Below are 115,343 nucleotides of genomic sequence, written 5' to 3' on the forward strand. Positions count from 1 at the left end.
CGTCATACTCGGCAGTTACTGGGTCTAAATGCCTCACTGCTTCATAACGCGGCACATCTGGTAGTGGCTTTTTATTGTCCATAAACCGCACTAATTCCTCCCAAAACAGCAGGCAATAAATCGGGTCTTGGGCGTTTTCTGTCACGACGATGGTCATTTCGGTGTTTTTATACTGAAAGAAACTGTGCTCATGAGAAATAAACGGCGCATACGCCTGCGCACCATGCTGACTGGTGGTTATTTTCGCTACATTACATTCAATTTCTCGCCATGGGAAACAGCAATTACCAAACTCATCCCGTTCAGTGCAGCCCGGAATGTCAAAGGTATACCCCACTTTACGGGTCTTTCTGTCAAAATAAGCGAGGTTTGCTGGTGCAAAGCGGCTAAACACAGGTAATAAATTTAAAAAGGTCACATTCCAAATCAATACTAACCATAATGTCCACCAAGGATAAAGTTCACCCTCTCCATAAAAAGGGAGTGTGACTGTATTAATAGCTACCCAGAATGTCCCCATAGCGCCCAAAAACATTGGGCCTAAGACCAGTATTCGCCATGGATCATCGCCACAGCTTTTTGTTATAAACCTTTGTCGGTTGTTCGTGATACCAAATTTGTCAATTTTATACCAGTGATAAAATAAACATAAACCTTTAAATTGATCACGAAATTCCATATCTGTTTTCGGTGAAAAAAAATGATTAAATTTGGTTTTTTTAGGTAACTTACCCCCTAAATATGGCAGACTCATGGTTGCTCCTTAACCTTTGTTTATCGCTTTATTACGACGCTTTTTTATTTGTATTCGTTCTGGCGCTTTGTGGCTTTTTATTGTCCATAAATCGCACTAATCCCTCCCAAAACAGCAAACAATAAATCGGGTCTTGGGCGTTTTCTGTCACGACGATGGTCATTTCGGTGTTTTTATACTGAAAGAAACTGTGCTCATGAGAAATAAACGGCGCATACGCCTGCGCACCATGCTGACTGGTGGTTATTTTCGCTACATTACATTCAATTTCTCGCCATGGAAAACAACAATTACCAAACTCATCCCGTTCAGTGCAGCCCGGAACATCAAAGGTATAGCCCACTTTGCGGGTCTTTCTGTCAAAGTAAGCGAGGTTTGCTGGGGCAAATCTATGGATCACTGGCATCAGGTTAAGGATTGATACATTCCAGATAAGTACAGTCCAAATAATCCACCATGGGAACACTTCGTCAGGTTCATGAAAGGGTAAAGATAAAAAACATATCCCAACCCATAGGCTTCCTACCCAACCTAAAATAATAGGCCCTAAGAATAATATACGCCATGGATCGTCACCACAGGAGTGGCATTCAAAGCGCTGTGGATTTCCAGTAAACGAATGCTTGCCTTGCTTAAAGTATTTGTACGTTATACACAGCCCATTAAACTGACCCCTTAAGATAGAATCTGTTTTAGAATCAAAAAAATGATTAAATTTGGTTTTTTTAGGTAGTTTGCCCCCTAAATATGGCAGACTCATGGTTACTCCTTAACCTTTGTTTAACGCTTTATTGCGACGCTTGTTTTACTTGTATTCATCATGGCGCTTGATGTTGTGGTTCATTATGATCCGCTATGGTAAACCCATACCTAACTGTAACCCTAATCGCTTGGCTTTATACTTCCAATTGAGTGTGTCTTTGAGCTCGGGTTTAGGTGTCCAGCGCTGCCAAGGAGCTGTAATTTCATCTCTGGGTTCTAGATTAAACCAATCAAGCTCAAAGCATTCTTCTAGCAACTCTTTGTATATTTCTTGTTGCTGATCAAAGCTCATATCGCGCCAATACACCTCAGGGCGCGGGTTGCCTGCTTTTGCTTGGCCGGCGTCATACTCGGCAGTTACTGGGTCTAAATGCCTCACCGCTTCATAACGCGGCACATCTGGTAATGGCTTTTTATTGTCCATAAACCGCACTAACTCCTCCCAAAACAGCAAACAATAAATCGGGTCTTGGGCGTTTTCTGTCACGACGATGGTCATTTCGGTGTTTTTATACTGAAAGAAACTGTGCTCATGAGAAATAAACGGCGCATACGCCTGCGCACCATGCTGACTGGTAGTTATTTTTGCCACATTACATTCAATTTCTCGCCATGGAAAACAGCAATTACCAAACTCATCCCGTTCAGTGCAGCCCGGAATATCAAAGGTATATCCTACTTTACGGGTCTTTCTGTCAAAGTAAGCCAAGTTTGCTGGTGCAATTCGCTTAAAAACAGGCAACATATTTAAAAAGGTCACATTCCAAATAATGGTGGTGTACCAGATCCACCAGGGGAAGGTCTCACCTTCTATATCTGAAGGTAATAGTTGTGAAAATATACTGATCACAATAAGTAAACTTCCCATGGCTCCTAAAAACATAGGGCCTAAGACCAGTATTCGCCATGGATCATCGCCACAGGATTCTGTTATGAACCTTTGTGGGTTTTGAGTAAAGCCGAATTTGTCAATTTTATACCAATGATAAAATAAACATAAACCTTTAAATTGATCATGAAATTCCATATCTAATTTCGTTTCAAAAAAATGATTAAATTTGGTTTTTTTAGGTAACTTACCCCCTAAATATGGCAGACTCATGGTTACTCCTTAACCTTTGTTTATCGCTTTATTACGACGCTTTTTTATTTGTATTCGTTCTGGCGCTTTGTGGTTCATTATGATCCGCTATGGTAAACCCATACCTAACTGTAACCCTAAGCGTTTGGCTTTATACTTCCAATTGAGTGTGTCTTTGAGCTCGGGCTTAGGTGTCCAGCGCTGCCAAGGAGCTGTAATTTCATCTCTGGGTTCTAGATTAAACCAATCAAGCTCAAAGCATTCTTCTAGCAACTCTTTGTATATTTCTTGTTGCTGATCAAAGCTCATATCGCGCCAATACACCTCAGGGCGCGGGTTGCCTGCTTTTGCTTGGGCGACGTCATACTCGGCAGTTACTGGGTCTAAATGCCTCAGAGCTTCATAACGCGGCACATCTGGTAGTGGCTTTTTATTGTCCATAAACCGCACTAATTCCTCCCAAAACAGCAAACAATAAATCGGGTCTTGGGCGTTTTCTGTTACGACGATTTTCATTTTTGATTTTGGAAACTCAAAGCCACGCTCATGCGACACAATGGGAATAAACGCTTGGGCACCGTGCTGACTGGTGGTTACTTTAGCAGCTGCGCACTTTATGTCTCGCCATGGAATACAGCAATTACCAAACTCATCCCGTTCAGTGCAGCCCGGAATATCAAAGGTATACCCAACTTTGCGGGTCTTTCTGTCAAAGTAAGCCAAGTTTGGTGGTACAATGCGTCTAAAGACAGGGAGTAAATTTAGAAAAGTAACATTCCAAAGTATAACGGTATACCAAACCCACCAAGGAAATGCTTCCCCCTCTTCGTACAGTGGCAATGACAAGATACTAATTATCAGTACCAATGTACCCACGGCTCCCAAAAACATTGGGCCTAAGAACAGTATCCGCCAAGGATCATCGCCACAGGATTCTGTTATGAACCTTTGTGGGTTTTGAGTAAAGCCGTGCTTGTCGTTTCGCAACCAAGGATATGAAAAACATAAACCATGAAATTTATCTCGAAGTGATGAATCAATTTTAGCATCAAAAAAATGATTAAATTTGGTTTTTTTGGGTAACTTCCCCCCTACGCCCAAAAACATTGGGCCTAAGAACAGTATCCGCCAAGGATCATCGCCACAGGATTCTGTTATGAACCTTTGTGGGTTTTGAGTAAAGCCGTGCTTGCCCCTTCGCAACCAAGGATATGAAAAACATAAACCATGAAATTTATCTCGAAGTGATGAATCAATTTTAGCATCAAAAAAATGATTAAATTTGGTTTTTTTGGGTAACTTCCCCCCTAAATATGGCTGACTCATGGTTACTCCTTAACCTTTGTTTAACGCTTTATTGCGACGCTTGTTTTACTTGTATTCATATGGCGCTTGATGTTGTGGTTCATTATGATCCGCTATGGTAAACCCATACCTAACTGTAACCCTAAGCGTTTGGCTTTATACTTCCAATTGAGTGTGTCTTTGAGCTCGGGCTTAGGTGTCCAGCGCTGCCAAGGAGCTGTAATTTCATCTCTGGGTGCTAGGTTAAACCAATCAAGCTCAAAGCATTCTTCTAGTAACTCTTTGTATATTTCTTCTTGCTGATCAAAGCTCATATCACGCCAATACACCTCAGGGCGCGGGTTGCCTGCTTTTGCTTGGGCCGCATCATATTCGGCTGTTACTGGGTCTAAATGCCTCACTGCTTCATAACTCGGCACATCTGGTAATGGCTTTTTATTGTCCATAAACCGCACTAACTCCTCCCAAAACAGCAGGCAATAAATCGGGTCTTGGGCGTTTTCTGTCACGACGATGGTCATTTCGGTGTTTTTATACTGAAAGAAACTGTGCTCATGAGAAATAAACGGCGCATACGCCTGCGCACCATGCTGACTGGTGGTTATTTTCGCTACATTACATTCAATTTCTCGCCATGGAAAACAACAACAATTACCAAACTCATCCCGTTCAGTGCAGCCAGGAATATCAAAGGTATACCCCACTTTACGGGTCTTTCTGTCAAAGTAAGCCAAGTTTGGTGGTACAATGCGTCTAAAGACAGGGAGTAAATTTAGAAAAGTAACATTCCAAAGTATAACGGTATACCAAACCCACCAAGGAAATGCTTCCCCCTCTTCGTACAGTGGCAATGACAAGATACTAATTATCAGTACCAATGTACCCACTGCTCCTAAAAACATAGGGCCTAAGAACAATATCCGCCATGGGTTATCACCACAGCTTTTTGTTATAAACCTTTGCCGGTTGTTCGTAAAACCGAATTTGTCAATTTTATACCAATGATAAAATAAACATAAACCTTTAAATTGGTCATGGAATTCCATATCTAATTTCGTTTCAAAAAAATGATTAAATTTGGTTTTTTTAGGTAACTTACCCCCTAAATATGGCAGACTCATGCTTTCTCCTTTACTTCTTGATTGTATTTAATGGGTAATGTTAGCTCGGGGCTGTAGCGTAAAATTGGGGTTGCTCGCACCTGGGCAATTGTCAATAAGTGTCGTGGGTTTGCGAACTGTATATTGATGGTGTAAATGGCTTTTTGTAGCTGCCCTTGAGGGCTGTAATGCGCGTCGTATTCTTGTGTGCCGCTAATGCCTGCGCTGTGCCAAGTAGGGCTTGCTATGGGTTGCCCACTTACCGCCCGTAAGGGGTTGTTTAGTTGATACTGCACTTGCAGTTCAAGCTCAGATTGGCCTTTAACAAAATCAGGTAAACTCACCTCAACTAGGTATTGCTGCCCCCCCACATGAGACACGCGCACTTGGGGGGAAAATAACACCCCAACAATAAAGTGGTAATAGGGGGTTGGCTGTTTAAATCGTAGTTTGAGCGCCTGCTCTTCAGTGCTTGGGTCAAATACCCAGTTTATGCCTTTACTGATAAGGTTTGGGGCTTTGGCAAATGGGCCGAGTTTCACCCACTTTTCGGCCTCTGAGTCAACGAGTAAGACAGCCCCTACAGACAACGCCATACTGCCTAAAAAGAGCGCCCAGCCAATGGGGCCAAAGCTGACAAATACCGCTCCCCAAATGGCCGATGCCATACCCAGTGAGCCTGCCATTATATTCATTACCCCGGCATCGCGATCTGTGTGATTGATCATATGCAAGCCATCGGCAATTTGTATCCCCCCCATCAATGCCCCGACAGCGCCGCCAAAGGTTCTCAAATATGTAAACTTGGCTTCTTCTTTTGCAAACTCGGTAACCTTCTTCGCAACTGAGTGTGCCCTTGTTGCTGTTAACGGGTGATTTTTTGCCGATACGGCATAGTTCTCCCACACAGCTCCAATGCCTGCAATAACACTGCCGATAACTGCCGTATGTTTCAACCCTTTATACAAACCAGAACGCCCGCCAAACTCTTTGTCATACTCGCCATAACAATAAAACGCCGTGAGCGTGGTTAAGCCCAGTAGTGGGACCGAGCTGAATTTTTTTGTGGCAAAAAAGTACTTTTTAAAATTAGAGATCTTAAGTACCTTTGGCGAACCGGGGCTTAATAGGCGGTTATGATCTTCAATAATATCAGGGGGTACTTCTGTTTCTGGAATAATAAACACTTTACCGCCAGAGCGCCTTACGTCTTTAAATGTGCCTGCTAAATCACGCACTTCAGTGAGCATTTGTGTTAATTCAGCCCGTACTTGTTTGGCCATATAGGGGTGAGTACTGCCGCTGTTTGGTTGGCTATTTTGGGCACCAAGCGGGTTAATTTTCATGTGCATTTCACGGGCCAGAGTAATGAGCTGATTCGCATTGGGCGCTTTACCGCTATTTACCGCTTTAAGCGCCCTTTTAAACGCATCTCGGCCTTTTTTACTGGTGATGTTTTTTACCATGGGGTGCGAAACATAAGGCCCGCTAATGGCAATAAAACCTCGGGGTATTTTATCAAAATCACACAAGGTAATACTTGAAAGTGCACTGGGGTTCATACTTTTGGCCAATGCCCCTACCCGTGTATAAAATAACTCGCTGGCTTCTTCATGAAAGGTTCGCTCTTTAAACACCCGCTGCCAATAGGTGATGGTTTCAGAAAAGCCCTTTTCTATGGTTTGCAGCATACGTAGTTCAATAAATAATGCCGGCATTATCACCGAGTGTGCGGTATTACTGCGTGCCTCGAACGTCCACTTGCGTGGGTCAAACGCCCCCAGTTGTTGTGATATATGTTCTTCATTAAATGCTTGCTGTGTTAAATCATCACCAAATAAGGCTTCGTCGGCCATAAATAAAACATTTAACCAACTTGTTTTATCATTATTTAATGTTTGCGTGTAACTTTTACCTTGGTCGTACAGGGCGTTTAGCTTTTTTATGAGGTTTTTTTTATGCGATTTATTGGGTAATGCCGGCAAAAAAATGGGGATCACTTCATTGGGCATAAATAACGTTAAAAGTTGATCATAACAAAATTCAAAGGCATACGGATAGGCAACCGCAGGTAAGGTGGCAAAGTCGCGCATCAGGGCCAACCAGCTGCCCGGTGCCTGCACGCTATTATCGCGGCATAATTGTGCTAACCCTTGCTCCTTGGCACTGCACTGCAATTGGTGTAAATCTAAAAAGCATTGCTTAGCCCTTAGGTAATCTTCAATTAACGTGGTGAGCGTGCCAATGTCATCACCGAGTAAACAGTGCTGTAATTTTTGTGCACTTAGCTCTTCACCTACCTCTCGGGCGTCATTACTTGCGCTATCATTGCGCTTAAACTGTATGTTGTCTCTGCCCCGTGCCATGGGTACTAAGTCATATTCCCACAGCGCCTCGTTAAAATAGGTCTGATGCGCGAGTAAGGCCGACTTATAAAGCGGGTTGTCTTGCAATGTTCTTTGTTGCTCTGCCAAGCGGTTTAGACTATATACTGCGTCAATTTTTTGCAGCTGGGCAATGCCTAAAATATCGTGCACATAAACCCTAATCGTGTCATTTTTAATGGCCATGTTCTCGATATTTGACCAATTGGGTGCTTTGTCTAACGCCAGCTTTTGCATACGCTCAGCACGGTACTGCGCAGCTTTGCCTGCGTCGGGGCATCCACTAGTGAGGCCTGTTGCGCGTAAGCGAGGGTCTTGCTGGTGCATATTACCCAAGGAAAAAATATACTGCCATGACCATTGCACCCGAGAAAACGCAATTTCTATACATGCCGTGGATAATGAATCGTTTGCTTGGCCTAACAACCCACGCCCTTTTACCGGTAACTTAAGCTCTGTGACGTGCTGGCCTGAATGTGCTCTAAAGTCGTGATCGTGATACTTGGCTAAATCAACCTCACTGAGTACGCCATTGGCCAAGGCCGCCACTTCACGCCATAAAAAGCCATTTAAAAATACGTAATAATACCCAATGGCTTGGCCTTCGAGTAAGGTATCTTGCTCTTTAAACATGGCAATGTACTCTGGGGCACCTGCCTGCGCTTTATCAAGGGTTGGTTCTGTAAATACACACGGAGTGACCGACACAAAGTGTGGCAGTTGCTGCTCACTTTGTTGTGCAGAAGCTAATTCAGGTAACACAAAGCCAAATGGGATCGACAGCGAAAACCCATCAAGGCCATTCAATTTGTAGTCAATAGCACATTGTTGATCAATACTTGCCAAAGCAGTACGAAAAATGTATTGCTGTGCCATACGTTATACTCCCTTATCTACTTTTTGCTGTGTAACAAAAGCACCTTGGCGTAACTCAAACCCACCTTGGTCGAGTGACGTTGTTGATGATCCCCGCGTGACGGTGAACCCAGCTTGAATGTGATCTGTTTTTAAATCGGCTGCCTCGCGTAATTCAATCGTCAGCGGGCTAGGCTTTGCCCCTCCAGGTTGAGATAACGGGGATGGCGGAGTATTTTTATTATTAGAGATCATTAAATCGCCTTGCCTAACCGCCGGCTTGCCTTCGACTAACACATTAAACGAGGCACTGATAAATTCGGCTTTTTTCTCAACGGTGCTGCTGACAATGCCTTTTTTGTCGCCTGGTGAGTCGCCTTTGCTTTCACTAAAGGTGCACCTAATATGTGCGGTGCCATTACCTGCAATTTTAACTGACTCTGCAACATCGGTTAAATCTTCGGCTTTGGCCACATTGGCATACGGGATCGGCACCACTCCTACCATGGGTATGGTGGTATTACACACATCAACCGTGGTGACTTTGCCGCCGCTATTTACATGAACCGCCGTTTTACCATTGATCAATAAGTTATCACCACTTACGGTATTAACTTGCGCTTGTTCTTGTGTTGTGTCTTTTTTAAGTTCTTGTTCACTGCCTTGTTGCCACCCCAATTTGCTCGCTACAAAATCTAAAAAATCTCGGGGGCTGGATATGGGCATATTAACGTCCATACCGGTTTCTGGGTCTTGCCATGGTAATTGGGGCTCATTGTCTTGTTCATTCCAAACTGGGGGCGCAATAACATGATCCGGTAAAAATTCAAAAACTAACTCACCATAGCTCAACCCTTGGTATTTTGGCCGCTGTAGTTCTGCCATAAAAGCCGCTTCTCCAGCGCTTTTATCGTCAAAAATAGCAACCCCGCCCACCTGCCCCAAAGCACCGTTTTGACGAGCGCAGTGTGTTAAACCCAGTAATGTGGGGTTATTTGTGCGCCATGTTTGCGAGCCACCAGAGCGCACATCCGCGGTCATAGCATCTTTGTCATATTGCACGGTGTTTGGCTGCTCGCCAACACTTGCATTAATATAGGTCATCGTCTAGTCACTCCTTGAAACTTTGATGAGGCTGGGTGTGGGTACATTGTTAACCAGCCAGACCTGCGGGGCGCGGTAGAGCGGGCATTGTAATGTAGCATGCGCGTAGGTTAATCCCATTAGACTTTGGGCTTGTTCGACATAACCTAGGGTGTTACTCATATCGGTCAATTGGATCACTGGCTCATCGGCCTGATACAGTGCATGGCTTTGTCCATACCATTGCTTTAGCCAACGCTCTGACATTTGCCCGATAAAAATAAACTGATCGGTACTTTTAGCACCACTTTGCACGAGTTGCTGCGCTAACGTACCATTATATAACTCATATTTTATGGTATGGTTAGGCGTTGTTAGGGGTGAGTTTAAAAACGCACATGCCCCTTCTGATAAGGTTATTCCAACAGGGCCATCAACCACTTGTAATGCTTGTTCAAATACAGGCAATGTGGCAACGTCGGCACCCACACATGAGTCAGCGGCCATAATGAGCGCGTTTTCTGGTAACTGTGCCAGTGATAGGCTACTACTTTGGGTCACGCTAAGCTGTTGCTTGGGTAAATAGCTAAGCAGTAACTGCTCCAATGCGGATATGTCTACTACGGGTTGCCCAGTATCATCACACGGCAGCACAAAATGAATATGAGTTATGCACTCTAAACCAAAGCGGCTTTTACCTTCAATGAGTGGTGAGAATTCAATGCTATCACACAAAAACGACAGCATCTGGACAATTCGACTGGCACGCCCTAGCCCTTGTAAAGGCGCAAGCTCTGCCACAATATACGGCGCGTCTAAGCTATCATCATAACGAATATACGTGGCAGAAGGTTTAGCAAATAACATGGCGTTTTGTACAGCGCTGTATAATGCACTCAAGGCAGTCCCTGTTACATTAACATGGGCGATATAACTCAATGTCGTCATGATTTTTCCTCACCGTGTGGATCAGTTACCCACACTTGGCTATTTACACCCAATGAGTGTTTATCAATGGCTGCACGCCAAATCAGTGAAAAGCTTTGCTCGTCGGTGTCTAACACCAATGTGTCGCAGCACAAAGTAAGCGGATAGCGGTTAAGCCCCGTGTGTAAAACCACATTAGGGGTGGTATATGGTAAATGCAGCGTAACCTGCTCACCATAAGGCAATTGAGCACATAAGCCCGTTAACTTTAACTGCCAATTGGCTGCATACTTGGCCAGTACACGTTGATCTAAGGGGGCATAATTGTACAACTGTGCAGGTTGAGGCTCACTAAAGGGGTATTCGCTCGCCAGTAACGCGGCTTGATCAACCTGTGGCACATACTGAACACGGGGAGCCCAATGACTTGGGATGGGCCCAAAGCTGGCCACCGGTGCGCTTTGGCTTGGCTTACGTTGCACAGTATTGGCATACTCTACCTGCACCAATGCTTGGTTATACGACTGTTTGTTTTTAAGTTTGTACCCTCTACCTGCGGGGTTTTCTAATAAGCACTGGGTGGCTTTGTCTTTGCGGTAGCCGCCAAACGTTACGCCATAATCGAGCGTCAGTGTTGACAGTGGTTGCGGCTCGCTGGCCACTGGGCCAAACAATGTGCGCTGCCAATACCGCGCCCCCGTTACTCGCAGACGTTTATTGAACAGTGGCGCATGCTCGGTCGATAATGCCAATTCAACTTCTAATACCCGTGCTTGCTTGTGCGCGGGTAAATAGCTTTTTAGTACGCCATATACTTCAAACCCTTGTTTAAATGGCACCAACTCACAGGCTTGGCGTAAACTACTGGTGGCCGGCTCAGCAACATATTCATCTGCTGCAACAAGCGGCAAGCTCGGTATTTTTTCACTGTAGGCTCCAGTATTGTCAAACTCAAAGCTTTGCTTAAGCACAATAAACGTGGCCGCTTCATTGGTTTGCGTCCAGCCGTCAAAGGTTTCAACCTGCCAAGCGGTTTGATTGTGGATCATTGTGCCATTCCTGCCGTGTTGTCACTACTGATTTGACGCCATTGCCAAGCGCTCAGCGGGTCGTAATACAACATAGCCGCAGCAGGCAAACTAAATTGTTTCAACGCTGCTCGCTGTACATATATCCCTGCCAAATCGGCTAAGGCGGTTAATGCGTTGTCTGGTGAATAACTCACGCCGTTGAGCACGCAACCCCCCTTTATTAGCGCCAAACGTTGCCGTTCATGTTCAGCAGCATCTAAATTTGGCCGCATTTTTGCTTGCTGCAATTGGCTGGTTTGCAGTGCGTTTATATTGTGTGGCTCAACTGCGGCCAACAAAGGAACTTGTGGTAGCGGTTTATTGGTTAAGCATTGCCATGCCTGATACGCTTGCGTTGCGACATGGGCTTTGCCCATAAGTTTGATGATCATCAAAAGTGCCGTTTTATGTTGAAAGTGACTCAGTACTTCAACGCTATACTGTGGGTGTTGCGCACAAAATAGCTCACACGGTTCATGCCAACGCTCGTCACCGGTGAGCCCAGCTAGGCACAATAACCGGGCTTTAATTTGCTCATCATTACTGCGTGAAAACACGGCAAAAAGCTGCTCTGCAAACCAAGCTGCACTTTGGCAATATCCATTTAACAACGCGCTAAATTGCATGTCAAAACATCCACTTTGTAAGCAACTCATTGCCTGCGAGTCAGTTAACGGCTGGCTCAGCACTCGCTGTTTAAAGGCGCGATTATAGTGTTCGGGTAAGGTAAATAAGCGTGCTAACAGTGCATCATCAAAACGCGATTGCCAATGTACTGGCCGACAGTTTAACAGTGCCATATGTGCTTGGCTTTCAATTGCGCTATGGGCTTCAAAGACGTGGCTGTCTGCTATTTCTTCGGTTATCAAGTCGTAACAGGCTATCAAATGATAAATGGCTGCCTCGTCAGGGTGGCCAGTTAACAGCGTAAAGCAGGCCTTCCACCCAGCATCTGCCAATTGTGATAATGACATACCCGCCAACACATGCGGAGTATGTGTTGGCACATCACACACGGTATAAAGGTGATTAAGTAAAGCCACTTCTAGATGATGCATACGATAAACACCATAAACCCCTTGTGCTTGAAGGCGCTTATGTTGCTTCGTCAAAATGGTCAACCTTTGCTGATGTTGCGCAAGTTTATACACAGAATCGAACATGGTTTAATTCAGCCTTATCGGCCAGCCAGCCAGCGTAAAGTCTTGTTCGCTCAGGGCATTAATTTGGGTTCCTTCAAGCACTAAGGTCCCATCAGCGAATACCTCTACACTGCCTTTGTCAGTGCATAACGATATTGACTGCTGGGCCTGCAACATGACATGCCCATTGCGGTCTTGAATATACGCAGCGGGTGCATGTGCTGGGTTTAATAACTTACCCACCACCAGCCAACCAATATCCGTATGCTGTATAAGCACCCTTTCGCCACTTTCACAGCGACTGACACTGTCTAGCTGAGCACATATAGTCAGTGACGATGTGAACTGTTCACATATCACTGTGCGCACTTTGCCAAGTTCATCGTGCTGATCGACTCTCGCGACTATGTGTGCATGCTGAGCGGCTGTATTGCTTGACTCTAATGAGATTACATCTGCTGACATCATGGTTCCTTGATGATTAATTGTTACTAATTGCACTGCCTTTAATTGCAATATTGGTTGCACTGAGGGTCAGGTTTTTGGCATCGATGGTTAGGTTTCCTGCCGCGTCTATTTCAATACTGCCGCCCCCTTGACTTAGCTGAATAGAGCCAGTGCCATCGCCAAAAATAGAGAGGTTTTTTCCACTACTAATACTGATGTCTCCTTTACCCGCTTCAAATACGATATTGCCGTCAGCGCTATAAAACCTCATGTCTTGTTTTGCTGCTACATCCAGCGTTGTATCGGTATTAATTGAGACATTGCCCTCATTAGCTTGCAAGCGAATATTGGCGTCACTGCTGATCTGGCAGTCTTTTGCAGCTTGTATCGTTACGTTGCCTTCGCGACTTTGCATTTGTACAGACTCTTTTGCAGCCACATTAATGTTTTTACCCGATGTGGCCGTAATATCATCTTGTGCACTGAGTTGAATTTTCTCTTTTGCGCTCACTTTCACATCCCCTTCGCTTGAATGTAGTATCGCGTATTGGCTACCAGCACTTGCATCTAAGGTGAGTTTGTTTTTGCCATCTTGAGTCGCAAGTTCAATTTTTTCTTGTCCGGCTTTATCATCCATTAACAAGGTGTGCCCCGAACGGGTGGTTAACTTATTTTGCGTCGGATTTTGGCTTGTGACTGGGCTGGGGCTGTGTTCATTATATAGTGCCCCCAAAATAACGGGGCGATCTAAGTCTCCATTTTCACCACACACTAACACTTCTGTACCTTGACTGAGCGCAAAGTGCATACCATGGCCAGCTCCCCCATAAGGCTGTATTAATCGCGTTGGCTTACTTTGCTGCCCTTGACCATCTTGATTAAATGGCAGCTTAACAATATACCGCCCTTTATCGTCGACCTCTTGTTCTATAACGGCATTAAAGGTGGCAAATACCCGTCTTTGATCAAAAGGCATGGCTTTATAGTCACAACTGAGTGCCACCAGCGTAGCTTGGTTTTTGTAAGTCAGGCTTTTAACGTGAGTGCCGTATTCAACACCGCCGCCTTGATCGCCCACATGTTCAACGCGTACAACCAAATAGCGGCCATCATATTGGGGATGCTCGTGCACATTTAATATTACTCCAGGGCGCAAAGCGCGGCAGTCTGTATCAACAATCATGGTTTCACGCTGGCAGTCGAATGCACTTTGACGCACCTGTGCCAAGGCCTTACCTGATTCAGTTGACGCATAGTTTTCACCGTAGCGGCTGTCAGTGCCACAACTTGGTATTGAGCTTGTTTGTCGTGTGCTTACTTGCAAGTTACCCGGCGATTCATAATTGTAATCGTCCATCGACACATTTGCGGTAATAAACTGCGCCTTTTGACTAAATGCAAAAATAGTTTCTGTGCTGCGTACCTGACCCGAAGGGGCGACATAACTTAGGTTGACGCTTTGACAGCTATTTGCAAAACTTGCACTGTCTTTGGCGATAAGTAACTTACACTCCCCTATATTTGCTTCAATAAACCCATAAACATAGCCATAGCGGCGCATTAACCTCGATAAAAAATCAAAGTCACTTTCATCATATTGCACGACCATATCAAGCGTTGCGCCAGAAACATTAATTTGTGCTTTAGACATAGGGAAGCCGGCTTTTTGCAATACGGTTTGAATGATTGCAGCGGGCGTCATTTGGGTAAATACTCGGTTTGATCTGCGATGTTTTAGCAGCGTTAAATATGAACCGAGGCGCAGCGTATAATGGTAACCCTGATGACTTTTACCATGCGCGGTATAATGCGTCACAATACCTGACATACTGCGGTTAGTAGTAGACCACACCAGCTCTAGTGTTATGTCTTTCCCTATCACGGTACTGGCTTCAATGGCATCAATACTGAGTATTTTAATATTAAATGCGTAGTCTTCGCACAACGCATCATTATTTGAATCAAACCCGATAACCTTAAATACCCCATCAGGCACACCACTTATCTGAGCAAAGAAGTGGCTTTGATTCGCTTTAAGCCGATCAGCTGCTGAAATTCCCATTGCAAAGTCCTTTTAACTAGATTAATTACTCTGAATTATCCGCAAATATGGCAGATATTTGCTGATCATCATCTAAGGTGAGTGTCAAAACATCGGGCATATCATCTTGCGCGATATAACCTAATATAGACTTAGCAATACCGGGTAAAATCTGCTGTTCAATAACCGCATGAACCATACGAGCTCCACTATCTGACATTTGACATTGGGTCGCAAGTTGCGCGAGCACTTGCTGGTCAACCCGCATTTGAATTTGATGATGCAATGCAATGCGTTTAGCTACGGCTTGGAGTTTTAAGCCGACGATATGTGTGAGTGCTTTCTCATCAAGGGGAAAATACGGTATGACTTGCATGCGCGCCAATAACGCAGGTGCAAAGTGCTGAAGTAACTGTGTTTTGATGACGCTGTTTAACTGATTTAAGCTCGGTAACTGCCACTGCGAGTCCAAACTCGACAAGCCAGTCGTATGTCCGTTAAGTGCCTCATTTATTTCACTGCATTCACCTTCATTCGAGTCATCTTCATTGATTTCTGGAGGAGTACATGCATCGATGATCTGTTGTGAACCAATATTGGACGTCATTAAGATGACCGTATTTCTAAAGTCAATTTCTCGGCCTTCTCCGTCACGCATAAAACCACGCTCAAACACTTGGTAAAATAAATTCATCACATCTGGGTGCGCTTTTTCGACTTCATCTAGCAATACCACTGAATAAGGGCGCTGCCTAACGGCTTCGGTTAACACCCCCCCTTCGCCATAACCCACATAACCCGGAGGAGATCCTTTGAGTTGCGACACCGTATGAGCTTCTTGATATTCACTCATATTGATGGTGGTTAAAAATTTCTCTCCGCCAAACAAGTGGGCTGCCAAACAATGGGCTGTTTCAGTCTTACCTACTCCTGATGGTCCAGCAAGCAAGAATACACCCAATGGCCCATTGCTGGCGCTCACGCCAGATTTACTCACGCGCAGTGCTTGGGCAATTTTATGTAGGCCCGCTTGTTGCCCAATAACCTCTTCAGCAATGCTCTGTTCTAACCGCAATAAATTATCAATTTGATCTTTGATCATCGAACCAACCGGTACCCCAGTCCATTCAGAAATGATTTGCGCCACCGCATCACTGTCAACTTCGGCATATAAGCCATTGCCTTCAGTGTTGTGTTGTTTGAGCGTCTCTCTTAGTGCCAGTAAGCTATTTGCAGTACCTGGTTCACCCGCGTGATGAGCGTTAATTTGTGCTAACGTACTGACCTGTTTTTGCCGCTGAGACTCAAGCTCGGTGATCCTTTTTACAGCCTCGTCTAGCGCCACGTTTAATGTGTGTAAATGTGTTTCTTCGTTACTGAGCCCTTGTGCTTTTTCAGCTTTAATCGCGCTAATGCGGCTTTGTAAGTACCGAATATGCTCTCGCTCAGACTCAATGGCCGCAGGCTCTGTTGCAATCGACATGCGAACCCTCGCAGCAGCGGTATCTAAAACATCTATGGCTTTATCCGGTAATTGTCGGCCCGTGATATACCTTGCTGACAAACTTACCGCAGCTTCAATGGCTTGATCTGTAATTTGGATCTTGTGATGAGTTTGGTATTTGTCTTTTAAGCCACTGAGCATCAGTTTTGCTGCCTGTTCAGTGGGTTCATCCACTTTAATAACTTGAAAACGGCGCTCAAGCGCAGCATCTCGCTCAAAATATTTTTTGTATTCGCTCCACGTGGTCGCGGCCACAGTACGAAGCTCCCCGCGCGCCAAAGCTGGCTTTAAAAGATTTGCAGCATCACTCATGCCGGCATCTCCACCAGCCCCGATTAAAGTATGCGCTTCGTCAATAAACATAATGATGGGGGTTACTGCGCTTTTAACGTCGTCAATAACTTGCTTTAAACGACGCTCAAACTCGCCTTTAACGCCAGCCCCAGCTTGTAGCAGCCCCATATCTAAAATCATTAAGCGTACTTGCTGCAATTCTTCTGGCACTTGGCCGGCAATAATACGCGATGCTAGCCCCTCAACTACTGCGGTTTTACCCACCCCAGGATCCCCCACTAAAATGGGGTTGTTTTTACGACGTCGACACAACACATCAATTAGCATGCGGATCTCATCATTACGCCCTAACACGGGGTCGATATCACCTTGTTCTGCTTTTGTGGTTAAGTCTTCGCAAAACTCAGTCAATGCACTGCCATTTGCTTGCTGAGTCTGTTTATCTGCCCGTTTTGTTACACTATGGGGCCCTGTTGTTTGTGTAAACCGCTCACAAGACCCTTCACATATTTTATCGACGTGCTCAGCCAAAAATGCCTTGTCTAACTTATCTAGCAACGGCGCAAGTGCCACTGCAGGGCTATAAGGTTGCAACTCAACCAAAGCGTCAAGCAATGCAGCACCCGTGATCCACTCACTTTGGTGCTTAACATTACTGACCAGCCACGACTTTTCTAGCAACTCATATAAACGACGAGACAAAACCGGTTTACTTTGATTGCCCGCACTTTGACGCGCTAAAAATTCTAGGGCTTGATGCCAAAGTGCATCTTGATCAATGCCAAAGTAATGAAATATTCGCTCTAAGTCACCGTTACTGCCTTCTTCCATGAGTTTAATGAGTAAGTGCTCGGGCAGCACTTCAAAGTGGCTGCGACTACTAGCAAAACCTGCTGCCGACTCAAGCGCAGCAGCGGTATGGCCATTGAGTTTGTCGATGAGTTGCTTAATACCTTTAGCATCCATTATGATTCCTTATCTATTGAGTCTAAATATTGTTGCTGCGTAAATTCGTATTTCTGTATGCGTTCAACCACTTGACCTAAACAGGTACTTTTACCTAAGTACTGTGGCTGCCCGAGTATGCACCCTTGAATAGGCTGCTCTATGGTTGTGATCATGACTTGCCATGTTAAGTCATGTGGTAATTGTGATTGCAGTAAGCGAGCCAGTAACTGACCTTGATGTTCGTTAGGGTAAAATGGCTGCGCACTTTTCGCCGACATAGGCCCAAGCTCTATGAACAACACGGTGCCAGTTGCCAGCGCTTGTTTGCCTAACACCATATTGTCTCCAAGCACAGATCCCATCGGATCTCCAATTTTACTTGGCTGCAAAATGGTATGCCATGTTGCCCGTGTATCGTCTATTTCAATACAACTAATCGCTAGCTCCGCTTTTAATAATTGCGTTAGCCCCGCGGCACTGGTTTGTTTCAAACTTGCTATACCCGTTTGCACTCTACCTTGACTTTGCTTTGCCAGTACCGCATTCATTATGTCATCGAATTGATTTGAACCAATGCCTGACATTGTCAATTGTGATTTTTTCCATGCTTGGTAAATTTGGCAATACAATACATGATTAAACATGTCTAAAAACACACGGGTACATTGTCCGACTTCTTCATCATTCGCGGCTTGCTCTAACACATAATGGGGCATGGGTGCATCGACGCCATATAACCCCAAAAATGCTGACTCTAAGACTATCGTACCGCTGCCATCAGGGTCTAAGTAACAGGCTCTTACATCGGTTGCAGGAAAGCCTAGCTCTTTAAATGATTTAAATTTAACGCGCTGGCTAACACCTTGCTGGACTTCACCATTAATTGCCCAGTGCTGCTCAAGTAGCCCCATCGCTTTAAACAAACTGAACCGCCAAGGTTCATTGAGTAATTGCGCAATAGGCTCAGGTAATTTTGCCCAATGAGGAGAGAATGGCTTATCATGCAACATCATACTTGCGCACTCTTGCCTGGTTCTATCTCCCATACCCATTCATGATAACTAGGTAAACAAGTCACTCTGGTCTGTACACACTCATTAAGAGGCGCATATAAAATAAAAAAGTGATGTAATAAGGTGCAAAAATGATAGGCATCTGACGCGCACACAAATTTAGTTTCATCAACATGTAAGTGCACTTCAAGCCCTTTGACAAAAATACCGCGCTTTACAATGCTCATAGGCTGAATATGAATTGCTTGAAGGCTGTCAATACGATTGCGGTTTTCTAGTCTTGATGACCAATCAAACAAAGCCAATATTTTTCGCAGTTCAACCGACTGTGTTAACTGCGAAAACTTGATGTTTAACAAGCTAATTAGTTGCCAGTGCTTTTCTTGCTCAGGGCAAGGTAAAAATTGGCTCGGTCGCGTTATATTTTGTACATCGACCACATTGGGCATATCATGCCTGCCCTTATTGATATCGCCCTCTTGTAACAACTGCCTCGGCCAACCGCCATTGAATGCCGTCATATCTACCGACAAAGTTTCTAAGCAATCAGTAAAGGGTAATTGTAAATAAAAGCTTGGAAAAGGCGCGCCGACTTGCCTTTGTACAAGTGAAAATAGCCGCTTTTCTTCTTGATAAACACTGTTATACCGCGACGTATATTTATATTCTTGCCCGGTATGTGCATTGCGTGCTGTGACATCATTGACTGAAAAGCAGTATATATGACTGTCGTGGTTATCTTCGGGTGTGACCATATAGTCGGTTCGATTGGGCTCGGTTTGCATTGGGGTACTTTGGTGCTCAAATAAGTTCACTGCCAATGCACAATTTAATACAATGTTTTGCTCCGACAGTTTATGCCCTGGCGGCAGCTTAATATCATTATGAAACACCAACTCAAACTCATTGACGTCTTCAGGAAGCTCAATACCTTTTAAACCAGTAAAATTGACAAAATAGCTGCGGTCTTTGGCATTAAAGTAATCTAATAATAACGCGTATCCCGGGTGAGACTTTTCTGCAGTGGGTAACACCGCACCCGTTTGGTTCATAAATTCTGCGTTGCACTGTTTCGCTGCTAATTTACGGTTATATTGAGTTTGATTCGGCCCAAAATCTAACGTCACTGGCGTATGCGCCGTTGTCAAAAAGTGGAACAGACAGCTGCATAATGGTGTATCGCCTTGCAAGTAAAATCGCAAATTATTTAAGTGATAGTCTGCGGTTTCACCTTGGCATCGCCACGCTAATCTGATCCGAATTTGCGCCCCGTTATGGGCATCTTTATACGAGACGCCAGTCACTTGTAAGGGTACCAGTGAAGTCAATTCAGTGGTGGTAAAATGGCATTGCATGGCGTTGACTGAATTAGACTGCGAACTCACCGTCATTCCACGCGCAATATCAATGTTTGTCTGCATCATCAATTTAGGAGAAAACTGCAAAATACACGTAGAAGGGTAATAACTAAGCAGTATGGGGCACAGTTGCCTTAACACCTGCTCCGATACTTCTGGCAAACTCTCATCCAGACGCTTTTGCGTATAAGCTGTTAAATACGCGACACCTTCAAGCAACCTTTCAATGTGAGGATCTCTGTCTTTTAGTGCGTCAATATTTAACATGCTGGCATGCTCAGGGTAATGCTGAGCAAATTGTTTACCTGCTTGTGTTAATAGCCTCATTTGGGCATCAAAATATTGCTGCATTATTACTCCAAAATTACCGTTTTTTCATAGTGTTTATGTTGGCTTTTCCACCAGATGCAAAACGTGTATTCAAGTGAATCGTATTTCCATTTTTTAAATATGCCGTAATATCAAACCGTATCACGCAGTTTTCTTCTTTTATATCAACAGGAATAACCAGTGCGCTGGTCACTCTAGGCTCGTACTTTTCAATCAATTGCTTAACTTCGTTCGCCAATTCATGTTGTGAATAAGGCAAACCTTCGTAAATGTCTTCTACATCTGGTAATCCGTAATCACTCAAATGCTTTAACACGCCTCTGCGTGCATTCAATAGCTGTGTAAGGTGATGAACCACACTTTTTGCTTCATATTCAATAGGATCGAGGCGAACTTGGCGTCGCGCCGGTTGCGACAAAAAATCAAATAAAGCCATGAAAAACAACCCTTGTGAGTCAATAAATAGGGGCTATTTGCACAGCCCCTATTGCATTACTTAATGCTGAAAATTATCGACCTTCTGTCCAAGAGTCAGAGAATTCGATATTTCCATCAAGGTAAGTCCACGTAATACGCTTATAACGCATACATACTGTTTCAAGATGTGGGTAACGCTCTTTATCCAAATCTTTTACGTTATGCATTGAAGGCGAGATAGAGGTAATTTTTACGTCTTCTAATTTATGGCAGAAATACTCGCGTTCAGTACCTGTATCATCGATACGGTACCATTTGAGTTCCAGTTGCTTTAACGTTTGACCGTTTGAGCACGCCTTATATAAATAAGGGGTTGATGCATCAACAGCCTTAGTGATCACAAATGGTTCGTGTTTACGAGTACCTGTTAGTTCACCAGTGTCGTTGTCCGTAGGAATACGCAATTCATGATCAAAGTGAAGGATCTCAATCGAACCCTCACGTTCTGCAACAGTTACAGAACCTTTAACGTCATTGCCTTGGTCATCCTTTAACCACATATACGCTGGAATTGCCATTTCTTTATTCTCCTTTTAAAATAAGTTTGTTTCCTAAAATTGGCATATTGCAGACTGCATTAACGTCGCGGTCTGCTCCCCAAAAAGCCCTACGCTTTATGCCATGGGGAAACATGTCCCAAGTTGGCTGCAACCAACTTGGGGCAATTCTTTACAAAGACGGATTATCTAGCTCTAGTATTAGCGACATCGCGTCAAATGGAGTTTGCAAAACAGCTAACTTTTCGAAATATTGCTGTACACTTTTAGGTAATTGCTTAAATTTATACTCTGCGTCTAATTCAGATACCCAAGTACTTGAAACAAAGCTATCGATATCACTCATCCTTTTACTTGGCGTAACTGCTTTGTAAAAATAAGCTGCTTTTAAAAAACCTTCGTACTGAATTTTCATACAAGTACTCAGCGCAGAATAATGCATATAATCAATAGCGGTCTTTGTCATTTCTAAGCTGATCTCATCAATTTGTAATTCAGCGCTGCTTATTTTCTTCGCATTTGAAAAGCATTTGTCCATTTGTTTTTCAAATGCGACTGTTGCTACCTGTAGCTTTTGCTTTGCAAAAAACACTTTATTATCACTGGCTACTGCGTTGGTATAAGCCAAAAGCAAACTAAATAGACAGATCATTTTTAAACTCCTTTTAATCTCCCAAGTTGGCTGCAACCAACTTGGGGCAATTTTTTACTTACAGTTTCAAACTAACACCTAAAACTGTCGTTAAATCCGTTTTACAGGAGTGACATCAGGCAGTCATTTTTCCCCGGGCATCTGTCCTACGAGTGCTAAACGCACATCAATACCTTCCACTTGAAAGTGCGGAACCACGTAGGTGTTTACACGGTAATAACCTGGATTGCCTGGTATTTCTGATACCGTTACTTTGGCGTCTTTGAGTGGGTGTGTAGCAATCAGAGATTCATCTGGGTTGTTCATTTTTGTAACCAATGCGCCTAGCCAGTCATTCAATTGCTGCTCAAGTTCGTGACGTGGCTTACTTGAACCAATATTTTCACGCTGAATAACTTTCAGGTAATGTGCAATACGTGACACCAAGAAAATATACGGTAACCTTGAATTGATCCGCGCATTCGCTGACGCCTCTGGGGTTTCGAATATTTGCGGCTTTTGCGCACTATTCGCCGAGAAGAAACACGCAAAATCAGAGTTTTTATAATAACTTAATGGTATAAACCCCTGATTAGCAAACTCCAGTTCTTTGGTTTCTGAGATCAAAACTTCAGTTGGGATCTTGGTTTCTGAGCCTCTGCCGGCTTCAAAAGAATGCAGTGGTAAATTATCAACCCGCCCCCCTGATTGTGGCCCGCGAATATTAACGGCCCATCCATTGTCGTGAAAACTACCAATAATATTGGCTGCAAATGCAAACGTTGCATTGCCCCACAAATAACGCTCATGGTGCTCACAACTCACATCTTCTTGATAGTTGAAATTGCGGATCGGATTCATATCGCCATATGGCAAACGCATTAAAAAGCGTGGAAATGCCAAACCGATATAGCGGGCATCTTCAGACTCTCTAAAGTTCTTCCAGCGTAAGAACTCCGCCCGTTCCATATATGAGCCAAGATCTTGTATTTTTGACACTTCTTCTAGTGAATCTTTTAAGAAAAACTTAGGCCCTACACTGCCCATAAACGGGCAATGTGCCGCTGCTGAGACTCGAGATATCTCTTGCAAAAGAGAAATGTCTGGTGCGGAGCAGTCAAACTCAAAGTTAGATACCATGGTAGAAATGGGTTCGCCACCAGGGGTGTCATATTCAGCAGTGTATACATGTTTATACAGTGCTGACTGCGTCGTATCAGGTGCTTCTTCAAAATCATCGCGCAATGTTTCTTTATCAACATCAAGCATTTCTAATTTCACATTGGCATTGTTGGGCGAACGGTTTATCAAATAGCGTAATGAGCGCCAAGCAGATTCGACTTTTTGGAAATTGGCATGATGTAAAATCTCGTCCAACTGCGTCGAAATAATTCGATCAACTTTTGCGATATACTCATCAAGTAACAGCTTATCAATTCGAGATACTTCAACATCACTGCTGCCTGCCATATCTAAAAATACATTAATGGCTGCAGTCAGGCGCTCATTGGCGTTGGTTTCTGCTAAATTACCTGCATCACGAAACGTGTCTAAACTGATCTCTTCATCAACTGGCTTGATGTCCACTAGTCCACAAATTGTTTCATACGTTGAAGTTGCGATTGTTTGCTCGACTTTCCCTGCCACATTTAGTTCTTCATGCATCGACATGATAAATTCCTTTTTCTATTGTTCTGGTTGTTTGTCTAGGTCCGACGCTAACGGCGCTATCTCATCTAAGCGCGTTTTAAGTTGATTGAGCTCTGGTTGATTTTGCAATACTCGCTCAAGCTCTTTACGCAATGTTGAGTTATCTAAAAGGTTAGATTTAAGATCTCGCAACAAATTACGCATCGACATCATTTTATTCAGTTCAGGCACCTGAGAAGCCACACTTTCTGGGTCAAATGCTTTAAACGAATCAAACGTTAAATTTACGCCAATTTCCCCTTCCCCTTGGATTTTATTTTTAACCTGAAATTGTGCTTTTGGAGACATGTCTTTCAAAACTTGTTCGATATTATTTTTATTGATAGCAACCCGCTCACGCTCTGCAAGTTCTTGATCATTTTTACCATTTGAATAATCTCCAACCACCAACATTTTTAATGGCAATTCACTTTTTTGTGTCGCGCCGTCGGTGTCTAACTCCAATGCAATATTAATGCGTGCTCTTGGGATCTCTTTTTGAAATGTGTCTGACATGCTTATTCCTTTGCTTAGTTGTGTTAAGTAAGCCAACTGTCACAGCGTCAACCGTGCTGGCTAGTTTTATATCCAGCCAATGGCTGAGGTTGTATTCGTTATGAGCATTTTTTGCGTTAAAGACTCTGCTAGTTGCTTAAACTCGTCATCTTGTTCAGGCAACGCCACAAAACACTGCTGGGCATATCGCCAAACATGCATTGCAAAGTCACGATGCCATGCGGCCAGTTGCTGTGTTTCAACTTGATCAATGAGTTTCAAAAAAAGTGGCTTTGCAAGCACGGGGTTGTCTGCGCGCATTAACACCCTTGCTTTGAGCAGATCTGCACGGGCTTTTGAGTAAGCACAGTTTTGCGGTAGCTCATCGACCCGCTGTAGCGCTTGGTGTAGCTTGGCATCATCTGCCAATGAAAATGCACTTTTTTGAATGTCTTCATCAGGTGCTTTCACTGCACTGCTTGCTTGCGGTGTTATCGATTCTTTTATTTCATCTAACACGGTTTTGCTTTTAGCTGAGCAAAATGGTGTACCATCGTCATAGGTGAGCGAAAGCAAACCAGCGCACTCATTTATCAGCGCCAATACTTGTACTGATAACCAGCGTTCGAGGTTACCTAACCCTAACTTTCTTAGCAGCTCGATAGTCAATACTTGTAAATTTAAGTTAAAGTGCATCGCTCCTTCCATGAACAAAGCCTCTGCTTTAATCAACCCTTGCTCATGATCTGCATTCATTAATGCGTTTTCGATAGGTGCAAATGCAGCAGTTCTGGGCGCCGGTAGCCGCGTTTTACCTTGTTCATTCGGGGGCAGCTTTAAGCCTGACCAACGCGTGGCTCTTGCCATTTTGACCATTCGTTCATAACGTTTGGCTTCTTTGTCGTAGCTGATCAGTACACGAGTTTGCGCAATGAATACGCTATCTGAGTCTATGTTTTTAACCACACCAGCACCCTGTTGAGTCGGTTCAATCTGTGCAGGTGACGCTATATCTTGAGTACCTTGGCTGGACATAGCCTCTGCTGGTGATTCAATGACCAACGGGTTGCTTTTGCACCCTTGTTCAATCCATTGTGTCAGATCAGCCAAAGGGCCAGCTTCTTCATCTAATTGCCGCGCGCTACTTTGACCATACTCGTTAACTTGTATGTTTAACGCATGCCATTGCTGCGCTGTAGGCTGTTTATGTTGTTCAATAATGCCGCGTAACCGACCTTGCTGTTGTAAAAACCAAGTATGTACCGAGCCTCGGGCACGCGGTTTTAGCGGGTGAATATGCGCTGTAAATTCATTCACCAGCGAATTAAACACACTCAATGACGCAATTAACCCTTCAACCCCATACTCACTTGATGCAGCCAAGCATGTATATGACATCACTCTTAAATCTTTGGTTTTTGTTGCAAGCAAGTCAGTACCTAATATAAATAATGCTTTGAAATCAACTTCGCCAACACCCGACGATGACGATTTAAGCGCTTTAAAGCTGTCTTCATATTTAAGGTCTTCACCACACGCATTATTAATCAATGGTGTAATGAGCGCATCATGCCAAAGTGCCCAGCTTTCATGTGTATGCGGCACACTCATAACTTACTCCAGCGACGCAGTGCATCATAAATACTTAAGTTATCCATTTCCGCCAGGGCAAGGCAGCCACCGTCTGTGATCTGCTCTGTTTTTATCTCAGTCAGGTCAAGTACTGAATTGCTTTTTGTTTTGCTCATCCAAACCGCGTCAAAATATGAGGCGCTGACAGGACGTAAAAACAGTACTAGGCTCGCGGGCGTATCCTGTGTTTCTAATTGATAAAACCACCAAGGTTGCCAATTGCGATCTGCCACCATTGTGCTGATCAAATGTAACCATACTGCGCCGACGAGCTGACTCCTTTTTCCAAAAGCCGGCATGGGTAGTTTCAAGCCAAATTGACTGCGCAAACACCCTCTATTCGCAATGGAATGCAGTAAGCCAATAAGCTGCGAAATAAACTGCGCTCGCTGCTGTACTTGATCAAAGCCAATCGCTTGCCATAGCTCACTTATCTGAATCGTTCGTAATGAATCGATAGCCTCATTGTATTCAATGTCTTCACTTAACGTGCCCGTCAATGTTGAAAACTCATTGCAATACTGCTGCATTTGTTCAATAGAACTTGCCTCAATTACCCGTTCGTTAATATTTAAAATAGTGCTAAGTACATTAAATTTATTAAAAAATAAAAATGCAGGAGTGTGTTTATACTCTGCGTTTGGACAGTTCACATAGCTGGCAAACGGGTAACGCCGGGTGCTGCTGTCTTCGCTCGGCTGTAAGACACCTAAGAGGCTACTTTCATCCTGACTGCCCGACACATAAAACAACGAGGTGACTTCACTCGCCTGACTTTCATCATATTGATGCTGACGTGTTAAAGAGGCATACCCTTCTTGCAACCAATGTTCAAACGCGATGCTCTCTCTGGTGCATACATTTAGCTTAACAAAGTCAGGCCTTAATGGCGTTTTCCCCATATACCCAAAGTGCTGCTGCTTTTTCAGTTGAGGAGATGATTTGCGTGTAAATAGCCCAAACATATATTTTCCTCCTAATGCAACTGTGCATCGGCACTGTTGGCAATCACCAAGTGCTCAGAAAACAATTGTCGAGGTAACACAAATGCATTCAAAGTGTATTTGCTGAACACACCGCTATTGCGATTAGATTTAAGTGCCATCTGTACTTTGATAGGCGATTGCTCGCTCTCATCTTCAAATTGCCAAGTAGCTAAAAATTCACTGCCTTTAACCCACCGCACATTTGCGTCATTTAATACTTTAAGGAGTGCCCATGGGCCTGACTTTTCAGCCGATAGGCGTCTTCCTGTGCTGTCTAACCCATATACTGTCGCCTTTTCTGTGCCGCCTTGGCCTGGCCAGCTAAATTTGCGCCACTCTTCGGGTTCATTACGGTAGCGATAAGCTTGATCACTAAAGCCAAAATAAGTTTCTCTTATCCCACGCTGTGCCACTGGCATCATTTGAAATTTAATACCAAGTTCACTGCTATTTTTAGGAAATAATGATCGAGTCACCTTGTTTGCAGTGGTCAAGTTTTTCAAAACTTTACTGTCAAATTTCAGGCCAATACCATTCCATTTCTTCTCTACCCATTTCCCACGTTTGAGAGTAATAAATGGTGATAAATACTCGTTAACAAAACGCCATAATGTGCCAGATTGTGTATTTAAAAACTCTGAAACATCTTCGACGGCGGCATCAGGCCCTGTCATGTTAAATGGATATTTACCACGCAAATTATCTTTATAAACCAAGTAAACTTGGTTTTCCCATTGACTATTTATTTGACCCTTAGCTTCATTCATTATGGCTTCAACCGACGCGGTCAATGGCGCTTTAAATAAGGTTTCAAGCACTTGTTTAGTATCAGGGTCTAATGCTCTTACTTGGCTTTCAACAATGATCCAGCTCGATTGCAATGCATTGTCTTTTTGTGAGCCAGCCAGTAAATCTTGTACAAAATTCATAGCAACCTGATCATCTTCGTTGCTGGCGGCTATTTTCTTTAATTCAGAGTGGAATGCACTCAGTGACCCCAAATACTGCTGTAAATAATCTGATAACTTAGCATTCTCTACTGGTGTGCTATAACGACGCAGATCGGCGAACCTATGTTCAAGTTCGGGAACCCTAACAACACTGACCTGTGCTAAACCCGAGGCTTTAGGCATAGCTTTGTTGATCAACTCATCTGCGGCATCTAATTTTGAAGCTTGAGCTAATGGTTTATCAGGTAATTGTAGGTTGTCACTCACGCTATCCATTAAATTCACCAGCGGACCATCATTCGAAGAGAGCCGAGAAAGCACTAAACTGGCATTATTAATTGACTTTAAATCGGACAACGTTATCGAGCCCAAGAAAGTAAACCATTGATTTGCATACTCTTGAAAATACAAAGCGCGAATGGACTTTATCAAAGCACCGGCTTTGGCTTCATCAACTTCTCCCCCCACTAAATTGCTGTCGTCGTTAATTTGTGTGCCCATCACCCAGTCGCCTGAGTACGCGAGTTTGGCTGCTCTGTTGATCTCAGGATACATCAGCTCTTGCCAGCCGTTGGCACTAAAGATATACGGCACACTGGCTGCTGCGCTAATAAACGAACGGTTTTTCGGTGACAACATAGCATCTAGCTTAATTGGCTCATGTTTTACCATAAATTGCTGTTTCATTTGCGTATATAGCGCTAATGCTTCAGGTTGAGTTGCCAAAGCTGCACGGCCACGTGCGATAAATAGTGGGTTTTCTTGCCATAAAGGCAGTAACTGTTCAGGTGAGCCACTTGCATCAATACGATCGACATAAAAATCAATTAATTGTGAAAGTTTCGTCACCAGCTCGCTGTTTGTTTCATCATCGATATCAATATTAAGCTGCACACCAAGCTTACTTAAAAACTGCTGACGAACAAATTCAGAGTCTAAATGGGCGACAAATTCACTACTCATCATTAAATGTAGTTTTAAGGCCTCGTAGTATTGGGTGCGAATTTTCGCCGTTTTTTGCTGTTCTGTAATGCCTGTCCAGCGTTGGTGAAACCCCTCTAATGCTAATCGATTTTCACGTGAAAAGGGCTTTGCTATTAACGTTTCAACCTGTAACTTCAGGATTGACTCTATATGTTGTAATGTCTCATCACCTTCATAAATGCCAAAAATAAAATGCCAAGGTAGTGATTCTTCATAAGCCAGTAACTGTTGATAATGACTTAGTAAACCCAGTGTGACATCAAATTGCACCGCGCTTTCGTGGCGCTCTACACGTGCCGTTACGACTGCATCCACAAGTTCATCGCCTTGAGATAGTAATAGGTTGTTACTGGTATAAGATGTGAACAATAGTGCCACAACCCCAGCAATACCCGCTAATGAACCGGACACGGTCAGCGCTTTTATCCAACGCTGAAATATTCGACGTTTTCGGTTACCTCTCGTTAAATCTTGTAATCTAAATACCACGTCATTAAATACCCGATTTATAAAAAATGCTTGAGTAATCTTTTCTTGTTTTTGCTCAAATATGACGGATCTAAATTTGGCTAATGTCCCTGAGGTGATCCTTTCGATAGGCGTGCCTTCTTGCGTCCCTGATGTGAAATATACACCCGCAAACCATGGCACTTCTTGATATGGGTTTTGTTTAAACAGTAAATTAATAAATTCTGTTAGCTTTATTGTTGCTGCACAAAACTGATTAGGGAAGTCAACAATAAGCTGTTTTCGCTGCTCATTACGCTCACGAGCAACTTTAGTAATGCGTTGTTCACACAAGCGCTCATAAAGTGCCTCCATGCGTTGTTCAAAAAGCTGCGCTGCGTCTGCTTGCTGATCTTCACTTAAATCGAGTAAGTAGGTACCAAATACTTGTTCACGCTGTTGCGGGTCTAAGTCGCTAAAAAAGGGTTCAAAACCGCTGATCAAATCCGTTTTAGTAAACACAATATGAACCGGGAAAATAACGCCTAATTCATTGATCAATTCTTCTATTCGTTCTCTAACTAACTTAACATGCGCGCGTATTTGTTCACTGTCTGCCGTTAAAATATCGGCAATACTAATGGCAACCATAACCCCATTAATTGGTACCTTAGGGCGATACTTTTTTAATAACGCTAAAAATGATAACCACTGCGTATTTTCACTTTGTTCCGTGGTGTACCTTCCAGCAGTATCAATCAATACGGCCTGATCCGAAAACCACCAATCACAATTTCTGGTACCACCAAAACCTTGAATATGGACTTGATTAGACTTTGAATAAGGAAAATGTAGCCCAGAATTAGCGAACAACGTACTTTTACCTGCCGCTGAAGGACCAATGATCATATACCAAGGAAGTGCATATAATGCCGTCGCACCTCGATAACCAGCACCAAGGTGAGACGCTTTCAATGATGCCAAAGCCTCTTCCATTTTAGTCTTTATTTCATCAATTTCGGCCTCAGAGCCCGCGTTATGCCCAGCAAGTTCTGATGCCAGTTTTTCACCCGAGCGTCGGGTCCATATCCAACGAAAAAATATAAATATGGTAAAAGAAACAAATACTACCGCCATAGCAATTAAACGCTTGTTGACGGAATCTAAGCCAATATAAATACCGGCAAACCAAACAATGGTTAAAATAGCAATTAGACCTATCAATTGCCCCGTTGCACGCGAAGAAAGTAATCCTAATGTAAAGTGAACCAAACCACTTTTGCTCGTAGAACCAACCATGCTACTGCCCTGTATTATTTAGTTGCGAAAGAACTTCAATTTTCTTATCTATGTGAGTTTGACTCTGCCCAGCCTCAGCATTAATTACGTAATGAAAACCCGTAAATAACAGTGTGATCATACTGAGCGTTAGAGACAGGATCAGCCAATAAGGAACATTTCTACCCACCTTCATAGCAAATCCTTCTTCTGGCGCACCATTATCAGACAAAGCTAAATTTACCGGCCCTTTTAAGTCTTCTAGCTGCGCACGTACATCCACTAACAGTGCTTTTAATTGCTCTAGCCCTTTGATTTTATATACACCTTCAAAGCCTAACTGTAAGCAAACGAAGTAAACCTCAAGTAAGGTGCCTCGTTGATCTGGGCTTTTTCTGAGTTTATCTAATCGCTCAAAAAACTCTTCCCCAGCTCGGTTGTTACCAAAAAATTCTAATTGTAATGGCCGTGACATCCAGTCGACTCTAAAATCAACACCTGATGTCATAACTCGTTCATCGACAAATGCTGTTAATGCAAACTTCGCCTCTTGCATCACTGATGCTGTAATTTGCTCTGAGTAGCAGCGCTTTTCAAACTCATCAAAAGACGTCAATAAAGCAGATCTAAAAGCTTCGATGTCGTTTGTTAAACTCGACTGCTGCTTAAGTGGCGCTGCTAGCTGTAAAACAGGCGCAATACATGCGAGTAAATCGGGGCCATTACTAGGCTTTTCAGTATCCATACTTGCTCTTCTCGTACTCAAAAGTTATTTTGCAACAGTCACAATTTCCACTGTTGCAGCTTGTAAGCTAAATGGGATAAATAGGCTTAATGCATGGTCTTCACAGATCTGTTGCCATGCATCGCCAAAGGTTTCCAAACGAAAGTATTCATACCCGCTTTTTATTGCTAATTTATTGGGGGGACGCTGGCAATGAGTAAGAGCAACACCGTTCAATGCTGATGCAATCATCATTTCAAGTACCTGAGACGCTGCAATCTTAACTTGCTCAGCAAACAACTCAATCCATTGCGTAGAAGCCGACTCGCAAAAGACGGCAAGGTAAAAGTCATGACTTTGCAACATCTCAGAATCGATACTATTTATCTCATAAATCGCGTTAGAGCTGCGCTCAAGCTTAAGTGCCGCCATGCGTTTTGGTACTACTCCATCAAGTAATGTGCGTAAAATCTCATCTAACTTTGAGAACACTTCTGATAACGCATTATGGTTATATACCGGTAAACCGGTTGCTAACTCACTATGCTCAAACACAGAAACTCGGCTTATCAACATGACAAGCTCACTGTATAACCGCTCTGGGTGTAACACATTCAATGACTGTAAATGCTCAAGCATGCTTGCTGCTGGCGCCATGGAATTCAACAGCAAAAAACTATTCATTTCATTAGGACCAAAATCAGATACAGCTCCGTAGCCCTTGCGCCTATTAAGCAATACATTCACTTTTGCATTGACTAAATTGGTCGTGCGTTTCAATAAACCACTTAAATAATCCGAGGCGCCAACATTCAATAACGGGGGGATATACTGTTCATCAAGCGCAAAAGTACCATCATCTAATCGGCTTAGTTTCAAGCAAGGTAAAGCATCAAAATAAGTTAACGTATCGTTTTGTGTTAAGAGTAATATGTTAGGCCGCGCAACCAGTAACTCCCGAGACCTATTTGGGTCATGCGTATCAATTACATCAATATATTGGCTATGATAAGCACTCAACTGGCCTGATTGACTATACCCTTCAATATCAGCAACATGACGATTTGCAGCAATTGCAACATGTACCAATACCGACGATGCCTTCTGATCTAGAGTCAACTTCAACTGATTCTCAACGTCAGTTGTATATTCCAGCATGCGCCCATTCGGCAACATTACTTGTAAAGACGTGACATTTAAAACCCCCCTGAGTAACGCACTTTTCTCAATATGGATGTAGTAAACTCCAAAGCCATTAGGCACAAGCATGGTTTGTCTCAATGTTTGCTGCTGCTCAGAATATGCATCTAACAACTGAAAGTGTTGCTGTGCAAGCAGTACCCCTTCAGCCCATACGGGTTTATTTAGTGGCTCTTCCATACTCAGTGCTTCTCATCGATGCCAGGCAATGACAATGAGCTGCTAGAAAGCAGCACATCTAACGATGTCGAAAGCTTCACAGGCCCCGTGCTTAAATCATGAAACGTGCGCCACTTGTTGTCTTCTCTATTTCGAAATAGAGCTACAAATGCCACATATTTTGCATTTTCAGCTTGCTCAAATTCAAACTCAACCTTATCTGAAGGGTTAATTGTGCGCTCTTCTACCGTGATCAAGCTATTCGATAGTGTTGATTTATCTGCTTTCCAAAGCTCGTCAAATGTGGCGGAAGTAAAACTCTGAATATCTGTCAATTGATATACTTTAAGTACTACGGGCAACGCCTCGTCAAATTGATTTAGATTCAGATTGTCGGTCGCTGCAACATCAACTTTGACTTTGGTCGTCATACAACCAGAAATAAATAAAAAGGCGACTAATAATAATTTAGATTTAATTTTGTTCATTTTTGTATCTCTGAGTATGTGCTTTTATGATGTGAATCGAGCGAGTAACGCGCTTTCGTAGACTGGTCCAATTACCTTTTCAAATCGAACTGAAGGAGTATGAAACCATGGCGATTTTCGTTCTGAAATAAGTTTGAGTAAGTTAACTGAACCTCTTTCTTTACGCTCTATCGCAATAGAGCGTAATACCAGCTCGTCAGTCGCCCCTATCAGCTTGCGATATATCATTCTTAATTCTGAATTAAACTGTGAAAATGCAATACTCGATAAGGTGGAAATAATCTTTTTTGGATTACTTTTAGAACATACGAATAAAAGAAACACCGCATGTGAACTTGGTGAAAAAACATGCTCATAGGCCAGTCCAACCTCATCGAGAAAGCGACTAACATCTCGGCTAAGATCAGCCACAAATTGAACCGATTGAAGCAATAATTGAGGGGTATCATTGTACACCATGCCATCTCCCTAGCACTTTCAATACTTTTGACCTAGATCAAAAGAACTGCAAAAGATCAAAAATCCATCAAAGCATGAATTTTAAAATACGAATTTAATACTACTTATAAATCTTGGTGGCGAAATCTACAGACAGAAAAACAATATGTCAACAAAATATTTATCAAAATGATGGTTTGATTTACAAAAAGCAATCCTTTAGGATCAATTAAATCGCAAGGTGATTCATTGTGGAATATAAAATTTAAATCAACTACAGTTTAGTTATAAAAAAAACAAACCGTTGCAAAATAAGCAACATTTAACATTCAAATATAAAAGGTATATGACAGGGATATGTCTAAATTTATCGCGTGTTTTTCGAATGAGCCTCAGCAATTTAATGTTGTATCTGTCAATGCAGTTGAAAGGGTCTCTGCGCTTTCTTACTGGCACATTGATATTGAGTGCCAAAGTTCACAAGCTGATATGTTCAGATTAGGTCGCGATATGACATTGACCTTGTTTGAACCCGATGGCTCTACCATTACCCGGTGCCATATAATTGAGCAAATACATACGGTTAAACATCAGCTTTTTGAGTGCAGAGTATCCCTACGGTTATGCCCCAAGTTGTCACTTTTAACTAAAACCACCAATAGCTGTGTATTTATTGATAGTGATCTAAAGCAAATCAGCGAAGTAATTCTTCATCGTGCCGGATACGCACAAAGTCATATTGACTGGCGAGTTAGCACTGAACTACCCGCACAACAGCAGTTTATTCAAGCAATGGAAAATGACCTCTCTCTCCTGCATCGGTTATTTTCACAATACGGGTTAATATATTGGTTTGAAGAATCCTCTGGTGTTGAGAAAATAGTAATATCGGACAGTAACCTAAATAGCCCCTACTCTTCGAAAGGTGTACTCGAGGCCATAGAACCGGATGGGTATAATCATGCTTACTTAAAGCAATTTGTTGGTTTCACTCAGTGCCAATTAGATGCCGGTATGTATACTTCGCACTCTAGCAATACCTATAAAAATGCCGACCCTGATCAACATGGCTTAAGCCATATTAATTATTATGAGCCCATTGCACAGAATCAAAAAGCCTGTTCATTACAGAGCCAGAATCAAAGCCACGCATTGGCATGCCAAGCTCTCACACTTACATTAACCGGTAATGTCGCTCATATCTTTGCTGGATGTTCCTTCGCTTTAGAAGACAATACCGGCACCCACGCCAGTGGTGATTACTTATGTATTGAAGTCGAACATCATTTATCTCAGCAAAATAGTGATGGTATTGATGACAGAATAAGTCAATACAAATCGATAGTAACCTGTATCCCCAGAGGAACCCCTTACAAAGCACAGTTGCCCACACCTAAACCAAAGCCCATGGTATTTGCAGCCAAAGTCGAATCACTGAGTGCCACAGCAATGCTAACTAACGAGGGTGACTATCGCACTCGCCTCTCATTTGATTCCTCGGTAAGTTCTAAAGCTCAAGCAAGTAAAGCATTGAAAAAATTAGCCATGTATACGTGTGCCAACCAGAGCCAAGCGACAGGCTGGCACTTTCCTTTAGTAAATGGTTCAGATGTATTAATTGGCTGTATTAATAATGATCCTGCTGACACATATATCATGGGGTTTTCGTTAAGCACAGAACAACCTTCTATTGTAACAAGTGCGAATTCATACCTTAATCGTCTTGTCAGTGCATCAGGCCATGAACTGTGTTTTGATGATGATAAACAATCTCCAAAAGTCATTTTGAGCACGCTAGGTAAATCACATTATCTGGAATTAAATGCAACAAGATCAGGTAAGCAATTTATTCATTGGATAAGCCAGTTTGGATCGATTAATTTATACAGTGGAAAATCATTAAGCCTCACGGCTAATAAAAGTGATGCTAATCTATCGAGTGAGCAACGTATTTTAATTGATGCCAAAGAACACCTATCTATCAATTCAGATAAAAGTGCGACATTACTGCAAGGTGCAGGACAGACGAAAATTACAAGTAAGTCAATCTTGCTCGCTGCTGAAAAAGCCATGAGTATAACGACGAATAAATCGCTCGATAGTAACACTGAGAAAGGTATAAACAGTAAAACCCAGCGAGGTAAATTTACCATCAGCACGCCGAATGGTTCGAGTATATTTAATAGTAATAGCAATATAACACTTGAAGGCGCTGGCAAAGGGGATTTGATTATTCATAACAACGGTGGTGAAATAAAATTGGACAGTCAAGGTAATGTCACCCTCACTGCGACCGACATGTTGACTTTAAAAGGTGCGATGACCACGTTAGACGCAGCTGTAGATTACAAGTTCGAATCGCCAGATACCGCCGCTGAACCGCAAAACGAAAATCAACCATCAATTCCGACCAATAAAGTGCTATCGCTCAGCTAAGGCTTTCTACCTCAAGTCGATTACTGTAAATGAAGTACGCATATAACGGTGTTAAATATTAACCTGGCACACTTGATACAATAAACTTGGAGTACCCCTGCTAAGGAAGCTACACAACTGAACACTACAAAGCTAATATATCAATGATAGTTAAATTTTGATAAGGAAAATAAAAATGAATATGTATACCACAATTGATGCTATCCCTCAGCAACTCGGACAATACCTTTACCAGTATATTGATCAAGCATGGTTTGAGGCTGAGCTTATTTTAGAGCAAACCGAGACAACATATGACTGTTGGGCATATTACTTCCCTATGGAAGCACCATTAGAGCAAATCGATATCAGTGTTAGCGATGACATAGCCGCATTATTTAAATTACTTTATGACCATGGAATTAATAGCCAGCCAGAACAATGGCAACGAGTAATATTTAACATCAAGCCAAGCGGGCAGTTCAGTATTAACTTTGAAAAAGACAACGACGATGACGTTGATGCATAACTTGATGCATATAATCAACGTCAGGAATGGTCGATTGTAATTAAGTTAGGTAAAACAGGAACTCACCAAGTTACAACAAGGAAAAATAAATGTTAACATAAAGTCGGACTTGCATTCTGTAAGCCTATACATAACTTTTAAAGGAAATAAAATGTCAATTCAAATGTTAACAAAAGCGCTTGTAGCAACCTCTCTATTTTCGGCTCTGTCTTTTTCAGCAACGAGTTTAGCTGGCCACAAAGCCACCCATAATGTCATTGTAAATAACACTTCAATCTCAGGCTCATTTGGCAGCGCTAGAAACTCAGCGGACTCAGTACAATACATTGCATCACTTGACCGTGGTACCTATATGGTTGTTATGGCCAAGTCAGCGGCTGGTGTGAGCAAATCTTGTACCACAAAAAACCCAACACATTTTGAACAGCTACGTGCATTAGGATCTGACTCATTCTTATATGTCAGTGTGAGCGGCTCAACATGTACAAACGTTGATATTCAGAATAGCTCAAGCTTTGCACCAAAATAATGCGTCAACTTCCTCTTGTATACATTTCTCTATTAGCGTTGGTTATCTCTCAGGTAATAATGATGCTGTACTTACCTACCCAAATAGAGAATGCGATTGCTAATAAACTCAACTCTGAGCAACTGTCCACTAACGAAAAAAAAGAAAGATTTGAGGAAAATGTTAAAATAATAATTCATGATGCACTTAGCAACAGAACGTTAAGCAATGCAGAATGCGCTAATACAGGGCATGAAATGCTGCTTGCACAGTTAAGTAAACTCATTGAAAAAAGTAACAAAGTATACACTGAGTATGATGCAACACCCGAAAATGATATAGCACAAGACATTCAAACAAGGTCAACGAGCTTGGTATTTTCCCAAGCAAACGATGCATTAGAGCAAAGTATTGGCTCTGGCATTCTGAACGAAAGTGACGCAGCCGCTTTATATGCTTTTTTTGATCAGTTAACCGATGAGGAAGAGTTTTATATTTACAACAAATACGTACAAGCAATAAATGATGGTACGTTAGTCAGTGAAACGCCTTTGGGTTTACGGTTGCCAGACCTTTAGATTGAAAGTTCTATATCTCCACAGAGGCAGTAAACATCGCTATTATAGATATTTACTGCTTTTTTCGCTTCAGGGAGTAAAGCTTCTCTTTATAAACCATATACTAGCTGTTTTGTGATAACGCTTGCACACGCTTCGCTACAACTTTCCATATTTTCTCCACACCATAACGGAATAAAGTCATCACGCCCAAGCTTTTGACTATGAAGACGTAGTTGAGACATTTCAATAGAGGTATGGGGAAAGCCTGGCGCTAATTCACTCATCAAACCAACCTCTTTCATTGCTCGATTAATAATGCCTCGCGCTGGCTTTCCAGAAAATATATTTGTAACCGCCGTCTCACTTCTTTCTCTATTTTTTATCGCATCACGATGCAAGTCTGATGTGGTTGCTTCTGTGCACAATAAATACGCCGTACCTACCTGAACGGCACTGGCTCCTAACGCTAAGGCATTCTTTACCTCATCGTTATTGGTGATCCCCCCAGCAGCTATGACAGGCAAATTCACAGAGCTTAAAATTTGCGGAAGCAGTGCCGTCATTGTTGTTTGCTTTGATAGGCTCGTTGACAAAAACATCCCTCGATGACCACCCGCCTCTAACCCTTGTGCAATTATTCCATCAGCGCCATTGGCCTCTAACCAAGCCGCTTCTTCAGCGGTCGTCGCAGACGAAATGACTTTACCGCCCCACCCCTTTATACGCTGCATAAGGTCTTTGCCTGGTAAGCCAAAATGGAAACTAATAAGCTGGGGTTTAAAAGGCTCAATTGCATCAGCAATATCATGGCTAAAAGGCATCCGACTTGCCTGTTTGTCATTGGAGTTAATTTCAGCCCCCAGCTCGGTAAAGTAAGGCTGTAATCGTTTTTGCCATTTATTCTGGCGAATAGAATCATAAGGCTCTGGCTTATGGCAAAAAAAGTTCAAGTTGAATGGTTTGTTAGTTGCTGACTCCATCATTTTAATTTCATGCACGATTTGCTCAATGCTTAACATCCCACAGGGCACGGACCCTAATCCACCCGCTTCACTCACCGCAATGGCAAGTTTACTATCTTGTACACCGGCCATCGGCGCTTGTATTAAAGGGTATTGCGTACCAAGTAAGTTAATGGTGCTCTCAGTCATTATTGTATGTCCTTATTAAAACCCTACATAGAAATCCTAAATCCCACTTAATTCGTGTTAGTCGCAACGCCATCATGTGTTGTGACATTGCAGCTGGTCGCATGATTATACAGTGTCATTTAAACGGGTTACATAAAAAAGGCCAAGCAGATGCTTGGCCTTTTTCAGATACTTATTTATTGCAGCCAAAGTCTCGCGACCCTTATCTGACTTTATGGCAATAGCGCATCCTAACTTTTATAGCGAGAACGTACGCGCCAAAGAGAAAACAATACGTTCATCTGCACTGTCATAATCTAAGCTGGTGTTTTCTGCTGCGATTTCGACGTTAAAGCCCTCAATGGTCGTTTGATACGCTAAGCGATAATGGTAATAAGATTTATCACCCACATCCCACATAAACTTGTCACCATCTAGTGAGTTTGACACATCAAAGCTTGCACGCAAAGTGTGGCCTTCACTTATTTCAACACTGTGTGCAACCATACCAATAACTTGCTTTGCACCTGTGCCAAAGTAATCCCAACTATACCAAACGTTAAATTCAGTGTGACCCAGCTCGTTAGCAAAGCCCACCTTGGTATACGCTTCAAAGTAATTACCATCACTTGAATTGCTGTCACCATGATAGCTGTAATACGCTAGGCCATAATCAACACTCCAACGGTCATTCAATGTGACAAACTTACCTACATAGAAGTCCCATTCAAGGTTTGTGTCATCAGCAAAATCCACCGTTGATGCCCAAGAGCCTGCATACAAACCATCATCAAAGGCATAATCTAAGCTGCCTTGCAGTGCTGGATCATTTTGCGTTTGACTCACACCATTAAAGGTATAATCTGACACGCCAGTAACGGTTGTTGACCAATCGGCCATCGCGTTAGTCGAAGCCAATGCTAGCGCAGTAAAAATAATTTTTCTCGTTGTTGTCATAATGGTTCCTTAGCTAGCTGTTTCAATTTTACTGTAATCAATTGTGTTATCTTGAGGCGAACTCTCAATTCGTCTCACTGCATTAAACTTGCTGTATCCTATATACATAGCACAGGATAAGAACAAGCCAATGACCAATGCACCGACCCATTGGATTTGGATAAATTCAAGCTTAAATAATAGTGTTAATAATGATAATGCGACAATATTAAAAATCATATAATTACGCATACCTAATCGCTTTACGGTGAGGTTTAAGTTATCTGTATAAAGGCGGATCAATGAATCAAGCGAGTTGATCACAAACACGACCCCAACAAACACCATTGCAAAGTTTTTAATACCAGCGGTTGAAATACCAGCTTCGTGGTAGTGATAAAGCACACCAAACCATAAGGCAATTGGGATCGATGGGAATATCAACATTGCGCCAAGTACTTGATAGGTCTTCAGTCCCCCCACAAAACGAGATGTGAATTGACCAATCATAATACTCCAAGCGAACCACCAAAATAGGTAGAACTCATGATAGTCATTGAGCGGTAAAACAAACTGTTCAATATTAGTGAAATATTCACCAATCAAACCTAGTTGACCGATAAAGTCAGCAACAGAACTATCATCAAATATGAATACTGCGCTCCACATGAATACAATTAAAGCAATAAACAGCCACGTGGTCGCAACACTTAAAAAACGTACATACTTCAAGCTTGTGCTTGAATATACCGCAAAGCATATCGCCGCAAAAACCAATAAGTAAAATGCAGGAATAATGGTACTGCCATCTCCAAGCTCTGGTAAATACCAAGGCAGATTAGACAATAATAGGTAAGCAGTAAACGCACATGTGCCAATAATGATCACGTTGTTCAGTAGTTTAACCCAAGGTATTTCGAAAAATTTAACCTTAGGTTCTATTACGCAGAAATAAAAACAGGTAAGGAAGTAAAACCCCCAGATCAGAAATCCCCAATAGCCGAATTCAATGGCCAACGGATTTGCAAAAGCATACTCTGGGCTTGCTTTTATGTCTGCGTAACCCGCAAACTCAGTCAATGGAAACATAATTAACCCGACATCAAGGCCGGATGTAAATAAGATAGCGATAAAGGTAAATGTTTTTACAGGCGTTACACCTATACACTGTAAATTACCCCATTTATACAAAATTGTTACGATTGCTAAAAGGGTGAAAATGATACCTATACTAAGCCATAAGGTCATTGTCACCCTCCCAAAACAAGTAAAAGTAACTCATTGTTTCTCCGTTATTATTTTGCTTGCATCAATACTTTATTGTTGAACTACATCACTTCAACATAGGTAACCTATTTACCCGTACGCCACCACAAGCACTGCTTGACTTACCTCGCCAAGCAGCTGGCAAATTCATTTAACCTTTGTAATTACAGCTCTGGGCTGCGTTGCACCTTCTCCCATTTTTCCCCAATAGCGACATTCGCATTGAGGCTTGGTAATAGCGGGTTACCTAAAATATGGTCTGCTGCTTTTTCTGCCACCATAATTGTCGGAGCGTTTAAGTTGCCATTAGGAATAGTCGGAAAGATAGACGAATCAACAACGCGTAAGCCATCAATGCCATGTACTCTTGTATGTGAGTCAACCACCGCCATATCATCTTCACCCATTTTGCATGAGCATGAAGGGTGATAAGCACTTTCCACAGCTTGACGAACAAAAGTGTCGATTTGTTCATCAGTTTGAATATGTTTACCAGGCTGAATTTCGTCATCACGGTAATCATCAAAAGCACTTTGCTCGATGATCTCTCTCGTAAGGCGCACACACGCTCTAAATCCTTCAATATCAGCTTGGTCTTGTAAATAATTAAACTGAATTTTAGGTGCGACATCGGGATCGTTTGAAGCAATGGTTACCGCTCCGCGACTATTTGGCTTATTGTGGCCAACATGAACCTGAAAGCCATGACCAGCAAAAGCACTTTTTCCATCATAACGAATGGCAGCAGGCAAAAAGTGGTATTGGATATCAGGCCATTCAACGCCCGGTTTTGAGCGAATAAACGCGCATGATTCAAAGTGATTCGTTGCACCTAAGCCACTTTTGTTTAACAACCACCTAGCGCCGATCATGCCTTTTGAGATGAGCCCAAGCTTGCCATTTAAAGTAATAGGCTGCTTACATTTATATTGGAAGTAAAACTCTAAATGATCCTGCAAGTTTTGGCCTACTCCCGGTAAGTCATGCTGTAGTTCAATACCCGCTTTACTCAGCACATCTTTATCACCAATGCCTGACAGTTGAAGTAAGTGCGGCGAACCAATTGGCCCAGCACTTAAAATAACGTCTTTTCTTGCAGTGGCAACCTCAAGTTTATTGCCAACTTTATATTCAACCCCTGTGGCGCGTTTATTTTCAAGTATAACTCGCTGTGCCTTCGCACCAGTCACTATGGTGAGGTTCTTTCTTGATTTAATCGGGTCTAGATATGCGCGGCTTGCTGAGCAACGACGGCCATTTTTAACTGTCATGTGCATCGGGCCAAAGCCCTCTTGCTGTGCACCATTATAATCATTGGCTTTAGCATAACCGGCTTGTTGGCCTGCCTCTATAAACACACGATATAGTGGATTTTCCATTTCGTTACCGTTGTTTACGCCAAGCGGCCCTTGTGAACCGCGATGCTCAGTGTTACCTAAATACCACGACTCTGCCTTTTTGAAATACGGTAAACATGCCTGATAATCCCACCCTTGTGCGCCATGCTGTTGCCATTCATCAAAATCTTTTGCATGGCCACGTACATACACCATGCCGTTTATTGATGAAGAGCCACCGAGCACTTTTCCACGCGGACAGTGCATTTTACGATTATCTAGATACGGCTCTTCTTCGGTATGAAACTGCCATGCATACTTATCTGAATTCATTGGAATAGACAGTGCGGTAGGCATTTGAATAAAAATACTCTTATCGCTTCCACCCGTCTCAAGTAAGAGCACCTTATGCTGGCCACACTCACTCAAGCGGTTTGCAAGTACGCAACCCGCAGAGCCTGCGCCGACAATGATATAATCAAATTCTTCGGTCATATTATCTCTCTTAAAACGGGCTATCGATTTTTTCCATGCCTACATACACAGATTTTGTTTGAGTATAATTATCGAGTGTTTCAACCCCATTCTCTCGACCGATCCCAGAGTGCTTATATCCACCTACTGGCATTTCTGCTGGAGAATTGCCATAAGCGTTGATCCAACAAATACCTGCTTTTAATTGGTGAATAACACGGTGCGCGCGCTGAATATCTTTCGTAAATACACCTGCGGCTAAGCCTAAATGAGTATCATTGGCTCGTTCAATCACTTGTGATTCATCATCAAATACTAAAATGCTCATCACGGGGCCAAAGATCTCTTCTTTAACTATGGTCATGTCATCAGTGCAATCTACAAATATGGTTGGTGCAACAAAGTAACCATTCGGCGCCGATTCAGGGGACAATGCCTTGCCACCAGTTAATAACGTTGCGCCTTCGTTCAGTCCTGTTTGAATATAATCAAGTACGAGCTTTTGATGATTTTCAGAAATAAGCGCACCCAAATTAACATTTGGCTCTAGCGGATCGCCTGCGATAATATTTTGCTCTGTTCGAGATTTTAATTCTTGGGTAAACTGCTCATACACATCACGTTGTACAAAAACACGGGTACAATTGGTGCACACTTCGCCTTGAGTATAAAAGTTACCTAGCATTGCCGCACTGACAGCTTCAGTAATATCAGCATCGTTAAAAACAAGTAATGGAGATTTACCACCCAGTTCCATTGTGACGTCTTTGAGTGTGCTTGCCGCACTGGCCATCACTTTTTTGCCCGTACCCACTTCACCTGTGAACGACACTTTTTCAATTTCAGGATGTGCCGTTAGCCATTGACCGACTTCTGCTGCACCTTGTACTACATTGAAAACTCCAGCAGGCACTCCCGCTTCAATAAATATCTCAGCGAGTTTTAATGCACCTAATGGTGTTTCTTCTGATGGTTTAAACAATAAAACATTACCCGCAGCAAGGGCAGGCCCCGATTTCCAACAGGCGATTTGTAGGGGATAGTTCCACGCACCAATTCCTGCACAAATGCCCAGTGGCTCTTTTCGTGTGTAATAAAAGTCGTTGCCAACCATCTGCTGTTGCCCAACTTGCGCTGGGGCAAGCCCTGCGAAATACTCAATTACATCAGCACCTGTTTGTACATCAACACACTCAGCTTCTTGCCATGGTTTACCTGTATCTAATACCTCGATTTTCGCAAGCTCATCGTTACGTGCTCTAAGTAGCTCAACCGCTTTTAACAATATACGACTGCGCTCTATCGGAGTCATTGCAGACCACATTGCAAACCCTGATTTAGCACTATCAATGGCCGCTTCTTGTACTGAAGAGCCGGCGATTTCTACTTGGTAAATGACTTCGCCCGTCGCTGGATTTGTCACGTCAAAACATTCACCAGTTTGATTGGCAAGATAACGCCCATGGACAAAGTTTTGATAGATAGGGGTTGTTAAAGAAGTAGCCATTTTAAGCTCCATGTTGCTGAATGAGTGTAGTAACGTACTGTTTAGCAAGTTGCTCGCTGTGTTTGAATTGGTCTTTACTGGACTGACTAAGTACAGCCCTTAACCATAATCCATCAATCATTGCTGCGCTCAATTGCGCAGCTTCTACTGCCTGCTCGATTGGCATTAGCTGTTTAAATGAATAGGCTAAGTTGCTCGTTAAACGCTTGCTATTTACATTTTGCAAACGATGTAACTCTGCATCGTGCATTGACTGAGCCCAAAAACTCAGCCAAGTTCGTGTGGTATCCGCACGTTGTTGTACCAACGCAAAATTTGCTTCAATAATATACATCAGTCTTTGTTCTGGTAAGGTAGACTCATCAACTTGCGCTAACAAAGACTGCTTTAAGCTCGATAATAAATGCCGAACTGTTGCTTCAATTAACCCTTGTTTACCACCAAAATAATGACTAATTATTCCAGAAGATAAACCTGCTTTTTTACTAATACTATTTATAGTTGTTCCTTGTAGCCCCAACTCCCCCACTGATTCAATCGTTGCATCAATGAGTTGTTGACGGCGCACAGGTTCCATTCCAATTTTCGGCATGTTTTTATTAATTGAACGTTCAATATAAAATAAATATTAACCAACAATGCATACTTTTTCAAGGTTGAGTTACAACTCAGCCCCTAATTCAGTCCCAAGTTAAATTTGCAAGACTTTGAATTTCAACAAAAATATTGACAACCATCTGTCGATGTTAATTTTTTGTTGGTGAGTAATATACGGTGGAATGATTTAAGTTGTGTGAATATTAAACGCGTTATACACAAAATAGAGTAAGTGCCAGCGTGCCCTTAACGAGTGAAGTAATGGCTTTATTATCGACTGCGCAATAATTATAAGAGTAAGGCTTTGATTCATATCATTGCCCCGAGTTTAATCACTTACTTTTCACTCGCTCTCTTCTTGTGACGACACCGTTCAGAGCAGTATTTAACATCTAGCCATACCTTTTCCCACTTTTTCCTCCAGTTAAAAGATAGCCCACATACGACGCATATTTTACTCGGTAAATTTGCTTTTTTTACTCGCTTGCCATTATTACGCATTTAACCTCCTGCAGCCTTTCTTGCCTGCGTATCGTGCTCAGCTACCTTTTTCTCGATTGCACGTGTTTTGCCACGATCCGCGCACCTTCTTTTCTAGCTGGCAAACTTTTTTGCCAACGCCATAGAACATCACGTGCTATCCGGCCTGATTCAACAATATCAACGACAGGCTCTGGATAGTCAGAGCCCAAATATACCTGATACATAGTCTGCTCCATCGGCGTTAGTAGCCAAGGAGTGTGTATCAATTCATTTGGCAGCTCACGAAGCTCAGGTACATATTGGCGAATAAAAATCCCTAGCGGGTCTTTTTCTTGTGATTGCTTTATAGGGTTATAAATACGCAATGTATTGATGCCAGTCATTCCCGCTTGCATTTGAAATTGCGCATAATGAATACCCGGCTCAAAATCGAGGAACAATTTAGCTAAATGTGGCGCGCCCCAGCGCCAGTCTAGCTGTAAATGGTGGCATAAAAAGCTGACTAACATTGCTCGCATTCTGAAGTTAACATAGCCGCTCACATGCAAAGCGCGCATACATGCATCCACCAGCGGATAGCCTGTATTACCAGCTTTCCAAGCATCAAACCTTCGTATTGCGTCGTCATCAGTTTGATACGTAAAGGTATTATAGGCACGATTTAACGGCGCGTACTCTATCGAACACTCAGACTCAAATTTTTGTATAAAGTGGCAATGCCAATGTAATCTTGACGACAGTGCTATAAGTGACTTTCGCCACCCTTTTTGATCCCAATGTGCAAGTAAGCGCTGATAAAACTGCCTTAAACTGACGTTGCCCCATGCCAAATACGCTGACATCCGTGAACACGCAGCTCGACTTAAGTCAGGGCTAGACAGATGAAATGCATAAGATTGCCCACGTTCATTAAAAAAGCTTCCTAGCACTTTTTCCGCACACGTTTGCCCGCCAGTTTGAAATTCATTATTATGCTCAAGCCAGCTTTGAGGAGGCGAAAATACATTAAGCTTGATGATTTCCTCATGCTGTGGTTTCAGCCAAGGAATGCACGACACGTCAATTTCTACAATCGCCGCACGCATCATTTTGTGCCAATTTTTATCCCAATCATGTCGGTTTTTAATACCACGACGGACAGCGCCAGTTTCGAACTCTTGCCAAGTCACTTGATGTTCATTACACCATTGCTTTACTTGCAGGTCTCGTTGAAAAGTCTTTGCTAAGCCAATTTCTTGATGACTCCAAATCGTATTTATATGCCAAACCTCTAGCAATGCGTCAAAGCATTCAATACAAGTCCCTTGGAGTACCGTGACCGATACATCAATTAACCGCCCGTTTATATCATCAATAGACTGCTGCACAAAACGCCAATGCCGAACATCATAATGTGGGTCATTCAAAAGTTCTGGCTCAACAATATAGAGGAGTACCACGGGCAATGAAGAGCGCATTGCCTCTGCTAGAGGTGCATGATCAGTTAACCGTAAGTCTCTTTTTAACCAAACAATATTGATGGCCTTACAGCCTAAATCTTTAGCATTCTTCACATTTTATATTCCATGTTCTGCTAAACACGCTTATTCACAAAAGGCAGAAAACGTCAAAGCAAAACAGATGATACGTATTGCTATAAAGTTCAGATTTGTTTGTGTTGCTAGAAAATCATAACAATTGGTGAGCGTTTTGGGACATAATGACGTACAACGGAAGACGTAAACTAAATATAGGAAGTTTCACCCATGCATAGTGACAAAGGGAAAAAAGTACCAGCGACAAGGTTAGCTCGGCTATCAAAGCTCGGGCAATTGGTAACACAAGTCACTGGCAATATGGCACTTGAAGGCATTAAACAGTTGTCACAAGGTGAAAAACCAAAACTCTCAAACCTCGTATTGCACCCAAATAACCTTAAGAATGTCGCCGATAAACTCGCCCAAATGCGCGGTGCGGCAATGAAATTAGGGCAACTCATTTCTATGGATGCGGGTGACTTATTACCTAAAGAATTGAGTCAGTTACTCAGCCAATTGCGCTCTAATGCACTCCCAATGCCTAACAAGCAACTGCTACAAACTTTAAAAGAAAACTGGGGCGATAATTGGTTAGATAACTTTAGTCATTTTGAGTTAACACCATTTGCATCAGCATCCATTGGCCAGGTTCATCTCGCCTATGATGAACGAGGGACTAAGTTGGCCATCAAAATCCAGTACCCAGGTGTACGAGAATCAATTGATGCCGATGTAGACAACGTAGCCAAAGTGATCAAGCTTTCAGGGTTGCTACCAAAGCATATCGAATTGGATAGCCTGCTCCAAGATGTAAAAAAACAACTCAAAATTGAGTCTGATTACCTGAAAGAATCCAATTACTTAAGTAGATACAAAACACTCTTAGAGGGCGATGGAAACTTTATTATTCCCAACCTTTACTCTGACCATATTACGCAAAGTATTTTACCCATGACCTTTGTTGAAGGCGTTGAAATCGATAAAGCGCTCACAGAGTCGCAAGCTAATAGAAATCGCATGGTACAGTTGCTGATTGAGTTATTTTTCAAGGAGCTTTTTAGCTTCAAACTAATGCAAACGGACCCGAATTTTGCTAATTATTTATATCAATCAGACAGTCAAAAAATCGTCCTACTCGATTTTGGCGCTACCCGCGAAATATCATGCCAGATAAGTGAAGGCTATTTAGCATTGATAAACGCAGCCTGTAAAAAAGACACGCATAAAATAAGACAAGCGGCCATGAAAATTGGCTTCTTTAAACAAGACATTGATGAGCATTACTTTGAGCAAGTAGCCACTATTTTTTCACTGGCAACTGAGCCTCTTCAATACGACGGTATTTATGATTTCTCAGCGTCGAGCCTAGCTCAACGAATTCAGCATGCTGGGCAGTCTATTAATAACAGAAAAGACCAATGGCATACACCGCCTGTAGATGCATTATTTATACATCGAAAACTAGCCGGGTTGTATTTATTAGCGGCGAAACTTGAAGCTAAAGTGAATGTTGCTGAGTTATTTAGACCATATCTATCAACAAATAATGAAGACCGTCTTTTCGTTGCACAAAGTGGTAATGAAGCAGGTTAATTAGGTATTTTTATAGCGGCAAGCCATGTGGCTATTTTTTTTTCGAATTTAGGAATAGTCGATATAGCCACGCTCAGGCAAAGTAGTCCAATGATACCAAAAACAACCTGTTGATCTTGTATGCCTAATACCATAAATATTATCCCAATGATTAAATTCGACCACTTACCAAACATTAAACATGCCTTTCAACTCATTATTACCAATTAAAAATGCTGAACGCTCGACACATTTTCAAATAACCGCTAAACCACGTAGCTCTCATTAACTATCTTAAAGTAGTGTGTTAACTGCTACGGTCTAGTTTTGTGCCGAAAAATAGCACAAGTGAAAAAAAAGCAATAGTGTACAAAAGAGAAACACGCTGTAAAATTGTGATTAAATGTAAATGGAAAGGAATACTTTGGTTTTTATGAATACAAAAAAGTTAATTATAATCAGTAGGTAATCGATAGTTTGCAGTGAATGGCGTGAGTGAACTGCGAGTTTTGAAATCATGTATTCAAAGAGAGAATACGTCATTTTAGCCAGAGCTCACCTTAGTCGTAAAATGCTCAAGCTCGTTTTCAAAAATAAGGTCTGTCCTTTTAATGTACTGTTTTCTAAGTACTGTTTTAGAGAAACTGATCATTGCGTTACTCAGATGTAAGCTGCGTCATAATGTCTAAACATACAGGCGCAACAGACAACAACAATAAGCCTGCCATCGTATAATTAAAATAGCGCTGTCGAATTGAATTGCTTAAATACTTTTTTAGCACCACACCGAATACTAACCAGACACCGACACACGGCAGCCCAACCGCTAAAAATACAGCAGCAACCATTATATTTTCATAAACATAGTCTACCCCGCTATTCGTAAAAGCCACGATCGCGCCCATTGCAACTACCCAAGCCTTGGCATTTACCCATTGAAATAGAGCACCATTCAAAAAAGAAAGTGGCCGTTGTTGCGCATCACTTTGCAGATCACTACGCGTGCAAGCAATCAAAAAGCTTAAATATATTAAGTACACTGTACCCAGAAACTTTATCCATAATTGCAGAGCTGGAAATACCTCAAATAACTTACCAAAACCAAATCCGACAGTAATAAGCATAACGACGAAGCCGAAACATATGCCTAGGAGCAAAGGAATACTTTTACGCACCCCAAAGTTCACTCCAGACGTCATAACCATAATATTGTTTGGCCCAGGTGTAATAGAAGACGAAATCGCGAATAACAATACGGCCAGTAATGCTTCCATGGTATTTCCTTTAAATTCGATGACTACGATGTCGCACTTATTATATGAGTTCGGGGGTTATTCTGACTTAAGCATATAGAGGCAATTATCGTATGGGATGGTGCCCGGGTAGGCTGAAAATCGAAAACCTGCTTTTTCATATGCTCTAATAGCACTGAAATTATGGGTGACGACAAACAGCGATGCGCTTTTTGTATGCGTCAACTCTAAGCCTCGTTTTATCAGATTGTCGATCAAAATACGGGCAACACCCGTGCCTCTATATTCAGGTGATACAGCAAGGCGACCTAAATGACAACGCCCAAGCCGTTTATATATTTGACCGAAAGCCACGCACACTTCATCTTCATTGGTAAGTGCGTATGAAGCAATTTTGTCCAGGCTCAAGCTGTGTTTAAATGATGTTCTGTCATAAGGATAAGGAAATTGAGGCCCAGCCCACTCTTTGGTAGATTGCTCATCATTAAACCAGTTCATTATTGTTGCTAAATGTGCCTCATTTGCTGCGACTAAGTTCATCCTTATCCTTAAACTATATAAGCTAATTATCCTTAACTTATTTTGATAAATAATTTACGCACAATAAAGAGAATTATATTCATGATAGTGCGTATTAAGCAGAAACAACCTTGTGTACGACGGTGTGTACCTAAATTGAATAAAGCACAGCGTTAATGTCATTATAATCGTTAATCAGGTGGAGATATGTTCAAGCTACATAGAGACCTGAGTATCAAGCCATATGAGCTCTAGGTAAATCATAAGTAACGGGGAAAATTAACGTCATGCACGGTATGAAAGCATGGCGATTATGATGCAGTGCTGCGTTTCGAGATATTCGGTTACAAAACAATGAACGAGAATTGAGCTATAGTTAAACCACCTTAATTTAAAGGTGGTTTAACGTAAAGTAATTTTACTCTAACCTACGGTACCAAATATTTTGTCACCCGCATCTCCGAGGCCAGGCACGATATAACCGTGCTCATTGAGGTGGCTATCTAACGATGCTGTATAAATCTCAACGTCAGGGTGAGCGTTTAAAGTTGCTTCAACCCCTTCAGGGGCCGCCACTAAAATAACTGCTTTTATCTGTTTGCACCCCGCTTTTTTAAGCATATCTATTGTCGCAATTAATGAACCACCTGTCGCTAGCATTGGATCAATAACCAAACTCATGCGCTCATCAATTTTTCCTACCAGCTTTTCAAAGTATGGCACCGGCTCAAGTGTTTGTTCATTTCGCTGCAGACCAACCACACTGACCTTAGCAGCCGGAATTAACTCCATGACGCCATCCATCATACCTAAGCCAGCTCTGAGTATTGGCACCACCGTTATTTTCTTTCCCTGTAACTTAGCCACCTGAATTTCACTTCCTTCCCAGCCTTTTATTGTTTGAGTTTCTAACGGCAGATTTTTAGTCGCTTCATATGTCAGTAAGGTGCCTACCTCAGAGACTAACTCTCGAAAACTTTTCGTACTGATCCCTTCTTCCCGAAGTAGAGCAAGTTTATGTTGAACAAGTGGGTGATCGATGATGTGTAATGCCATGGAGATAGTCCATTTTATGATTTATGACATTATTATAAGGTATTTCTATAAGATATTTCAGCAAAGGTGTGCTAAAGAAGCATAAAATATTATGCGCATTACTGCGTGTTTGAATACTGTAATGGGTATCGTATGCTCAACCCATTACAGTAATTGAACCGCTATAGCGACTCGAAAAAGTCACTCGGCGTGTGCCTAATTGGCTTAGTACATGCCACGGTAGGAGTACCTAAATATAAGTATCCGACAATTTCGTCACGTTCGTCTAACCCTAATAATGACTTTACCTTAGGACTTTGTGCAAAGTAGCCTGTGCGCCATACACCGGACAAACGTAAAGCGAATGCAGCTTGTTGCATTGCAAACACACTACATGCGGCACTTTCAATTTGCTCGATACGCGGGACTTTAGGGTGCTCTTGATATGGGCTTACTGCAATGATCACCATAGGAGCTCTTTGTGGCAGCGCTTTCGCTCTGTTCACTATGCGCTCTTCTTGTCCTTCAGCGACAGCAGCTTGATAGTATATTTCACCTAACTTGTCTCTCGCTTCATCTTGAGCAACAATAAAACGCCATGGCTTTAAGCCACCATGATCGGGGACTTTTAGAGCAGCTTTTTTAATTATTTCAAGCTGCTCAGCTGATGGACCAGGAAACGATAAATTACTATCTGATTGCCTTGTTGTTAGAAGTTCGATGGCATCCATTAAAACCAACCTTTATGAGAAATGATTGTTGTTTAGGATACCACCATATACTTTTTTGAGCTACGCTACAGCGAGACAAGGCTTTAATTTATTTGCGTTTCTGGGTCTGGGATAAGCGCTTTCTTCAACCAATAATCAAGACTGAAGTACCTTCCCCCCCCAACAAATAATAAGCTCAATAGCATTGCAAAATATAATGCCGCAAACTCAATACCGTTATTTAGTACCGTAATCGACCCCTTTTCATACAGATAATCAGGGAACCCATGCGCTTGCACAATCCCTTTTATTTTATCAAGCCGCTCTCCTACTTCTAAACTGTTATCTAAGCTCGCTTGTGCACCTGGAATACTTAGCCACTCTAATACCTGAGCAGCACTGGTATCTGGATTAGTCGGGGCAATCGCAAACCACCCATTGTGCCAATGCACCGTGGTCGCTGCAATAAACATGGTAAACAACAGAGGAATGGCCGCGAGCCGAGTAAATAAACCTATAAGTATTAACCATCCACCTAAAAACTCAGACCAACCGGCTAAAAACGCCAATAAATCAGGAAACGGTAAACCCAGCCCCCAATCACTATTACCAAACCAGCTAACAACATTCGGATCTGCCAATAAGGTATCGGGAAAAGCCATTTGTTCATTTGAGAGGTTGAGCTTATTAAAGCCTGCAATGATCATAATCGGTGCCAGGATCAATCGAAATAGTAGTGGCGGGATCCCATCCAATATTTCGAGCTTTTTTAAAGTAAGTTGATAAAGGGCGTGAATTTTTAACAGCATATGCGGCCTTTTGATAGTGAGTATTAAAACTTAGTTATCAGTGTAGACCGCATTTTGAAAACTTTTATTGCATCATAACAAAGAAAAAAGTATGAGGTTTAATACTTATATCTTTCTTGCAACCTGCAATGCTTCATATATTGCGCGCTTGGCATCAATCGCACTGGCGAGTTTTGCGCCACCAATAACGTGTTGGTTATCAGGCAACGCTTCCTTATTAAATAACGAGTCACTCGATACTTGACCAATACATGCAATCACCGTATCAACATCTAGCCATTGTTCTTTTCCATCAACTCTAATAAGCAAGCCTTTATCTGAAAACGCGACATATTCACAGCCGGCAATTTGTTCTACGCCATGATGCTTTGCAACCTGACGGTGGATCCATCCCGTTGTTTTGCCAAGTTCACTGCCAAACCGACCAGCGCTGCGCTTCAGCATATAGAGTTTTCTTGGATCTTTTGCGGTATCTGCTTCGCACTCAATACCCCACTGAGACTTAAAGCCAGCGATTGATTGGTCTGCCGTTTCTGTTAAAAATGCCACCATGTCAAACCCAATGCCACCGGCTCCCAAAATAGCAATTCGTTCACCCAGTTCAACTTCACCTCGAATGACTTGGTCATAAGCAAAAACTTGTTTACCATCAGAGCACTGGATTGGAGATAACCGAGGGGTGACTCCCGTGGCAAACACAATATCATCATATTGAGTAAGCATACTCTCTTCAAATGGCGTGTCTAATTCTAAAGCGACGTTCAATCTCTTTATCTCAGAGAGATAAAAAGCTAAGGTTTTTTTAAAGTCTTCTTTACCAGGGATCTGCATGGCTAAATTAAATTGCCCACCAGCATGGGTGTTTTTATCAATAAGTGTAACTTTATGGCCTTTCTTGGCTAAATAATAACTTGCTGATAGCCCAGCAGGCCCTGCACCAACCACTAATACATTTTTTGCTTTATCTGCTAATTGTAATGGGTAATCTAGCTCAAAACCCGCTTGCGGATTAACTAAACAGGTCGCACGCTTTCCTTTAAAAACGTGGTCTAAACACCCTTGGTTGCAGCCAATACATATATTAATTTGTTCACTGCGGTCATCTTGATACTTATTAAAAAACTCTGGGTCTGCTAAAAGTGGCCGTGCCATTGAGATCAAGTCTGCATTTTCATCTTCTAAAATAGCATTGGCAATATCCGGTGTATTGATCCGATTGACCGCAATAACAGGGATACTAACCACATCTTTAAGGCGTTTTGACGCTTCTTTAAATGCACCAGGTGGTACCATACTCGCGATAGTAGGCACTCTGGCCTCATGCCAGCCAATACCTGTATTCAATATATCAACGCCCGCGGCTTCAAGTGCCAGAGCTTGCTCTGTCACTTCTTCTGGAGTTGAACCGTTTGGTACCAAATCCATCACTGACAACCTAAAAATAATCAGAAATTTATTTGAGACTTGTGCGCGAACCGCCCTAACTATTTCAACAGCAAGTCGCATTCTATTTTCAAGGTTACCACCATACTCGTCGCTGCGTTTGTTGGTATGATTGGCCATAAACTCATTGATTAGGTACCCTTCTGAGCCCATCACTTCTACACCATCGTAGCCTGCCTGCTCGGCAAGTTTTGCAGAGCGAGCAAAATCCTTGATAGTACTTTTTATCATGCCCACCGACATGTTTTTTGGCTTATAGGGGTTGATTGGTGCTTTTATCGCACTTGGGGCGACATTAAATGGGTGGTACGCGTAGCGCCCTGCATGCAGTAATTGTAAACAGATTTTAGCATCATGTTTATGCGCAGCGCGAGTGTACGCTCGATGCTTTACTACGTCATAAAAGCTATTAAAGGACGAAGCAATTGGTGTTAATTTACCCCGAACATTCGGGCTATAGCCACCGGTTATAATAAGCCCAGTGCCTCCTTTAGCCCGCGCTTCATAAAAAGCGCTTAATCTTTTTCGATTATGCCATCCCTCTTCTAACCCTGTATGCATTGAACCCATAACCAAACGATTACGTAGTTGAGTGTGCTTTAATTCTAATTTTTTTTCTAACATTACCTGCCCCGGCTAACTGGTCTAACCTGTGCAACATTATCAATTTTCTATGAATTAGCAAGCCAATTAACAAAGTAAATTATTTGTTGACCCCACCTAAAGTCTAATTTTTTCCCCATTAGTGTATTTATACTACGATTGTACGTCTTTAAATACTTCGTTACGTTTTAGTTATTACACCTTTATATATTCTAGGGTATTATCAATAATAGAGAATATTTTAGGTACTCCTGTACATTGATTGAGGGCTAATTTTGAATTTAATTGGTAAACTTTTTAAAGGGCTATGGCACGGCCTTAACTTTTCTCGTCGCCTTATTGTGAATTTGTTATTTTTAGTGATCATTGCAGCTGTCATCATCAGTGCATCGAGTACCAATGATGAAATAATCATCGATAATAACAGCGTCCTGCGTTTGAACCTGCAAGGCTCTTTAGTTGAGGAATTAACATACGAAGATCCTTTTGATGCAGCCCTAAGCGATGCCACAAACTCAAATGATCAACCAAAAGAGCTTTTGTTAGACGACGTTATACGTGTAATAACCCAAGCTAAAGATGATGATCGAATTCAGATCTTACTGCTAGATTTGAAACATTTACGCGGCGGGCACTTAGATAAACTGCGTTCGATTGCGGATGCCATAGAGGCATTTAAAGACTCAGGTAAAACAGTCCTTGCGCATGGTGCGTTCTACTCTCAAGCCCAATACTATTTAGCTTCAAAGGCAAATACCATATCGCTTCACCCATACGGAGGAATTGATATTCGCGGATACGCTTCTTATCCACTTTATTTTAAAGAGGCACTTGAAAAGCTTAAAGTAACTCAGCACATATTCCGAGTCGGTACATTTAAGTCAGCCGTTGAACCATTTATCCGCAATGACATGTCAGAGTCAGCAAAAGAAGCAAACAAACTATGGCTTGATGAGCTTTGGTCTCAATATAAACATGACATAAGTGCAGCAAGACAATTTGATACCGCTAATTTTGACGAAACAACGGACAATTACTTAGCTAAAATGGAACAAGTTAAGGGAGATTATGCACAATATGCCCTAAAAAATGGGTGGGTTGACGCGTTAAAAACCGATCAAGAATTACAGCAGGAACTCATTGCGCTTGTAGGGGAAAACAACTCAGGTAAAAGCTATAAACAAATCAGTTTTGCGAAATACTTGAGCTTTATCACCCCCCCAGTCGACTTTGTAAACCCAGTTACCGAAAAAGTTGCGGTCATCGTAGCTCGCGGAAAGATAGTGGATGGAAAACAAAAAGCAGGTACGATTGGCGGAGAATCAACCGCAGCTCTACTAAAAAAAGCACGGTTAAACGATAAGGTTAAAGCGGTTGTTTTACGTATTGATTCAGGTGGTGGTAGCATGTTTGCCTCAGAAATCATCCGTAACGAAGTACTCGCAATTAAAGAGGCAGGCAAACCCGTTGTAGCTTCTATGGGTTCTGTCGCAGCATCTGGTGGCTATTGGATAGCAGCATCAGCAAATGAGATATGGGCCTCTCCAAGCACAATTACAGGATCAATTGGTGTCTTTGGCTTGTTTATGACATTTGAAAATGCACTGAACGACCTTGGAGTATATTCAGATGGCGTTGCTACAACAGAGCTTAATGACATCTCACTATCTCGCGGCGTTAACCCACAATTAGCGCAAGTTTTTCAACTTGGTGTTGAGAACGCTTATGATAAATTTATCAGTGTTGTGGCCAACTCTCGTGGCTTAGAAAAATCGGCTGTCGACAAAGTAGCACAAGGTAGAGTTTGGACTGCAACACAGGCTAAAGAGTTCGGCCTCGTTGATAGTTTAGGCGACAAACAAGACGCCATTAGTGCAGCTGCAAAACTTGCCAACTTAGACTTTTATGATGTTATTACGATAGAGCAAACTTTATCTGAGAAAGAAAAGTTACTCCGTGAGATTTTTGGTACCGCCATGGTACAAGATACTATCAGCGCGCTAGCTCCACAATCTAGCTTACTTAAGTTACTAGAAAAGAACTTAGGCCAGGTTAGCACTGATTTAGAGCGCCATTTATCAACGCTTTCACAAATGAACGACCCAAATGGTATTTATACTCAGTGTATGACTTGCCAGATAACATATTGATCATTCGCTGCAATCAGCAATGACAATTGATATACTAAGCCCAGAATTGATTCTGGGCTTTTTTATATGAAAAGAAAAAAAATATATATCGCTTATACAGGCGGTACAATCGGCATGAAACAGTCTAGCCGCGGTTACATACCCGCAGAAGGCTACCTTACGGAAACGGTAAAAAACAACGCAGAATTTACCCGTGAAGAAATGCCGTTATTTGATATTCATGAATACAGCCCATTAATCGACTCTTCAGATATGTCTCCTTATCACTGGCAGATCATCGCAGACGATATCAAAGCAAAGTATGATCAATACGATGGTTTTGTGGTTTTGCATGGCACAGACACCATGGCTTACACAGCATCGGCCTTGTCTTTTATGTTTGAGAATTTAACCAAACCAGTGATTGTAACCGGCTCGCAAATACCGTTATCTCAATTACGCTCTGATGGCCAAGTAAATTTACTGAATGCGATGTATTTGGCCGCCAACTACCCAATTGCTGAAGTCAGTTTATTTTTCAATAACAAGCTATTTAGAGGCAATAGAGCAACTAAAGCGCACGCAGACGGTTTTGATGCATTCTCCTCACCGAACTTGCAACCACTGGCACAGTCAGGGATAAGTATTAAATTAAAAGAAGGCAAACTCAGCCCTTATGTCGAGCAAGCTTTACAAGTCACTCCAATCACACCACAACCAATTGGCGTGCTTTATCTCTACCCCGGCATCAATATTGATATTATAAACAATATTCTAGAGGGAGATATTCGAGCTCTGATCTTGTTAAGTTTTGGCGTGGGGAATGCACCACAGCAAACGCTGTTCTTAGAAGCACTTAAAGCAGCCTATGATAGAGGCGTGGTGCTGATAAACTTAACCCAATGTATACAAGGCCAAGTAAATATGGGCGGCTATGCGACTGGTAATGCATTAATAAACTGTGGCGTCATTAGTGGCTACGATATGACTCTAGAAGCCTGCATTGCTAAGCTACATTACTTATTTAGCCAAGAGTTAGAGCTCGAAACGGTGCGACATTTAATGCAAGATAGCCTAAGAGGCGAGATCACACGCTAAACTTTCCAAGGCACAAACAAATAAAGAGCCAAAAACGGCTCTTTATTAAGTTGCACTTAAACGCGTCAAACTAGTCTTCGGGCCCTTCAAGGGTAAATACCAAATGTAGACGCATATTTTTTAACACAACACCCTTTTTCATCATTGCTGCGCTTAGCAATTTTTGCCACTTTAAAAGATCAGGTTTAGCTTTTAGCATCATTTCTTCACTGTCGAATTGGAACCTTAGCAACAATGAGCTTGGAAACAAGTGATATTCCATACTAAACCAGCATTGCAACATACCCGGGATCTCTGCGCGAGCTTGCTCTTCTAATGTGTCAGCAACTTCTAATACAACCGCTTGTTGTTTTTTTTGCACAGCAGACAACTTCTTCATAAAAACATTCCAAATATGAATAAAATAACTCAGCTCGGATGATAGCAAACCTAACAGAAAACCCACACACTAATGGCGATTAAACACGGCTCATTTAAAAAATACTCAACACAAATTCGCTTGTCGCCCATAAAATGATTGCTCTCTATCCCGGTGTTAATGATTTCGCCTTAAGTGTGTCAATGATCTGCGCACTTACCCAATAAATATCACCCTCAGAGCCTTCACCCTCTTTAGCAGTTAATGGACTTCTATTAAAAAAAAGATATTTTCCATCGGGAGAAACATAAGCACTCGCTTCCATTGCGTCGGTATTTATTGTTTTCCCTAAATTAACCGCATTGCCCCATGAGCCATCATTATGGCGAAAGCTAATATAGAGATCTTTATCTCCAAAACCATCCGCCTTTTCACTGTCCCATATCAAGTATGATCCATCTGCTGCGATAAAAGGATGAGCAGTCCACTTGCCTGAATTAATATGTGAGGGTAATAGCTTAGGCGGTTGACGTTGACCGTTTTTCATCTCAGATATTCGCAATACGTCGTGGTTTTTATAATCGTCAAATATATAAGTCCCTTGTATTGATGAAGATAAACGCATGATCCCCCAATCATCGCGGTCAAACAACTTCCCCAAACTTTTAACAGTTGACCAACCACTTGATGTACGCGTCATGTATTGGCTCCCCAAATGCATGGTATTGCCATCAGGTGCCAGTGTTGGCCTCCCTACCCTAGGACCTACAACAGACTCTTTCCATTGATTATTCTCTAATTTGAAGCGGATTAACCACCATTTTTCCGTATCAACATTTAGCCGCGAAAAGTAAAACTCTTTCATATCTGGCGTGAAGGAGCCACTAAAATCACGGTGTCGCGTCGAAACATACCCTGGTGCAAATATTTGGGGTATAAGACTCGGCGGTTCCTGTCCTAAATAAGGCCCTTCTAAAACAGGTATATTATCCTGATTGTTATTGTCATCAGTTACAACACACGCAGACAGTAACAACAGAGCTGGCGTCAAGATAACTTTCATATTTATTTCCTTTCTTGCAGAGCTTGTAATGCTGTACGACCACTTATATACAGCTCAAGAGCCGCTCAATGTATGCAAGATCAGATTAAGAGTCCTGACGTATGTATGATTTTTAAATGATTTCTCAATGATAGCGAGTGAGGGCCTCTCGCTAGGCCTATAACAAAAAGAAATTGTACGCTTTTACTAGAGTGGTTTAGTTATGGAGAAATGAAGTGTTTATCATTTAATGTGCCATATCATTACTAACCTTACAGACTATGTGCCATCAACATAACACTTTTTCATTTCGCACAAACTCTTATGACACTAAAAGCGCGCCTGAGATATACGTGCAATTAGTCATAGTTTATTCACTGGGTGTGATAGGCCCGACTGTATGAACAGCTTACAGACGGGCTATTTATTCAGTCAAGTTTTACCAACGTCATATGATTCGGGTTTCCCAATAACGTGGTTAACTGAGGGAGGTCTTGGTCACTGATCTCAATATACAGAGCGAGTAAACTTTCACTATCTTGTGTTGCGTCTTGGCATTGTAAATAATGCTGTAATAACTCAAACCCCGCAAGTCCAGATACCCATATAGAGAAAAGTAATGAAACCAAGAGTAGTAGTACCCAAACGCCTACTGCCAAATTGAAATAGAACGCCAAAGACGATACAAGCATCACCATTGAAAGCAACGTGAAACACTCTACCTTTACAATCTTCATCACATTCTTAGTTAACCATGTGTGCAGTGGATGCGGTTTCTTTCCGCATAGGGCCGATATATCTTCTGTTTCTGCAAACCCCTCAACCTGCTGCTGCACATTGATAAAAGCTGGATAGTTTTGACTTGTTACAAGATAATGAAGCATCTTTTACATCTCATGATTGCGTGTAAAGATTATTACGTCAGTCAAACCGTTTTGGGTCACATAGATTGGTTAAATTTCAAACAAAAAAATTTAAAAATAAAAGTTCCTATATTTCATAAGCATAATAAAAAAACACCAATAGAACCGTAAAAAGCCGAAGTGTTGATTTGTGACACCAGCCATATTATCTGAATTCGAGCCTTTTTAAAGAGTAAACAAATTGCTGCATAAAGCGCATAAAATAATTGCAATAATCAGAATGAAATTTTTGCAAAATAACATAGTAGTTTGTTGAACTTCCAATAAATATGCATAAAAATTGACTCTGAGCATGTTACTGTGGATTAATAATATTGCAGCTAAAAAACCTGATGTTAACTAGATAAAGTCAGGTCGATAATACTCGCTGACGTACAATAGGCTAGTTATGAATGTAAGAAATCACTTTATATTAATGTCAGATCACAATACAAGAATGAATAAACAGATTTATAGTGTTGCACAAACTCTAAGTAAAGAGGCGCTCAATGAAAACCGTGGCGCGTTTTTTAAATCAATTATTGGCACGCTAAATCACATACTCATCGGCGATCTTGTTTGGTTAACTAGGTTTTCACAGTTCTCTGAAAGGTATACAACCTTACACCGTTTATCTAACTTCCCCTACCCTAAGCGCTTAGATGATATTTTATATTCAGACTTTCACTCATTACAGACCACACGCAAAGAGGTCGATTCATTAATCGGATCATGGCTTAAAAATGACACACAAGAGCGTGATTTCGATAACCAGTTACAATATACAAACTCACAAGGTGTTATAAGTAGACGTGATTTTGGCGAACTCATCAGTCATCTATTTAACCATCAAACTCACCATAGAGGGCAATTAACCACCCTATTTAGTCAAATGCAGCATGATGTTGGCCCAACTGACTTTTTACTTGAAATACCTGATACTCATAGTTAAATATATACAAAATCGAAATGATATTGAATATGGCATCCCCTATTAGAGCAAACTAAAATTGCTCTGCCAAAGCGTGGTACCACATACATTAATAGGCACTTTTAACAGCATCAATTAATGAGATAACTCATCACTATGGCATCAATATCGTTTTGAAGACCTTTAATAGCCAAGTTAATAGCCGATATCTCAGTGTGAGTGAACGCAGTATGGCTCAATAGCAAATGAACCGGATTGTCATGTACCACATAAGGCCATACTTTTAAGCTCACGTGACCAAGTTTCGTTTTGTAGTAATGAGCGCTAATTAAGTCATCAACAATAAAATCAACCCGACCTTTCATTAACAAAGCTATTCGGCTATTCGCACTCGCAAGGCCAATAAATTGCTCTGCAAATGTGGGATCAGACATAAGCTGCCTGATCTCTTCCCCATAATACGAACCAATGCTCAGACCGATTGTATGATCTTGATCCAAAATAGAGGTTAATTTTTCTATATTAGTAGGCTTTTTCATAGAGATAAGCCGCATCTTCTCTTCTCGATAACTCACAGAAAACGTGCCAAACATCTCTCTCGACTTGGTGTAGCTGGTCATTGTTGCCACATCAATCGTCCCTTTTTGCATTTCTTCGAACGTTCTGGCACTAGAGGGCAGTCTCACAAATTGGTAACACACTTTTGCACGCTCAAATATACGTTGCACAATTTCAACATCCAACCCTGTGGCACCTTGAGCATCGAATACAGTTAACGGCGGCCAACTTGCTACTATGCCAATTTTCTTGCATTGCTCAGACATGATAGCGCTGTGCACAGGGGTAATAAAACACAGGAGGTAACAGCATAGAATGAGTTTTACAACTGTCATAAATGGCGACTTTTAAGGATCATAAAACTTAATTATAGACGCTTTCATGAACTCAGAGAATGTTGCCAATATTGATAACAAGCGAGTGTCACACTTTGATGTTGAATTCGGGGAACCATTCAATCAATAACACTGTATCAATACACTTAGATATTACGTATTACCGCCAAAACACTATACATACAAGATACTTAAACAGTGATGCTAAAACATATATTATGAGGTAGATTGGTAATAGAAAAGAAATCACGATAATATTAACGTGCATATCCGTGGGCTCAATGAAAAGGAAAACAAGCACAGCTATGTTTTATACTATAATAACTATACTTCTGATTTTTATAAGCTTTATTATTTTTTTACCTAAGTTTAAAAGTGCGACTGAGCAATATAGCCTTGGTATTAACTTTATTCTGACACTCATCGCAACATTAGTTGGCGTCCTACTGGCTATTTCAATCACCAATTACGAAAGTGATAGAAAAGAAAAGCAAGATGTTATTAAACTACTAAACTCTGCCATAACCGCAGTTGACACATGCCAAGATTACAGCGAAGAACTCATAGAGTATTTTGATAACTTGCCTGACAGTGACAACTTTAAGCAAGAGTTCTATGTTAAAAACCCACTTCCTTACCCCACCTATTTAGATACACTGCTTATGCAAAGCATCGTCAGTAAAAATTTATCGGGTGCTGCGTTAAGCGAGTTAAATGAATTACTGATCAATTTAAAACGAAGCCGCCAAAATAATTCATCGTTATATCTCGTAGCCTTGAGCCAAGCTATTAAAGTGCTATCTCTAGAAATTGCGTTCCAAAACCGTGAAATAACAGAACATCAGTTAAACGCACAATTAAATAATATTGGTACAATAGCTGACTCAATCGACAACGATAAAAATAAATAACGTCCCATAGATAGCAGCTTACATCGTATTTAAGGTGCTATCTAATATTATATCAAGTCGCTTTGTCACTTTATAATGGTGTTAGGGTACATACCTTTAACCAAGGCAGCTCTGTCTATGTTACCTCCATCCAAATGCCCACTCTTGCTCATTTTTTAAGTCAAACCATTGGATTTCGAACGCGCGCTTGGTTAGCACAGCTTCAATTATGCAGTGCAACACGTGGCCTTCTTCATCAAACTCAACATCCGTGACCATAAAGTGCTTTTCTTTATGCTTGGGTGATACGGCCGTCCATTTGCTATTAAGTAATTTCTTTGGGTTGATTTTATGCATTGTTCATTTTACTTAATTAAATTTCTATAAGGTCAGCTTTACGTATGAATAATAAAAACAGATCGTAAAAACAAAATAATTTTAATAAGTTAGAGGTCCTTTGCGGCTAAAACCAACTTCATATCACAACCCTACAAGAGTAAAATAATACCAACCAACATCATCCATCACGTTACAAATCGACAAACCCCAATAATTAAACCCTGACAGTTTTACGTCAAGGGATCGGGTCATTACTTTATTACTGCCGCTGAATTTGCTACACCTATAGAACAACCATTTCGAGTATATGTGCGAATGATAGAACTTGAACAAACGTCACACCCATTAACTTACAGTATTAACACCACTGACCCTTGCGATATTGTGGCAGTAACAGCAAAGGGCTGTGGAAAACCTGATGAAGTTATCGATATGTATGAAAAAATTCAACACTTTGCACAATTACATCACATGACTAAAGTACTACTCAATGTCGTTGAGCTAAAATTGAATTATTCTGGGAGTGATGTTTTGAAAGTGACAAAAGTCATTGAAACACTCTTACCTCATTTTCGCGTCGCCCGCGTTGTCAGCCCAGCAGATTTCAGGAGTGACTTAATCGATTTGTTTGCTAATACTATCTCTCTCGAAATCAAAAGCTTCCACGATGAACACCATGCAATTGAGTGGTTAACATCCACGTAGTTTACTTCTATCCTATTCTTCTCCATTGCACCATTGACGTACCATACTGTGCTTTGAACTGTTTATTTAAAGCATTTGCATCTTGATACCCTACATGCGCACTAATAATATCAAAATTATCAGTTGTCGAGCGCAGTAAAAATTTAGTTTTTTCTAAACGAGCAAGCCTGACATATGCCGACGGTGATAAACCTACGTGTTTATGAAAACGACGGATCAAGGTTCTTTCACACACGTATAACCTCTTTGCCAAAACTGCGACAGTTAAAGGGCCTTGTTGATCAAATAGCTAACTACCAATCAATTTCTCAGTTTTAACTTTGTTGCTGATATTTGGGCATACCTAGCCCATTCATTTTATTTATTGCCTTCACTTTAATCATCGTTTCAGTATGCTGACTATTGAATTGACGACTTTTCAGCTTATCACCCATTACTTGTTTAAAACGATACATCGCCGTCTCGGCAAGTGAACGAAGATGGTACCCTGAATTCATTTTCCACTGCGTTAACCCTATTTGGTGCATCATAAATATGGCATTGTTTCTGGGGTGTCCTTCTTCCCAGTATTGGGCATTCTCTCTTGGCGGTACCCGCATAATCGCACCTTTTGCTGCGACCTCCTCATAGCAACTGCGTGTGTCATATGCACCATCACCTGTGACTCTGTCTATATTCCTACGCAGTGGCCTGATTAAATCGGCAAGGGCTTCACCATCTGACACATTTACCATCGACAGCTCAGCACCCACAATATCGTGACTTGTCGCATCAACGGCCAAGTGCAATTTTCGCCAAGTTCGGCGCTTAGTCGCACGATGTTTTCTTGTATGCCATTCACCATTTCCATACACTTTAAGGCCCGTGCTATCGACCACAATATCTATAAAGCCTTTGCCTGCGCTTTTTCTATATTGCACATCAAGTGTTTTACTGCGTTTGCATAAACAGCTATAACCCGGTGATTGCAGCGAGGTATCCATCGTAGTAAGTAAGGAATTTACAAACCCTTCTAAGGCCCTGAGTGGCAAATGGAATACGGCCCTTAAGGTTAAACAGGTTTCAATTGCTAAATCAGAATAGTAATTTGAACGACCACGGCCACCGTGCTTTTCAGTATTCTGCCACTTTGAGATGGCACTATCACTTAGCCAAATGTTGATGTTACCGCGTTGAACTAAAGCACGATTGTACTGTGACCAATTCCTAATTTTCTTCTTCATTTCAAGGCATGGGTTAAGGCATTTTATGATCTGATCACACCAAACCAAAGAAGTTCAATTATTTAGGAAACAAGGCCCAGTTAAAGACTCATTGAGCGCATCTTTTATATAATATTGTAACTCGAGTAACTTAAGATCCGAGTGTTGTTCAAAAGCATTGCATACCATAAACGGAGACTGAGACGTGTACGAAGTTGGCATAGTCAGCCAAGCTGTTAATTGATCACACAGCGGTTGACCTGCAATTTGACGAATAAAATGTAGCATCATAGGAAAGTAGCACTGCACAGCGCCCGCAGTGATGAATTTCCCGTCTTGGATATATACCGCTTCTTGGCTAACTCGCAGATCAGGAAAATATTGGTTATAAAACGTTTTTAGCCACCAGCAGCTGGTTAAACGGTGGTCTGTTAGTACTCCCGACACAGCCAGGTAGCTGACCCCAGTACAACATGCCAACACATAGTTACTTTGCGCTATTAGTCTCTGAATGTGTTTTTTATGTGGAATAACCTGATGGCAGTGCTGCCAAAGCTTTTCACGCCCCTCAAATTGGCTCCCTACCCAAATCATCACGTCACACCCGTGTACATCATGTAAAGCAACATCAGTCTGTACAAAGGTGTTCTGACTAGAGTAAAGTGTCCTGCCCGATAAACTCGTTATTTGCCATTCAAACAGCTTTTTCTTATTCAGTAGATTTGCAATATTAAGCACATCAATAATACCAGTTAAGCCGCTGGCCAACACATTATCTGGGCATATGAGTAGAACATTCAAACGCTGTCACTTATAACGATAAAATTGTCATATTTGACACATTAACGATGTTTTCATGTTTGGTAAAGTGACTCTATCTTATTCATTAGGTTTAATTTTATGTGGATCCACTACCCGCTTGCTTTTCTGGTCGCACTAATCGGATTTCTGTGGTTATTTACCATGGTACAACGCATCGTCGCTTTTAGATCAAAACAGATTTCAGTTGTTGATATTATGTTTGTTAGTAAACATAAGCTGCCCATCCGCACTGTGCTATCAGGAAACAACTACGATAACCAGTTTCAGCAGCCCATATTATTTATTGTGTTACTACATGGTTTATACCTTCAAAGTGTATCAGGTCAGTTTTGGTATGTATTATCAGCAATGTTTGTGATAAGTCGATACTGGCATTGTGCAGAGCATATATTTACCCAGCACCTGTTACGTCGCACCATAGCCTTTGTAATAGGATCTCTATGCTTATTTATTGGCTGGTTCAAATATGTACATATATTGCACAGCGCTTCATTGTGAAATCACCTGATGAGTATGAAAACCAGTTTATAGCTGGAAGCTAGAGGTCTACAAAATCGCGGGAAGTTACAAATTATCTTTTGATGTAATAGGGTCGTGGTACACATTCGGCTGCCAAATTTGCATTAATATTTCTGGATTCTCAACAGATCGAAAGCCATATTGCGAGTACAAGCCATGTGCATCTCTAGTTGCCAGCATTAAACGCCTTAAACCTTGAACTTCAGGATATTCAATAATGGTTTTAACCAACCACTTGCTTAACCCTTTACCTCTGCAACAATCAATGACAAAAACATCTGCTAAATAGGCAAATGTAGCTTTATCTGTTATTAGTCTTGCGAAACCAACTTGATTACCATTTTCCTCAAACACACCAAAACACCATGAATTTGAGATCGCTTTCTCTAAAGTAGCTCTAGGAATTCCAGAAGCCCAATAACTTTGAGATATAAACTGATAGATAACATCAATGTCCAAATCACTGTGATTTATACTAATTCTGAATCCTTTCAATGAACTTTCCTCCCTGAGGCATAACTATTTCGTATTTATGCAGCACGTTGTTTGTGCTGCATAATCGTTTGTTGGACTGAGCCGCTACCTGCTCGGTGTGTCTGAGTTGGTGTTATATTGGTATTTTATCTCTGATTGCTTTACGTAATTTTTACCTTGAGCAGTGCTAGATGGTGCAAAAAAATCGAAAGCTTCTCTTGGATTAATGACAAAACACATCTTCTCTCTAAGGTTTCTAGTTCTCAGCATAAGATAGAGCAGGCACATAAATATAGATTCACCATTTCAACCCAAATAGGCGAGGGATTTTTGACTGTCCTTTTTTCATATGGCCGTCCTTCATCTTTTTATTTATTTAGCAATTTGACGAACAGATTAGGTCTTCTTACGAAGGTATTGATTTAGCTCGGTTACATCAACACTATAAATATTCATAAGGCCATTATGAATACTTTCCTGTCGCTGAAGCAATTCATCATAATTGTTAACAGCTTTCACTTCAGAGTTTTTATCACTCGAGAAAAACAAGGTATTACCGTCAGCTGATAGAATAGGATCTGAGTCCATCCTGCGCGAATTGATTTTATCGCCTAGATTTATCGGCTTTCCCCATTTACCATCTTTTTGTTTAACTGATACATGTAAATCATAGTGGCCTAAACCACCCGCTCTCATTGACGTGAAAAACAACAGCTTTCCGTCCGTTGAAACCTCGGGATCTGCATCACTAGCCGTGGAATTGAGCTCTGAAATCTCAATTGGCGCTTGATATCCATCTGGGTGGTACTTAGAAATAAAGAGATCTACACCACCCGTCGTTCCTTTTATCACAGATGAGAAGTAGATATCATTATTGGTGTGCAAAGTCGGGTAGACCACATTATGATCTCCGTTAATTTTACCTGGCACTAACTCAGGCAGGCCAAATTTATCGCCATCATAGCTTACTTGCCACATTTTAAAGATATCGTTTTGCGCACCTTTTACCGGCCTTCTAGAGGTAAAATAAAATGTGTTACTGTCTTTGGAGAAGTACGGATTAGTATCGTGAAATTCGCCACTAAACGGCAGCAACGTTGGGGTTTGCCAAGTATCTCCTTGTTTGTGAGAAATGACTAGAGCGCTGTGTGAAAATCGGGCTAAAGCTCTAACAAACGCAAACTTTTTTCCATCTGGAGACAAACTAGAACCATACTCAAATTGATTGGTTGATACTGTATTTGGTGCAAACAAACTCGGTTCTAGATTGTTTAAAATCGTCTCTAACTTGTCATTGGCTTGTACAGACCATTGAGTAAAGATTGCTGAAATTAACACCCCTACTGTAGCGATTTTTTTATGCGTTATCATATAAATATCCTTTTTTAAGCTCTCTTTACTTTCTTTTTGATAATTGTATGTGTCTTGAATCAAGCGGCTTGACAAATAACTCTGTTCTAATAGTCAGATTATCAAAACATTTTTACTGACAAATTATACGCCCCTCGATTTTCCCTATAATACTCACATGGTAATCATGGGACAGTCAAAAATTTCTTACATAATTACGCACTCTACAATTGCGCGCTACATTCTCTACCGCTCACTACAAAAACATTAAAAAATGCGGCCAATGAATGTGCTTTTATTTCGCTTTTGCTGCCCTAAAATCGATTTCACAACTCACAAAAATAAAATAGCTAGTCGATATGCTCACTACGTTCGTACTGATGTTTTTGATATTCTATGGATAAAATACTGTGTTCCACCCCTTTGTGCCATTTGACGTCATTCTTTGTCGCATGTCGCATAAAACTTATTTACTCCCTGCAAAGTTTGCATATTGTCATCCAAAGCTTTATATCTGCTCTAACCATATCGTTTATTCTATATTAATAGTCACTAATATCTTGGTATCGAGTGGCTTATATTGCCTTTCTTTTTTGGGAGAACATTAGTGGCTATTGACAGAGTTAAGGCTCATATGTATTAACTGAATATTTTCACTATCCTGTTGGATTTATTTTTTGGGATATAATCAATTGATAAACATTGGCCATTTTTTAAAAGTTATCCAAATGGTCTTTGCCGTTAAAATATGAATTATCATCATAATTCGAAAATTCAAAGTAAACGGCGTTTACTTTGAAAGACTCCACCTCAGTCCCGTATTTAGGTATTTCTACACGATATTCTGATACACAGCCATCGACTGTTTTGTACTCTTTATTTTCAATCAAACCTTTGAGTTCAATTTGACTCGAGTAACTAAAATCATAAATGGAAACAGGTTGCTCTGTCACGTTAGGAACTACAATATTACTAGCGAATGTTGAACCAGCCATTGTCACTGCAATAGCTACCGAGGAATATTTTAGTAACTTATCATTATCAAATCCTTCTTATTTATAAATACTTAAAGCTTTTAAGCATCTTGACGATAATAAATATTAAGGAACAAATCAAATGAACTACTTCATATTAAATTCAAACTTGAAAACGGCTGGATTTATATTAAAGCATTGATATTAAGATATAATAATCAAGGAAAAAATTATGGATATAAAATCTTCATTGCAAAAGTCACAACATGACTTAGTCAATAATAATGCAGCTTTAGCAAAAACAAAATCCACTACCATCGAAGCGCAACCCCCAGTTCAAAAGCTCAACGCAGCCCCTGCATCGATTGAACATACGCCAGTCGCAAGCGACGAAGAAATAAAAAAATTTCAACAAGAGGCGTATGAATATAATGTTAAAAACTTTGAAATACAGGATAAAACACAAGCTGCTTTTGCCACAACTCTAAAAGAGTTTGAAAAATTTAAAGGTACACAGGCGACTTTACACCCCAATATAGATTTAAACTCTCTCGATCTTGCTCAAAAAGAGGATGGCACGCTGCAATTGGTCGGTGGAAGCATAGCTGACGCACTCCGTGCCGATCTGGAAACGCAAATAAATGCAAATGACGAGCTGAAAAGCGCTTATAAACAAGTGCATGAAGGTATGGCTGATATCGTTCGTTACTTTGATGTCAACAGTAATGCCGAAGCAAAAGACTTTTACGGTAAGTTTAGGCTAAATGAATTAAGTAACAGCTTTGAGAAACAATTTCACGACGACGGTTTTGGCCAAGATTATCATACGTTAGAAGAAAAGGTATTAAACAGCTCTTTACAATTCTCTTCTAAAATGGCTGACGCAATAAACCCAAGAATAAATATATCAGTATAAAATTGCGCGGAACAAATAGCTAACTACCAATCAATTTCTCAGTTTTAACTCTGTTGAGAGTTGGTGTCATTTATGCTGCGGGAGCTTGCTATTTGCTTTTAGTGGCGTAAATTGTCGCAAGCCTATTTTATCGGCTTATCTTTCGCGCTTAAGCCATCTCTGCATTACTCAGTACGTTTTATCCTGCCATTAGATCTAATTTTCGCTGATTTATCAATGATATTTTCACCACATACGCACTTTTCTAGCCCAAACACTTAAGCAGGTTAATCTGTTGATTTAATTCAGCAAGCTCTGCTGCTAACTCGTTCGTACTAGGTTGTAAATGAAAAACAATCAATTCTGGGGGAGGGGGGTTAGCTAAATTCACTCAATTTTTTATTAACAGTTTTAATAAATTCTATGATAGTTTTTATTATTAATGGAATAAATAACAAGGAATTAAATATGATATGTCCCGATATTAGTAATTTAGAGTTCTCTGAACGTGGAAAATTGGCAGTAAAAGAAATAAGAAGAATAAAAGGTGTTAATGAATGGCTTAGCTCTGCCATTGTAGTTGGTACCTTTGCAAATATTTTTGTTGGTAATGGTATGATAAAAAGCCATTATAATCTTACTCAAACTGATTTTAATTCTTTTAATAAGGCATTACGTGACTCCCCTAGCATTGCTAGAAAAACAATAAAAACGATATCAGGCCTTCAAGCTATTAGAGCCAAAAAAAGTAAAGAAAGACAATTTTGGAAAGCCGTATATAACGGTTGTGTGGCTGAAAAATGAAATATTTAATTTGTTTTTTTTCAATGTTTTTATCATTTTTTACATATGCGGATATGTCTGAGCAAACTCTTAAAGACTATCTTACTATTCAATATCACAACTCAATTAAAGCGTATGACATTAAGCTTGAAAAGTGCCAAAAAACAGAAGTGGTTATAACCCCTGATGACGTAAAGCACATTTCTGATGATTGGAGCGTACTAGGTACAGTTTTTTCTTATCATTATGCAAAAGTTCAAGATTTATGCTCGCATAATGAATTGGAGCGATTTACTGTACTTTCTGCAAAGCTACAGGCTTTAGAGGGTAGTGATCAGCTATTACTTGAACAGTATAACCAGTTGATTATGGCAATCCCCCTAGCTTACGAACGAACTAAGGCTGATTATTTTGTCCTACCTGAAGATATACGCGAGCGATTTTCAAATTTAGAAAAGCTAAAAAGACCATTTAACCTAATGAAAACAATGAACAAATTTAATTTTTAAAACTAAATATCTATTTTAAACTGAGCGCTTTTTTTAAATTAAAATGACAGAGCGGCCTTTTTATTGATTCAAACTTTATAACTAGGTCAGCCCTTTTGTTTAACTCTTTATTACTATTTTAATTATCCATTTAGCGTAGGGGAAAAGTATGAAAAACGCTATAATTTGAACATTTTTCTTCCCCTTAGTATACATAATTATAAAGCAATTAAATGTCTAGAGAAGACTGGTCGATTCAGTATGACAATTTGAACTTTGAAAACCCTTTAAGCCATTATCATGCGGTGTTAAAATTGCCGCACTTTAATCAAACCTGTAATACAGAGCGCCACTTGGACAGTAAAACGTATATTCCTGAAGCATTTATCGACGACGTAAAAACGTACCTTCCAACTCACCTAACACTCGACGATTTTTTGCAAGCTTGCAAAAGCCCGCTCAGGCGTTCGGTCAGAGTGAATACGTTAAAAATGTCAGTCAGTGATTTTAAAAGCTACTGCGCTGCGCATGATTGGTCCATTGAGCCGGTGCCTTGGTGCGACAGCGGCTTCTGGCTTACTCGCTCTGAAACAGAAGAACACAGCCTGCCTATCGGTAATACCGAGCTGCACTTGAGTGGGTGTATTTATGTACAAGAGGCCAGTTCGATGCTGCCACCTGTTGCCCTAAAACACGCTATTGAAGACAGTGACACCGTGTTAGATATGGCCTCAGCGCCCGGTTCTAAAACGTCACAGTTAAGCGCCATGATGGATAACAAAGGCGTACTCATCGCCAATGAACTTTCCTCATCACGCCTTAAAGTACTGGCTGCTAACATGAAGCGTATGGGAATAGCCAATTGTGCGCTCTCCCATTTCGACGCGGCGATATTCGGTGATTACATGTATGAATGCTTCGATAGTATTTTACTTGACGCCCCTTGCTCTGGTGAAGGTACTGTTCGAAAAGATGCTGATGCACTCAAAAATTGGTCTATCGAGTCTAATATCGATATTGCGGATGTTCAAAAAAAGCTTATCCGTAGCGCATTTATGGCTCTAAAACCGGGCGGCACATTAGTATATTCAACTTGCACACTCACGCCCCTAGAAAACCAGCAAGTGTGTGACGAGTTGCTAAACGCATTCCCTGACGCCATAAAAACAGATGATTTATCCTCTCTTTTTCCTGATGCTACTAGAGCAACTACCGAAGAAGGCTACTTACACGTTTGGCCACAAATTTACGACAGTGAAGGCTTTTTCATTGCGCGCTTTATTAAAACCGCGTCAGTAGAAAATACAGCACAAAAAACTAAAAAAGGCAGTTTTCCGTTCGCCGTAAGTGAGAAAAAACTACAGCAGCAATTTTTTGACCTCGCAAAAAAACAATTTGGCATAGAGCAAACCACCATCTCAGGTCAACTTATGAGCCGCGATAAAGAGCTGTGGCTTTTCCCTGACGGATTTCACAACGTCGAAAATAAAATTAAGTATTCCCGCATGGGTATTCAAGTTGGCACAACCCATAAAAACGGCATTCGATTAGAGCATGAATTTGCAACAGCACTAGGCCAATTAGCATGTAAAAATAACTATGCGATGTCTCAAAATGAAGCCAAAGATTATTTCAACGGTAAGGATATTCGCCTTGACTGCGCTGTAAATGTAACTGGCGAGGTGATCTTAACCTTGTGTGGCGCGCCTGTTGGTCTTGGCAAATGGCAAAAGCAAAAAATTAAGAATAGCCTACCACGAGATCTTGTTAGTGATAGCCAGTTGATAACTTGGGTATAACTTGAACATATCTTTTCTGTTTTTTTAGAATATTTATTTATATATAATATAAGTAATTGTAATAAATAAACTTTAAATATATTGCTGTTGTTTGTAAGTTTTATGAAAAGTTAACTACACTTAAGTTACTTTCTACTTCTCCCTTACAGTTGAAAGGTGTTTTTAAGTAACGCTTTGGCTCCATTGGAGCTATCCCCTAAGCCCAGAGCAAGCGAGTGCACTGGGCATTTTTTTGTGTAAAAACTAAAGAAATAATTACGTTTGTTACATTAATTTGCTTTCTGTCGGCAAATTGGTCGTAAAAAACGCAGCATTGCATTTAAACCAACAGAGGTACTCCTCACATCAGTTGATGAAGGATAAGGTCCACCATGATTCATAGAGGAGCACACTTCGACTCCCGTTGACATTTGGTTTTCAATAATGCGCCCTACTTTATACTCAAGTGCTTCAATTAACGCGTCAGCTTTGCGCAGATCGGCAGGAGTGCCATGCACCGATGCGGTGAGTTGTCCATCAAGAGACTCGACTAATGCCAGTAATTGAGCGGGTTTATCATAGGTGACAATCATGGCCATTGGACCAAATACCTCCTCATGCAGCGCTTTGTTATCCAAGAATGTGTCTATATCTGTGGTAAACAAATGTGCATTCGCATGATGCGACTCATTGAGTACACCTTCAGCCAACAACGTGACCTCATTTGATTGTTTAAGCTCAGCAATGCTCTGCTTAAAGCTCGATACGATATTTGGCGACAGCAAGGTATCTGACTGGCTCGCTTTGATATGGTCTATAGCTTGCTCGATAAATGCCGAACTTGCCGCTGGCACCAGCCATAAACCCGGGCTGGTACAAAACTGTCCGTTACCCATTAACAATGCTTGGCAAAGCTGGCTGGCCAATGAGTTACTGGCTTGTGCTATTTGCTCTTTTAATAAAAATTGCGGATTAATACTGCCAAGCTCTCCGTAGAAAGGGATCCGCTCTTGACGCGTGCCTATGGTCTCTAATAATTTTTGAGCCACCGAAAACGAGCCAGTAAAACCGATTGCTTTGACCTGTGGCGCCGCAACCAATTGATGAGCAAGGTCATATCGCTTTGCCTGGACCATAGAGAATACCCCTTTTGGCATCTCACACTTCTCAATGGCTAGGCTAATGGCACGTGCCATTAACTCGCTTGTGATCGGGTGTGCTGTGTGGCTTTTTGTTATGACACTGCACCCCGCAGCTAACGCGGCAGCGGTGTCGCCACCAAGCGTGGAAAACGCATATGGAAAATTTGATGCGCCAAACACTCCAACCACACCAAGGGGAATATAATCAAGTTCGGTATTCGGCTTAGGCAGTGGTGTGCGCTCAGGTACTGCCGCATCTGTACAGCCAAAATTGGCAATGCTCTTTTGGCTACCTTCTAAAGCTTGAGCAAACGCCCGTAATTGCCCCATTGTCCGAGCTCGCTCACCTTCCAGCCGCGCCACTGGCAAATTTGTTTCTTGATGTGTTGTATCTATTAATAAGCTACCAAGCGCTTCTATTTCATCCGCAATGGCATGCAGAAACTCAGCCCTTTGCTGATAACTGGTTTTTCGATATACCTTAAATGCACGTTCGGCCTCATTGATTGCGTGTTCCAGCATATCTGAACTCGCCTCGTATACTGGCGTTTCTAGTGGCAAATTCAGCTTTGGTGAAAAGCCATAAAATATGTCTGCCTGTTCAGCTATTTGCCATGAACCTGCAATAAGACTTGCTCCAGTAACTTGCATGTTACCTCCACTCAATTTAGTTGATTTATAAAACTTGAAAGCCGAATGCATATGGATCATCATCATCGACACAAATATTGCTGGTGCCTGTCACTCGTGACCAACCGCGTATACTGGGTTGAATCGCAGCGTTACCGGCTACCTCAGTTACCCCTTCAATGCACCCAACGAATTGACTACCAATAAAGCTTTCGTGAACAAAATCATCGTTGACTTGCAATTGTCCTTTAGCAAACAACTGCGCCATTCTGGCGCTTGTACCTGTACCACAAGGCGAACGATCAATTGCCTTATCACCATAAAATACGGCATTTGCAGCATGAGAATTAGTGTGCTTTGCTTTACCCGTCCAAAGTACATGAGATGCACCATGAACAGTGGCGTTTTCAGGGTGTACGCAGTCTACTTTTTGATTAACTGCATCGCGTACTTGAGGGCTAAACAATAAAATATCACTGGCATTCCACCGTTCTATTCCGGGGAAATTTTGTTGCGGCTCTACGATAATGTAAAAATTACCTCCATAGGCAATATCAACGCGCAAAGCGCCAATACCAGGTACTTCAATATGTATATCTTCATATGCTAAAAACGCGGGAACATTAAATAGCTTAACCCATTCAACTCGCTCTCCTTGCTTTGCATAGTGAGCATTGACTCGACCTGCGGGGGTATCTACTTTAATACGCCCTTCCTGCTCGGGGTGCAATAAACCTGCTTGTAATGCAAACGTCAGCGTACCAATTAAGCCATGGCCACACATGGGTAGGCACCCTGAAGTCTCGACAAACAACACACTCAAATCACCGTCGGGGGTGGTTGGTGGGTAAATAAATGCCCCAGACATCATATCGTGGCCACGAGGCTCAAACATTAACGCTTTACGGATCCAATCATAATCGGTCATGAAGTGCTGACGCTTTTCACTCATAGTGGAACCCTTTAAAACAGGGTGCCCACTGGTGATCAAGCGCACAGGGTTGCCACATGTGTGGCCATCAATACATGAAAACGTCCCTCTGCGCATGGTGTTAATCCAAATTGAACTTTGATAGGTCAATACGGCTCGTCATTGCATCATCATAAAGAGCACGGACCATGGCTTTTTCACTCTCTGGTAACGCTAATCTCGGCGAGCGTGTTACTTCTGAGCCGCGCCCAGCTAACGACTCAGCATATTTAATACACTGAACAAGCGTTGGAATTGTATCTAAGCGCAGTAGTGGTAAAAACCAGCGCCAGATCTCTTTTGCTTCTTCATAACGACCTTGTCGTGCAAGCTCATAAATCGCAACCGACTCTTTTGGAAACACATTGGTTAAACCTGAAATCCAACCCGTCGCGCCCAACATTAAACTTTCAAGCGCAATATCATCAACGCCACCAAATATAATGAAGCGATCACCAAAAGCACTTTGCAATTCGGTGATACGGCGGGTATCTTCTGTCGCTTCTTTAACGGCAACAATATTGCTTTCTTGCGCTAGTACCTTCATACCTTCTATAGATACATCGACACCATACGTGATCGGATTATTGTAAATCATCACAGGTAATGACATAGAGCGGGCTATTTGCTGATAATGATGGATAGCCTCACGCTCAGTCGAGCGATACACCATACCAGGGAGTACCATTAAGCCATCAATGCCTAATTGCTCAGCATCTTGACAAAACTCAATGGCAAACTGAGTAGTTGTTTCGGCAACGCCTGTTAGTAATGGTACTCTTCCCGCAACACGTTCTTTAGCAGCCTTTAACACCTCACGCTTTTCTTGCTGACTTAAAGAACAATTCTCCCCGACCGTGCCAAGAACAATCACCCCATGAACACCTTCGTCTATCAACGCATCAATCATATTGAGCGTAGTATCAAAATTAATGCTGTTATCATCATTAAATTGTGTCGTTACAGCTGGGTAAACCCCTTGCCAAAGTGTTGTCATGATCTTTCCTCTGTTGGTTTTTATGTTTACCATCTTAGGTATATTGTATACAATAATCAATATCCAAATTAGAATAATCATATATCGAAAAGGTAATCACCAAATACATCCTAGTAAAAATAAGCTTAAACATATGATATTTATATAGATTAAATTTTTTTGGTTTTTTTTGTAGAGCGCAATTAAAGCGTTACTTAGCAAGATGCAATCAGTTGAATGCAGTATGTTTTAACAAAAATCGATAGGAAAATTGCATGTCCAATCAACTTAACATTGCCGTCATAGGGGCTGGTATTGTCGGCTTGTGTACGGCGAAAAAATTACAGGATCAGGGTTTTTCTGTGACCTTGTTTGACCAACAAGGCATTGCTCAAAAGTGCTCCAAAGGTAATGCCGGACACTTCGCTACCGAACAAGTATTCCCTTTGGCGCAAGCTAGTTTGCTAGCCAAGATCCCCAGCATGCTATTTAATAAAAATGGGCCATTAAAAATAGAATGGCGCTACTTACACCATGCTTTACCTTGGTTTTGGAAGTTTATTGCCAATATGCGCTCGGCTAAACTTGCCGCTAATACACAGGCACTTAAAGCGCTTAATAGCAGCGCATTATTGGCTTATAAATCCCTACTGGGTGGTAAAGACTTTGCAGATTTAATCACCCTTAATGGCAGCCTGCTGACCTTTGAAGACACACCCCGTCATGATATTAATAAGCTATATCAAAAGTATAAACGTCAAGGCATTGCTGTAAAGTGGCTTTCGGGTAAAGCAATATACTCATTAGAGCCAAGTTTAAATAAACGCATAAGAAACGCGCTACTGTTTACGGATGTGGGTCATAGTGTCGACCCATATGCACTGTGCCAACATATTTTTACACGTTTTCGTGATGCAGGTGGGCAATTTAAGCAACAGGGTATTGGTGCGATCAACACCATTGAAGATGCAGTAACGCTCACTTGTTCCAAAGGTGCTAGTACTGAGTTTGATAAAGTGATTGTTTGCACTGGTGCATGGAGTAAACAGCTATCACAGCAACTCGGCTTTAATGTCCCACTTGATACTGAGCGGGGTTACCATGCCATGATTAAAAAACAGACCTCACTTTCTCGTCCTGTGGCTTCTGCTGAGCGGCAATTTATTATAACGCCGATGTCCAGTGGCCTACGCGTAGCAGGTACGGTAGAGTTTGCGGGGCTCGATGCTCCAGAAAACCATCAGCGTACAAAAGTACTGCTACAACATGCCAATGCGCTACTACCCTGCATCGACGATACTCCCCCAAGTGAAACGTGGATGGGTTGTAGGCCTTCACTGCCCGACTCATTACCTGTCATCGGCCGCAGCCCACATCATCGTAATGTATACTTTGGCTTTGGCCACCAGCACCTTGGCTTAACCCAAGGTGCAATCACCGCTGAATTATTAGCGCAATTATGTAATAGTGAAGCGCCAAGTTTAGACTTAACCCCCTATCGCATTGATAGATTTTAGGAGATGTTATGACAACAATCGGTGTCGGCATACAAAGCCAACAGCAAGCTTTAGATTCTCTCAGCAACATGACCGCTGATGTGCAAGCCATTAGTTATGATGAATATGTGCAGCGTATTACACATGCGCAAACCTATATGAAACAACACAACATTGCCGCAATCTATCTTAACGCGGGCACTAACCTGAGCTACTTTACCGGTATGAAATGGTATGCAAGTGAGCGTATGGTCGGGGCAATTTTACCCGCCGATGGGGGCGTACAATTTATTGCGCCAACCTTTGAAGTCGGTACATTAGTTGATTATCAAGTCATTAAAGGCCCTATCCATACTTGGCAAGAGCATGAAAGCCCGTATACATTATTCACAAAAATGTTACTAGAGCTGGGCGTAACAGAAGCCGCCACAATAGGTATTGATGAAAGCACTGCCTTTTTTATTTTTGACGGTATTCGTCAGGCCGCTTCAGATCATACATGGATAAATGCCGACCAAGTCACCGCTTATTGTAGAATGCATAAGTCAGCGCATGAACTGAGTTTAATTCAACGCGCAATGGACATGACTTTAGCGGTACACCAAGCAACTGCCAGTATGCTGCATGAGGGAATAACCACAACTGAAGTGGAAGCCTTTATCAATGCCGCTCATAAAAAAGTTGGCGCCACAGGTAACTACTTTTGCATCGTATTATTTGGCGAAGCCTCTTCGTTTCCTCATGGCGTTAAAGAGCCGCAAACACTTAAACAAGGGGACGTAGTATTAGTTGATACGGGGTGCAAAGTTGAAGGGTATTTATCAGATATCACGCGAACCTATGTCTTTGGTACCCCCTCACAGCGACAACGCACCATGTGGCAACATGAAAAAAATGCCCAAGTAGCCGCTTTCAACGCCGCTCAAATCGGTAAACCGTGTGGTGCAGTAGATGATGCCGCACGTAATTACTTAACATCTGTCGGTCTTGGCCCTGACTACAATGTACCTGGCTGCCCTCACAGAACAGGCCATGGTATTGGCCTTGATATTCATGAATGGCCCTATTTAGTGCGTAATAATCCTCAGCCGCTACAAGTAGGTATGTGCTTTAGTAACGAACCGATGCTGGTTATTCCTGATGAGTTTGGTGTTCGTTTAGAAGACCACTTTTACATGACAGAAGCTGGCCCGCGTTGGTTTACACAACCCAGCTACTCTATTGATGATCCATTTGGGCTCAATACTTAGCCCGTACATCTAATTCACATATTTACACGCTCAAAGCGCTGACAAAATTAGCGCTTTCTTTTTCCATAACAAAAATATACGATATGCATATAAACCATAACGGAATATATACACATGGGTATTGTTAAAATATCAGATGAACTTCACGAAGAATTAAGAAATACATCACACGTCATGTCACGCTCTATTAATGCCCAAGCCGAGTTTTGGATAAAAATTGGCAAGTTGGCAGAGCATAACCCAAACAAAAATTTCGCTGAATTGATCCATGCAGAATTACAAAAACAAGCACACAGTGAGACCGATGTAAATGACTGACGTTTCAATTAAAAACGCGCAACAAATTGCATTAATGCGTGCCTCTGGAAAGTTACTTACACAAGTTTTTATTATGCTCGATAGCTATGTTCAACCAGGCCGCTCTACCATGGAGATAAACGACACAGTTGAGCGCTTTATTGTTGATAAGTTACATGCCCGACCCGCCTCCAAAGGCCAATATGGGTATCAATATGTATTAAATTGTTCTATTAATGACGTGGTATGCCATGGTGTACCGAGTAAAAGTCAAATCATAAAATCCAGTGATATTATTAACCTTGATATTACGCTTGAAAAAAATGGATACATTACCGATTCTAGCAAAATGTATGTAATGCCTGATGCAAGTTTAGAAGCAAAAAAGCTTGTCAAAGCCACGACCGAGGCAATGTATCAAGCCATTAAATTGGTAAAACCAGGCGCTCGATTAGGTGATATTGGTCATGCTATTCAGAGTTTTGCGCATAAAAGGGGCTACAGTGTTGTACGTGAATACTGCGGCCATGGCATTGGTACTGACATGCATGAAGCACCCAATGTACTTCACTATGGAAAACCCAATACAGGCATGCAGCTTAAACAAGGTATGACCTTCACCATTGAGCCAATGATCAATCAAGGCAGTGCGAAAATAAAGACCAAAAAAGATGGCTGGACCGTTGTAACCAAAGACAAAAAACTATCAGCTCAAGCTGAACATACTATTTTAGTCACTGAAACAGGGTTTGAAGTGCTCACATTGCGCCCAGAAGAAGCAGATACTTTCAACCCATGATCGCGACAGATAGAACACTCCAAAATGTTCGATGTATAGAAGTCGTGTGCTATTGAATTTATTACCTTTTTAATTCTAACTTACGTCCACATAATGCCGTGCGTAAAATAATAGGGTATGCAAACAGTATTTCGTATTCCCAACGAAATAATTACAGCGGTACTTTTTGAGCTTTGTACGTAGCAACCATCAACCGTATTATTAGCAGGAATTCATAACCTCTGCTTCATCGTGAGTAAACCTTAAAAAATTGCACAAACCCAAGGCGGATATTTGTCCTCGATATGTTCAGCTTAAGCATGATAAACAATATTATACTTGAGACGATAATTATATTTCATCAGCACATGCGCTGTTTGATACAGGAAAGTGATGAACGTAGAACAAGATATCGCAAAACTTCGCCGTTTGAATAGCGTTGTAACTGGGCCACTTAAGCTCATTATCAGTGAAGTGTTGGCAATAACGCCACTGGTTATTGACTGGATCAATGTGCAAACCAGTGGCTCTGCAGTTTGCCGATACAAACCCGACAATGTTCGGCAATATGAAGTCCGTTACCAATTTGGTAATATCGGCAATTTAGTGCACGAATTAACCCATGTTGCTGTGAATGAGTCTTATAATCTCGATTTTATCAACTACTCTAACAGAGCTTCAATTGATCTGCCTGATAGAGAACTTGATATACTTGGTCGCTGCAAGAATGAAGATTTACGACAAACCAAGCAAATGAGCCAAAGTATGAACACCACGAAAAGTGACATACTTATGCGCATCAAAGGCTGGACCGATGCCTCAACAGAATTATCACAAATACAAAAATCTGAAATATCAAACAAGCTCATTTATGGCATGATAAACCCTCATAAAGAAGCTGATACCGTATTAAATCAAATACTCGTGTGGCTATTCGAATGGGGATTTCCAATCACAGGGCAATATATTAATAAACCCATTGTAAATGCACTATATGAAGAGCTCAGTAGCGCGGTAAAAGCGGCTCATTTAGAACGACTAAATTGCAGGCGGCACAACAATATAAGAGCAGCTTGAATAAACAGAAAATAAAATGACTGGGCTAGGTATGCCAAAATATAAAACAATGATGAAACTGATAAGTGGATTGGTAGTTAACTACTTTATCAACTCAGTCTATGCCAATTTAAAAACTAAAACTCAGACACAAAAAAGCCGGCATTTGGCCGGCTTTTAATTAAACAATATAGTGATTTATCTTACTTTAGCATCAATATCGACTAAATCAGTTAAATGGCATGTTTCACCTGAGTGCGTTTTAATGCCATGCTCACCAAAGTAATCACGTTGTGCTTGTACTAAATGACCATTACTTGGCGTGCTTAACGTTGCGATATACGTTTGCGTTGATGACAACACAGGGAAAGCTAAGCCACTTGAAACCGCAAGCCCTGTCACTTTGCGCAATGCAGACATCTCGGTTTGTAAGCCATCGATAAATTCAACGCCTTGCGCTACATCATCAAGGTAATCGGCACGGATAATACATCCAGCACGCCATGTTTGTAACGTTTTAGCTAAGTCTACTTTCCATTGATGGGCACGTGATGCACCTTTAATTAATGCCAAGCCTTGCCTATAGCATAGTAAACTCGCCAAATAGAATGCTTGCTTTAATTCATCAAGATCAACATCGATATTAATAGTCTCTTTGTCAGCATAGGTCATTTCTTTTGCCGCGTGCGTATCAATCGTATTGGTCAAATGACGTGCTTGTACAGCTGCGACAAGCGATGGCACCGCAATGCCAAGCTCTAATGCATTTTGTGCAGTCCAAAGGCCTGTACCTTTTGCACCCACTTTATTATCGATTAAATCGACGAGTGATTCATTTTTTGCCGTCTCTAGACGTAAAATGTGGCTAGAGATTGATAGCAAGTAGCTATTCAGTGTGCCTTCTGACCAAGACTCAAATACTTCTGCTACTTCTTGAGGTGAGCGACCTGTACCATGGCGCAATAACTGATACATCTCAGCAATGAGCTGCATCAAGGCATACTCAATGCCATTGTGAACCATTTTTACAAAGTGGCCACTGGCTGACTGACCTACACGCGCAAAACATGAATCGCCATTATAGCTGGCTGCAACTTTTTCAAACCATGGCTCGACACGCTCCCAACCACCTTCTGATCCACTTGCCATCATAGCTGGACCATGACGCGCACCTTCAGCGCCACCGGAAATCCCCATCGTAGCGAATTCAAATTTGTTCTGATATTTTAATTTACGAGTAATACCATCTTTATAGTTGCTGTTTCCACAATCAACAATGATATCTTCTTTCGCCACGCCGGCTTCGACCAAATCACCACATACACGATCAACCAACTCACCAGCAGGAACCAGTAGCAAAATTGAACGAGGTGTTTCTAAACGTCTGACCATATCACCGAGATCTGAAACTATGTGTAAGCGCTCCGCCATGCCCAAAGATTGAGCGCAGCTAAGTAACTCAGCACCTGCGTCAGGGTTTCTATCATAGGCAACTAACGTTAACCCCTTCTCAATTAGGTTTAATGCAAGGTTTTTCCCCATCACGCCTAAACCAACTAATGCAACTTGCATTTAGTTTCCTCCTCGGTAACTACAAAATTGTGAGTGATCTATTACTTCGCGCCGCATTATACCCTAGCCGCTCTAAGAAGCCAGCGTATGACAACGTATAACTAGCAAAGTCAGGCTAAATGTCCTTGCTAATCTGTTTTTTTTTCATTACACACCTACGGCTGGTGTTTATTTAACCAAATGCAATTAACTATGATGTTAAAAAAACAAACGGATACCTGCCAACACTACACGTAAAGTATTAAAAACGACCAGATGTTAACTAGCATAGTGTCAATATCAGAGATTGACCAATACTGACACCGGTGTCATAATGATGTAATACAGATCATATAATTTAATCCAAGTGTAAAAAAGAGTTAAAGACCAAATCTTTATACACATGATCTTTCTCATATGGTGCATACTTAGTTTTGTTTTGTAGCAAGGCAAAACAAGTATCATCAATAGGTATGAATTTAAACAACCCTATAAATAGTAGGTCGACAGGAGATCCTGATGCTTAGACGCACAAAAATTGTAGCAACCCTTGGACCGGCAACAGACCGTGATAACAATTTAGAAAAAATTATCCGAGCGGGTGCAAATGTTGTAAGACTTAACTTCTCCCATGGCGTAGCGCAAGATCATAAAGATAGAGCTGAAGCGGTTCGTAAGATAGCAAAAGACCTTGGCAAACATGTTGCTATTCTCGCTGATTTACAAGGCCCTAAGATTAGAGTTTCGACGTTTAAAGACGGCAAGGTAAACCTTGAGGTTGGTGCAAAATTTACCCTTGATGCTGATATGGAATTAGGTCAAGGTAACGTCAATGCAGTTGGTATTGATTATAAAGAACTACCACAAGATGTTAAATCTGGCGATCTATTACTACTAAACGATGGTCTAATCCAACTTACCGTTGATTCAATTAGTGGCAATTCAGTACATACGACCGTTACTGTCGGGGGGGTATTGTCTAATAACAAAGGGATCAACCGTCTTGGTGGTGGCTTAACTGCACCTGCATTCACCGATAAAGACAAAGAAGATTTAATTACTGCAGCAGAAATAGATGTCGACTATATTGCGGTCTCATTCCCTCGCAGTGGTGACGACATGCGTTATGTTCGCTCTTTGGCTGAAAAAGCAGGGTCAAATGCACAACTACTTGCAAAAATCGAACGTGCTGAAGCTGTAGAAACACAAGCAGATGTAGACGATATTGTACTTGCTTCTGATGCAGTCATGGTTGCACGTGGTGATTTAGGTGTTGAAATTGGCGATGCCGCATTGGTTGGTAAACAAAAACTTATTATTAGCCGTGCCCGTTCATTAAACCGTACCGTTGTTACTGCGACACAAATGATGGAGTCGATGATCGACAACCCAATGCCAACACGTGCTGAAGTAATGGACGTAGCAAACGCGGTTCTTGATGGTACTGATGCAGTCATGCTATCAGCTGAAACAGCTGCGGGCGACTACCCTGAAGAAACGGTTGCCACTATGGCACGTGTTTGTTTAGGTGCTGAATCGCAACCTGAAATTCATGTATCAAAGCACCGCTTAGACAGTATGTTTTCAGATACCTCTGAAACTCTGGCTCTATCAGCTATGTATGCTGCAAATCATTTAGATAGCGTAAAAGCAATTGTGGCACTGACTGAGTCTGGTAAAACAGCAAAACTTATGTCACGTATCAGCTCTGGCCTACCAATCTACTCATTGTCACGCCATGCCAGCACATTAGGTCAAACGGCATTATATCGTGGTGTTTACCCTGTATATTTTGATTCAACTACGTGCTCAGATCAAACTATGGTCCGTGATGCATTAGCGACACTCGTTGAAGCCGGATCACTAGAAAAAGGCGACACTGTTATCTTAACGCACGGCGATGCAATGGAGACTGTTGGTGCAACAAATACAATGAAAATTGTAACTGTATAAATAACACCAATCAGGCAGCTTCAAGTTGGAGCTGCCTTTTAGCTCGCTAACGCGGCCTTTACTTTATCTCTGTAACTGCGGCTCACTTTCAATTCTTGGCCATTCTCCAGCATTAACAAATACTCACCGCTACTTTGTGTCACTAACTTACTGATCTGTTTAGTGTTCACTATCGCTGATCTATGTACTCGCACAAATAATGCAGGATCTAGCTCTTGCTCCAGCTCTTTCATTGTTTTACGTAATATGTGTGTTTGCCCGTCACTACAGTGTAAACACATATAATCACCTGCCGCATCTACCCATTGGATCGTTGCAGTGGAAACACGGACGATCTCGCCCTGCTCTTTCACTGCAATTGATTCTGGATATTTTTTGTCCACCAATGTATCGCCAGTTGCTAACTTTTTAAGGATCTCTTCACAGTTATTACCAGTGATCCCAGCAACAAAGCTTGCGAGCTTTTTCTTATGTACATTGTCTTGCTGTGTTTTTAAATAACTTTGCACTTTCTCAACCGCCTGTTTTAATCTGTTGTCATCAACGGGTTTTAAAATGTAATCCAATGCATGGATCTCAAATGCTTGCACAGCATATTGATCGAACGCAGTCACAAATACAATTGCAGGCAGTGGCTTAACACTTTCACTCAAAGCACGAGCAACCTCAAAACCATTCATCCCTGGCATTTGGATATCAAGAAAAACTAAATCTATATCATTTGTTTGGCACTGGGCTATTGCTTGCTCACCACCATTACATAATTCAACTACTTCTAACTCTGGAAATGATTTCAAACGCACCGCCAGGCCTTTACGTGCCAATGGTTCATCATCAACAATCAATGTTCTAATCTTGCTCATTACTTCTTAGCCTTCTCAAAAGGAACCCGAATGTTTACTTTTAAACCATTGGGATCATTATGGGACAGTACAAACGAATAGTTATTTTCGTATAACGTTTTTAGTCTATCTATGGTATTGGCAATACCAACACCTTGCGCGTTTTGTAAATGTCCATTTTTTAATTCTGCGCCAGGTCCATTGTCACCTACCTCTAACAATAGTTCATTGGCAAAAACTTGAGCTTTAATCTCTAACTTGCCACCCTCAACAAGGTGTGCAATTGCATATTTGATAGAATTTTCAATCAAGGGTTGTAATATTAAGCTTGGTACTAAGGCTTGCTTAGCCTCTTCACTTATCTCAACGTCAATAGCCAGTCTTTCATCAAAGCGTACTTTCTCAATCTCAAGATACAACATCAATGCATGTAATTCTTGCTCTAATGGCACCTTTTTTATGGGATCTGTGTTCAATGTATAGCGCAAAAAATCTGATAACCTTGACACCATTTGATTCGCGTCTTTATTCTCTTCAACGAGTACTAAGGTTGAAATTGCATTAAGCGTATTAAACAAAAAGTGAGGGTTTAGTTGATAGCGTAACATTTTCAGTTGCGCTTCGTGGGCCATCGTATTAGCTTTCAGCGCTTTTTGACGTTCACTCTGCAGTAATTGATAATATTTAATGCCAAAATATAAACCACTCCAGCATAAAACAATATAAACAGAATCGAGTCCTTGCTGAAAATAATAAAACCATTCAGTTGGACGATAACCATGTCGGTATATTTCCCACAAATTGAACTTTTGAATCACAGCCCACAATGTACCTGTAAAGTACGATGCGCCAAATACCACTAGAATAAGTACAACAGGAGAAGCATTCCAAATACGCCGATATAGATACCTAAGTGGAACAGTTAATAAACAGCCAGCATAGGCATTAAGCACGATCACAAAAACATAGATGTCTCTCATTTCAAACACTTTCGAGCCAATATAGTTAACCAAGGCGTATCCTAGCCAACCAGCTATTTGTAAAACCCAAAAGAATCGTTGTCGATTATCGACGAGTGCTTGCCAGTTCAACGGTGTAATTAACTCCTATTATATTAATTTCATTATATATCAGTGACTACATCATGATCACTGCCGATGGTCTCAGAATTGTTACGACTCGACGCAAATAAAAAAGGCACCGTAGGTGCCTTTTTTACGACTATTTTATTCGTTAAGCCAGTTTATCTGATGCCACTTTATACTTTGGATCTTCGATAACATTGACTTCCACTAAATCATTCGCTTTATCAAGTAAATCTTTACAGTCTTGGCTTAAGTGCCTCAAATGCAATTTCTTACCTGCTTTAGTGTATTTCTCTGCTAAATTGTCAATGGCTTCAATCGCGCTGTGGTCCGATACGCGACTATGTTTAAACTCAACAATGACATCTGCAGGGTCATTAGCAACATCGAATAATTCACTGAAGTTTTTAACCGAACCAAAAAACAATGGCCCATGCAATTCATATACTTTAGAGCCTTGTTCATCGATATAATTATTCGTGTAAATGTGTTTAGCATGCTCCCATGCAAACACCAATGCTGACACAATAACACCCACACACACTGCAATTGCGAGATCAGTTACGACTGTAACCCCTGACACCAACACGATGACAAACGCATCAGTTTTGGGAATGCGCTTCATAAGGCGGAAGCTTGACCACTCAAATGTGCCCAACACAACCATAAACATAACGCCAACCAAAGCTGCTAATGGGATCATCTCGATTAGGCTTGCCGCAAATAAAATGAAGCCAAGCAATAAAAGTGCTGCTGTTATGCCTGACAAGCGACTGCGACCACCAGAATTAATGTTGATCATAGACTGACCTATCATCGCACAACCACCCATTGCGCCAAATACACCGCATGTCATATTTGCAGCACCTTGACCAATACATTCGCGGTTACTATTACCACGCGTGTCTGTAATTTCGTCAATCAAAGTTAATGTAAGTAATGACTCAATCAAACCAATTGCGGCTAAAATAAGTGCATAAGGGAATATAATTCTGAACGTTTCAAAATTAAACGGCACCATTGGGATATGAAACTCAGGGAAACCACCCGCAATAGTTGCATTCACATCACCTGACATATCTTTTAGATAGTCGAGAACCGTTCGTGCTTCAAGGTCTAGTCCAATTACTAAGCCAGTTACAACCAATATTGCCGCTAATGACGACGGAATGGCGGTGGTGATCTTGGGCAAAAATTGAATAATTGCCATGGTTAAGGCAACAAGCCCCCCCATTATTAGCAATGGTGAACTTTCCATCCATTGAAGCTGACCATCAGCATCCATCACCTTAAATTGGCCTAGCTGTGCTAAGAAAATGACAATCGCGAGGCCATTTACAAAACCAAGCATAACGGGGTGAGGGACCATTCGAATGAATTTCCCCAACTTAAATACTCCAGCGAGTACTTGCAATACCCCCATCAGCAACACCGTTGCGAATAAATATTCAACCCCATGCTCAACAACTAAGCTCACCATAACAACGGCCAATGCGCCTGTTGCTCCAGAAATCATACCTGGGCGACCACCAAATATTGAGGTAATTAAACCGACAATAAACGCAGCATATAAACCCACTAGTGGGTCTACTTGTGCTACAAATGCGAAAGCGACCGCTTCTGGGACCAGTGCTAATGCAACGGTCAATCCAGACAGTATGTCATTTTTAGCAGAGCTTGGCGCCTTGCCGATTAAATTAAACATTCATATCCTCTTGATTTACAACGAACAGAAAAGCGCTGGATTCTATCAAAATCCAGCGCTTTTAACAAATGATGAACATTAACTATAGTACATTGTGGTTGTTTTAATATGACAACAGAGCTGACGCTTTATTATAATGGTAATGCAGTGGTACGCTTTACACACGTCATTGTCACATTAGAATGCACTTCTTGTACGTATTCTAAGTTAAGCAAGTTGTCGCGAACAAATTGCTCATACCCTTCTATGCCACGTGAGATTATACGTAACATGAAATCCATAGTTCCTGCCATGGTATAGCACTCTGTGACCTCGTCATAACTCATAATCAAGCTTTCAAACTCTGACAAATGATTACGTCCGTGATTTGATAAACGTACATGGGCATAAACCAGCATATCAAACCCTAGCTGTTTCTCATCGAGTAATGCAACCTTGCCTTTGATATACCCATCTTGTTCTAGCTTGGCGATTCTGCGCCAACATGGTGACTGGGATAACCCTACTTTATCAGCGATCTCTGCTGTAGACAGACTTGCATCTTGCTGTAATAGTGCCAATATTTGGCGATCAACCTGATTTAAAGACATATTTTCGTTCTTAATTTTAATTAAATTAGATAAATTATACATACAGAACCAATCTCTGTCTGTACTTTCCTTAGCCGTACTGGCCACTCATAAATGGGTTCGTACGTTTTTCATGACCAATCGTTGTATTTTCTCCATGCCCAGATAGCACCAATGTTTCATCTGGGAGAGAAAATAGCTTTTGCCTTATTGATTCTTTTAATTGCGCTGAATTTCCTTTTGGAAAGTCTGTTCGTCCAATCCCGCCTTTAAATAACACATCCCCCACGATCACCGTTTTGGCACGTTCTTCATAAAAGACAATATGCCCTGGAGTATGTCCAGGGCAAAAACGCACTTCTAACTTTATTTCACCTATCTGTACGGTATCGCCTGACTCCAACCAACTATCAGGTAAAAACGCTTCTTTAGGTGCAAAGCCAAACATTTGTGATTGCATGGGTAATGCATCAAACCAAAACAGTTCATCTTTGTGTGGACCAATAATCTTAATATTAAGTGTATCTCTTAATATATCCGCTGCACCAACGTGATCGAGATGACCATGTGTTAACAAAATAGCATCAACGTTTAAATTATTATCAGCAATCGCTGATAATAATTTATCGGGGTCGCCACCAGGATCAATCAGTGCACTTTTACCCGTGATTCCACACGTGATGATACGCGCATTTTGCATAAACGGTGTTACTGGAATTGTTAAAACGTGCACCCTACTCTCCAAATTCAAATAATACAGGGTACTTTAAATAAGCCTGATCATAAAAAGGGGTTTTTTTATAAAGCCATGTTAAGCGTGCTTTGGCATTATTTGCAAAATCACTATCTTCACGTATCTTTTTATCGAACTCTAAAGCCATGGCTGGGTTATTTTTTAACATAGAACGGGCATAAGGTTCCAATGCATAATTTTCAACATACTCTGTTCGTTGAAAAATAGTATTGAATTCACCCCACTGAAAAAATGAATCTGGCGCTTGTGGGTGTAGCAAATGCGTGATCAACTCTGACTTATTTTGATCGGTCGAGACGTAGTACCAATTAGTTAAAGAGCGTGCGGTCAATGCATCAAATGCGAAATCTGCTGAGACTCTAAACCGCCCCTCAAATGGCGAGCTAGCAAACTTGTGCTTGCTGACTCGAGCTTGCTGTAAACCTACCTTTTCTTCGCTCGAAGTGATTTTTTCAACTAGTACCCCATGTAATCTTAACTTTTCTACGATATCTGGATAAGCCGGCGGTATATAAAAAGCCTTTGGCACAGAAACGGTCTTGGCCACTTCTTTTTGCCAATAAATAGGTAAATTATCGTAAAACTTTGGTTCTCCTAAATATTTGGCTTCCATTTGACCTGATATTGCACTTTCAAAGTTCTTATACGAGATCCCTTTAAATTGAATATGGTCAGGCTGTTTTGCATAACTACGTTGCACAACAATTTTATCGGGTTTGCTCGCATACTCTCGCTCTACTGCAGCTTCCAACAGAGTATGATCCTTAGCCAAAGCAGATACAGCACCATCTAAAAACACATAAGTTCCCAAAACTCTTTGTTTATAGGGCTTTAGTGAGTGGTTCTCAACCAAAATCGTAGGGATACTCGCAAGATCCCCCCAACCATTCGAAAATCTTGGTGTAGCAACCCAACCAGCTAACCCCTGTTTGAAATCACGTTTATTCTTTACAAAGACCAATGGGCCAGCAACGTGATCATTTTTAGTCAGTGTTTTGTCAATGTGTGGTTTAAAATGCTCATCAAGTACTTTTGCTATGGCAGGTGACTCACTGGCAAACTGGGGGTTGTATCCATACGTTACATCATATTGATAGTCGGCACCATCGGTAACATGCACGTCAACATAAAGGTCTGGCCTATAACTATTAATAACAGCCAAAATAGCGCGGACTTCCGGTGTATCTAGTTTTGTATAGTCGCGGTTCAAATTTAAATTGTTCGCATTAGTACGAAAGCCCATTTCGATTGGACCACGCTGATTAATACGATTAAACTCTCCTCGCCTTTCATGGCCATCAACATTTAAAATTGGCACAAATAGAATATTAACCTTAGACAATATATCTAAACGTTTACCCGTTGCGATATCACGTAACAACATAAAACCGGCATCTTTACCATCTATTTCTCCAGCATGAATTCCCGCCTGAATCAACAGCGTTGGCTTGACACTATTGGCTATATCACTTTCACTAAACTTGCCCTGCTCACAAGCTACGAGCATTTTTATCGCTCGACCCGCTTTGCTTTTACCAATATCAATCGCTTTAAACTGAGTTGGATTTGCTGCTACCAATCGTTCAACAAATGCCATTGTCTGAGTATAATCAGGTGATGCCATACCGTCACTTAGCTCAAAATCAGTGGTTAAAGGGCCATTTTTCTGCATTAACTGCAGACTTTTACCTTCCCACGCCATCAGTGGCGGTAAGTAAGTGTCCATACTGATTGTTGCTGATAACATAATAATAGTGGCAATCATGCTGTATTCTCTAATTCTTTGCCTGAATAGCACAATTATATCAATATTTTATTTAACAGCTTACAATGTGCGGTGATTCAACAAGAATATGCAGCTAATAACATGTTGCTCACATATTTACGGACTTTTTGCTAAAACAAAAACAATTTTATGAAAACGATATTAATTACAGGTGTTCTACGGGGATAGGTTACTATTGCGCAAAAAAACTACACCAAGAAGGCTATAAAGTCATTGCATCATGTAAAAAGAAGTCTGATGTAGAAGCGCTTACTAGCCAAGGCCTTACATGTATACAACTGGACTTAGCATCTAACCAAAGTATTCATGATGGCTTTAATCGCGCGCTTGAACTATGTAATGGACAGCTGGATGCACTCTTTAATAATGGCGCATACGGGCAGCCTGGCGCTGTTGAAGATTTGCCAACTGACGCATTACGAGCACAGTTTGAGGTCAATGTTTTTTCTTGGCATACGCTGACAAATTTAGCCTTAAAACACATGCGTACTCGAGGTACAGGCCGTATTATTCATAACTCTTCAGTATTAGGGCTCGTTGCACTTCCCTACCGAGGCGCCTATAACGCCAGTAAATTTGCTTTAGAGGGACTAGCAGATACAATGAGAATGGAGCTTTCTCAAACTCAGATTCAAGTTAGCTTAATTGAACCTGGTCCAATCTTATCGAAATTTAGAGAAAATGCGTTACAAGCCTTCATGAAGAATATTAATGTTCAAGATAGCGCACACGCAGATAACTACCAAAAACAACTCAACCGGCTTGAATCTAACTCTACACCGCAAGCCTTCACGTTAGGTCCTGACGCCGTTTATAGCAAATTACTCCATGCCCTTACGGCAAAAAAAGCAAAGCCAAGATACTACGTAACATTTCCAACATACCTCATGGGCTACTTAAAAAGACTCCTAAGTACGACAATGCTAGATAAGATTCTGCTTAAGAATAAGTGATCAGCATAGGCTTACCCTCACTGAGCGTAAGCTTTGAAATAGATATACCGGGCATTAATTACAAGTACTCGCGGGTCAACAAATAAGTAACGATACCTATTGCGAATTTAACTTTTAGTATACTTAAGGTATTAATTAAAAAAGGGGGACGCGGTAACAAAGTTTCGCTTGGCAGGATCAAAAAAAGGAGCTCATGGCTCCTTTTTCGCATAATAAGTATAAACTTATTAAGCAGTAAGGCTCTCTTTTGCTTTTGCAACTAGTGCTGCGAAAGCTACTTGATCGTATACTGCGATATCAGCTAGGATCTTACGATCGATTTCAATCGATGACTTTTTAAGGCCATTGATGAAACGGCTGTAAGATAGGCCATTTTGACGTGAAGCTGCGTTGATACGTGCAATCCATAGTTGACGGAATGTACGTTTCTTAGCTCTACGGTCACGGTATGCATATTGACCAGCTTTAGTGATTGCTTGGAACGCTACGCGGTAAACACGTGAACGTGCTCCATAGTAACCTTTAGCTTGTTTTAATACTTTTTTGTGACGTGCACGTGCGACAACGCCGCGTTTAACTCTTGCCATTTCTGATATCCTCTATTAAGCGAATGGTAACATACGGTTGATAAGACCAAGGTCATTTTTATGAACCATAGACTTAGCACGTAGGTGTAGCTTACGCTTAGATGATTTCTTAGTCAGAATGTGACGAAGATGCGACTGCTTGCGCTTAAAACCGCCTGAAGCAGTTTTCTTGAAACGCTTCGCAGCGCCTCTGTGTGATTTTAGCTTATAAGCCATTGCAATAACTCCAATAGTATTGCTTAAAACAATGTAAGTAGGCGGATGTTACCATCGCTTGGAAGGCCTAACTTACAACCATATTCCGGTGAAGGGTCGCCCCTTTCTTTAAGACCGGTCAATACAGGTGACCAAAGGTACTTTAAACCTGCATTAAATTCGCGCGCATTTTACCGTATCTATTACTTTTTAGCAATAGGAGCCATCATCATTATCATCTGACGACCTTCAACACGATTTGGGAAAGACTCAACTATTGCTAAATCTTCTAAATCGCCTTTAACACGGTTCAATAAGTCGATGCCGATTTCTTGGTGTGCCATTTCACGGCCACGGAAGCGAATAGTGATTTTAGCTTTGTCGCCCGCTTCTAAGAATTTTCTTAGGTTACGTAGCTTAACTTGGTAATCACCTTCATCAGTACCTGGACGGAACTTGATCTCTTTGATTTGGATCTGCTTCTGCTTTTTCTTCTGTTCTTTTTGTAATTTTGCTTTTTCAAAAATGAACTTACCGTAATCCATCACTTTACAGACAGGGGGTTCAGCATTTGGACTTATTTCAACTAAATCCACACCTAATTCATCAGCAATCGCCTGAGCTTCTCTTAACGACATGATTTTCGGTTCTTGGCCTTCTACACCAGATAATCGAACTTCTTTCGCTGTTATTTCTTCATTGATACGATTTTTTTGAGCTGTAGTTTGCCCTTTTTTTCCGCCTCTAATGGTACGTTCCTCCAAGAATATCAAAATATATTGTGTGCAGTTTGAATCTAGCTACTGCACACAGGTTTTATTACTTACAATTTTTACTTACGGTCTTTAATTTCAGCACTAATATGTGCGATAAAATCATCAACCGAGAATTTGCCTAGGTCTTCACCCTTGCGAGTTCTCACTGCTACTTCTTGTTGTTCTACTTCTTTATCTCCAACAACAAGCAGATATGGTATACGTTTTAAAGTATGCTCCCGAATTTTAAAGCCTATCTTCTCATTTCTCAAGTCGGCACAGGCTCTAATTCCAAGTTTATTTAATTTTTGTACAGTTTCATGCACATAATCAGCTTGTTTATCGGTAATATTCATTATTACCACTTGTTTTGGCGCTAACCAAGTTGGGAAGAGACCCGCGTATTCTTCAGTTAGTATACCAATAAAGCGCTCAATAGAACCCAAAATAGCTCGGTGGATCATCACCGGTGTTTTACGTTCATTATTTTCAGCGACATATGTTGCGCCCAAACGACCTGGTAATGCAAAGTCAAGCTGAACAGTACCACACTGCCATGCACGCTCTAGGCAATCATACAAAGTGAATTCAATTTTTGGTCCGTAGAACGCACCTTCACCAGGCAAGTATTCAAATTCAATATTATTGACTTTCAATGCTTCAGCCAAAGCTTGCTCTGCTTTATCCCAAATATCGTCTTCACCAATACGCTTTTCAGGGCGCGTTGATAACTTAACCACTATTTTTTCAAAGCCGAACGTTTCATAAGTATCGTAGACCATCTTGATACACTGTGAAACTTCGTCCATAACCTGATCTTCTGTACAGAACACATGCGCATCATCTTGCGTGAAGCCACGTACACGCATTAAGCCGTGTAATGCACCTGACGGCTCATTTCTGTGACAGCAGCCAAACTCTGCCATACGCAGTGGTAAATCACGGTATGACTTTAAGCCTTGGTTAAATATCTGTACATGGCCTGGGCAGTTCATCGGCTTGATTGCATATTCACGTTTTTCTGACTCAGTTGTGAACATTGCATCTGAATATTTATCCCAGTGGCCTGACTTTTCCCATAAACCACGGTCCATCATCATTGGACCTTTTACTTCTTCGTAGCTATATTCGCGAAGCTTTTCACGAACAAACTCTTCTAGTTCACGGTAGATACTCCAACCGTCATTGTGCCAAAACACCATGCCTGGCGCTTCTTCTTGCCAATGCCATAAATCAAGTGCTTTACCAATTTTACGGTGATCACGCTTTTCAGCTTCTTCTAAACGCTTTAAGTACGCTTTAAGTTGCTTTTTATCTGCCCAAGCGGTGCCGTAAATACGTTGCAGCATTTTATTTTCAGAGTTACCACGCCAATATGCTCCAGCAACTTTCATTATTTTAAAATGTTGGCAGAATTTCATATTAGGAACGTGAGGACCACGACACATATCAACATATTCATCATGGTGATATAAACCGGGTTTATCATCTTTATCGATATTTTCGTCTAAGATCTCAATCTTATAACTTTCACCACGCGCTTCAAACGCATCACGCGCTTCTTGCCAAGAAACTGTTTTCTTAACAACATCGTAATTCGTTTTTGCAAGCGCTAACATACGCTTTTCTATTGCGTCCAAGTCTTCTTGCGTTAGAGAATGCTCTAAGTCAACATCATAGTAAAAACCATTATCAATCGTTGGACCGATTGCCATTTTTACATCTGGGAATAGCTGCTTAATTGCGTGACCAATAAGGTGAGCACATGAGTGACGAATGATTTCTAGTCCGTCATCGTCCTTTGCAGTGATGATTTCTAAGCTTGCATCTTCACTTATAATGTCACACGCATCAACGCGCGTGCCATTAACTCGACCCGCAATGGTCGCTTTAGCCAAGCCTGGCCCAATATCTTGAGCAACATCTAAAGTAGAAACTGGATTTTCAAAAGTACGCTGACTACCGTCAGGAAGCGTAATAATTGGCATGATATGTCCTATTTACAGTGGTGACACCTACAATGCATCACATGTATAAAAAATTAATAATAATAATTGAATGTGCCTAACAACGCTTTTACGAATAAGCATTGGATTACACAAGTAATTTACCTGTACTGTGTTTGAGGTCTTTCAAACCAGCAAGTATTTTGACTGTGCCCGTGACGAAATTCAAGAGAAAGACTAAAATTGATTCATAAAATGCAAATTTACTGCTCAATTTGAGTATAAGTAGTATAAAACTAAGGTATTCCATGGCACATTCTCAGCACTATTGCTTCGCTTCACTAAATTTGCTTAATTTCACAGCGCCACCTTATTCGTTTTATCAACCTCATGAAACGTATAATGACACACAGTGGCAATCAAAAACTCAATTCATCACAGGTCTTATCGAGCATATCGATCCTACCTTAATTGTGTTTCAAGAAGTTTTCAGTGTGCAAGTACTTGAAGCATTGTGTAAGGACTTAGGGTTAGCACACTTTGCCGTCGTTGATACGCCTCAGCCTGATAGTATGTACCCTACAGTGTTATTTAACCCTGTAGTTGCTGTCGCATCCAAGTACCCTTTCACAAATGTCGAAGCATTAGAGCCTTGTCCTGAACTACTTGAATACCTGAATAATCAGCAGCAGTTTAGATTCAACCGGACGCCAATCAAGTGTAAAGTCGAGTTAGAAGGTCTCGGGCCGATTGTCTGCTATGCCGTGCACTTTAAATCTCAACGAGTACTCTCAATGGCGCATATGCTGGGCAGTTCAGAACAAGATGATCCACTACTAACCTTATTGCATGAAACCGTAGGCACAATGCAATCGCAAATATCCCGCTCGTTAGAAGCCTCTATTATTTATTATGATGCTTTAAAAACACAAAGAGAGCAAAATTGTGCAACATTAGTGATGGGGGATTTTAATGACCAACTCAGTAGCCCAGCCCTATCTTTTATGACGCAAACCTTTCCACCTCAAGTCAGTAGTAACGCCCCTTTTGATAGTGTTGGCCTATTTGATAGCTACATATTTGCTGACAATACCGTTTCATTAACTGAAAAGCCGCCCACACATTTTTATAAAGGTAAAGGTAACGTGCTTGATTACATTCTCGCTTCTAAAAAATTTAATCCAAATCAAATTGAACCCACAGTAAAAACCCTTACCTACCACAACTATGATGGCCACCTTGATGCAAAAAGAACCGAAGAAGATATCCGATATTCAGATCATAGTGCGATTGCAATAAAGGTCTCGCTATAATCTTTTGATTTAGTTCAGTGATTGCTATAATCGCCCAAGATTTTATATAAACTGGAAAGACAAATGAGAACATGTGGCGTTGAAATAGCGGGTAGCGAAGTACTACTGTGCTTGCTAACTAAAGAAAACGACGTATTTGATATTCGTGATATTCGCCAAACTCGCTTCACACTGGGTAATGTCGGCCTAGACACTGAAGACATGCAAAAATTCCAATTTGATTTCGCAAAATTAATGCAAGATTATCAAGTTGATTCGGTTGCTATCCGTCAGCGTATGCCAAAAGGTAAATTTGCCGGTAGCGCAACCGGATTTAAAATGGAAGCCGCCATTCAGTTAATTAAAGACTTAGATGTGCGTTTGCTGTCGACGACTGAAGTTAAAGAACAATTGAAACGCAACCCACTACCGATTGACTTCGCTGACACGGGACTAAAGAAGTTTCAAGAAAATGCATTTGTTAACGCTTATGTTTACATCCAAAAGAAAACGTATCGTCCTGAAGAGTAAACCTCATTCAAACAAAAGCAGAGAATAGTTACTTAATTACTCTCTCACATCATAAAATAAAAAATCCGATATTATATCGGATTTTTTTTACTTTTAGATTCTTGTTCAGCTGACTCATTTGGGTAATGATCTACTGAAAATGCAAAACACACTTTGATTAGGAATAAACCGGCAATACACTGAAACCACACAGGTGAGGGAAGCGACGCAATTACCATAACCCCTAAGAATATGCACCCCATAGCAATCATGGCCTGAGACTTATGACCATAAAATGTGTTTAATACTGCTGCCGACACTATAGTATAACCCCATATAATTAAGCTTTCATTAAGTGCAATATTATAAGACCATGCGATCACAACAATATGAAAATGAATGGCAATAAATACCCATCGCGACTGTGGTCTCGCTTTGTAATAATCGTTTGTTCCTTTAGTAAAATTTGCCACGCATCCAGCAACCACATCAATGATCAGTAAATCCCCAATAGCCCACTGCCACCAATCAATATCAGGTAATGTGTGCTGTTGCACAAAAAGTACATATAAAACATAACAACCAAATATTGTCATTAGCCCTATGGAACTGAGCGCCGTACCTGATTGATGAGTGCCAAGTACTTCTCTCAATTGACTCGGTATTTTCATCTAACTCCCTCCTTGGTCAAGATTCAGCAAATTTTGCCATAGTATTACTACAGTTACTTTGCTTTAGTGATACCGCCCTCTATCTGATTTGAAAACAAACCATCCGCCACTTTTCCCAAGTCCACATATTCTAAAAAGTCATCACTTAAAGATAAAATACCATTGAGGTTATTTCTTAACTTTTCATCATCTAATTGTCCGGGCTTAAGCGCAGTTTGTAGTAAATGCAGCGCCATATCAGCTAACAACAGGCGTTGCTTTTCTGAAAATGAAGGATCATTGGTAGCCGCAGGATGCTGTAACACCGCTTGTTCAACTTTATCATGCATACTCCAGCTAAGTGTGAGTATTTCTTGTCGCTGTTGCTTATCCATAGCTCGCTCTCAAAGCAGATTTATCAATTAACAACTTTGTCGTAAAAAGCGATTAATTTCAATACAATTTTCTTCACTAAGGAGTCGGTGTAACCTGATTACTCAAGACCCCGATTCTAAGCAAAAAAAAGCGCTTCTTAAAAGAAGCGCCTAACTACTAGCAACAAAACCTGGAGAAGTGAATGTGCTAACTATTTATAATCAAACTACGTGCCGACTTTACATAAATATAACTGTTTGATTTTAATAGAGTGGAATACATCACCATACCTATATTCGCAATATGCATCGCAACTCTTTATGCAAATTGTTTCGGGTTTTTCGGGTAATAGTTAACTGATTGCTCAGCGCATAGATCAAATTCACGGGTATTCTTATAAGGTAGTTTCATGAACCCGGCTACTCCAACATCGTCAATACTCATCGCGTATTGCATGATCCGAGCTAATAATAGTTCGAATTGTGCTTCTTTCTCAGCATCTAACAATCGATAATAATGGTGAATTTTAAGACGGTTTGGTAATGACTCAAATATAATACAGCCAGTATGGTGTATTTGGTTCAACTCAAAAACACATTGAATGATGTTTTTGGGCAATTGCAGCTGTTCGTCAGGATCTTTACCATCTTCAAAGTAGCTATGTGGACGTGTCACCTCATTATTAGCCACATCTACGACGGAATAATTTAGCTTTGGTAATTTATCGAATATAAATGCGCCAGTCGCATCGCGTTCAAGTTGAATTGTTTGTCGGGCGTCAAATAGGCAACATTTAAATAAACCTTTTTGGGTGATCCCCTGTGCAAGCATCACAGTGGCATTAACTGAATCTATTAACGCTTTATTCAACGTTTCATCATGCAGTATTAGGCTCGACTCTACGTACAAAGAGTCTTCTTTCCAATGAAAGCTCAACCCCCCCACTACAGGATATTTCGCCAACCGGCTAATTGACGCCAGAAATGCCTTTTCTGTATCACCAGTATCAAATAAAAACTCTTTATAATAACGGTCTAATTGCGCGTCATTAATATCATGTAATTGATGATTATGGTCAGCTCTGCGTAAAAACTCTTTACGTGAGCTATAAACCACCGTATCTGGTAAGTCATCTGTGTTGGTGATCCAAAACGGAATATTCGATTTGGGGCTTTTAAGACGTAATACAGGGAGGTACGACTTGGCTATTTTCGGCATATGTTGCATAAAATAGTCCCCCGCTCGATCGCGTTCTTGCTTATTCTTACTCAGCATAGCGTCAATGACAGCAGCAAACTCCTGAGGCAACCCCAAACTCTTTGCAGGGATCACTTGTTCACCAAACCGGCAAGACTGTGCACTTGCCAATGCATAAATAGTGGAAGCGACACCTTGCTCATCAAAGCGAGGGGATGACTGAGCACCACTCATTTGTTCATCGCCAATAAAGTATACATCGCCCATTCTTGCGTTGGTGCTAGCAACATCTGACGACATCAGATCCATAATATTACTGGCTATAGGCTCCCCATTGGTGTCTACCTGTGCATAGACAGAGCTTCCCCAGTCGACTAACGAAAAGCTTTTAGATGCTTCATCCCATACAATATTAGAAGGCTTAATATCGCCATGTACTATTGGTTGCGGCAACACGCCATTACGATGGGCTCTTAAGTCAAGAAGCACGTTTCTTAGCAACAGTGCCAGCTCTACTAGTTCCTTTGGTTCAAAGCAGCCTCGCTTTAACGATACTTTTTCAAGATCTTCACCCCGCGCTCGAGCCATCATCAAGATCCCTTGTTTTTTAACGCGTTCAAACGCTAAAAATTTGGGGACCATCGCATTATCAATCTGAGAGAGCATATAGGCTTCATCTTCGAGTCGGTCTCTTACGCTTTGAGCAAGAGTGATCCGTGAAAACTTAAATACCCACTGTTGTTCATCAACACTTACACCACCAAATACAAAACCGAAAGCACCAGATCCTATCAACTCCACGTTTTTATAGCCTAAAACACTCAATTGTTTTTTACATATATTGAGCCATTGCCTGTGTTTTTTCGCATCATGATGTGACAACAAGTAAATTGATTGCTGTTCATTGATATAAAAATTATGAATTGATTTTAAATTGGCTTTCGCATCGTTCGGTATTTTCATAAGCTACTATTTCAGACATAAAAAAGGCCGAATAACTCGGCCTTAATAAAACAATGTGCGACTAAGCGTTTTCTATTTTCGCCCAAGAATCTCTCAACCCGACAGTTTGGTTAAACACCAATGTATCAGATTTATTATCTCGACAGTAATAGCCCATTCGCTCAAACTGGAAACCCTGCTCTGCAACCGCATTAGCAAGTGAAGGCTCAAGTTTAGCGTGAGTAATAACGGTTAAAGAGTCTGGGTTTAAGACTTCTGAAAACTCTTCAGCTGCGGCAGGGTTAGGTACATTAAACAGTCGGTCATACTGACGAACTTCAGCATCAATACATTCAGATGCCGACACCCAATGGATAACCCCTTTAACCTTGCGTCCGTCAGTTGGGTTTTTGCCCAGCGTTTCAGGGTCGTAAGAACAGAAGATGGTCGTAATATTGCCATTGTCATCTTCTTCAATACGCTCAGCTTTAATTACATACGCATTTCTTAAACGCACTTCTTTATCAAGCACTAATCGCTTAAACTTTTTATTCGCTTCTACTCTGAAGTCTTCACGTTCAATATATAGTTCTCGGGTAAACGGTACTTCACGTGTGCCCATCTCTTCAATTGACGGGTGATTTGGCGCAATGAGTTTTTCAACTTTTTCAGCATCGTAGTTTTCTATAACCACTTTGATAGGATCTAATACAGCCATTGCACGCGGTGCGTTTTCATTTAAGTCATCACGAATACACGCCTCTAACATGCCCATTTCGATCATATTGTCTTGTTTCGTTACACCGATGCGCTTACAAAACTCCACCACAGAACCCGGTGTGTAACCTCGACGCCTTAATCCTGCGATGGTTGGCATACGTGGATCATCCCAGCCTTCAACATGATTATTAACGACTAGATCATTCAGCTTTCGCTTCGACATAATGGTATATTCTAGATTCAACCGAGAGAACTCAATCTGCTGTGGGTGGCACTCAAGGCTGATATTATCTAGTACCCAGTCATATAAACGACGGTTATCTTGGAATTCAAGCGTACATAATGAGTGAGTGATCCCTTCAAGCGCATCAGAAATACAATGCGTGAAGTCGTACATTGGGTAGATACACCACTTATCAGCTGTTTGATGATGGTGCACAAAGCGAATACGATAAATGATAGGGTCTCGTAATACCATAAACGAACTTGCCATATCGATTTTTGCGCGCAGTACACATTCGCCTTCTTTGAATTCGCCATTACGCATTTTTTCAAATAGTGCTAGGTTCTCTTCAACACTTGTATCACGGTGTGGGCTATTCTTACCTGCTTCCGTCAACGTACCACGATACTCTCGCGCTTGATCCGGAGATAAAAAGCACACATAGGCTAAGCCTTTCTCAATCAACTCAACCGCATAACCGTGTAACTGGTCAAAGTAATTTGATGAATAACAGATGTCGTTATCCCACTTAAAACCGAGCCAAGACACATCTTCTTGGATTGATTTTACGTAATTGATGTCTTCTTTTTCTGGGTTTGTGTCATCAAAACGTAAATTACATAAACCTTTATAGTCTTGTGCTATACCAAAGTTTAAGCAGATCGATTTTGCATGTCCGATATGTAAAAAGCCATTCGGCTCAGGTGGAAAGCGCGTGTGCGTTTGCTGATGCTTACCACTCGATAAATCAGAATCAATAATGTTTCGTATAAAATTTGATGGGCGATTCTCTGTTTCCGCCATAGGTATGCATTCCTCAAAAATTTAGCACTCTTTATCAGCGCATTATTACAAAAAGCAAAGATAACTTACAGCAAATCCTTTGCTTAGTTTAAAGAATATTGGTCCAAGGGCTACCAATATCAACGAAGTTACAAAAATACATGACAAAAATTGTTCTAGCGCAATAAAAAAGTCATACATAGCATCTATAGTGCGCTCAACATAAGATGTAACTTAAGGATAGTTATCATGGCGTCAATGAACTTAAATCGCGTTTATATTCCTGCTTCTGCTCGCAACAATCAATATATTCTCGCTGAATTTAAACCCGAACCAGAGTTTTATGCGTGCTTTGATAACCCACAAAGCTGTTACGAACGACTCGCTAGACAGCTATTTGCACTGTGTGATGAATATGCACTACACAATGTCCATTTGATAGCTAATGATAAATTACCTGTGGTACGTTTTCATGAAGAATCGCACTGTTTACAAACCGAAAAGCAAATCTTGTTTTTTTATAACCCGCAGTACCATGAAGCACATAAAACATATTGGCATGAAACTGCACAAGCCAAAAAAATACGTTTACTCTTTTTAGCAACTGGTGATGATATACGCTCTAACGCAGCCAGCTTTCATAATAAAGTAAAAAAAACGCTTGATGCACTACAACAAAAGCTAGCAGCCCACCCAATACAATTTAAAGTCAGAGACCATCAACATTTAACATATGACGTGTTTGCTAAATCAAAAGGGAATAAAGAGAGCTATGGCTATAAACTGCGTAGCCTTTACCCGCGTTATCAAGCTCGCAATTGTACATTGCCAGATGAACACTCAGAAATGACCTATGCAACCTTTAGCCTGCCCGTGACACGCTCACTTAAAACTGCCTACCAGCATCTATTGTTGCCAAATGACAATGAGAGATTTTACAAAGCCATAGAAGGTGCTTTCTTGTCTGCCTGCGCTGACAAGTCTTTAACCCATGTTGCATTTATCGCAAATGGACGACTGCCTATCATACGCAATAGCCGAACAGATAAATCTGATAAAAATTGTGAATTACAAAAGCTAAGCTTTAACACTGACAGTGAAGACACTCAGGTTAAATCTATTTGGCAAGGAGATAAGCTAGTAGACACTCTACACTTTGTTGTTGTGGCTAATAAATCTGATAAAAGAGATATGGGATACGGAAAATTCATGAACCAAGTTGAACCCATGGTTAAAGCATTTGCTGACCGCTTGGCCATTTCCCCTGAAAAGCAAGACGTTAACATTCGCTTTTTCCAACATATTAGCTATCAGTATTAATATACTATTTGTAATTTTATCTCACAGTTAGGAAGATATTTTATCTCTTCCTAACCGCTTTGAGCGGTACATTAACTCATCGACCGCTTTAATGATGTTTTCTTTGGAATGTTCGGCACTGCTTGCGACACCAGCACTGAATGTAACCGCTTCACTGTCATGAGATAGCTGCTCTTTAAGCACAGTTTGTAGCAGAGATAACCGTTGGGTTAACTGAGTAACATCCATAAATTGGCATACTACGACGAACTCTTCACCGCCATAGCGACACACAACGTCAGCATCACCTCTAAAATGCGATTTTAAATGCTGACTGAACCGAATCAAAATTTCATCACCCACATCGTGACCAGACACATCATTGATCCGCTTAAAGTAATCTAAATCGAGCATTGCCAGGGTGTAAGATTGTTTTTTTTGCGATAACTTGTCTATATGTTCTTGAAAATAACGACGATTAAATAATTCCGTGAGCGGATCTTTATAAGCAAAGTTACGATTAACCAAACTCGCCTTTCTCTGCAAGTATGCGAAAAGTCCGATACTTAAACAGCTAAGTAATGCAATGAATATATAAGCCCGGCTAAGCTGCTCTTCCTTTTCTAACTCAGCTAAATTCGCCGCCTGCGCTTTGAGTTTTTCATCAGTCAAAGCTAAATTCAGTTTATGCTGCTCTGCTTCAAAAAAGCTCTGTGCCTCCTGCTCTAAGACTTCTTTGGTCGCTAATTCATTCTCTTCTAAAAGGCGAATATAGCGTTTTAACACGTCGATACTATTTTCATAATCTTGCTGTAACTCTAGCACTTGTGCTTTTAGTTTAAGTGTTCTTCGCATATAGCGGTTGTTTAACGGACTTTGGTAGTTATCCAAGATCACAAGAGATTCTTGTAAATGAGTTTGAGCTTGCGGGTATTTTGCCATGGCTGACAACGCCTTTGCCAAGTTATTTCGTAGCACAATAAGGTGGGCGGGATTTACAATAGCGATATATTCGAGTTTTTTTGCGTGTTCAAAATACCTAACCGCATTCTCGTACTCGTTCAATAATAAAGAGACCTTCCCGAGCCCCGCATATGCCCAAAAATGATAACGAGGTAATTTGTACTGTTTTGCACTGGAAAGCATTTCTTGATAACAGGCTCGTGCTTTTTCTACTAATTTAGAGCGTAGTAGTGCCATACATAAATTGTATTTTATCGGTAAGCCATCCAAAATATTTTGCGATTGTACTGCTAATGAATTCGCCTGTGTAGCGAACTCGATGGCTTTTCGATGATACTTGAGCGTTGAATAATAGGCAGTTAACCCATCTAATACAGCCAGCTTACTTACATCGCTAATGTCATTACGCATAATATAAGCATGTGCAGCCTGCACTGACTTAAGAGCTTCACTATACTCCTCGCGCCAAATTGCAACAATTGCTTCCATCGCTTGCACACGCACTAACATTGAAGAATCTTTAAGATGAGTAAATGATCTTCTCGCTTGTTTTACCAAGCGTTTTGCATCATCTAAGTGACCTTGCTCTATTGCAAAGAAACTGCGATATAGATACCAATAGCCAGCACCCCAAGTAAGTTTTTGAGCCTTAAGCTCAAGATCATAACGAGAAAACTCATTTTTAGAACGTTCTATATGCCCGGCAAAAAAAAGGGCTCTGGCTTTAAGTGCACTTAAAAATAGTTCTGCATCGGCGGAGCTGTCGGCCTGCTCCCATGTATTCGTAAAAGTAAGGTGGTGTTCGGGGGATTTCAGTACTTTTTGTTCTAATGACAAAAACTCCTTAGTGCTGGCATGAACAACGTTATTTAGTATTATCAAAGCACAAACAACTAAAATTGCTAAATTTACTTTTCCCACTTCACTAACTCATCAATTTGTATGAGCTCAATGTAATATTTTGTAAAGTAAATGGCAACAAAAAAGGCCCCATAAGGGACCTTTTTTAAGAAAAAGTGAGGTTATTACCAACCCGCTTTTTCTTTTAGTGCAACACCGATGTCTGCAAGAGAACGTACAGTTTTAACACCAGCCGCTTCTAGTGCTGCAAACTTCTCGTCTGCAGTACCTTTACCGCCAGCGATAATAGCACCTGCGTGACCCATACGCTTACCTTCTGGTGCAGTAACACCAGCAATGTAAGAAACAACAGGTTTAGTCACGTTAGCCTTGATGTATTCTGCAGCTTCTTCTTCTGCAGTACCACCAATTTCACCGATCATTACGATAGCTTCAGTTTGGTCATCTTTTTCGAACAGTTCTAATACGTCGATAAAGTTAGTACCTGGGATTGGATCTCCACCAATACCAACACAAGTAGACTGACCGAAACCAGCATCAGTAGTTTGCTTAACCGCTTCATACGTAAGAGTACCAGAGCGAGAAACAATACCAACTTTACCTGGTTTATGAATGTGACCAGGCATGATACCAATCTTAGTTTCACCCGGCGTGATAACACCTGGGCAGTTAGGACCGATCATGCGAACTCCTGACTGGTCTAGTTTAACTTTAACGTCAACCATATCAAGTGTTGGGATACCTTCAGTGATACATACGATAAGCTCAATACCTGCATCGATAGCTTCTAAGATAGCATCTTTACAAAATGGAGCTGGTACGTAGATAACTGATGCAGTAGCACCAGTTTCTTGAACTGCATCACGAACGGTATTAAATACAGGTAATCCTAGGTGCGTTTGACCGCCTTTACCAGGAGATACACCACCAACCATTTGCGTACCGTACTGAATGGCTTGCTCTGAGTGGAAAGTACCTTGACCACCAGTGAAACCCTGACAAATTACTTTAGTATCTTTATTAATTAATACAGACATTATTTGCCCTCCGCAGCAGCAACAACTTTCTCAGCAGCATCAGTTAGAGATTCTGCAGCGATAATGTCAAGGTCAGAGTTAGCTAGAACTTCACGACCTAGTTCAGCGTTAGTACCTTCTAAACGTACTACTACTGGTACTTCAACGCCAACTTCTTTCACTGCGCCGATGATGCCTTCAGCAATCATGTCACAACGAACGATACCGCCGAAGATATTTACCAATACAGCTTTAACATTGTCATCAGAAAGAATGATCTTAAATGCTTCAGCTACACGCTCTTTAGTTGCACCACCACCAACATCTAGGAAGTTAGCTGGCTTGCCACCATGTAGGTTTACGATGTCCATAGTACCCATCGCTAGGCCTGCACCGTTAACCATACAACCAACGTTGCCGTCTAATGCAACGTAGTTTAATTCAAAGCTAGCAGCGTGCGCTTCACGGGCATCTTCTTGTGATGGATCGTGGAATTCACGGATCTTAGGCTGACGGTATAATGCATTACCATCGATACCGATTTTGCCGTCAAGACAGTGAAGGTTACCTTCATCTGTTACAACTAGAGGGTTGATCTCTAGAAGTGCAAAATCATGATCATTGAACATATTTGCTAGACCCATGAAGATCTTTACAAATTGCTTCATTTGAACTGGGTTTAGACCTAGTTTAAAGCCTAACTCACGACCTTGGTAAGCTTGAGGGCCTACTAATGGATCGATTTCAGCTTTATGAATAAGCTCAGGTGTTTCTTCAGCAACAGTTTCAATTTCAACGCCACCTTCAGTAGATGCCATGAAAACAACTTTACGAGTTGCACGGTCTACAACAGCGCCAAGGTATAATTCGTTTGCGATGTCTGTACAGCTTTCTACTAAAATCTTAGCAACTGGCTGACCTTTTTCGTCTGTTTGATAAGTAACTAAGTTCTTACCTAACCAGTTTTCAGCAAATGCACGGATTTCGTCTTTGCTGTCTGCAAGTTTAACACCACCCGCTTTACCACGGCCACCGGCGTGTACTTGACATTTTACTACCCACTTATCGCCGCCAATCTTAGCAGCTGCTTCTACCGCTTCCTGAGGAGTATCGCATGCGAAACCCTCAGATACTGGTAAACCATAGTCGGCAAACAGTTGTTTTGCCTGATACTCATGCAAATTCATGATGCTTTATCCAATTTCTTGTACTAAAAAAGCTGAATATTTATGCAAATAATCAGCTATCCCAAAATGCGCCCCTAGTATAGATCCCAAGGGTACTTATGAAAACCCTAGTTAGACCAAAGGCGCAAAAAAAAAGCTGTATGGACTAACATACAGCTTAATATCTAATCTACTTGCTTATACATCCAGCAACAGCCGTGTTGGATCTTCAAGAAGCTCTTTAATCGCAACTAAGAAGCCAACTGATTCTTTACCATCGATTAGGCGGTGGTCATAAGACAGCGCTAAATACATCATTGGCAATATTTCAACTTTACCATTCACGGCCATTGGGCGCTCTTGTATTTTGTGCATACCTAAGATTGCAGCTTGCGGAAGGTTTAGAATTGGCGTAGATAACAACGAACCAAATACACCACCGTTGGTAATTGTGAAATTACCACCCGTCATATCAGCCATTGACAACTTGCCGTCTCGACCTTTAATTGCTAAATCGCGAATACCGTTCTCAATACCCGCCATGCTCAACTGGTCTGAATCACGTAATACAGGTGTTACCAGGCCACGTGGTGTAGATACTGCAATCGAGATATCGAAGAAGTTATGATAAACAATATCATCTCCATCAATTGATGCATTGACTGCAGGGTAACGCTTAAGGGCTTCAGTTACCGCTTTTACATAGAAAGACATAAAACCAAGACGCGTGTCATGTGTTTTCTCAAACAAGTCTTTATATTGCTTACGCAGGTCCATGATAGGCTTCATGTTAACTTCATTAAATGTTGTTAACATCGCCGTAGAGTTCTTCGCTTCAAGCAAACGTGTTGCAATTGTTTTACGCAAACGCGTCATTGGTACACGCTTTTGAGTGCGCTCACCTAATGCTGCAACAGGTGCTGGTGCTGCTTGAGCGGCAGCTGGTTTAGCCGCTGGAGCAGATAAGAAAGCATCTACATCTTCTTTAGTAATACGGCCATTTTTACCAGTGCCTTTAATAGCACTAGCATCTAACCCTTTCTCTGCGATCAAGCGACGTACAGAAGGTGTTAATACATCTGAACTTTCATCACTTGATGAATTCGCTTCAGGTGCCGCAGCTGGAGCCGCTGTCGCAGCAGACCCGGCATTAATTTTTCCGATAACTTGTTCGCCAAGTACGGTGTCACCTTCAGCGTGTATATGCTCACCCATTACACCGTCTTCAGGTGCAACAACTTCTAAAACAACTTTATCTGTTTCAATATCTACCAAGTTTTGGTCACGGCTAACCGCTTCACCTGGTTGAACGTGCCAAGTTGCAATTGTAGCATCTGCTACTGACTCTGGAAGTACTGGTACTTTGATATCCACTTCGTTACCTTCTGATGCTGTAGTGGCTGTTGCCGCTGCTGTTTGTTCATTTGATTGCTGGGCTGGCGCACTTGCTGATGCACCGGCTGCACCTATAAGTGCAATAACTTGTTCACCTAGAACTGTCGCGCCGTCAGCTTGTGAAATCTCAACGACTACACCATCTTCTGGAGCAACAACTTCTAATACAACTTTATCTGTTTCAATATCAACGAGGTTTTGATCTCGCGTTACGGTATCACCAACGCTTACATGCCAAGTTGCCACTGTTGCATCTGCAACAGATTCAGGAAGAACAGGAACCTTAATTTCGGTTGTCATCTCTTATCCCTTATTTTTAATTGTTAAAGCGTCAGCAACTAACGCATTTTGTTCTTTTGTATGGGTCGACATATAACCACATGCCGGCGCTGCAGAAGCCTTACGACCTGCATAAGTCAGATTTGCACCTGAAGGAATTGCTTCCCAGAAATGGTGCTGAGAACAATACCAAGCGCCTTGGTTTTGTGGCTCTTCCTGACACCAAACGAAATCGTTAACATGTTGATAGCGAGCCATAACCTCATCCATTTCCTGATGAGGGAACGGATAAAGTTGCTCCACACGCACGATTGCTACGTTATTGAGCTCTAACTTACGACGTTCTTGTAGTAATTCGTAATAAACTTTACCACTACAGAATACAACTCGCTCAACAGCTGCAGTATCAATATCATCAACTTCGTCAATCATATTGTGGAACACACCGTCTGCTAGCTCATCCATCGTTGAAACAGCTAATGGATGACGAAGAAGAGACTTCGGTGTCATTACAATCAACGGACGACGCAGTGGTCGTACAGACTGACGACGTAACATTGCATAAACTTGCGCTGGCGTTGAAGGTACGCACACTTGCATATTGTGATCAGCACACAATTGTAAATAACGCTCTAGGCGCGCAGAACTATGTTCTGGTCCCTGACCTTCATAGCCGTGTGGTAATAACATAGTAAGACCACATAAACGGCCCCACTTTTGCTCACCAGAGCTTAAGAACTGATCGAATACAACCTGTGCACCGTTGGCAAAATCACCAAATTGTGCTTCCCATAAAACAAGAGAAGTCGGTTCTGCTGTTGTATAACCGTATTCAAATGCTAGTACAGCTTCTTCTGAAAGCACAGAGTCATAAACTTCAAAAGAGCCTTGGTCTGCATGAATATTTTGCAGTGGTAAATAAGTGTTACCTTCTGCTTGATCATGAACTACAGCATGGCGGTGGAAGAAAGTGCCTCGGCCTGAGTCTTGGCCCGTCATACGAATATTGACGCCATCATCAACAAGCGTTGCGTAAGCCAACGTTTCTGCCATACCCCAATCTAAAGGCTTTTCACCCGCAGCCATCAATTTACGATCTTCGTAAATCTTTTTCACACGAGACTGTGCTTTATGGTCTTCAGGATAAACTGATACTTTAGCACTCAGCTCTTTTAGTTTTTCAACCGGAACCGTTGGGTCATACGCTACATCCCAATCATGGCCTACAAACTTTGACCAGTCAGATGAATGCTTTGTATCTGGACGAATTTCTTCGACAACACACTCACCATTATCCAAACCATTTCGGTAGTCATTGGCAAGTTGTTTAGCATCTTCAGCGCTTAATACACCTTCACTTGCTAACTTGTCTGCATATAACTGACGTGGCACAGGATGCTTTTTAATCTTTTTGTACATAACTGGCTGTGTCGCACTAGGCTCATCAGCTTCGTTATGTCCATGACGACGATAACAAACAAGATCAATAACAACGTCACGGTGGAACTTGTTGCGGAAATCTAACGCCAATTGAGTGACAAATGTAACTGCTTCAGGATCGTCTGAATTAACGTGGAAAATAGGCGCCTGAACCATCTTAGCAATATCAGTACAGTAATCAGTTGAACGCACATCTTCTTGTTTGCTAGTCGTAAAACCTACTTGGTTATTCACAACAATGCGGATCGTCCCGCCTACACCAAAAGCACGAGTTTGAGACAAGTTAAACGTTTCTTGTACTACACCCTGACCTGCAATTGCAGAATCACCGTGAATGGTTATAGGCAGTGCCTTTGACCCATTTTTACAACCTAGTCGCTCAAGACGTGCACGTACAGAACCCATAACAACTGGGTTAACAATCTCTAAGTGAGATGGGTTAAACGCCAACGCCATATGTACGTCACCGCCTTGCGTTGCAAAGTCAGATGAGAAGCCCATATGATACTTAACGTCGCCAGAACCGGCTAATTCGCCATATTTACCAGCAAACTCGTCAAATAGCTCTTGAGGGTTTTTACCAAGTACGTTTACTAAAACATTTAAACGGCCACGGTGAGCCATACCAATAACGGCTTCTTCTTGACCGCTTTCACCGGCGCGATGAATAAGCTCTTTAAGCATGGGGACTAATGCATCACCACCCTCAAGAGAGAAACGCTTTGCACCAGGGAATTTAGCACCAAGATATTTTTCTAAGCCATCAGCAGCTGTTAGGCCTTTCAAGATGCGTAGTTTTGTTTCTTTGCTAAATTGAGGCTGTGAGAAGGTAGATTCAATGCGTTGTTGTAACCAACGTTTTTCTTCTGTAGAAGTGATATGCATATATTCCGCACCAACTGATCCACAATATGTGGTCTTCAGTGCCGAATATAAGTCTTTCAACTTCATTGTCTCTTTGCCTGATGCAAAAGAGCCAATGTTATATTCTTTTTCTAGGTCCGACTCAGTTAAGTCATGATACTCAAGTTCTAAATCGCGAACTCGTTCTCGCTTCCATAACCCAAGCGGGTCAAGGTTTGCGTTTTGATGCCCTCGAAACCTAAATGCGTTTATGAGTTGTAGCACGCGAACTTGCTTGGCATCAGATGTGCCACTTGCTGCAACAACTACTTCTTTGTGTTTGTTTTTAGCAAGGTCCTTAAACTGGGCCCTTACCTCTGAATGTTTAACATCAACATCCACACCATCAACTTTTGGCAGTTGATCAAACACTTCTCGCCATTCTTCTGGCACTGAAGTCGCATCATCTAGATACGCTTCATAAAGCTCTTCTACATAAGCTACGTTTCCGCCGTACAAATGCGAAGATTCTAGCCATGCCTTCATCACACCTTCGTGCATTTATTAGCCCTTTTCTCTAGCGCAGAAATTTAATTATTAACAAGATGGCATGCTTAGCATGCCATCTGACTGTTTAAATATGTATTAAATCGAACGATTTAACAACATAGATTTTATATGACCAATGGCTTTAGTTGGATTCAAGCCCTTTGGACAAACGCTAACACAGTTCATAATACTGTGACAGCGGAATACACTGAATGCATCGTCAAGATCAGCTAATCGCTCTTCAGTCGCCGTATCACGCGTATCTGCTAAGAAACGGTAAGCATGAAGAAGACCTGCTGGACCTATGAACTTGTCTGGGTTCCACCAGAACGAAGGACATGAAGTCGAACAACACGCACATAAAATACACTCATATAAGCCGTCTAGCTTGTCACGATCTTCCACAGATTGAAGACGCTCTTCGCCACCCGTTGGCTTATCATTGATAAGGAACGGCTTAACTTTCTCATACTGAGTGTAGAATTGGCTCATATCAATTACTAAGTCACGGATAACCGGCAGTCCCGGTAGTGGACGAAGAATGATTTTACCTTTTCCATTTTTCTGTAGTGATGAGATTGGCGTTATACATGCAAGGCCATTTTTGCCGTTCATGTTTACACCATCAGAACCACAAACACCTTCACGGCAAGAACGACGGAAAGAAAGTGTAGGATCTTGCTCTTTTAATAGTAAAAGCGCGTCCAACACCATCATGTCACGACCTTCTTCTACTTCTAGTTTATATTCCTGCATATGTGGTGCGTTGTCCACATCAGGGTTATAACGATAAACAGATAATTCTAAAATTGCCATCGTTTTACTCCTAGTAAGTACGTGCTTTAGGTGGGAATGCTTCACGAGTTTTAGGCGCGTAGTTTACTTCACGCTTACTCATGCTTTCCGTCTCAGGATTAAAGACCGTGTGACACAACCAGTTTTCATCATCGCGATCTGGATAATCAAAACGAGAGTGTGCACCACGACTTTCCGTACGGAAATTAGCAGCAACTGCTGTTGAGTAAGCAGTTTCCATTAAGTTGTCTAGCTCTAAACACTCAATTCTTTGCGTGTTGTATTCAGTAGACTTGTCATCTAAGCGCGCATGCTGTAAACGCTCTCTGATCTCTTTAAGCTGCTGTAAACCTTCAGCCATAGAGTCACCTTCACGGAATACAGAGAAGTTTAATTGCATACATTGCTGTAGATCTTTCTTAATCTGTACAGGATCTTCACCCTGACCTTTGGTAGAGTTTTCCCAGCGGTTATAACGTGCAAATGCAGCATCGATGTTATCGCTTGACGCTTGCTTAGTCACTTCTGCATTCGCCAAGTATTCACCTAAGAAGTTACCCGCAGCACGACCGAATACAACTAGATCAAGCAATGAGTTACCACCTAGACGGTTTGCACCGTGCACAGATACACACGCGATTTCACCAACCGCAAATAAACCTTCAACGAGTTTATTGTTACCCTCAGCATCAACACTCAATACCTGACCGTTAACGTTGGTAGGAACACCACCCATCATATAATGACATGTTGGAATAACAGGGATCGGTTCTTTAGCTGGGTCAACGTGCGCAAACGTTTTAGACAGATCACATACACCCGGTAAACGCTTGTACAGTGTTTCTTCACCTAAGTGATCAAGCTTAAGCTTGATATGCGGACCTAAAGGTCCATCACAGCCGCGCCCTTCACGAATCTCTGTCATCATAGAACGCGCAACAACGTCACGAGACGCAAGATCTTTGGCGTTAGGTGCATAACGTTCCATGAAACGTTCGCCATCCTTATTTAAAAGATAACCACCTTCACCACGACACCCTTCAGTTACAAGTGTACCCGCACCTGCAATACCTGTTGGGTGGAACTGCCACATTTCCATGTCTTGCATGGCAATACCAGCACGAGATGCCATACCTACACCGTCACCAGTATTGATATGAGCATTAGTGGTAGAGGCATAAATTCGTCCTGCACCACCCGTTGCTAGCACAACAGCTTTAGACTTAAAGAAAGTTATTTCTCCAGTCTCAATTTCAATTGCAGTACAACCAACAACGTCACCGTTGTCATTCTTCACGATATCAAGTGCATACCATTCAGAAAAAACGTTCGTTTTATTTTTAACGTTTTGTTGGTAAAGCAAGTGTAATAATGCATGACCTGTTCGGTCAGCCGCCGCAGCAGTACGAGCAGCTTGCTCACCACCAAAGTTTTTAGACTGGCCACCAAAAGGACGCTGATATACGCGACCATTTTCAAAACGAGAAAATGGCAAACCCATATTTTCAAGTTCAGTAATAG

Annotated in this window: 102 protein-coding genes (1 of these 102 running past the window's edge); 25 read left to right on the forward strand and 77 right to left on the reverse strand. The window is 41.4% G+C overall.

Annotated elements, in window-relative coordinates:
• From PCIT_RS11895 to PCIT_RS12025, 27 genes are all read right to left on the reverse strand, one after another.
• A partial coding sequence (locus PCIT_RS11895; RefSeq protein WP_192992800.1) for a hypothetical protein occupies positions 1–754 on the reverse strand: 754 nt, incomplete at its 3' end.
• Positions 755–785: 31 nt separating this feature from the next.
• Positions 786–1,514: a hypothetical protein gene (locus tag PCIT_RS11900; protein WP_192992801.1), complete on the reverse strand. Its 729-nt coding sequence runs from the start codon at positions 1,512–1,514 to the stop codon at positions 786–788.
• Between the two features lie 93 nt (positions 1,515–1,607).
• Positions 1,608–2,618: a hypothetical protein gene (locus PCIT_RS11905; protein ID WP_192992802.1), complete on the reverse strand. Its 1,011-nt coding sequence runs from the start codon at positions 2,616–2,618 to the stop codon at positions 1,608–1,610.
• 87 nt (positions 2,619–2,705) lie between these two features.
• Entirely contained in the window at positions 2,706–3,923 is a 1,218-nt protein-coding gene (locus PCIT_RS11910; protein WP_238348021.1) for a hypothetical protein, read from the reverse strand.
• A 92-nt stretch (positions 3,924–4,015) separates the two neighbouring features.
• The gene (locus PCIT_RS11915) at positions 4,016–5,023 is read right to left on the reverse strand and encodes a hypothetical protein (protein WP_192992803.1); all 1,008 of its coding nucleotides are present in this window, start codon (positions 5,021–5,023) and stop codon (positions 4,016–4,018) included.
• Positions 5,020–8,262: a hypothetical protein gene (locus PCIT_RS11920; RefSeq protein WP_010366738.1), complete on the reverse strand. Its 3,243-nt coding sequence runs from the start codon at positions 8,260–8,262 to the stop codon at positions 5,020–5,022. Before PCIT_RS11920 ends, PCIT_RS11915 begins: the two co-directional genes overlap by 4 nt.
• Before the next feature lie 3 nt (positions 8,263–8,265).
• On the reverse strand, positions 8,266–9,345 hold the full coding sequence (locus PCIT_RS11925) for a DUF4150 domain-containing protein (RefSeq protein WP_010366741.1): 1,080 nt from the start codon (positions 9,343–9,345) through the stop codon (positions 8,266–8,268).
• Between the two features lie 3 nt (positions 9,346–9,348).
• Positions 9,349–10,272 carry a hypothetical protein gene (locus PCIT_RS11930; RefSeq protein WP_010366743.1) on the reverse strand — a complete coding sequence of 308 codons (924 nt, stop codon included), beginning with the start codon at positions 10,270–10,272 and terminating at the stop codon, positions 9,349–9,351.
• On the reverse strand, positions 10,269–11,300 hold the full coding sequence (locus PCIT_RS11935; protein ID WP_010366745.1) for a DUF2169 domain-containing protein: 1,032 nt from the start codon (positions 11,298–11,300) through the stop codon (positions 10,269–10,271). The genes PCIT_RS11930 and PCIT_RS11935 overlap by 4 nt, the downstream gene beginning before the upstream one ends.
• Positions 11,297–12,433, reverse strand: a complete 1,137-nt coding sequence (locus tag PCIT_RS11940) for a hypothetical protein (protein ID WP_157592762.1) — start codon at positions 12,431–12,433, stop codon at positions 11,297–11,299. Before PCIT_RS11940 ends, PCIT_RS11935 begins: the two co-directional genes overlap by 4 nt.
• Positions 12,434–12,487: 54 nt before the next feature.
• On the reverse strand, positions 12,488–12,928 hold the full coding sequence (locus tag PCIT_RS11945) for a hypothetical protein (protein ID WP_010366749.1): 441 nt from the start codon (positions 12,926–12,928) through the stop codon (positions 12,488–12,490).
• Between the two features lie 16 nt (positions 12,929–12,944).
• A complete protein-coding gene (locus PCIT_RS11950) occupies positions 12,945–14,972 on the reverse strand; it encodes a type VI secretion system Vgr family protein (protein ID WP_010366751.1) in 2,028 nt (675 codons plus the stop codon).
• Positions 14,973–14,997: 25 nt separating this feature from the next.
• Positions 14,998–17,715, reverse strand: a complete 2,718-nt coding sequence (gene tssH / locus PCIT_RS11955) for a type VI secretion system ATPase TssH (RefSeq protein WP_010366753.1) — start codon at positions 17,713–17,715, stop codon at positions 14,998–15,000.
• Positions 17,715–18,710 carry a type VI secretion system baseplate subunit TssG gene (locus PCIT_RS11960; protein WP_010366755.1) on the reverse strand — a complete coding sequence of 332 codons (996 nt, stop codon included), beginning with the start codon at positions 18,708–18,710 and terminating at the stop codon, positions 17,715–17,717. The genes tssH and PCIT_RS11960 overlap by 1 nt, the downstream gene beginning before the upstream one ends.
• Positions 18,707–20,419 (reverse strand): type VI secretion system baseplate subunit TssF, encoded by a 1,713-nt coding sequence (tssF, locus tag PCIT_RS11965; protein WP_010366757.1) that lies wholly within the window; start codon positions 20,417–20,419, stop codon positions 18,707–18,709. Before tssF ends, PCIT_RS11960 begins: the two co-directional genes overlap by 4 nt.
• Positions 20,420–20,432: 13 nt before the next feature.
• On the reverse strand, positions 20,433–20,834 hold the full coding sequence (tssE, locus tag PCIT_RS11970; RefSeq protein WP_010366759.1) for a type VI secretion system baseplate subunit TssE: 402 nt from the start codon (positions 20,832–20,834) through the stop codon (positions 20,433–20,435).
• A 73-nt stretch (positions 20,835–20,907) separates the two neighbouring features.
• Positions 20,908–21,393: an Hcp family type VI secretion system effector gene (locus tag PCIT_RS11975; protein ID WP_010366761.1), complete on the reverse strand. Its 486-nt coding sequence runs from the start codon at positions 21,391–21,393 to the stop codon at positions 20,908–20,910.
• A 151-nt stretch (positions 21,394–21,544) separates the two neighbouring features.
• Positions 21,545–22,024, reverse strand: a complete 480-nt coding sequence (locus PCIT_RS11980; RefSeq protein WP_010366763.1) for a hypothetical protein — start codon at positions 22,022–22,024, stop codon at positions 21,545–21,547.
• Between the two features lie 123 nt (positions 22,025–22,147).
• The gene (tssC, locus tag PCIT_RS11985) at positions 22,148–23,674 is read right to left on the reverse strand and encodes a type VI secretion system contractile sheath large subunit (RefSeq protein WP_010366765.1); all 1,527 of its coding nucleotides are present in this window, start codon (positions 23,672–23,674) and stop codon (positions 22,148–22,150) included.
• A 15-nt stretch (positions 23,675–23,689) separates the two neighbouring features.
• Positions 23,690–24,208 (reverse strand): type VI secretion system contractile sheath small subunit, encoded by a 519-nt coding sequence (tssB, locus tag PCIT_RS11990; RefSeq protein ID WP_010366767.1) that lies wholly within the window; start codon positions 24,206–24,208, stop codon positions 23,690–23,692.
• Positions 24,209–24,274: 66 nt separating this feature from the next.
• Entirely contained in the window at positions 24,275–25,798 is a 1,524-nt protein-coding gene (locus PCIT_RS11995) for a TssA family type VI secretion system protein (RefSeq protein WP_010366770.1), read from the reverse strand.
• On the reverse strand, positions 25,795–26,784 hold the full coding sequence (gene tagF, locus PCIT_RS12000) for a type VI secretion system-associated protein TagF (protein ID WP_010366773.1): 990 nt from the start codon (positions 26,782–26,784) through the stop codon (positions 25,795–25,797). The genes PCIT_RS11995 and tagF overlap by 4 nt, the downstream gene beginning before the upstream one ends.
• Before the next feature lie 11 nt (positions 26,785–26,795).
• A complete protein-coding gene (gene tssM / locus PCIT_RS12005) occupies positions 26,796–30,485 on the reverse strand; it encodes a type VI secretion system membrane subunit TssM (RefSeq protein WP_010366775.1) in 3,690 nt (1,229 codons plus the stop codon).
• A 1-nt stretch (position 30,486) separates the two neighbouring features.
• A complete protein-coding gene (gene icmH, locus PCIT_RS12010) occupies positions 30,487–31,209 on the reverse strand; it encodes a type IVB secretion system protein IcmH/DotU (RefSeq protein WP_010366777.1) in 723 nt (240 codons plus the stop codon).
• 24 nt (positions 31,210–31,233) lie between these two features.
• Entirely contained in the window at positions 31,234–32,568 is a 1,335-nt protein-coding gene (gene tssK / locus PCIT_RS12015) for a type VI secretion system baseplate subunit TssK (protein WP_010366779.1), read from the reverse strand.
• 2 nt (positions 32,569–32,570) lie between these two features.
• Positions 32,571–33,035, reverse strand: coding sequence for a type VI secretion system lipoprotein TssJ (gene tssJ / locus PCIT_RS12020; protein ID WP_010366782.1), 465 nt, complete (start codon positions 33,033–33,035; stop codon positions 32,571–32,573).
• A 24-nt stretch (positions 33,036–33,059) separates the two neighbouring features.
• A complete protein-coding gene (locus PCIT_RS12025) occupies positions 33,060–33,494 on the reverse strand; it encodes a hypothetical protein (RefSeq protein ID WP_010366784.1) in 435 nt (144 codons plus the stop codon).
• A gap of 336 nt (positions 33,495–33,830) precedes the next feature.
• Between PCIT_RS12025 and PCIT_RS12030 the strand changes: the two genes are divergently transcribed.
• The 4 genes from PCIT_RS12030 (at position 33,831) to PCIT_RS12045 (ending at position 37,503) form a co-directional block, all read left to right on the forward strand.
• On the forward strand, positions 33,831–35,909 hold the full coding sequence (locus PCIT_RS12030) for a type VI secretion system Vgr family protein (protein WP_010366786.1): 2,079 nt from the start codon (positions 33,831–33,833) through the stop codon (positions 35,907–35,909).
• A gap of 175 nt (positions 35,910–36,084) precedes the next feature.
• Entirely contained in the window at positions 36,085–36,417 is a 333-nt protein-coding gene (locus tag PCIT_RS12035) for a hypothetical protein (RefSeq protein WP_010366788.1), read from the forward strand.
• Between the two features lie 151 nt (positions 36,418–36,568).
• Entirely contained in the window at positions 36,569–36,946 is a 378-nt protein-coding gene (locus PCIT_RS12040) for a hypothetical protein (RefSeq protein ID WP_010366790.1), read from the forward strand.
• Positions 36,946–37,503 (forward strand): hypothetical protein, encoded by a 558-nt coding sequence (locus PCIT_RS12045; protein WP_157592763.1) that lies wholly within the window; start codon positions 36,946–36,948, stop codon positions 37,501–37,503. The genes PCIT_RS12040 and PCIT_RS12045 overlap by 1 nt, the downstream gene beginning before the upstream one ends.
• 89 nt (positions 37,504–37,592) lie before the next feature.
• Here the strand turns inward: PCIT_RS12045 and PCIT_RS12050 are convergent, their stop codons facing one another.
• The 8 genes from PCIT_RS12050 to PCIT_RS12085 form a co-directional block, all read right to left on the reverse strand.
• Positions 37,593–38,636 carry an NAD(P)H-dependent flavin oxidoreductase gene (locus tag PCIT_RS12050; protein ID WP_010366793.1) on the reverse strand — a complete coding sequence of 348 codons (1,044 nt, stop codon included), beginning with the start codon at positions 38,634–38,636 and terminating at the stop codon, positions 37,593–37,595.
• A gap of 237 nt (positions 38,637–38,873) precedes the next feature.
• Positions 38,874–39,572 (reverse strand): TorF family putative porin, encoded by a 699-nt coding sequence (locus PCIT_RS12055; protein ID WP_010366795.1) that lies wholly within the window; start codon positions 39,570–39,572, stop codon positions 38,874–38,876.
• Positions 39,573–39,581: 9 nt separating this feature from the next.
• Positions 39,582–40,799 carry a BCCT family transporter gene (locus PCIT_RS12060; RefSeq protein WP_010366797.1) on the reverse strand — a complete coding sequence of 406 codons (1,218 nt, stop codon included), beginning with the start codon at positions 40,797–40,799 and terminating at the stop codon, positions 39,582–39,584.
• A 182-nt stretch (positions 40,800–40,981) separates the two neighbouring features.
• Positions 40,982–42,649, reverse strand: a complete 1,668-nt coding sequence (gene betA / locus PCIT_RS12065; protein ID WP_010366798.1) for a choline dehydrogenase — start codon at positions 42,647–42,649, stop codon at positions 40,982–40,984.
• A 10-nt stretch (positions 42,650–42,659) separates the two neighbouring features.
• Positions 42,660–44,135 (reverse strand): betaine-aldehyde dehydrogenase, encoded by a 1,476-nt coding sequence (betB, locus tag PCIT_RS12070; RefSeq protein WP_010366800.1) that lies wholly within the window; start codon positions 44,133–44,135, stop codon positions 42,660–42,662.
• Between the two features lies 1 nt (position 44,136).
• The gene (gene betI / locus PCIT_RS12075; RefSeq protein ID WP_010366803.1) at positions 44,137–44,712 is read right to left on the reverse strand and encodes a transcriptional regulator BetI; all 576 of its coding nucleotides are present in this window, start codon (positions 44,710–44,712) and stop codon (positions 44,137–44,139) included.
• A gap of 356 nt (positions 44,713–45,068) precedes the next feature.
• Positions 45,069–45,233, reverse strand: a complete 165-nt coding sequence (locus PCIT_RS12080) for a DUF2256 domain-containing protein (protein ID WP_010366804.1) — start codon at positions 45,231–45,233, stop codon at positions 45,069–45,071.
• A gap of 41 nt (positions 45,234–45,274) precedes the next feature.
• Positions 45,275–46,768, reverse strand: coding sequence for a cryptochrome/deoxyribodipyrimidine photo-lyase family protein (locus tag PCIT_RS12085; RefSeq protein ID WP_010366805.1), 1,494 nt, complete (start codon positions 46,766–46,768; stop codon positions 45,275–45,277).
• 192 nt (positions 46,769–46,960) lie between these two features.
• Between PCIT_RS12085 and PCIT_RS12090 the strand changes: the two genes are divergently transcribed.
• Positions 46,961–48,325, forward strand: a complete 1,365-nt coding sequence (locus tag PCIT_RS12090; RefSeq protein ID WP_010366806.1) for an ABC1 kinase family protein — start codon at positions 46,961–46,963, stop codon at positions 48,323–48,325.
• 635 nt (positions 48,326–48,960) lie between these two features.
• Here the strand turns inward: PCIT_RS12090 and PCIT_RS12095 are convergent.
• From PCIT_RS12095 to PCIT_RS12120, 6 genes are all read right to left on the reverse strand, one after another.
• Positions 48,961–49,578, reverse strand: a complete 618-nt coding sequence (locus PCIT_RS12095; protein ID WP_010366807.1) for a LysE family translocator — start codon at positions 49,576–49,578, stop codon at positions 48,961–48,963.
• Between the two features lie 57 nt (positions 49,579–49,635).
• Positions 49,636–50,097, reverse strand: a complete 462-nt coding sequence (locus PCIT_RS12100) for a GNAT family N-acetyltransferase (protein ID WP_010366808.1) — start codon at positions 50,095–50,097, stop codon at positions 49,636–49,638.
• A gap of 402 nt (positions 50,098–50,499) precedes the next feature.
• Positions 50,500–51,132: a uracil phosphoribosyltransferase gene (upp, locus tag PCIT_RS12105; protein WP_010366809.1), complete on the reverse strand. Its 633-nt coding sequence runs from the start codon at positions 51,130–51,132 to the stop codon at positions 50,500–50,502.
• A 161-nt stretch (positions 51,133–51,293) separates the two neighbouring features.
• Entirely contained in the window at positions 51,294–51,842 is a 549-nt protein-coding gene (locus PCIT_RS12110) for an NAD(P)H nitroreductase (protein ID WP_010366810.1), read from the reverse strand.
• Positions 51,843–51,925: 83 nt separating this feature from the next.
• Complete coding sequence (locus PCIT_RS12115) at positions 51,926–52,630, reverse strand: HvfX family Cu-binding RiPP maturation protein (RefSeq protein WP_010366811.1); 705 nt, start codon at positions 52,628–52,630, stop codon at positions 51,926–51,928.
• Positions 52,631–52,735: 105 nt separating this feature from the next.
• Positions 52,736–54,697 (reverse strand): FAD-dependent oxidoreductase, encoded by a 1,962-nt coding sequence (locus PCIT_RS12120; RefSeq protein WP_010366812.1) that lies wholly within the window; start codon positions 54,695–54,697, stop codon positions 52,736–52,738.
• A gap of 254 nt (positions 54,698–54,951) precedes the next feature.
• On the opposite strand from PCIT_RS12120, the gene sppA reads away from it, so the two are divergent.
• Both sppA and ansA read left to right on the forward strand, forming a co-directional pair.
• The gene (gene sppA / locus PCIT_RS12125) at positions 54,952–56,826 is read left to right on the forward strand and encodes a signal peptide peptidase SppA (protein WP_010366813.1); all 1,875 of its coding nucleotides are present in this window, start codon (positions 54,952–54,954) and stop codon (positions 56,824–56,826) included.
• Between the two features lie 66 nt (positions 56,827–56,892).
• Positions 56,893–57,903: an asparaginase gene (gene ansA, locus PCIT_RS12130; RefSeq protein WP_010366814.1), complete on the forward strand. Its 1,011-nt coding sequence runs from the start codon at positions 56,893–56,895 to the stop codon at positions 57,901–57,903.
• Between the two features lie 70 nt (positions 57,904–57,973).
• On the opposite strand, the gene PCIT_RS12135 is transcribed toward ansA, so the two are convergent.
• The 3 genes from PCIT_RS12135 to PCIT_RS12145 form a co-directional block, all read right to left on the reverse strand.
• Positions 57,974–58,282, reverse strand: a complete 309-nt coding sequence (locus PCIT_RS12135; RefSeq protein WP_010366815.1) for a hypothetical protein — start codon at positions 58,280–58,282, stop codon at positions 57,974–57,976.
• A gap of 145 nt (positions 58,283–58,427) precedes the next feature.
• Complete coding sequence (locus PCIT_RS12140; protein WP_010366816.1) at positions 58,428–59,324, reverse strand: TolB-like translocation protein; 897 nt, start codon at positions 59,322–59,324, stop codon at positions 58,428–58,430.
• Between the two features lie 407 nt (positions 59,325–59,731).
• Positions 59,732–60,187 (reverse strand): hypothetical protein, encoded by a 456-nt coding sequence (locus PCIT_RS12145; RefSeq protein ID WP_010366817.1) that lies wholly within the window; start codon positions 60,185–60,187, stop codon positions 59,732–59,734.
• Positions 60,188–60,614: 427 nt separating this feature from the next.
• Between PCIT_RS12145 and PCIT_RS12150 the strand changes: the two genes are divergently transcribed.
• Positions 60,615–61,157 carry a DinB family protein gene (locus PCIT_RS12150; RefSeq protein WP_010366818.1) on the forward strand — a complete coding sequence of 181 codons (543 nt, stop codon included), beginning with the start codon at positions 60,615–60,617 and terminating at the stop codon, positions 61,155–61,157.
• A gap of 110 nt (positions 61,158–61,267) precedes the next feature.
• On the opposite strand, the gene PCIT_RS12155 is transcribed toward PCIT_RS12150, so the two are convergent.
• Complete coding sequence (locus PCIT_RS12155) at positions 61,268–61,960, reverse strand: substrate-binding periplasmic protein (RefSeq protein WP_010366820.1); 693 nt, start codon at positions 61,958–61,960, stop codon at positions 61,268–61,270.
• A 374-nt stretch (positions 61,961–62,334) separates the two neighbouring features.
• Between PCIT_RS12155 and PCIT_RS12160 the strand changes: the two genes are divergently transcribed.
• The gene (locus tag PCIT_RS12160; RefSeq protein ID WP_010366822.1) at positions 62,335–62,940 is read left to right on the forward strand and encodes a hypothetical protein; all 606 of its coding nucleotides are present in this window, start codon (positions 62,335–62,337) and stop codon (positions 62,938–62,940) included.
• 120 nt (positions 62,941–63,060) lie between these two features.
• Here the strand turns inward: PCIT_RS12160 and PCIT_RS12165 are convergent, their stop codons facing one another.
• Positions 63,061–63,276 carry a TIGR02450 family Trp-rich protein gene (locus PCIT_RS12165; RefSeq protein WP_010366824.1) on the reverse strand — a complete coding sequence of 72 codons (216 nt, stop codon included), beginning with the start codon at positions 63,274–63,276 and terminating at the stop codon, positions 63,061–63,063.
• A 297-nt stretch (positions 63,277–63,573) separates the two neighbouring features.
• Here PCIT_RS12165 and PCIT_RS12170 point away from each other — a divergent pair, with 297 nt between their 5' ends.
• Positions 63,574–63,963, forward strand: a complete 390-nt coding sequence (locus PCIT_RS12170; protein WP_010366826.1) for a hypothetical protein — start codon at positions 63,574–63,576, stop codon at positions 63,961–63,963.
• A 7-nt stretch (positions 63,964–63,970) separates the two neighbouring features.
• Here PCIT_RS12170 and PCIT_RS12175 read toward each other — a convergent pair whose 3' ends face one another.
• The 3 genes from PCIT_RS12175 to PCIT_RS12185 all read right to left on the reverse strand — a co-directional run bounded on the left by PCIT_RS12175 (position 63,971) and on the right by PCIT_RS12185 (position 65,966).
• Complete coding sequence (locus PCIT_RS12175; protein WP_273542009.1) at positions 63,971–64,216, reverse strand: helix-turn-helix domain-containing protein; 246 nt, start codon at positions 64,214–64,216, stop codon at positions 63,971–63,973.
• Between the two features lie 61 nt (positions 64,217–64,277).
• Positions 64,278–65,186, reverse strand: coding sequence for an IS5 family transposase (locus tag PCIT_RS12180; protein WP_192992804.1), 909 nt, complete (start codon positions 65,184–65,186; stop codon positions 64,278–64,280).
• Positions 65,187–65,240: 54 nt separating this feature from the next.
• Complete coding sequence (locus PCIT_RS12185) at positions 65,241–65,966, reverse strand: helix-turn-helix domain-containing protein (protein ID WP_010363858.1); 726 nt, start codon at positions 65,964–65,966, stop codon at positions 65,241–65,243.
• A 99-nt stretch (positions 65,967–66,065) separates the two neighbouring features.
• On the opposite strand from PCIT_RS12185, the gene PCIT_RS12190 reads away from it, so the two are divergent.
• Positions 66,066–66,485, forward strand: a complete 420-nt coding sequence (locus tag PCIT_RS12190; protein WP_010363859.1) for an MAPEG family protein — start codon at positions 66,066–66,068, stop codon at positions 66,483–66,485.
• 66 nt (positions 66,486–66,551) lie between these two features.
• On the opposite strand, the gene PCIT_RS12195 is transcribed toward PCIT_RS12190, so the two are convergent.
• The 3 genes from PCIT_RS12195 to PCIT_RS12205 all read right to left on the reverse strand — a co-directional run bounded on the left by PCIT_RS12195 (position 66,552) and on the right by PCIT_RS12205 (position 69,325).
• Positions 66,552–67,001 (reverse strand): GNAT family N-acetyltransferase, encoded by a 450-nt coding sequence (locus PCIT_RS12195; protein WP_010363860.1) that lies wholly within the window; start codon positions 66,999–67,001, stop codon positions 66,552–66,554.
• 375 nt (positions 67,002–67,376) lie between these two features.
• Positions 67,377–68,351, reverse strand: a complete 975-nt coding sequence (locus PCIT_RS12200) for a TolB-like translocation protein (RefSeq protein ID WP_010363861.1) — start codon at positions 68,349–68,351, stop codon at positions 67,377–67,379.
• Positions 68,352–69,043: 692 nt separating this feature from the next.
• Positions 69,044–69,325: a hypothetical protein gene (locus tag PCIT_RS12205; RefSeq protein ID WP_010363863.1), complete on the reverse strand. Its 282-nt coding sequence runs from the start codon at positions 69,323–69,325 to the stop codon at positions 69,044–69,046.
• A gap of 211 nt (positions 69,326–69,536) precedes the next feature.
• On the opposite strand from PCIT_RS12205, the gene PCIT_RS12210 reads away from it, so the two are divergent.
• The 4 genes from PCIT_RS12210 to rsmF all read left to right on the forward strand — a co-directional run bounded on the left by PCIT_RS12210 (position 69,537) and on the right by rsmF (position 73,269).
• A complete protein-coding gene (locus PCIT_RS12210; protein WP_010363864.1) occupies positions 69,537–70,220 on the forward strand; it encodes a hypothetical protein in 684 nt (227 codons plus the stop codon).
• Between the two features lie 402 nt (positions 70,221–70,622).
• Positions 70,623–71,003, forward strand: a complete 381-nt coding sequence (locus PCIT_RS12215) for a hypothetical protein (protein WP_238348022.1) — start codon at positions 70,623–70,625, stop codon at positions 71,001–71,003.
• Positions 71,000–71,491 (forward strand): hypothetical protein, encoded by a 492-nt coding sequence (locus tag PCIT_RS12220; RefSeq protein WP_010363866.1) that lies wholly within the window; start codon positions 71,000–71,002, stop codon positions 71,489–71,491. Before PCIT_RS12215 ends, PCIT_RS12220 begins: the two co-directional genes overlap by 4 nt.
• Before the next feature lie 332 nt (positions 71,492–71,823).
• On the forward strand, positions 71,824–73,269 hold the full coding sequence (gene rsmF, locus PCIT_RS12225) for a 16S rRNA (cytosine(1407)-C(5))-methyltransferase RsmF (RefSeq protein ID WP_040696612.1): 1,446 nt from the start codon (positions 71,824–71,826) through the stop codon (positions 73,267–73,269).
• Positions 73,270–73,538: 269 nt separating this feature from the next.
• On the opposite strand, the gene PCIT_RS12230 is transcribed toward rsmF, so the two are convergent.
• From PCIT_RS12230 to PCIT_RS12240, 3 genes are read right to left on the reverse strand one after another with little or no spacing between them, the layout of a single operon-like run.
• On the reverse strand, positions 73,539–75,041 hold the full coding sequence (locus PCIT_RS12230; RefSeq protein WP_021032204.1) for an aldehyde dehydrogenase (NADP(+)): 1,503 nt from the start codon (positions 75,039–75,041) through the stop codon (positions 73,539–73,541).
• Between the two features lie 25 nt (positions 75,042–75,066).
• Complete coding sequence (locus PCIT_RS12235; protein WP_010363869.1) at positions 75,067–76,068, reverse strand: 4-hydroxyproline epimerase; 1,002 nt, start codon at positions 76,066–76,068, stop codon at positions 75,067–75,069.
• 4 nt (positions 76,069–76,072) lie between these two features.
• Positions 76,073–76,987 carry a dihydrodipicolinate synthase family protein gene (locus PCIT_RS12240; protein ID WP_010363870.1) on the reverse strand — a complete coding sequence of 305 codons (915 nt, stop codon included), beginning with the start codon at positions 76,985–76,987 and terminating at the stop codon, positions 76,073–76,075.
• Positions 76,988–77,241: 254 nt separating this feature from the next.
• On the opposite strand from PCIT_RS12240, the gene PCIT_RS12245 reads away from it, so the two are divergent.
• From PCIT_RS12245 to PCIT_RS12265, 5 genes are all read left to right on the forward strand, one after another.
• Positions 77,242–78,483, forward strand: coding sequence for an NAD(P)/FAD-dependent oxidoreductase (locus PCIT_RS12245; RefSeq protein ID WP_010363871.1), 1,242 nt, complete (start codon positions 77,242–77,244; stop codon positions 78,481–78,483).
• Between the two features lie 8 nt (positions 78,484–78,491).
• A complete protein-coding gene (locus PCIT_RS12250) occupies positions 78,492–79,712 on the forward strand; it encodes a M24 family metallopeptidase (protein ID WP_010363872.1) in 1,221 nt (406 codons plus the stop codon).
• 114 nt (positions 79,713–79,826) lie between these two features.
• Positions 79,827–80,030, forward strand: a complete 204-nt coding sequence (locus tag PCIT_RS12255; protein ID WP_010363873.1) for a ParD-like family protein — start codon at positions 79,827–79,829, stop codon at positions 80,028–80,030.
• Positions 80,023–80,808 (forward strand): type I methionyl aminopeptidase, encoded by a 786-nt coding sequence (gene map / locus PCIT_RS12260; RefSeq protein WP_010363874.1) that lies wholly within the window; start codon positions 80,023–80,025, stop codon positions 80,806–80,808. The genes PCIT_RS12255 and map overlap by 8 nt, the downstream gene beginning before the upstream one ends.
• Positions 80,809–81,180: 372 nt before the next feature.
• Positions 81,181–81,864 (forward strand): hypothetical protein, encoded by a 684-nt coding sequence (locus tag PCIT_RS12265; protein ID WP_010363875.1) that lies wholly within the window; start codon positions 81,181–81,183, stop codon positions 81,862–81,864.
• A gap of 177 nt (positions 81,865–82,041) precedes the next feature.
• On the opposite strand, the gene gndA is transcribed toward PCIT_RS12265, so the two are convergent.
• Complete coding sequence (gene gndA, locus PCIT_RS12270) at positions 82,042–83,415, reverse strand: NADP-dependent phosphogluconate dehydrogenase (protein WP_010363877.1); 1,374 nt, start codon at positions 83,413–83,415, stop codon at positions 82,042–82,044.
• Between the two features lie 498 nt (positions 83,416–83,913).
• Between gndA and pyk the strand changes: the two genes are divergently transcribed.
• Positions 83,914–85,347 carry a pyruvate kinase gene (gene pyk / locus PCIT_RS12275; protein WP_010363878.1) on the forward strand — a complete coding sequence of 478 codons (1,434 nt, stop codon included), beginning with the start codon at positions 83,914–83,916 and terminating at the stop codon, positions 85,345–85,347.
• 38 nt (positions 85,348–85,385) lie between these two features.
• Here pyk and PCIT_RS12280 read toward each other — a convergent pair whose 3' ends face one another.
• The 6 genes from PCIT_RS12280 to PCIT_RS12305 all read right to left on the reverse strand — a co-directional run bounded on the left by PCIT_RS12280 (position 85,386) and on the right by PCIT_RS12305 (position 92,067).
• Positions 85,386–86,210: a LytR/AlgR family response regulator transcription factor gene (locus PCIT_RS12280; RefSeq protein ID WP_010363879.1), complete on the reverse strand. Its 825-nt coding sequence runs from the start codon at positions 86,208–86,210 to the stop codon at positions 85,386–85,388.
• Positions 86,210–87,280, reverse strand: coding sequence for a sensor histidine kinase (locus PCIT_RS12285; protein WP_010363880.1), 1,071 nt, complete (start codon positions 87,278–87,280; stop codon positions 86,210–86,212). The genes PCIT_RS12280 and PCIT_RS12285 overlap by 1 nt, the downstream gene beginning before the upstream one ends.
• Before the next feature lie 142 nt (positions 87,281–87,422).
• Positions 87,423–88,979 (reverse strand): SulP family inorganic anion transporter, encoded by a 1,557-nt coding sequence (locus PCIT_RS12290; protein ID WP_010363881.1) that lies wholly within the window; start codon positions 88,977–88,979, stop codon positions 87,423–87,425.
• 131 nt (positions 88,980–89,110) lie between these two features.
• The gene (locus PCIT_RS12295; RefSeq protein WP_040696614.1) at positions 89,111–89,569 is read right to left on the reverse strand and encodes an Lrp/AsnC family transcriptional regulator; all 459 of its coding nucleotides are present in this window, start codon (positions 89,567–89,569) and stop codon (positions 89,111–89,113) included.
• 70 nt (positions 89,570–89,639) lie between these two features.
• Complete coding sequence (locus tag PCIT_RS12300) at positions 89,640–90,281, reverse strand: MBL fold metallo-hydrolase (RefSeq protein ID WP_010363883.1); 642 nt, start codon at positions 90,279–90,281, stop codon at positions 89,640–89,642.
• 1 nt (position 90,282) lies between these two features.
• Positions 90,283–92,067, reverse strand: a complete 1,785-nt coding sequence (locus tag PCIT_RS12305) for a M14 family metallopeptidase (RefSeq protein ID WP_010363884.1) — start codon at positions 92,065–92,067, stop codon at positions 90,283–90,285.
• A 128-nt stretch (positions 92,068–92,195) separates the two neighbouring features.
• On the opposite strand from PCIT_RS12305, the gene PCIT_RS12310 reads away from it, so the two are divergent.
• A complete protein-coding gene (locus PCIT_RS12310; protein WP_010363886.1) occupies positions 92,196–93,041 on the forward strand; it encodes an SDR family oxidoreductase in 846 nt (281 codons plus the stop codon).
• 227 nt (positions 93,042–93,268) lie between these two features.
• Here the strand turns inward: PCIT_RS12310 and rplT are convergent, their stop codons facing one another.
• The 4 genes from rplT to thrS form a co-directional block, all read right to left on the reverse strand.
• The gene (rplT, locus tag PCIT_RS12315) at positions 93,269–93,628 is read right to left on the reverse strand and encodes a 50S ribosomal protein L20 (RefSeq protein WP_010363887.1); all 360 of its coding nucleotides are present in this window, start codon (positions 93,626–93,628) and stop codon (positions 93,269–93,271) included.
• Positions 93,629–93,643: 15 nt separating this feature from the next.
• Complete coding sequence (rpmI, locus tag PCIT_RS12320) at positions 93,644–93,844, reverse strand: 50S ribosomal protein L35 (protein WP_010363888.1); 201 nt, start codon at positions 93,842–93,844, stop codon at positions 93,644–93,646.
• A gap of 182 nt (positions 93,845–94,026) precedes the next feature.
• A complete protein-coding gene (infC, locus tag PCIT_RS12325; protein WP_084622626.1) occupies positions 94,027–94,587 on the reverse strand; it encodes a translation initiation factor IF-3 in 561 nt (186 codons plus the stop codon).
• Positions 94,588–94,655: 68 nt separating this feature from the next.
• Entirely contained in the window at positions 94,656–96,566 is a 1,911-nt protein-coding gene (thrS, locus tag PCIT_RS12330; RefSeq protein WP_010363890.1) for a threonine--tRNA ligase, read from the reverse strand.
• Positions 96,567–96,832: 266 nt separating this feature from the next.
• Here thrS and PCIT_RS12335 point away from each other — a divergent pair, with 266 nt between their 5' ends.
• Complete coding sequence (locus PCIT_RS12335; protein WP_010363891.1) at positions 96,833–97,837, forward strand: endonuclease/exonuclease/phosphatase family protein; 1,005 nt, start codon at positions 96,833–96,835, stop codon at positions 97,835–97,837.
• Between the two features lie 63 nt (positions 97,838–97,900).
• Positions 97,901–98,347, forward strand: a complete 447-nt coding sequence (locus PCIT_RS12340) for a DUF3010 family protein (protein ID WP_010363892.1) — start codon at positions 97,901–97,903, stop codon at positions 98,345–98,347.
• A gap of 71 nt (positions 98,348–98,418) precedes the next feature.
• Here PCIT_RS12340 and PCIT_RS12345 read toward each other — a convergent pair whose 3' ends face one another.
• From PCIT_RS12345 to glnS, 4 genes are all read right to left on the reverse strand, one after another.
• Entirely contained in the window at positions 98,419–98,997 is a 579-nt protein-coding gene (locus tag PCIT_RS12345) for a hypothetical protein (protein ID WP_010363894.1), read from the reverse strand.
• A gap of 53 nt (positions 98,998–99,050) precedes the next feature.
• The gene (locus PCIT_RS12350) at positions 99,051–99,371 is read right to left on the reverse strand and encodes a hypothetical protein (RefSeq protein WP_010363895.1); all 321 of its coding nucleotides are present in this window, start codon (positions 99,369–99,371) and stop codon (positions 99,051–99,053) included.
• Between the two features lie 298 nt (positions 99,372–99,669).
• Entirely contained in the window at positions 99,670–101,511 is a 1,842-nt protein-coding gene (locus PCIT_RS12355; RefSeq protein ID WP_010363897.1) for a protein kinase domain-containing protein, read from the reverse strand.
• 61 nt (positions 101,512–101,572) lie between these two features.
• Positions 101,573–103,237, reverse strand: coding sequence for a glutamine--tRNA ligase (gene glnS / locus PCIT_RS12360; RefSeq protein WP_010363899.1), 1,665 nt, complete (start codon positions 103,235–103,237; stop codon positions 101,573–101,575).
• Between the two features lie 228 nt (positions 103,238–103,465).
• Between glnS and PCIT_RS12365 the strand changes: the two genes are divergently transcribed.
• Positions 103,466–104,536: a DUF3083 family protein gene (locus PCIT_RS12365; RefSeq protein ID WP_010363901.1), complete on the forward strand. Its 1,071-nt coding sequence runs from the start codon at positions 103,466–103,468 to the stop codon at positions 104,534–104,536.
• Between the two features lie 27 nt (positions 104,537–104,563).
• Here PCIT_RS12365 and PCIT_RS12370 read toward each other — a convergent pair whose 3' ends face one another.
• From PCIT_RS12370 to sdhA, 7 genes are all read right to left on the reverse strand, one after another.
• The gene (locus tag PCIT_RS12370; RefSeq protein ID WP_040696592.1) at positions 104,564–106,315 is read right to left on the reverse strand and encodes a GGDEF domain-containing protein; all 1,752 of its coding nucleotides are present in this window, start codon (positions 106,313–106,315) and stop codon (positions 104,564–104,566) included.
• A gap of 188 nt (positions 106,316–106,503) precedes the next feature.
• Complete coding sequence (sucD, locus tag PCIT_RS12375) at positions 106,504–107,376, reverse strand: succinate--CoA ligase subunit alpha (RefSeq protein ID WP_010363905.1); 873 nt, start codon at positions 107,374–107,376, stop codon at positions 106,504–106,506.
• Positions 107,376–108,542 carry an ADP-forming succinate--CoA ligase subunit beta gene (gene sucC / locus PCIT_RS12380; RefSeq protein WP_010363906.1) on the reverse strand — a complete coding sequence of 389 codons (1,167 nt, stop codon included), beginning with the start codon at positions 108,540–108,542 and terminating at the stop codon, positions 107,376–107,378. Before sucC ends, sucD begins: the two co-directional genes overlap by 1 nt.
• A gap of 177 nt (positions 108,543–108,719) precedes the next feature.
• Entirely contained in the window at positions 108,720–110,216 is a 1,497-nt protein-coding gene (gene odhB, locus PCIT_RS12385) for a 2-oxoglutarate dehydrogenase complex dihydrolipoyllysine-residue succinyltransferase (protein WP_010363909.1), read from the reverse strand.
• A gap of 3 nt (positions 110,217–110,219) precedes the next feature.
• Positions 110,220–113,039, reverse strand: a complete 2,820-nt coding sequence (sucA, locus tag PCIT_RS12390; protein ID WP_010363910.1) for a 2-oxoglutarate dehydrogenase E1 component — start codon at positions 113,037–113,039, stop codon at positions 110,220–110,222.
• 84 nt (positions 113,040–113,123) lie between these two features.
• Positions 113,124–113,843, reverse strand: coding sequence for a succinate dehydrogenase iron-sulfur subunit (locus PCIT_RS12395; protein ID WP_010363912.1), 720 nt, complete (start codon positions 113,841–113,843; stop codon positions 113,124–113,126).
• 10 nt (positions 113,844–113,853) lie between these two features.
• Positions 113,854–115,343, reverse strand: the 3' portion of a protein-coding gene (gene sdhA / locus PCIT_RS12400; RefSeq protein WP_010363914.1) for a succinate dehydrogenase flavoprotein subunit. Its footprint extends 283 nt past the window's final position; only the last 1,490 of its 1,773 coding nucleotides appear in the window; its start codon lies beyond the right edge, outside the window; its stop codon occupies positions 113,854–113,856.

It is taken from the genome of Pseudoalteromonas citrea (assembly GCF_000238375.3).
Taxonomy (GTDB): domain Bacteria; phylum Pseudomonadota; class Gammaproteobacteria; order Enterobacterales; family Alteromonadaceae; genus Pseudoalteromonas; species Pseudoalteromonas citrea.

What these genes read in the sequence shown, in the direction of transcription:
- PCIT_RS11900 (WP_192992801.1), bottom strand. Translation starts at nt 1,514, where the DNA reads ATGAGTCTGCCATATTTAGGGGGCAAACTACCTAAAAAAACCAAATTT.
- PCIT_RS11905 (WP_192992802.1), bottom strand. Translation starts at nt 2,618, where the DNA reads ATGAGTCTGCCATATTTAGGGGGTAAGTTACCTAAAAAAACCAAATTT.
- PCIT_RS11910 (WP_238348021.1), bottom strand. Translation starts at nt 3,923, where the DNA reads ATGAGTCAGCCATATTTAGGGGGGAAGTTACCCAAAAAAACCAAATTT.
- PCIT_RS11915 (WP_192992803.1), bottom strand. Translation starts at nt 5,023, where the DNA reads ATGAGTCTGCCATATTTAGGGGGTAAGTTACCTAAAAAAACCAAATTT.
- PCIT_RS11920 (WP_010366738.1), bottom strand. Translation starts at nt 8,262, where the DNA reads ATGGCACAGCAATACATTTTTCGTACTGCTTTGGCAAGTATTGATCAA.
- PCIT_RS11925 (WP_010366741.1), bottom strand. Translation starts at nt 9,345, where the DNA reads ATGACCTATATTAATGCAAGTGTTGGCGAGCAGCCAAACACCGTGCAA.
- PCIT_RS11930 (WP_010366743.1), bottom strand. Translation starts at nt 10,272, where the DNA reads ATGACGACATTGAGTTATATCGCCCATGTTAATGTAACAGGGACTGCC.
- PCIT_RS11935 (WP_010366745.1), bottom strand. Translation starts at nt 11,300, where the DNA reads ATGATCCACAATCAAACCGCTTGGCAGGTTGAAACCTTTGACGGCTGG.
- PCIT_RS11945 (WP_010366749.1), bottom strand. Translation starts at nt 12,928, where the DNA reads ATGTCAGCAGATGTAATCTCATTAGAGTCAAGCAATACAGCCGCTCAG.
- PCIT_RS11950 (WP_010366751.1), bottom strand. Translation starts at nt 14,972, where the DNA reads ATGGGAATTTCAGCAGCTGATCGGCTTAAAGCGAATCAAAGCCACTTC.
- tssH (WP_010366753.1), bottom strand. Translation starts at nt 17,715, where the DNA reads ATGGATGCTAAAGGTATTAAGCAACTCATCGACAAACTCAATGGCCAT.
- PCIT_RS11960 (WP_010366755.1), bottom strand. Translation starts at nt 18,710, where the DNA reads ATGATGTTGCATGATAAGCCATTCTCTCCTCATTGGGCAAAATTACCT.
- tssF (WP_010366757.1), bottom strand. Translation starts at nt 20,419, where the DNA reads ATGCAGCAATATTTTGATGCCCAAATGAGGCTATTAACACAAGCAGGT.
- tssE (WP_010366759.1), bottom strand. Translation starts at nt 20,834, where the DNA reads ATGGCTTTATTTGATTTTTTGTCGCAACCGGCGCGACGCCAAGTTCGC.
- PCIT_RS11975 (WP_010366761.1), bottom strand. Translation starts at nt 21,393, where the DNA reads ATGGCAATTCCAGCGTATATGTGGTTAAAGGATGACCAAGGCAATGAC.
- PCIT_RS11980 (WP_010366763.1), bottom strand. Translation starts at nt 22,024, where the DNA reads ATGATCTGTCTATTTAGTTTGCTTTTGGCTTATACCAACGCAGTAGCC.
- tssC (WP_010366765.1), bottom strand. Translation starts at nt 23,674, where the DNA reads ATGTCGATGCATGAAGAACTAAATGTGGCAGGGAAAGTCGAGCAAACA.
- tssB (WP_010366767.1), bottom strand. Translation starts at nt 24,208, where the DNA reads ATGTCAGACACATTTCAAAAAGAGATCCCAAGAGCACGCATTAATATT.
- PCIT_RS11995 (WP_010366770.1), bottom strand. Translation starts at nt 25,798, where the DNA reads ATGAGTGTGCCGCATACACATGAAAGCTGGGCACTTTGGCATGATGCG.
- tagF (WP_010366773.1), bottom strand. Translation starts at nt 26,784, where the DNA reads ATGTTTGGGCTATTTACACGCAAATCATCTCCTCAACTGAAAAAGCAG.
- tssM (WP_010366775.1), bottom strand. Translation starts at nt 30,485, where the DNA reads ATGGTTGGTTCTACGAGCAAAAGTGGTTTGGTTCACTTTACATTAGGA.
- icmH (WP_010366777.1), bottom strand. Translation starts at nt 31,209, where the DNA reads ATGGATACTGAAAAGCCTAGTAATGGCCCCGATTTACTCGCATGTATT.
- tssK (WP_010366779.1), bottom strand. Translation starts at nt 32,568, where the DNA reads ATGGAAGAGCCACTAAATAAACCCGTATGGGCTGAAGGGGTACTGCTT.
- tssJ (WP_010366782.1), bottom strand. Translation starts at nt 33,035, where the DNA reads ATGAACAAAATTAAATCTAAATTATTATTAGTCGCCTTTTTATTTATT.
- PCIT_RS12025 (WP_010366784.1), bottom strand. Translation starts at nt 33,494, where the DNA reads ATGGTGTACAATGATACCCCTCAATTATTGCTTCAATCGGTTCAATTT.
- PCIT_RS12030 (WP_010366786.1), top strand. Translation starts at nt 33,831, where the DNA reads ATGTCTAAATTTATCGCGTGTTTTTCGAATGAGCCTCAGCAATTTAAT.
- PCIT_RS12035 (WP_010366788.1), top strand. Translation starts at nt 36,085, where the DNA reads ATGAATATGTATACCACAATTGATGCTATCCCTCAGCAACTCGGACAA.
- PCIT_RS12040 (WP_010366790.1), top strand. Translation starts at nt 36,569, where the DNA reads ATGTCAATTCAAATGTTAACAAAAGCGCTTGTAGCAACCTCTCTATTT.
- PCIT_RS12045 (WP_157592763.1), top strand. Translation starts at nt 36,946, where the DNA reads ATGCGTCAACTTCCTCTTGTATACATTTCTCTATTAGCGTTGGTTATC.
- PCIT_RS12050 (WP_010366793.1), bottom strand. Translation starts at nt 38,636, where the DNA reads ATGACTGAGAGCACCATTAACTTACTTGGTACGCAATACCCTTTAATA.
- PCIT_RS12055 (WP_010366795.1), bottom strand. Translation starts at nt 39,572, where the DNA reads ATGACAACAACGAGAAAAATTATTTTTACTGCGCTAGCATTGGCTTCG.
- PCIT_RS12060 (WP_010366797.1), bottom strand. Translation starts at nt 40,799, where the DNA reads ATGACCTTATGGCTTAGTATAGGTATCATTTTCACCCTTTTAGCAATC.
- betA (WP_010366798.1), bottom strand. Translation starts at nt 42,649, where the DNA reads ATGACCGAAGAATTTGATTATATCATTGTCGGCGCAGGCTCTGCGGGT.
- betB (WP_010366800.1), bottom strand. Translation starts at nt 44,135, where the DNA reads ATGGCTACTTCTTTAACAACCCCTATCTATCAAAACTTTGTCCATGGG.
- betI (WP_010366803.1), bottom strand. Translation starts at nt 44,712, where the DNA reads ATGGAACCTGTGCGCCGTCAACAACTCATTGATGCAACGATTGAATCA.
- PCIT_RS12080 (WP_010366804.1), bottom strand. Translation starts at nt 45,233, where the DNA reads ATGCGTAATAATGGCAAGCGAGTAAAAAAAGCAAATTTACCGAGTAAA.
- PCIT_RS12090 (WP_010366806.1), top strand. Translation starts at nt 46,961, where the DNA reads ATGCATAGTGACAAAGGGAAAAAAGTACCAGCGACAAGGTTAGCTCGG.
- PCIT_RS12095 (WP_010366807.1), bottom strand. Translation starts at nt 49,578, where the DNA reads ATGGAAGCATTACTGGCCGTATTGTTATTCGCGATTTCGTCTTCTATT.
- PCIT_RS12100 (WP_010366808.1), bottom strand. Translation starts at nt 50,097, where the DNA reads ATGAACTTAGTCGCAGCAAATGAGGCACATTTAGCAACAATAATGAAC.
- upp (WP_010366809.1), bottom strand. Translation starts at nt 51,132, where the DNA reads ATGGCATTACACATCATCGATCACCCACTTGTTCAACATAAACTTGCT.
- PCIT_RS12110 (WP_010366810.1), bottom strand. Translation starts at nt 51,842, where the DNA reads ATGGATGCCATCGAACTTCTAACAACAAGGCAATCAGATAGTAATTTA.
- PCIT_RS12115 (WP_010366811.1), bottom strand. Translation starts at nt 52,630, where the DNA reads ATGCTGTTAAAAATTCACGCCCTTTATCAACTTACTTTAAAAAAGCTC.
- PCIT_RS12120 (WP_010366812.1), bottom strand. Translation starts at nt 54,697, where the DNA reads ATGTTAGAAAAAAAATTAGAATTAAAGCACACTCAACTACGTAATCGT.
- ansA (WP_010366814.1), top strand. Translation starts at nt 56,893, where the DNA reads ATGAAAAGAAAAAAAATATATATCGCTTATACAGGCGGTACAATCGGC.
- PCIT_RS12135 (WP_010366815.1), bottom strand. Translation starts at nt 58,282, where the DNA reads ATGAAGAAGTTGTCTGCTGTGCAAAAAAAACAACAAGCGGTTGTATTA.
- PCIT_RS12140 (WP_010366816.1), bottom strand. Translation starts at nt 59,324, where the DNA reads ATGAAAGTTATCTTGACGCCAGCTCTGTTGTTACTGTCTGCGTGTGTT.
- PCIT_RS12145 (WP_010366817.1), bottom strand. Translation starts at nt 60,187, where the DNA reads ATGCTTCATTATCTTGTAACAAGTCAAAACTATCCAGCTTTTATCAAT.
- PCIT_RS12150 (WP_010366818.1), top strand. Translation starts at nt 60,615, where the DNA reads ATGAATGTAAGAAATCACTTTATATTAATGTCAGATCACAATACAAGA.
- PCIT_RS12155 (WP_010366820.1), bottom strand. Translation starts at nt 61,960, where the DNA reads ATGTCTGAGCAATGCAAGAAAATTGGCATAGTAGCAAGTTGGCCGCCG.
- PCIT_RS12160 (WP_010366822.1), top strand. Translation starts at nt 62,335, where the DNA reads ATGTTTTATACTATAATAACTATACTTCTGATTTTTATAAGCTTTATT.
- PCIT_RS12165 (WP_010366824.1), bottom strand. Translation starts at nt 63,276, where the DNA reads ATGCATAAAATCAACCCAAAGAAATTACTTAATAGCAAATGGACGGCC.
- PCIT_RS12170 (WP_010366826.1), top strand. Translation starts at nt 63,574, where the DNA reads ATGATAGAACTTGAACAAACGTCACACCCATTAACTTACAGTATTAAC.
- PCIT_RS12180 (WP_192992804.1), bottom strand. Translation starts at nt 65,186, where the DNA reads ATGAAGAAGAAAATTAGGAATTGGTCACAGTACAATCGTGCTTTAGTT.
- PCIT_RS12190 (WP_010363859.1), top strand. Translation starts at nt 66,066, where the DNA reads ATGTGGATCCACTACCCGCTTGCTTTTCTGGTCGCACTAATCGGATTT.
- PCIT_RS12200 (WP_010363861.1), bottom strand. Translation starts at nt 68,351, where the DNA reads ATGATAACGCATAAAAAAATCGCTACAGTAGGGGTGTTAATTTCAGCA.
- PCIT_RS12205 (WP_010363863.1), bottom strand. Translation starts at nt 69,325, where the DNA reads ATGGCTGGTTCAACATTCGCTAGTAATATTGTAGTTCCTAACGTGACA.
- PCIT_RS12210 (WP_010363864.1), top strand. Translation starts at nt 69,537, where the DNA reads ATGGATATAAAATCTTCATTGCAAAAGTCACAACATGACTTAGTCAAT.
- PCIT_RS12215 (WP_238348022.1), top strand. Translation starts at nt 70,623, where the DNA reads ATGATAGTTTTTATTATTAATGGAATAAATAACAAGGAATTAAATATG.
- PCIT_RS12220 (WP_010363866.1), top strand. Translation starts at nt 71,000, where the DNA reads ATGAAATATTTAATTTGTTTTTTTTCAATGTTTTTATCATTTTTTACA.
- PCIT_RS12230 (WP_021032204.1), bottom strand. Translation starts at nt 75,041, where the DNA reads ATGCAAGTTACTGGAGCAAGTCTTATTGCAGGTTCATGGCAAATAGCT.
- PCIT_RS12235 (WP_010363869.1), bottom strand. Translation starts at nt 76,068, where the DNA reads ATGCGCAGAGGGACGTTTTCATGTATTGATGGCCACACATGTGGCAAC.
- PCIT_RS12240 (WP_010363870.1), bottom strand. Translation starts at nt 76,987, where the DNA reads ATGACAACACTTTGGCAAGGGGTTTACCCAGCTGTAACGACACAATTT.
- PCIT_RS12245 (WP_010363871.1), top strand. Translation starts at nt 77,242, where the DNA reads ATGTCCAATCAACTTAACATTGCCGTCATAGGGGCTGGTATTGTCGGC.
- PCIT_RS12250 (WP_010363872.1), top strand. Translation starts at nt 78,492, where the DNA reads ATGACAACAATCGGTGTCGGCATACAAAGCCAACAGCAAGCTTTAGAT.
- PCIT_RS12255 (WP_010363873.1), top strand. Translation starts at nt 79,827, where the DNA reads ATGGGTATTGTTAAAATATCAGATGAACTTCACGAAGAATTAAGAAAT.
- map (WP_010363874.1), top strand. Translation starts at nt 80,023, where the DNA reads ATGACTGACGTTTCAATTAAAAACGCGCAACAAATTGCATTAATGCGT.
- PCIT_RS12265 (WP_010363875.1), top strand. Translation starts at nt 81,181, where the DNA reads ATGAACGTAGAACAAGATATCGCAAAACTTCGCCGTTTGAATAGCGTT.
- gndA (WP_010363877.1), bottom strand. Translation starts at nt 83,415, where the DNA reads ATGCAAGTTGCATTAGTTGGTTTAGGCGTGATGGGGAAAAACCTTGCA.
- pyk (WP_010363878.1), top strand. Translation starts at nt 83,914, where the DNA reads ATGCTTAGACGCACAAAAATTGTAGCAACCCTTGGACCGGCAACAGAC.
- PCIT_RS12280 (WP_010363879.1), bottom strand. Translation starts at nt 86,210, where the DNA reads ATGAGCAAGATTAGAACATTGATTGTTGATGATGAACCATTGGCACGT.
- PCIT_RS12290 (WP_010363881.1), bottom strand. Translation starts at nt 88,979, where the DNA reads ATGTTTAATTTAATCGGCAAGGCGCCAAGCTCTGCTAAAAATGACATA.
- PCIT_RS12295 (WP_040696614.1), bottom strand. Translation starts at nt 89,569, where the DNA reads ATGTCTTTAAATCAGGTTGATCGCCAAATATTGGCACTATTACAGCAA.
- PCIT_RS12305 (WP_010363884.1), bottom strand. Translation starts at nt 92,067, where the DNA reads ATGATTGCCACTATTATTATGTTATCAGCAACAATCAGTATGGACACT.
- rplT (WP_010363887.1), bottom strand. Translation starts at nt 93,628, where the DNA reads ATGGCAAGAGTTAAACGCGGCGTTGTCGCACGTGCACGTCACAAAAAA.
- rpmI (WP_010363888.1), bottom strand. Translation starts at nt 93,844, where the DNA reads ATGGCTTATAAGCTAAAATCACACAGAGGCGCTGCGAAGCGTTTCAAG.
- thrS (WP_010363890.1), bottom strand. Translation starts at nt 96,566, where the DNA reads ATGCCAATTATTACGCTTCCTGACGGTAGTCAGCGTACTTTTGAAAAT.
- PCIT_RS12335 (WP_010363891.1), top strand. Translation starts at nt 96,833, where the DNA reads ATGGCACATTCTCAGCACTATTGCTTCGCTTCACTAAATTTGCTTAAT.
- PCIT_RS12340 (WP_010363892.1), top strand. Translation starts at nt 97,901, where the DNA reads ATGAGAACATGTGGCGTTGAAATAGCGGGTAGCGAAGTACTACTGTGC.
- PCIT_RS12345 (WP_010363894.1), bottom strand. Translation starts at nt 98,997, where the DNA reads ATGAAAATACCGAGTCAATTGAGAGAAGTACTTGGCACTCATCAATCA.
- PCIT_RS12350 (WP_010363895.1), bottom strand. Translation starts at nt 99,371, where the DNA reads ATGGATAAGCAACAGCGACAAGAAATACTCACACTTAGCTGGAGTATG.
- PCIT_RS12355 (WP_010363897.1), bottom strand. Translation starts at nt 101,511, where the DNA reads ATGAAAATACCGAACGATGCGAAAGCCAATTTAAAATCAATTCATAAT.
- glnS (WP_010363899.1), bottom strand. Translation starts at nt 103,237, where the DNA reads ATGGCGGAAACAGAGAATCGCCCATCAAATTTTATACGAAACATTATT.
- PCIT_RS12365 (WP_010363901.1), top strand. Translation starts at nt 103,466, where the DNA reads ATGGCGTCAATGAACTTAAATCGCGTTTATATTCCTGCTTCTGCTCGC.
- sucD (WP_010363905.1), bottom strand. Translation starts at nt 107,376, where the DNA reads ATGTCTGTATTAATTAATAAAGATACTAAAGTAATTTGTCAGGGTTTC.
- sucC (WP_010363906.1), bottom strand. Translation starts at nt 108,542, where the DNA reads ATGAATTTGCATGAGTATCAGGCAAAACAACTGTTTGCCGACTATGGT.
- odhB (WP_010363909.1), bottom strand. Translation starts at nt 110,216, where the DNA reads ATGACAACCGAAATTAAGGTTCCTGTTCTTCCTGAATCTGTTGCAGAT.
- sucA (WP_010363910.1), bottom strand. Translation starts at nt 113,039, where the DNA reads ATGCACGAAGGTGTGATGAAGGCATGGCTAGAATCTTCGCATTTGTAC.
- PCIT_RS12395 (WP_010363912.1), bottom strand. Translation starts at nt 113,843, where the DNA reads ATGGCAATTTTAGAATTATCTGTTTATCGTTATAACCCTGATGTGGAC.